Raw genomic sequence first — 112,013 nt, 5'->3', positions numbered from 1 at the left:
AGCCCGGCATAGAGCCTGTCAACATAGCCCATCCAGCGAAGGAAAGGTAATCTGGTCTGAACGGGTATGGGATATTCATAAAAAGTTACATGCGATTGCCCTGCGGCTTCCAGAGAAAAACAGTCCATTTCCTTTGCTGGGGATTAAATGACTTAATAATTTACTTTTTATTATTAAATATTATACACTCAACTTTTGGCGTTGGCCATTTTTACATGGGGCCAGGCTTTTTTATGCTGGGATGAAACATTTAAAGGAAAAACCGCTTGAAATTAAAAAAGATGGCCGAAATCTCCCCGGGTGACGGTATTGGGTCGATAAGAGAATTTCTTTTTGAAAGTGTTATTGCCCTTTTTTGTATTCTCGGTCTCCTGGCAGTTATAATGGGAGGAGTGGAAGCTTTTTTACAAGGAAAATGGAAAATCGTTTTCATATATATCATCGCATATCTTCCGCTTTTGACCTGTTTTGTCTGCCAAAGAAAAATAGCGTATCACTATCGCGTCATCATTGTTTTACTGGATGTGTATATTCTGTCGGTTGTGGTTTTGGCCGGCATTGGGTTAAGCGGAGCTGGTATTCCGCTGCTGATTACCTTCAGTGTGTTGACCACCACTTTTCTGGGCATACGGATGGGAATCGCCTCGGTCCTGATGAGTGTCGCTTCCATCTTGATGATTGGTTCAGGCATGAGTACCGGTATCCTCCCCGTGGATATGGCGTTAATGGCAAATTCTACACGAATTGAATCCTGGGCCATGGCTGCATTCTTGTATCTGCTCATTGGTGGGATCATGGTGGCCTGCCCGGGTATCCTTCAGAATGGATTGCAGCGGACCATTGATATTATCCAGGAGAAAACAGTATCGCTACAGGAATCAAACAACCGACTCAAAAAGGCATTGAAAGACAGGCAGGAAATGGAAGCAAAGCTGATTCGTGCCGAAAAACTGGAGGCGATGGGGCTTCTGGCTGCGGGGGTGGCCCATGATTTGAATAATATTTTGACAGGGGTCACCACTTACCCTGAGCTCCTCCTGTTGAATATGTCAAAGGAAAATGCCTTGTATGGTCCCATGAACGCCATTAAATCTTCCGGTGACAAAGCAGTTACCATTGTGCGGGATCTATTGACGCTGTCAAGAAGGGGCGTGAATGAAAAAGAAATTCTGGATGTAACGGCAATTGTACAGGCCTGTTTACAAAGCCCCGAGTATGAAGCCCTGCTTGAGTTGCACCCGGATATTTCTGTGGACATCCATCTTGACGAAAATATGGCCCATATTGCCGGATCCGTGGTCCATCTTTACAATGTTATCATGAATTTGATTGCCAATGCCGCAGAAGCCATGGCCCAGGGGGGTAAAATTCATATCACGGCTCAGAACAGGGTGTTGGAAAACGATGTGACGGGGTATGAAACCATCCCCAAAGGCGAGTATGTGACCCTGAGGGTGGCAGATACAGGTTCCGGGATTGCAGCGGATGATCTTGATAAAATATTTGAACCATTTTTTACCCGGAAAAAAATGGGAAGAAGCGGCACAGGGTTGGGCATGTCCATTGTACTGGGATCTGTAAAAGACCATCATGGCTATATTGATATAGAAACGTCGGAAAACAAGGGAACACATTTTATATTGTACTTTCCCGCCACAAAGGAAGCCCTTCCTGCCAAGCCGGAGTCCTCGGAACTGGATACCCTCAAGGGGAGAGGTCAACTCATCCTTTTAGTCGATGATGTCAAAGTGCAGCGAACGATCGGTGAAACCGTATTAAGAAATCTTGGATACACCCCCATATGCATGGATAGCGGCGAGAAAGCCATTGAGTTCTGCCAGGCGGAAAAGCCGGACCTGATGATTGTGGACATGATTATGGATCCGGGAATTGACGGATATGAGACGCTCAAGGCGATCCGGGACATCCATCCGGATCTTTATGCCATCATTGTCAGTGGCTATTCAGAAACAGATCGGGTTAAGGCTGCCTTGGAATTGGGATCAAGCAATTTTATAAAAAAACCCTATGCCATTGAGGACTTTGCCATGGCCCTGCACATGTGCCTTAACCGTTATCCATACCAGTCGAGTGCTTTGGATAAAAAGGGACGTTGAATGCAACCCAGAGGATATTTAACCTTTGTCGTAAAAAAATGGAACCTGATCACTGAATTGTTTGAAATAAGCAAGGAGGGTCCCATTGACCAATCAACGCTGGTGCAGACCCTTCGTTTGTATCATCCGGAAACAGATGCTTCAGCCCTTATTGAGACCTTTTTGTCTTATAATATCCTGTCACAGCTGTTTGTCCATCAAACCCTTTATACCTTAGGGGACCTGATCGAACAAATCGTTGAGCACTTGTTAAACGAACAGCAGTTAGGCCTGTCAGAAAGCATTATGATCCATATGGATCAATTTGATAAGTTGAGTTTCAGCTTATTGTCTGCCGTGGAGAACAGAGATTCCGATTCAGTGTTCAGGGTGATCAAAAAGATTAATCGTCAAACCCAGACCATTAACCGTCAAACCCTTCATAATTATAAAGCCATTCAAAACATTGTGGCAGACTCCAAGAAACGGGACACGGTTATCCCAATTAAACAGCGATATGCTGACATCCTGGATGCCTGGGATCACTACATGACCCCCATGGGAGAAATGATCGACCCGTGGGGATCTTTTGACCCAAATACGGACAAAGTGGTTACCCGGCTTGAACGGGCGGTGGACATCCTGGAAAAGTCAGGGGCGTTAATCACGGAGCCGGAGAATATTCATATTGCCAAACAGATGATCATTGATATGCGGGTGAATATCATTGAACGGTTCAAGATGTCCCGGGAAATATTACAGCCCTTGTACGAGATTGCCCGGTTGAATTCCCGACTTTCCGGTTATGAATACCAATTGTTCGCCATTAAAAAAGAATTGATCCTCCTGGATTTTCTCATGGATGATGAAACCGGTGGTCCCAGGAAAACCGTCAGAACCCTGGACCAGCTTGAACGGCACCTGGGATTAACGGATGTCTGGCTGAAGCGGCTCAAGCCCAAACAGATGCAGGATGCATTAATTGGAAAGGAGATCACCATCAATGGGACTGAACGCTTTTCCATTGGTGTTTTCAGACTCAAAAGCATGACGGATAAGAATTATCGCTTGTTTATAAATGTTTTTAAGAACCTGCTCCATATGAATGATTTTAATATGGAAGATGTTAAAATGTTTTGAATCAATTCTCTGCTGCCGAGCTGGGAGTCCGTTTCCTATGATTTTATGAGTGAATACAGAAATTTTAATCAATCCCTGGAAACGGAAAGAAAGAAAATCGAGACGGCCAGAGACATCACAAAAGACGTGCAGTTGCTCGTGACATTAAAGGCTGCCTGGGACGAGGGATTTCCTTTTTTATCCTCGGCATTTAAACATATTGAGGCCCGGTACGAAAAAGACCGGGAACAAAAAAAGCAGGCACTTGAAAAAATAAAGTCCGAGTATGGCAACATTGAAAACCGGATTAATCAGGTTAAAATCGACAATGACCGTCAACAGCACGCATACGGTAAATGCTTCAGCCGGCTGGAAGATGTGAAAAAAAAGTTGAAGGAACTGGAGCAAAAGGCGTCGCATTATAAACTTTTCCCTTCTGTTGAAGCCTGTGGTCAACAAATTGTCTTATTGGAGGCCAAAAGAGACAGGATGGTTCTGGAGCTTGGTAAATCAACAGTGGATACTGTTGAGAGAATAGAACAAAAAATCAAATCTGTTCAACGAGAGATCGCAGGATTTGAATCACAACTGAAAAACATCACATCAAACCTGCTGTTTGTTCTCAAAAAGCATTTTAGCGCAGCAGATATCCAAACCCTTATGAAGATGATCAACAAAGATATTTTCATCTCTTTTTCCGTGGACACCCCTGATCTTCATATCCAGGATGAAGCCGGCCTTATTCAGCAATTAAACCTCCTTTTGCTGCGATGTGAGAACGGGGTTTACACGGATGGGAACATACGGGTTGACCTGAACCGCATTGCGCCGGTTGATATAGCGGATTATTTCAACCATGACCAGATAAAGACGAATTTAGATCACGCTAAAAAAGATGAAACAGAATTGCTTCAAACGTTAAATGTTGCCCGGAACTACCAGCAAAAAGAACGAGAAAAGAGTGCCCTGGATCAAACCATCAGGGAACAGACCAATGACCTTGAAGGCTATAAATCCTTTTTAACGGACAAAGACCGAAAACCGGAATTTGAAAGGCAATTCTCCGACACCGCGGATGCGCTAAACCGTGTTATGGAAAAAAAGAAAAGCAATGACGCCCAGATAGATGCGCTGAACAAAAGGATTATTGGAGACAAATTTGAAATAGAACAACAGCAGGCCGCCCTTCAACAGATGGAAGCGGATCGGCAACGGGTTACGATTGTCAAAGACCTTGAAGGGAATACCGCCTTTGCCGGGGCTGATTGCCAGGACACAGATGACATTAAAATAGACAGGTTAATCCGTGACTATGTCCTTAAAAGTCAAGACCTATCAGACATTAAAAGCCGCATATATCAGTGCTTTTCAAATATAGAACTCCGGGGGGGCAATCGATTTTCCTCGGGAAAGGATATCCCCGCCAGGATAAAAGAATTTGAAGACAGTACCAGTGAAGAAACCATTGAAAATTATGAAAGGGTGCTTCGACGAAATGAAACGGCTGCCACCCGCCAACTGGGGGCAATGCTGAAAAATCTCAGGGATCAATTTTATTCATTTGAGTATGAAATCAAGCGGTTCAACCGGGAAATGAACAAACATCAGATCTCGAATATCCGGAAGATTGAATTTATCGTTGATGAAAACAATCATATTTTAAGCATCATCAAAACCCTGATAAATGAAGATTCTATTTTTGGCGGCGATAAAGATATTTTCCGGGTGGTGGAAAGATTTAATGAATTGATAGATAAAAAAGGGGTTAAAATCTCTTTGCCCAATCTTTTTAATCTCGGGATAGCGGTCCAGCTTGAAAACGGCAAAGAAATTAAAAGTTTTGGAAATACAAGCATCCAGTCTACGGGAACAGACCTTACGGTGAAAGTGGTTGTCAATGTCATGCTGTTAAGCCGGATATTACATGTCAAACACAACCAGATCCTCAACATCCCGGCCTATATTGATGAGGCGGGACAAATAGATCCGGTTAACCAGCAGACCCTCATCGATCAATGTGCCAAAGCCGGATTTGTTCACTGGGAAAGATCCGGCCGAGGCGGCATCTATACCCTTAAACACCCTGAAGCCGTTAAGACCTTGCTGGCAGCCACCGGATACCACGGGTCCACGGAAAGCCTCACCTCAAAAGCCAGGGCCGTGGCACGCCATAAGGATGCCCATAAAGGCCGGGACGATACCCTTTTGATCCTGTTATCTGCCACAAAAGAGGTGATGTGGCAGAACAATGGCAGATCCATCAATATCCATCAGATTGTCCAGGATTGTGGCATTGCCGCTATTCTTGTAAAGCCCGGGGACAACTGGGTGACCCAGGATCCCATTGCCCTGGTGGAAAATATGGATTTGCTGGTGTATGCTGTCCGATATTTTGAAACAATTCATTTCCAGGGAAGTATCCTGTATTATAGCGGCTGGGTATCCCGGCGGACCCTTGCCTGGTTGAACAAGCAAAAGAATACACCCCTGGTCATCTTTCCGGATTATGACCTGGTGGGTCTTAAAAATTATCTGCTGCTTAAAGAAACGCTTCCACACATCAAGATTTACGTGCCGGAAAACCTGCCGGACCTGCTGAAAAGATATGGCAAGGCAGACAAATTAACGTCTTCAACAGACCGGAAAATTATTGAACAGACTCAGGATGCCGATGCCCTGAAACTCTATCGCCTGCTGTTGAAATATGGGGTCGGTCTTGACCAGGAAAGCTTGATGCTCATGGATTAAGAGGATAGCCATTATCAGATCACGCTTGGACGGTAGGATTTTTTATAGGGTTTGTTTTATCCCAGCAGTAACAATCCCTGCGCCAACTAATGCACTTCCGCCGCACCGATTGAACCACACCCGAATTTTTCTTTTCTTCATATGTTCGTTTAGTTGACCCGCAAATATGGCGTATAGTGCTGCGTTGATGCCCCCTAAAAACAGGAAAGTCCCTCCCAGTAAGGCGAATTGAGAAGCAACAGCCTGGGTAGGGTCAAGAAATTGTGGCAGAAAGGCAACAAAGAAAGCGATGCTTTTGGGGTTAAGCGCCGTCACAACAAACGAATTTTTTAATAGTGACTTGGCTGAAGCCTCTTTTACCGTATTCTGAATGGCATTGGTTTCCGGGCTTGATGTCCATAGTTTGATTCCAAGATACATCAGGTAAAGTGCCCCAAACCATTTGAAAATTCCAAAAATGACGGCAGAAGTTGATAATACCGCTCCAAGGCCTAAAAAAGAAAGTGTCATTGCCGTGAAATCTCCCATCACCACCCCCGTTACAAGGGGCAGGACGGACCAGCGCCCATGGGACACCGCCTGGCTGATGACCAGAATGATGGTTGGTCCCGGTATAATCAGTATCAGGGTTGATGCCAGGATAAACGGTATCCAGAGTTCTATGTTCATCATTGTCTCCCAAATTAACATGCATCTTTCCATGTGGTTGTGCTTTAAATATTCCATCAAATAGACGCGCTCGAAAGAGATGACCGGTCTGTCTGATTTTTATTCGATGACGGACCCCCTTATTAACATTTGATTGAAGTTCTTGTAAATTGATTTTTTTTCAATCTCTCTTAATCCCCCAGTTGACTTTTTTTAGTGGCTACTGCTAAGGTAACCTGGACCCAGGATGGGGAATTTGCAGTCTATAAAAATATTTAATGACAGGGGTTACAGGCGCACAACCGTATCATTGAAGAACTGGAATTGATGCTTGTTTTGGATCATTCAAATGAACATGAATGAGGAGGGGGGAATGGTGTCAAATGATCAGGCAATGGAAAGAAAAAAACAATGGCACTATGGCTGGGTTATCGTTTTTACCGGCATGGCCGTTCTTTTTTCGTGTTTAGGCCTGGGCCGCTTTTCTTTAGGCATGCTTCTGCCCTCCATGGGTATTTCCCTGAACTTAAATTATTCCCAGATGGGGTTCCTGGGCACGGGTAATTTCGTGGGGTATATGATCTCGGTGGTCCTGGCCGGTATGGTTGCCAGAGCCATCGGTGCCCGGTGGACGATTACCCTGGGCCTTATTCTGGTTGGGGGTTCCATGGTTCTTATCAGCCAGGCCGCTGGATTCATGGGTGTCATAGCCCTTTACGTGGCAACGGGCATTGGATCAGGCCTGGCCAATGTACCGATGATGGGACTGGTCTCTCACTGGTTCCTTAAAAGTAACCGGGGCCGGGCAGCCGGAGCGATGTTGTCTGGAAATGGCATTGCCATAGTGTTTTCAGGGCTGTTCATTCCCTGGGTGAATGCTTCCGTCGGGGCCCAGGGATGGCGGACCAGCTGGATGACCATTGGGGCAATCTCACTTGCCATCGCCGCAGTCGCTGCCTTTTTCCTGCGCAATGAGCCCGGAGAAAAAGGACTCACCCCTTTGGGTGACACCGAGACCGTACCAATACCTTCCGGAGCAAATCCCAAAAGAAAATCCACTGCCAATAAATGGACCATGGTGCATCTGGGCTGTATTTATGCCCTTTTCGGAGCCACATATGTGGTTTATGCCACATTTATTGTCACCGCCATGGTCAATGAGCGGGGGTTTGGTGAGAACACGGCAGGCAGTTTTTGGGCTGTTGTCGGTGGACTTTCAATTTTTTCCGGTCCCTTGTTCGGATGGCTGTCTGATCGGGTGGGGCGAAAAATGGGCATGATGCTGGTTTACACGTTATTCACCATTTCTTATGTCCTGGTGGCGGCAGACCTTCCGAATCTGTTTTTATATGCCTCCATTGGTATCTTTGGCCTGGCGGTGTGGAGTATTCCGACCATCATGTCAGCCGCTGTCGGGGATTACGCCGGACCTGTTCGGGCTGTCAAAGCGTTTGGTTTTATTACATTGTTTTTTGGGGCTGGCCAGATCACCGGACCGGTTGTGGCTGGTTTTCTGGCCGATGTCACCGGAACGTTCAGCATGGCATTCTGGCTGTGCGGAATTTTAACCGGCAGTGCGGTTGTGCTTACATATTTTCTGAAACCGCCTTCCGGGTCTTAAGGGGGCAGTCCATAAGACGCTTAACCCTTTTTAAAAAAAATTTAGTCCAGGTCCAATTTGCTGTTACACTGATTACATTTTACAACGCCACGGAACACTTTATTGCCGCAATACAGCCCACAAGGAGAAATAAAATCCGGATTTATTTTCATAAAGCGACATCCTTTTGAATTTAGATGGTGTTCTATCCTGCTGTAATGATACTGATCCATCCATCTGTTTCCTATTATCGCCTTAAAATTTAAACGTCAAACTAAAATTAAAAAAATGGCAGGTCCAGGGTCAGGAGAGTCATGACCGGGTTAAACAGGTTTTATGGAAGATCTCGCGATTTTGGCCTCGTCAAAGGATGCCATCTGGGTCATGACCTTGCAGGCCGCAACTGCCATGTCAATGGCCATGGCGGCACCGGTGCCTTCCCCCAGCCGCAGGTTCAAATCCACCAGGGGCACAAGGTTCATGTGGGTCAGCGCAGCATCCTGGGCGCGTTCCACGGATTTGTGTCCGGAGATGAGATAGCCCTGAATATCCGGGTTGATCGTATAGGCCACCAGTCCGGCTGCTGTTGAAATGACCCCGTCAAGAACAATGGCTGTCTTCGTTGACGCAGCTGCCAGAACAGCACCGGCAATACCGGCGATTTCAAATCCCCCGATTTTTTGAAGGATCTCAAACCCGTTGGACGGATCAAGGGTATGAAATGCCAGGACCCGTTCAATCACCTCGGTTTTGTGTGCCAGCCCTTTGTCATCCACGCCGGTCCCCCTTCCCGTGGCCTGGGCCGGTGTGATACCGGTAATGGCGGAAATAATGGCAGCGGCAGAGGTGGTATTGCCGATGCCCATTTCTCCGACGCCTAGTATGTCAACAGGCTTGCTGGCATATGTGTCCAAAAAGGTGGTCATTCCGTTTTCCAGGGCCAGGATCATCTGCTGATGTGTCATGGCATCCTCAATGGCAAAATTCCGGGTGCCATAGGCCACCTTTTTGATGATCAGTTCCGGATGGGGGAGAAATTTTTGCTTCACCCCCATGTCCACAATTTTCATGTCAATGTCATGGTGGCGGCACAGGACATTGATGGCCGCCCCCCCATTTAAAAAGTTATCCACCATCTGGGCGGTCACCTCTGACGGATATGCAGATACGCCTTCCTCGGTAATCCCGTGATCACCGGCAAACACAAACAGGTTTTTCTGCCGGATTTCCGGATGGAGGGTGTTCTGGATCAGGCTCATGCGGACAGCCAGATCTTCGATGCGGCCCAGGGCACCCAGGGGTTTTGTTTTTTCATCGATTTTAGCAGTGGCCCCGGCCAGCAGGTGGTCTGACAGAGGGGCGACCGCCTCAATCACTTGTTTGCAAAGACCTTGGGGTAAAAGATCTTGACGGCTGATCCCAGGGGGGGGGGGCGGTTGACGTTCTTTCGTCAGCAGTGTTGTGTCAGCGGCAAGATCAAAATCAAGAATATATTTCAGGTGATTTCCCCCCAGCACATTTGCCATGAGCGCCGGTGCTTTTGCCGGGGTCACAATCTCCTCGATTAACAGCGTCAGCTCCCGTTCATGGGCTTGCATGAAGGGAATCGCTTTTTCCATGTGATCCCGTGTCATGCCGTAGACGCCGGACACCACGGCTTCTTTGTAGTGTATAAGGTTGAGCAGGTTGGTTTCAATGTGTTCGTTCTTTGAAATTCCGCTGAAAAAAGAAACCTGGCCGCCTTTGCCAACCTTGGTAAGGCACTGGCAAAAGGCAATATAATCCGCACAGGTATTGATGACCAGTTCAAATTCACTCGCATGGGTGTCTTTGGAGCAGGCAATATGGGTTGCCCCAAGGAAGGGCGCAATATGGGTTATCTTAGTTTCATTCTTTTCAATGACCTGGGGGACAAGCCCAAGGCTCCGGGCATAAAGGGCTGTGACCAACCCCATGGTGCCGGACCCGTAAATGAGTATCCGGTCATTGGGTTTGACGGAAAATTTTTCAAAGGCATTGATGACACACCCCACTGGTTCTGCAAAGCAGGCCACATGGGAAAGAAGATCGTCGGGGAGGGGAATCAGGCTGTCATCGGGCAGGACGGCCTGGTCTGAAAATCCGCCGTCAGTATGAAACCCGGTGATTTTCATGTGCTCACAGAGATTTTCCCGGCCGGTGTTGCAAAACCGGCAGACACCACAGCTTTTTCCGGGCCAGACAATGCATCGCTGGCCTGTCTGGTTCCTGACCACCATTTCATGGCCCAGCACCCTTGGGAGGACAAGATCCCGGTGGCCCTGTTCCCACATTTTGGCATCGGTCCGGCAGATAGCGCAGCAAAGGACGCGGGTTTTTGTATATCCTTTTTCCATGGGTTCCGGTGTGTCATGGGTGGGGGCGATTTCAAGCTTTCCAAGACCGGTTAATATCATTTTCATGTGGATAATTCCTCTTCCGTCAGAACGAGTTTTTTGATACAGACATCGGGGAACCCGTTTTTTTTAAGGCTGGATGCCTGGGTTTGTACCTTTTCCAACTGGTCCAGGGGGAACACGCTGGCTTTTTCAAGCCCCACAAACAGGGGGCCGTCATCTTTGAACCGGAGATAGTCCCGGCCGGATTTGATAATCAAAAGTTCCATTTTATGATACCTGTTCTATTGCACCGGGTTATTGAACCAGGCGGTGAAGTTTTTCCAGCCCTTTTTCAGGGTCTGTATTCTGGGCGTTTACCCATTTTTCAAGGGTTTCAAAGGCTGTGCCGGTTTCCAGCAGCCTGGCGGCCTGTTCTATTCCGTCTTCAAGGCTCTTTGCTTTTCCTGCGGCCAGAAAAATCAGTCCGGCATTGAGCAGTGCCGCATCTTTTCTTGCACTGTTTTCACGGTTGTTGAGAAGGGCGGCAAACCGTTTTGATTCGGTTTTGATATCGTTTTCAGGGGCCAGATCTCCAGGGTTTTTTACGGCAATCCCCAGTTTTTTCGGGTCAATGGTAAACGGATGGATTTCCTCATTTTCCAAGATCTGTGCGCAATGGGTGATTCCGCAGACCGATGCTTCATCCATGCCCTTGTCAGAGTCGTCAATGGACCCGTGAAGGACAATGGCACTGGTATAGCCGATTTCCTGCATGACATCTGCAACGGGGCGGATCATTTCTTTTGAATAGACCCCTCTTACCCCGATGGAAGGCAGGGCCGGGTTGGCAAGGGATGCCGCAATATTAAGGGTTGATCCGAAATAAATCTGGGACAGGATGCGGCCCAGGGCCATGGGATGAATATGGGGACTCATGCCGTTGAACAGCCCAATACCAACGGATTCAATGCTTTTGGCCACCCTTTCCGCTGTGCATTCCACATCAACGCCCAGGGCTTCTGCCATGTCCACGGTTCCGCAGATGGAGGTGATGGCCCGGGCACCATGGCGGGCCATGGGGATACCGCCGGCCGCCGCAATGATGGACGCGGCCGTACTGATATTAAAGGTTTTAAAGGTGTCCATGCCTGTGCCGCTGTTGTCTACGGGTCTGATTTCCAGGTTCAGGTCCACCTTGGTGGTATCGAGATCATAAATGGCTTCCCAGGAGCCGGCCACTTCTTCTTTTGTTTCTCCCTTGGCGGTGAGCGCTGCCAGGAATGCGCCCTGCTGCATGTCGGTGACACTATTGTTCAACACAGAGACAAAGGCCTGTCTGGCTTCATTTCGGCTAAGATTTTCTTTTTGGATAAGACGAGTGATAATGGTTCCGAAGTCACGATTTTTTGTCTGGGACATACCCATACCTCCTGAATAATAATACAGTCTATTCAAAAGGATCTTGTTCCAGCAAAGCATCCTGAAATTTTGTATGAAGGCAGGCTTTCCGACTTACGGATCATCCTAATCACTGCGTCTTCCCCTTGTAAAAAGAGTGACATCCTGCAGTTTTCGTCCCCGATCACGGCAACGGCTGGCATGTGACGGACTTTAACCGTCTTTCCTTTTAACCCGGGAGTTGAATCATCATACATCCCCGGCACCTTTATACCTTGAGAGAACTTATACTTTCCGGGACTGTCTTTGTCAATCAATAATTCAAGGGTAACGCGATGGATGCCATCAGCTGAAAATGGTCAGACAGGCCCCGATCAGCGCCAGGAGAATGGCAATGCTTTTGTTCACGGTGATTTTTTCTTTGAGAAAAACGGCTGCCAGGATAAAAATAAAGATGGTGGACATCTGGTTTAAGATAGCGGCCCGGGAGGCGGTGGTATATTTCATGCCCCCGACCCAGCACAGCAATGCCAGATAATTTCCCGACACGGACGCGGGAAAGGCAGTGAACCAGGCCTTTGAGAATTTAAGTTCCTGGAGATACTGTCGCCGTTTGGGGTGGCACAGGACAATGACAAAAAGGGAAACAGTGCCGGCCATCACCCGGACAAGGGTTGCCCAGAAAACATCGGTTTGCTCCAGCAGTTCCTTGATCATGACAATGCCAATGGCCACAAAACCCATTGAAAGACAGCCAATAAGGATAGCGGACAGTGAACTTTTATTGTCCGGGGTGTCATTGAGGGTCTTTTTTGTCATTGAGCCCACAAAAACAGCTGTCAGTATCAGGAAACTCCCGACAATGGCACCGATACTCAAGGTTTCGTCCAGCAGGATAAAAGAAAAAAAGATGACACAGGGAAGATAGAAGCATTCCACAATGCCCAGAATGCTTGCCCCCAGACGGTTTAAGGCCATGAAAAAGAACAGATCGGCCAATGTGATTCCCAGAAAGCCTGAGACAGATAGCAACAGCCAGTCATTTAAGGGTTTGTCCGGGAAAAAAGGGATATTTAACATCAACATGGTCAGGGATACCAGGATCAATGCCACAAAACTCTTGTAAATATTGAGCGAGACAGGAGAAAAAACGTCACCGCTTTTTTTAAACAATATCACTGCACTGGCCCAGAAAAAAGCCGAGCACAGGGACAACACAGAACCCAGCATAGTGCGTACCCTTAATTTTTATACAGGAGCCTTCCCTTTATATGGGGCAGTCCTTTTTGTTTGTCCCGGAGTTCAAAATTGACAATGGGCAGACCGCTTTGGGTGTCCTCCTGACGGTCATACCCCAGCAGGGTGGTGGCAGGCATGAAAATCGGCAGCTTAAAGGCGGCTTCAATGGCGGCCGCATCGGGAATGCCAAACGCTCTGTCAAGGCTGGCAACGACCCTTGCAAGACTCCACATGCCGTGGGCAATGGCCCGTTTGAATCCAAACAGTTTTGCCAGTACCGTATACAGATGATGGGGATTATAATCCCCTGATACGGCGGCATAGCGTCTGCCGGTTCCGGACGGCACAACGATGGTCTCTTTTTTCCCTGAAAACGGTTCGTCTTTTTTCTTTGACGGTTTTTTCTTTTTTACAGGGCTTCGGGTAAAAAAAATTGAGACCCCCTGCCAGACGATTTGGCTTTTTGACATGACCTCAAGGGTAAAATGGGTTTCAATGCCGCTGTTTGTTTTTTTAATACCGTCCAGTGTGCAGGCCAGATCAAGAACTTCATGGGTTTTAACGGGTCTTAGGCGTTCAAAAGACTGAAAGATCTGGATCAGTCCCAAGGGATTGATGGGAAAAAAAGACGCCGTGATAAATTTGCCCAGAAGGCCGATGAAGAGTGTCTGCAGATAGGATATGGGGATAATGTCAGGCCGGTCATGGGAAAAGCCGCACACGCGTCGATACTTTATAATTTCTGCTTTATCCGGTATATACTGGTTTAAAACAATCCGGTTTCTTTTGATGATGGCATGGTCTTCAATCGTATTGCGACGAAAAGGGGAAATCAACACCGCCTTGAGGAAAATCCATCCCATGGAAGGGCGGGTTTTTATTTCCAGGATGGTTTCAGGCCCGGTCAAAGGGATTTGCAGGGTATGTTGATGATTTTCCATAGTGCGGTTACTTTATCCTTGATTGGCATTGAAGTCAATCAGGGGCGAATGAAGATAAATTTATTTTTTTTAAAGACAACCTGCGCTTGACCAACGATATCCCATGGCATGCAGCCATGAATGACATGATGATACAGACGGTTAAGGATGCAAATAAAATAGTGTCATTGGCGGATGAAAAGTGCTATTTTATCTGGTATATTAAAAGGGCTCTTGCCCAAAAAAAATCAACCCAGCACTTATGTTAACAGGAGATAGAAAATGGGTACAATAATGGATATTATCACTGCAAGAGATCCGTTCGAAAAAGAGTTCCATCAGGCTGTCACAGAAGTGGTTGAGTCGGTAAAGCCGGTTCTGGATAACACGCCTGAATACCGGCATGCCGGGATTATGGAAAGAATTGTGGAGCCGGAACGGTTGGTTCAGTTCAGGGTTCCCTGGGTGGATGATCAGGGGATTGTCCGGGTCAACAGGGGGTACAGAATACAGATGAACAGTGCCATCGGGCCTTACAAAGGAGGTCTTCGGTTCCATCCGTCGGTAAACCTTTCTATTTTAAAATTTCTTGCCTTTGAACAGGTATTTAAAAATGCATTGACCACGCTTCCCATCGGTGGGGGCAAAGGCGGCTCCGACTTTGATCCCAAAGGCAAATCCGACAATGAAGTCATGCGGTTCTGCCAGAGCTTCATGAGCGAACTTTTCCGTCATATCGGCCCATTTACCGATGTTCCTGCAGGGGACATCGGTGTGGGGGGAAGGGAGATCGGCTACCTTTTCGGGATGTATAAAAAATTGAACAATGAATTTTCAGGTGTCCTGACCGGGAAAAGCCTTAACTGGGGGGGAAGTCTGATCCGGCCGGAAGCCACTGGGTATGGGTCGGTCTTTTTTGCCGATGAAATGCTGGCAACCAAGAAACAGAGCCTTAATGGCAAAACCTGCCTGGTTTCAGGTTCCGGGAATGTGGCCCAGTATACCACTGAAAAGTTGAATCATCTGGGCGCAAAGGTTGTCACACTTTCTGATTCTTCCGGATACATTTATGATGAAAAAGGGATAGATCCGGTCAAACTTCAGCATATCATGTACCTGAAAAACGTTAAACGCAGCAGGATCAAAGCCTATGCTGAAAAGTATCCGGAAGCGGTGTATACGCCGGTGGATGCGGGAATTGATCACAATCCGCTTTGGGATCATACGGCCGACTGTGCGTTTCCCAGTGCCACCCAGAATGAAATCAATGCCAAGGATGCTCAAAATCTTTTAGATAACGGTGTTTATGTGGTCTGTGAAGGGGCGAATATGCCAACCATGCCGGAAGGGGTTGACCTGTTTCTGGATCACAAAATTCTTTATGCACCGAGCAAAGCCGCAAATGCCGGAGGCGTTGCTGTATCCGGGCTTGAAATGTCCCAGAATTCAATGCGGATCAAATGGTCCCGGGAAGAAGTAGAAGCCAAACTCAAAAGTATCATGCAAAGCATTCATGGGGCATGCCTGTCAGCCTCGGAAGAATACGCAACGCCCGGCAACTATGTGAATGGTGCCAATATTGCCGGGTTTGTTAAAGTGGCGGATGCAATGATGGATCAGGGCATTGTATAATTTTTTTTGACAGGGTATCCCGATCGAATGAAAAAGGCCGGTTGGGTTTTTCTAACCGGCCTTTTTTTTACATATCGGAAAGATAGGGTTCGATCATTGCCAGTTCATTGGGTCGGATGGCCCGCCAGGAGATGGCATAAATCGGGTCCGGGGCCGATTTCTGGACGGGGTTCAAACTGGCCACCCGGATCTTATCATCCACTTCAACCCAAAGGGTTTTGTCAATATCCAGATCATACGCTTTTGATAACTTCTGGGCAAAATTATGGATATAGTTTTTTAACGAGGTATTCATCAGGATCGGCTGGGTCCTGGCATTTTTAAGAATGACGGCAAAGGGAACAAGGTAGCTGATCTTGTCCTGGTTTGTTCCCATTTTGATAATTTTTACGTGGTATGACCCTGGCCACCATGAAACGGGCTTCTCCCCGGCAATACTTTTCCCATCCCATTCATAAATAAAATCATGCAGAACCATTTTAGTTTCCTTATTTAAACTGTTTGATTGCCATGCGGCAGGTATGGGCGAAATCCTCGGGATAGCATCCGCTGATCCATCTCAACTGGGCTTCGGAAAAGGTGTCCGGTGCATAGGGAAGCCTTGGAATAAAGGAATATAGCAGGTGCTGGTCACTATTTGTTGAATCAAAGCGTTTTGAGAATTCTATGGCGGTGACTAAATCTGCGCCAAGTGATTCAAGGGTTTTTACAGCCATCAAAATGGCGTTGTCCAGGGAATTACGAAGGTTCTGATCTGCTTCAATAATATTACCGCAGGCAGTTTTGGCCATGATCTGCAGTTCCCACTCAGATATTTGAGCCTTGGGTACAAACAATATGATATGGTCATCTTCCACCAGAACCAGGGAGGATTCACCTTTTGTGCTGCCGTCTGTCCGGGTATTGTTTTGAATGGCTGCCAGATAGGTTGAAAAAAATTTTTTTCCGGTAACCGTCCTGTATTGCCGTGTGAAATCACCGACAAGATCTCCACAGGAAAAGGACGGTATGTTTTGCCCTGAACGGGTTTTAACATGCTTCGGAACCATGGCATTCTGCTGGTGGATCATCTGGTGAGAGGCATGAAGCCTGTGACCGGACTGGGCATAGCCGTATCCAAAGTTCCACCCCCACAGGGTATTGTCAAATTTCAGGGCCGGGCCGGGGGTCTGTTTTAATTTTGTCTGCAGGGTTTCCCGGAGAGTTTCAAGTGCGATTGGGGTGAAACACGCGCGTTTGTCCGGCAGGGAAACGCCGAGTTCTGAAGCAAGCCTGACAAAGGCCCGCTGGTAGTAGAGATGACGGATGCCTTTCATGTCATCAAGACTAAGATCATGGGTGCTGTATCGGATGGCATCATTTGCCATGTTGGATGCAAAATGTCCCCAGGGGATATAGGAATTTCGTCTCAGATATTCAAAGACATGGGTGTTCCCGTCTTCAGACCGATATTCCCCGGTAATTTCATTGCTTCCCTGAACACCCGGTTTCAGCACCATGGTATTTTTATAGTCATCGGGAAGATACCGGTTGTTCACCAGCACTTCAAACAGTTCATGGTCATGGATGTCCGGACTGATCCGGTTGTGTCGATCTTTTTTGTATCCAATTCCGACAGGGGTAAGGGTCTCAGGATCAAACAGGATGCGGCAGGATTTTTTTGATAGAAGCATCAGTTCTTCGGGGTCTGTGGAGGCCTGGGCAAGGGCAATGCACAGGGGATGCGGCAGCATATCCAGAAGGGCTCTTTTGTCTTTGATGCCAATGCTGCCGGCCCCGCCTGATTGTTCAAAGTTCTGAAGCAGTGAGCAGGGTTTGGGTTTTGAAATACGGATGTCGTCAGGACAAGCCGCTTTGATATCTGCCCAGGCAGAATTAATATAAGTGGTTCCCCTGAAGGGAAATGGATTGGCAATTTCATAGATGATGTCGGCACCGGCTTCATGAAGATCCTCTTCGGGAAAATTGACACGGTTGTCAATTACGGTACCGTCTTCAAGCTGCCCAAGAGACGCAAAATAGTCCTGGTTTCTCAAGTTTTTAACGTCAAAGCAGGGCTTGTGAACCCCTACAATAAATTGGGCATCTTTCCCCACACAGGACCTTAACGACATCATAATTCAGGCGCTCCCGATGGTATCAGGCAGACAAAGGTAAAGGTCTTGTCAGATGTGTTCCTGAACTGGTGCTCAATACCGGCGGGAAGAAATATGGCAGATCCCTTTGACAGCGGATGCCATTTGTCCGCTATGAATACCTCTCCTGAGCCTGAGTGGACAAACACTTCATGCTCCCAGTCGTGGGTATGTTTGGGGGTATATCCGTCCTTGCCCATTTCAAACACTCGCATGCAAAAGTTTTTGGCCCCGTCTTCATTTCCTATCATCACCCTGCCGGCCACGTTTTTAACCATCTCATTGTCCATGACAACCGGCAATACATCTTTATAATTAACAATTTTCATTTATGACTCCCTTTGCCCAGTGGTGTAAATTCAGTGGTTTTTTAAACAAATAACAATAAATAAAAATATGCTATCAATTATTGAATTGTCAATTATAGAATCGTTAATGGGAAAGGATTTCAGGTAAAACACATGCGGGTGATAGGCCAATATCAATTTTTTTATTCACCCCGAACCCGAGGGAAAGAAACCGTGGTGTCCGGCCGGGGGTATGGTAAGGCCGGACACACTGAAATTAAAATTTGATACGGCTATCCAGGCTGAACTGTTCCTGGATAAGGACGGCTGTTTTGTGTTTATCCCCTTGCGCAAAGCAGGCCGATACAAGGGTGAGCAGGGGGGCTGCCATGTCAGGCATTTTGAGTTGGACCTTTTTTCGGCGGGTAAACATATCCAGATATAAAAAGATGTTGGCAACAACGTGGGATGTTCTCACGTCTCTGGAAAGATCCGGGTTTTGCGTGAAGCCAATGGTGTCTGCCAGGTGAAGCTGTTCAAGATGTTCTGCATTCAGTTCTGCCCGGATAAGGGATCTGCGAAGCATCTCGGTTTTTTCTCTTGGAAAGGTTTTGTAGGAAGGTTTGAGCTTCCAGCGCGCCTTCCATATGGGGCGGACAATCTCTTCCTGCCAGCCGGCAACAGCCTGGATGGCCGTCGCCATTTGTTCGGGGGCAAGGCGCCCCCCACCTGCCGTTCCCACCCAGCAGCAGAAAAACAAGAGGTTAACATCCAGTTCGCAGCGGGTTTGAAGCTCAAGACATGCGTCATGGACCCCCTGCTTCTGGTGAACCATTATTGAAAAGTCCCAAAATGGATGGTCTGAAAATTCCATATTTTCCTTGATATCAGACATTGCCCCTATATGCGGTCCCTTATCACTGTTTCCGGTTTTCCAGATTGCTGATCCAATTGTCTGGCGGGGGACCTGTCATCGGCGGGATACCTGACCGTTTTTCAATGCTCATCATAGGCCACAAGCCTCACACAGAGCTTTTTCTCCAGTTCACGTATTTTAGTCAGCACGTTGTCATCCAGATTGGCGGCTTTCGGGGGGGTGTAGTAAGCCAGAATACGTTTCCCTGTCTTTTTCTCCAGTTCCGTTATGGCCGCAATGTCTTCATCCTTCAGATAATCTGCATACGAGTGATCAAAATCCATTGTTATCTCCTTTTGTTGTGTGTTGGTGAACGGTTATGCACCGAAACCGGATGAAACAGGCCCTGGCGAAAGAGAGATTTTCAAATCAGTGAATTCAGTGATCCGTCGGATGGAAGACCGGTTCCTGCAATCCCACATAAAAAATTATTTCTCTGACGATAGCAAAATTATGGTATTCATACAAGTCTTGGGTGTTTTTAATTTTACTCAACGTCATAATAAACGCCTTGGGTTTTGGATATCTTATGGGTGCAAACAATCAGGCTATACCCTGTCTATTTCTTTCATGAGTTTTAAAATGGCCAGTTCCTTGGCTTTTGCTTCAACTTCAACGGTGACATCCATGGAAAGCCAGGACCCGGGGACATCATTTATGTCAATATAATCATGGTGCTTTCGGACGTCGGATGAGTCCCAACCGTTTTTAGGGGAAGAAATATGGAACAATGGTTCCCGGTCCCATGTTTCAGCACTTCTATCGGTTGCTTCGTCGATTGAAAAACGGTCGTTTAAACATCGATGATGGTGAATATCGTAAACCAGTGGAATCTTCATGTCAGAACAAATGGGAAGAAGATCTTCAGGGGAATAGCTTTTGTCATCATTTTCAAGGGTCAGACGTTTCCTGACCGGATCAGGAAGTGTTTCAATCGTTCGTTCAAGGCGCTTGAGCGCGGCTGTTTTATCTCCGTAAACACCCCCTGCATGAATATTGATCACATCCGCATTGACCCATTGTGCCACCTGGGTCTGATAGGCAAGGTCAGCCATGGCGCGTTCCACCACAGAAGGATTCGGTGAAGACAAAATAATAAACTGATCCGGATGAAAGGAGGTCCGGATATTATATTTCCGACTGAATATGCCACACGCCTTGAATCTCTTTATTATTTGGTCTGAATTGGGTAAATTTGAAATGTCGTAGCCAACATCCGGGTGTGTTTTTAACGGCAGAATCTGGCTGTTAATACGGAAGCAACCTATATTGTTTTGGTGACAAAATTCCAGGGCCTTCATCAAAGCGTGAGCATTGGCCAGACAAATTTCAGACAATCGGTTTTTCTGGTCCTGGCGGGAAAATTGTGAAAGAAATTTAGCGGTTGTTCTTCTGAATTTGATGGGTTGTTCTTTGAATATGCAGCACAGACCGAACCGGATCATATGGTTTTCCTAAACTTTGCCGGCATGCAGCGGTTGCGTATTTAAGGTCACCAGTAAATTCAGGAAAATAGAACCATTGGACCCCGGCATGGTATCATCGGCAAAAACAAGTTTGGTTCTTGATAATGTCACTTATAACTCCCGTGTTTTACAGGTGATGATTCCCAGATACCCATCCACGATGACGTGGTCGCCCGGTTCGATCAATCGCATGATATCCGTTGCACCGGTTATACAGGGCAATCCATACTCTCTTGCAATGATGGCACCGTGAATCAACATGCCACCCCGTTCTTCCACCACGGCGGCGGCCAAGGGAATCACAAAGGTCATATTGGGGTCCACTCCCGGACAGATGAGGACGTCCCCCTGTTTGAAATCCATCAAATCCTGGGGGGTGTTTATGAGTCGGGCGGTTCCTGATGCAATACCCGGGCCTGCCGGGTGTCCGACAACCTGGCGGGCTTTCAGCCAAAGTGTTGACGCCTTTTCCAATACAGAGGGTTCAACCGATACCGGTATAGTGTCAGATACCAGGGAAAGTGCTGGAAGCGCTGCCAGCATTGCCAGCCCATCCGGATTTGCATCTGGATCTGCCAGGCGGGACTGGCCTTCTTGAACCGCCTCAACAAGACGGGTTTCAATCCGGCCCAGATGGATGTTATCATCATCCCTGAGGCGATAGCTTTCCCGTCCCAGGTGAAGCACATCCAAAGCAAACGCGTATTTTTCCTCGGGGAAACTTTTCAGAAAACAGTCCTGAAGTGTTTGAATATCCGGCCCGCTGGCTTGTCTTTTTCTGGGAGGCGATTTGGCAAATTCCAGCAAGAGCCTAATGATACCCGTATCGCCATATTGACATTCGTTGCCGTAACCGGTTGAACAGGAAAGATCACCAAATTCTAAAATGAAATTGTCTAACAACACCTTGAATGGATGGTCCAAATCAGGGATAATGACAGATTCCAGGCTGTCTTTCAGGTCTGTATCGTTTCGGATCATATCTGCCAGGGCTTCAAGGCGGTTGTTTCGCTGAACGCTCTTCAGTCCGGTGTTTTCAAGAAGAGCCATAAATTCGTAAGGGTCTTGAGGTTTAACCGCATCATTGTAAATCTGTCCAAACAACCGAATGCCGTGGGCAAAAGGGATAAAATCCGCCCAGTAAACCTTTACCCAGTGATCATAGATAGCCTGTCTTTTGGTTATTTCCTGGTGGAGCTGGGGGTTGCTCAACCCTTGAAGATGGACCTGCCCCATAAGTTTTGTCTGGGAAATCATTTCCGGAATCAAGTGGGTTTCAATTTTATCATAGAGCCCTTTTAAGTTTTCATAGCTTCTGTGAAGACTTAAATACCAGGTTCGCTTATCATCTGCTTCTTTAAACCCCGAACTGGTTATCGGCCGTGTCTGAAGCATGATAAACCGGTCTTTGTAAAACGTCCATTCCATATCCTGGGGGCGATTGAAGAGGGCTTCCACTTTATTGCCCATTTTCCAGATCTGGTGGACTTCCTGATCATTCAAAGGCGGTTTTTGACGTGATGCTTGGGGTAACGGTGCGAAGGCAACCCCTTTTTTGTCTGGAATGGTATAGTGGTTTCGCACCGGTTCAATATGGCTTAAAATTTTGCCTGAGGATCGTTGCAGGATCCATCGATCCGGTTCAATATCACCGTCAACAAGGCCCTGGTTCAATCCATACACCGATTCTAAAACCGACTCGGTTGCATCGGATGGATTGATGCCAAAAAACACACCGGATCTGTCGGAGGGAATCAGCTCTTGCAGGACCACGGCCATTTTGCTGGTATGGATATCAAGCCCCAGCTCTTTTCGATATAACAGTGCCGCATCTGAATACAGGGAGGCCCACACCAGCTTGACATGTTTAAGGATTTCATCTGCGCCGATGACATTTAAATAGGAGGCATGCAGCCCGGCAAAGGATGTACTCTCATCGTCTTCGCCCGGGGCGGAAGATCTTATGGCAACGGACCGTTCATTGAAATGTCTTTGGAGCAATTCTGCAAGTGTTTTTCGGGTGATATGTGGAATGGGGGTGGTTAAAAACAAATTCCGGATCCGCAGTGAAATATCCCAGATTTCTTCCCATCGCATCTGTTTAAATGGTTTCCGATTCATTTCAAGACGAATTTTATCTTCAAGACAGGTCTCGGCAATATAGGATTCATAGACCCGGCAGGGGATACAGAAGGTTTCCGGAACATCAACGCCCTGATCATGAATCCTTGCAAGGCAAAAGGCCTTCCCCCCGACCTGGTTTTTACCGGTCTCAATGAACGAATCAATTCCCAGGATCGGTGTCATGACGTCACCTGGACTTCAATGACATTTTGAAACCGGCTGACCATAAAATACCGGTCCACGGTTACACGGATCAACGCTGTGGAGGGGGCGGTTGAAAATACTTGTAAATGGGGATGTTTTTTTAAATAGAGTTCCAGGAGCGTCTGTTTTTCCAGGCCGTCAACCGTTGCAGCAATCCCTGTCGCGGTGACAGCGACAGCCGTGTAAATATCTGCCGCCTGATTCAAACTGTTGTTGATCAGGAGGGCAACTTTGGCATTGTTCGTCAGGTTATCATATTTGCGAGTGGTATTGGGTGTCAGAAAAAGGATCTGTTCAAGGTTAGCGGTTGCTGCAAAGGCGACAAGGCTGGCATAGGGTTGATCGTTTTTCTGGGTGGACAATACCCCAAGGGATTGAGAGTCCAATAATGTCTTGATTTGATCGAATGCCTGTTTCTCTTTATTGTTCATGGCCTTCCCTTCACGTTTAAACGTGTTCTGTCGGCTTATTGATCCGGCAGTGAGCACGTTTTTGTTATTTTGGGGGTGAATCTTTCCGGGAGTGTCGCTAATGTCAATCCTGCCGATTTTACGATACCTTTGAGCATGTGGGCAAATACATATTGATGAAATGGATATAGTACATACCAATAAAGGAGACCGTTCAACCCTTTGGGTAAAAATCGGGACAACAGCACCAGTTCGCATTGATCATTTCCTAAGGGGGTTACCGTTATCTCCAGCAACGCTTCGCCCGGTGTTTTCATTTCTGCCAGCAAGAGCAGTTTGGAGGGTTTTTCCACCTCCAGGACTCGCCAGAAGTCAAGGGCATCCCCTACCTGGAGGGTTTCTTTTGACCGTCTGCCGCGGTTTAACCCCACCCCTCCGGCAAATACATCTATAACCCCGCGGAGTTTCCATAAAAGATTTGCAGCATAATACCCGGTTTCTCCACCCAACCTGACAATGGCGGGCCACAGGTTCCGGCCTGTTCCTTCAACGGTTGCCCGGTAACCACATTTGAGAATGGTACCCCCTGAATACGCTGAATCTCCGAAATGGGCCCATTCGGGATATTTGATGGCCCCGGCATCAGTCCAGCAGGTATCGACCTGCTCTTGCTGAATACGGTCCAAGGCCCGGTGGATGGCTTCCCGGCAATTGATCAGGTTTTGTGGAATAAGTTGAGTGATGGTTGATTCCGTACAAACCGTCGGCAGGCTCAATCCCTCGGTCAAGGGTTGGGCAATCGCTGCCGGAACCGGTGTCACCAGATGAATCCACAGGGATGACAGCCGCGGTGTTAATACGGGAACCGGAATCATCAGGGGCGTCGGCAATCCGGCTTCTTTGGTAAAAATACGGAACAGATCACGATACGTTACAACCTCCGGTCCCCCAATATCAAATGTTTTCCCCCGGGTTTCCGGGTGTTCCATGCAGCCTTTCAGGTATCCCAATACATTTGTAATGGCAATGGGTTGTGTGGACATGCGCACCCATTTGGGCGTGACCATGACAGGCAGCCGTTCAGCCAGGTATCTTAAAATTTCAAAGCTGGCACTGCCGGATCCTAAAATCATGGCCGCCCTCAGAACAGTGGCTGGAACCGGTCCGTCCAAAAGGATCTGTCCCACTTCATTTCTGGAAACCAGGTGCTTACTGACGTTTTTATGATGAATATCGCCAAGACCCCCCAAATAGATCAGGTGATCAGCATGTGCCTCCGCTGCTGCCTGAACCATGTTTTTTGCCCCGATCCGATCGGCATGACGGTATTGCCCTTTTTGTGACATCATTGAATGAACAAGGTAGTAAATGGTCCCGCACCCATCTGCCGCTTTGCGCAAAGAGGCAACATCCATAATATCCCCTGTGACGCATTTGACGTTTGGGTCATGACCCCAGGGTCGTCCCATTATTTTTGTCATGGACCGTCCCATGGCTCTCACCGAATAGCCGGATGCCAGAAGCAATGGAATCAGACGGCCGGCAACATAACCTGTGGCACCGGTTACCAGAACGGGTTTTTGATGTTCAGTCTGCATCTCCACTCCTTTTTAAAAATACATCAGAAAAAAATACAAATCGTATTATGATACCGCTTAAAACGGGGGTGTATAAAGATTGGTTCACTTAAAAAAGCGTGTTTCACATACACTGAATCTATAGCCTTGGGGAAACGATGTCAATGTCCTTTTGTGTTCTGACGCGAATTAACCGAAAACTGAATGCCAATGGACGGCTGGATTTTAGGGTACTGGAATCAGTTGGAAAATTATTTGACAACCCGCACCGACATCTCTTTTTCCCACGGAATATGCCCCAATGTCTGGAAAAGGTAAAACAGGATCTTGAAAAACTATAACGGCACATCGCCCCCGTTCGGAAATCCTTATCCAATTTTTGACGTCAGGGTTTCCAGCGCTTCCTCTGCGGCATCCATCAGGTCCTCATGGTTGAGCTGGATTCTTTTGCGTTTAATCCATTCCATTGTTTCCCGGTCACCCGCCTCCCCTAAAGCGTAGAGAATATCGCCTTGTATGGGGATATCTTTTCCGGGAAACCGGTGTATCAGGAGGGGACAAATCCGGGCAGCAAGTTCCGGGTCGGTTTCGGCAAGCGCTTCTACAACCACCATGGCGCCCAGCCTGACAGACCATGTCTTATGGATCAAAAGGGTGATAAACGCGTCAAATATTTGATTCTTTTCAATCATTTGGCGGGTGATCCAGTCGGCGTCTCCCTGTTCTAGAACGGTTTTCAGGGTGTCGGCGCTCAAGTGTGCCGGATCGCGACTGGTGATCATTTTTACAATTTCATCTGCCGTCACACCTCCGGTCCATCGGAAATCATCTTCAAGGATCAGGCAGGGCGCAGACATGACTGCATCTTTTTGTGCGGTTTCAGGAAACAGGCTGCCGTCAATGATGTGGAGATGGATATTGCTGCAATACAGCGCCAGGGGGATGACCGTTCTGACCACAGCCGGGCAATGGGGGCACTGCAGGGCAATATACAGGGTTAAACGGACCGGGATATCCAGTCTATCCAGGGTTTGCCTCAGGGGGTCGGAAAGGGCGGATTCAGCAGCGGCTGAAGGGCTGCCATTTATCTGTGACAGAAACTCAAGAAAGGGGTCAAGTTCTTTTTCCAGGGGCAGTGCCGAATAGAAGATATTTTTTTTTAGAAGAAATCCCGGCAGGTCTTTTTCTTGTTTTTCAGATTCAATGATCAGGTGTGACGTTGTGTCTCGTATCTGATCGGTAAAATTTATAAATTGATTGTTTTCAGTATGATCTGTGTCGATCCGTTTTATCTTGATGGGGGTTTCCATGGTTTGATCCCAGTTGAGGATCACGGTTTTGGATGTTGCGTCAAATATCGGCATAGTGAATTCCTGTCGGTTGAGTGAATGATACCTCTTCTTTAGCAGAATCCTGCTTTTAAATTAAGGGGAAATCGTGTAAATTAATAACTCAACTTTCGGTCTTCAGCGTTAATGGCCGGGGTCAGGCTTTTTTTATGGTGCTTTTTATTAATATTTCATGACCAGACGGGTAAACAGTGCCATAAAGAAAGCCTGACCCCAAGCATAAATGGCCAACCCGGAAAGTTGAGTTATTAACCCTGTAACCAAATTTTAACCACTAAGCCGGGTAAAAAATGAAATTTATTGCTGACCTTCATATTCACTCCAAGTATTCCAGGGCCACGGCAAAGAATCTTGATTTTGAGAATCTTTATTATATGGCACAAATTAAAGGCATCCGGGTTGTTGGAACAGGGGATTTTACCTATCCTGCCTGGATCGACGCTATTACGTCCAAGCTTGAAGAGATCGAGCCGGGACTGTTTTCTTTAAAAAAAGACATTGCAGCCGACATTGACAAAACCATCCCTGAAACGTGCCGGAACCCTGTCCGGTTTATCCTGCAGACAGAGATCAGCAATATTTACAAACGGGATGACCGGGTGAGAAAAAATCATAACCTGATTTATTTTCCGAGTATTGCCAGTGTGAAGACGTTTAATGCCAGACTGGATGCCATCGGAAATATAAAATCCGACGGACGGCCCATCCTGGGGATGGATGCAGCGGATCTGCTTTCCCTTATGCTGGATGTGGATGATAAAGGATTTTTTGTGCCGGCTCACATCTGGACCCCCTGGTTTTCCATGTTTGGGTCAAAATCAGGATTCGATTCCATTGAAGCGTGTTTTGGTCCTTTGAAATCGCATATTTTTGCCGTTGAAACCGGGTTGTCCTCTGATCCGCCCATGAACTGGCGGGTTGAAGATCTTGACAATGTCCGCCTGATCTCTAATTCCGACGTCCATTCACCCGGTTACCTGGGAAGGAATGCCTCTGTGTTTGATACGGACCTCAGTTTTTATCATCTGCGGAAGGCCCTTGAAACCAATGACCTTGAGGCCTTTAAGGGAACCCTGGATATGTTTCCCCACCAGGGTAAATATCATTATGATGGTCACAGGAAATGTCATGTCTGTTTGAATCCTGCCACCACGGCTCAAATTGACGGCATCTGTCCCGAGTGCGGGCGAAAGGTGACCTATGGGGTGTTAAACAGGGTTCAGGAACTGGCCACGAGACCGGAAGGCTATGTGCCCGGGAACCGCCAGGGATATACGAGCATTATCCCCCTGGCCGACATCCTTTCTGAAATTTTTGAGGTGGGTCCTAAAACAAAAAAAGTGGCTGCTTACTACAATAAAGCCATTGAAACGCTTGGGCCGGAGCTGGGCATCCTTCTGGACAAATCATTTGAAGAAATAGAAACGGCTCATGTCCCACTGCTGGCAGAGGCCATAAGGAAAATGCGGACAGGAGATGTCCAAATTGATCCCGGGTATGATGGTGAATATGGGCGAGTGACTCTTTTTTCAAGGCAGGAAAGGGAACAGTTAAAAGGAGAAAAACCCCTCTTGTTTAATCTTCCCATCAAAAAGAAAATCATCAGGGAAAAAGTCCTTATTACGTCTCTGGAGATCAAGAAAAGGAATAAAAAAAAGATTCCGCAAACAAGACCCAACCGTCAGAATCCGGATCTTTTAGCCGGGTTGAATCCTCAGCAGCAACAGGCGGTTGAGTCTTCTGCCAGGGCCATGGTGATCCAGGCCGGACCCGGAACAGGCAAAACCAGAACCTTAACGGCGAAAATTGCCTATCTGATATCAAAGAAAGCGGTTGATCCTTCGTCCATTCTTGCCCTGACATTTACCAACAAGGCTGCAAGACAGCTTGAACAGCGGGTGGAGAAATATATGACCCAGACAAACACGCCGGTGCTGGCGGCAACCTTCCATTCCTTCTGCCTCAAGCTTTTAAAAGAGCATAATGGGTTTAATGCGGTTATTGCGGATGATCCGGTAAGACTTTCATTGATCCGGGAAGCCATGGAAGAAGGGCATAAAAAAGGGCAGGCAAAGAAAACAGATCATTGGATTTCTCTATGCAAGCAACATTTACTGGGCCCGGATGATGATCTTGAAAAAGTTATTCCCCAGGAGGCATTGGGTCCGTTTAAATTGATTTATAGAACCTACCAGGCCCTTTGCAAAGCGCAGAATGTGGCAGATTTTGAAGACTTGATCTTCATGACCGTCAATTTGTTTGACAGCGATGAAGCGATTCTGTCCAGGATCCGAAAAAAGTACCCGTATATTTTTATCGATGAATACCAGGACTTGAATTATGGTCAGTATGCGCTGGTCAAACGGCTGTCCCGGCAGAATCATATTGTTGTGATTGGTGATCCGGATCAGTCCATATACGGGTTCAGGGGATCTGACAATAAATATTTCAAAGCGTTTGCCCGTGATTTTCCCGGGTGTGAGAAGATCCGGCTGACAAAAAATTACCGGTCCACGCAAACCATTCTTGATGCGTCTTTTCAAATGATCAGCCGGTCATTGGACAACCCGGAAACACTCAGGATTTTTTCAGATAAGGACAGTCAAAAAAAATTGATCATCAAAGAAACGGCCACTGAACAGGCCGAGGCCGTGGCCATCGGCAAGATGATCGAACGGCTCGTTGGCGGCACCTCCTTTTTTTCAATGGACACGGGAAAAGCAGATGGGGACAACCCCAAAGAGTATTCTTTTGCAGACTTTGCCGTTCTTTACCGTACCGGAAGGCAGTGCGAGACCTTTATCAAGGTGTTTGAAAAAGAGGGCATCCCTTTTCAGACCGCAGATAAAAAGAATCTGGTTGAGATCGATGGTATCCGACAATTGATCAGTCTTTGCAGGATCATGGCACAAGGGGAATGCTTTCTGGATTTTGAGATTGTTTTTGACCATTTCGGTGCCGGGCTGGGTAAAAAAGGAAAGGCCGCTTGTCATAAGGCCTATATAGCGGCGTGTGAAATGGATCAGGATATTTTAGACACATTTGTGCAAGGGGATATCCCCGGGGTTAACACCGCAGTAAGAAAAAAGGTTGTCACCATTGCAGAGCAGCTCACGGCGCTCAGGGATGAGATGAACCAATGCATCCCTGAAACCGGGCTAATGCGGTTGTGTCAAAGCGCAGCGTTAAAACAGATCATTGAAAAAAAGGATACGACAAAACAGGCCTTTGAAACGGTATTATCCATGAGCCGGCTTCACGATGATTTAACGGGATTCCTGGATGCCCTTGCCTTGAACCAGGATGCGGATACCCTGGCGGTTCACACCCAGAACGTATCTTTGATGACCCTGCATGCGGCCAAGGGGCTTGAATTCCCCGTTGTATTTGTTGCCGGATGTGAACAGGGGCTTGTCCCCTTTGCAAGGGACGGTGAAATCATTGATGATCTTGAGGAAGAGCGTCGCCTGTTCTATGTGGGCATGACAAGGGCCATGGATATTCTTTGTTTGACTTATGCGAAAAAAAGAAGCATATTTGGCACCAGTAAACAAAGACAACGATCTTTTTTTATTGAGGATATTGAAAAGCGGCTGACACAGGTTGAGAAACGTTCTGTCCGCCTGGAAAAGCAAACGCAGCCGGAACAATTGGAATTGTTTTAAGAGGGGTTAACCGGTTAAACAAACAAATGCAGGATAAAATTAAGCCCATGACAGTTGAGAAACGGATAGTAAAGGAAATTGAACTTGAGAATAACCAGATCCTTATCATCTCGGATCTGTCCAGAAAGATCAGTGCAGATGCCTATGTTGTTATCATGACGGCGAATATGGAGATAAATATCCAAAAAGAGCTGTTTTTTGACGACCCCCTGTCTGATTTTAAATTTGAAGATATCCTGGCCACGCTAGGAGACTCCGTCATCTATGAATTTAAAGGTGAGCGTAATTTTATCATGGACCATGAAAAGGATGACGTGTTTGAGGCAATTGTTAAAACCTTTCTGGATAACCTGGGACCCTATGTGGCAAGCCCCAGGTTCCCGGGAAAATTTGTTTTGAAGACATATAAAGACCGGATAAAATAATACAAAGAAAATGGGAATAAAAACAGGCGTTATCTTATGGGTTATGTTCAGCATGGTCTGCCTGAATACGGCTGTTGCCGATATTTACAAATACATTGACAGCAGCGGCATTGTCCATTTTACAAATACCCCCACCTCAACGGATTATAAAATCTACATCAAAGAAAATTCTAAAAAAAACAGCCGCTTGCACTACACTAAAAAATATGATGAGATTATTAGAAAGGCCCAAAAAAAATTTGGAGTTGAGTTTTCTTTGATCAAAGCGGTGATTCAAACCGAATCAGACTTTGATCCAATGGCGGTATCAAAAAAAGGTGCCAAAGGGCTTATGCAGATTATGCCGGCCAATTTTAAATCCCTTTTTGTCGAAGACCCGTTTAATCCTTCCCAGAATATCATGGGAGGGGTCCTTTATCTTCAACGGCTTTTAAGGCGGTATGCGTATAAATTACCCCTGGTTCTTGCGGCTTATAATGCCGGACCCCAGGCGGTTGATAAGTATCAGCGGATTCCGCCGTACAAAGAAACGCAAAACTATGTCAGAAAAGTGATGAAAACCTATAGCCAGTATAAAAATTTTTAAAAGCCGCTAAAAGTCTTTTTCAATTTCCCGGATAAAGTTTATCAGCCGGTTCTTCATATCGGGCCGTTCAAGGGCAAAGGCGAGGTTGGCCATCTGGAATCCGACCTTGTCTCCGCAATCAAAGCGTTTTCCCTGAAATTTATATCCGTAGATGGGTTGTTCCTTGAGCAGGCTTTTCATGGCATCCGTGAGCTGGATTTCTCCCCCGGCCCCTTTTTTGTTTTTCCCCAGGTATTCAAAAATTTTGGGGGTCAAAATATACCGGCCGATAATGGCCAGATTGGATGGGGCATCTTCGGGGTTTGGCTTTTCCACCATATCGTTGATCCGGAAAATATCTTCTTCCACTTGTTGGGCATCCAGAATACCGTATTTATCTGTCTGGTCTCGTTCAACTTCCATGACTGCGGCCATAGAGGCTCTTAATCGATCGAATTTTTTTACCATCTCGGAGAGAACGGGTTTGTCGGTCTGGATCAGGTCATCGGCCAGCAGAACGGCAAAGGGTTCATCGCCGACAATATCTTTTGCACACCAGATGGCATGACCCAGTCCCAACGGCTCATGCTGACGGGTATAAATAATGTTTCCGGTAGTTGGAACCAGTTCCTGGATTATTTTTAAAAGATCGTCTTTCCCTTTTTCCTTAAGGGCATGTTCGATTTCAAAGGACCTGTCAAAATGATCTTCCAATGCTTTTTTTCCCCGACCCGTAACAAAAATAATTTGCTCGATACCGGCTTCAAACGCTTCTTCAACTGCATACTGGATGATGGGCTTATCAACAACCGTGAGCATTTCTTTTGCCATGGCTTTGGTGGCCGGAATAAATCTTGTACCAAGTCCGGCCACAGGAAAAACAGCCTTTCTAATTTTCATGAAAACTCCTTTGGATGATTCAGTCAATTATGATAAATAAGTATGGTAATTAAAATTGTATTGTTTTGTTATTTATTTTGAAAAAAATCATATGTCAAATTTATTTTCATTAAACCCGTATGACCTTTGTTATCACGAAGGGTTGTGAAGTTTGTAATCATTTGACATTATTGATTTTTTTAAGTACAATGCACAACTTTAAGCGACCGTGACAACTTTAGATAAGGAAGTTTTAATGATAGATACAACTCAAAAAACGTCTGAAATACCGCCGGAACAGCTCAGTTTGAAAAGCAAATTTAAGTTTGAATGCCATAAAGGCGTCAAATGTTTTACCGACTGCTGCCGGGGAATTGATATTATGTTGACTCCCTACGATATTTTAACCATGCGCAAAAAACTCGATTTGACCTCCGAGGAATTCCTTGCCGTCTTTACCACACCCCAGATCCTTGAACGAGCAGATCTGCCTGTGGTAACCCTGAAACTACTGGATGATGAACGAAAATCCTGTCCCTTTGTGGAAGACCAGGAAGGGTGTGCCATATACGAGGATCGACCCACTACCTGCCGATACTACCCGTTAGGGGTCGGCTCTTTAAGCTATGCTGGAGAGCAAGATGAGAAAGATGAATTCTTTTTTACGGTGAAAGAAGCCCATTGTCTGGGGTTTGATGAAGATAAAGAATGGACCGTGGCCGAATGGAGAGAGGATCAGGGCGTTGACCTCCGGGATAAAGTCAATGAGGGATGGATGGACTTGATCGTCAGAAAAAAATCATTGCCGCCCAATATGAAACTGTCAGAAGAAAGCAAAAAAATGTTTTTCCTGGCGTGTTATAATATTGACAAGTTCAGGGCATTTGTTTTTAACAGCACCTTCCTTGAAAGATACGATTTTCCAAAGGAAAAAATTCAAGAAATTAAAACAGATGATATCTTACTGCTTCAGTTTGGATTTGAATGGCTTAAGGTCAGTTTTTTTCAAACAGGACAGGAAAAGTTTAAAATAAAAGAAAAACAATAAACCACTCTGTTTGTCTTTAACGCAATTTTCGGACGTTAGCGTTAATGGCCAACCCCGAAAGTTGCGTCTTTAAACCGGCCGTGCCATGAACAGGCAGGGCCGGTTTTACCCTGGTTAATAGGTATACCAGAGACCTTCCTGAAACTTAGGCGTGTTCAGCCGTTCTTCAATGTCTACATTAAAAAATGATGCAATCGGTTCAAAGATTTCCGGGTTATGGGCCTGGACGCTTTTTGTGGCATCCAAAAGAAGCTGAAACCCCTTTTGGGTCATTCGCCCCAATGGTTTCCGGCAGGGGCCTGACGGCATTCCCAATAACTGCATCAAGGTTTTTAAGGGAAGTGGATTCCTTGCCCTGCAATAGACAGGTCCGAATTCTGAGTCTTCCTGGGTGATCACCACCACAAGGTCAAGCAACGGTTTCAGGGCCTGCTGGAGTTTCATGGCCCCATCGGTATCGTCCTGGTTGAGAAGGGAGACCATCTGACTCAGGAATTTCGGGGCAATGTTGGACATCACTGAAATCCCTCCGCACGCCTTGATTTGAGGATCTGTCATGACATCATAAATCAGGGCATCATCCCCGGAGAATATTTGAAAGTCCTTTCCGCAGTATTTCCGGGTGAGTTTCATGTTTTCAAGATTGCCGGTGGCCTCTTTTACACAGGACACATTGGGAAAATTTTTTGCCAGGATGGCAAGGTCCTGGGGCAGCATCTGGGCGCCGGTTCTGCCCGGAATGATATACGGAATAATATTGATATCCGGGAATGCTGTGGCCACAACCTCATAATATTCCCTCCGGATTTCAAGGGAGCTGGGGCCATTGTAATACGGGTCCACCATCAGGACGGCATCAACGCCTTCTTTGGCAGCATGACCGATCGCTTCCAGTGCCTCGCTGGTATTGTTGCTGCCGGTTCCGGCGATTCTAAGGCATTTGTCTTTTGCAAGCCTGGCTACCTGGGCAATCACATGATCGTGTTCTTTCCATTTGAAGGTAGGGCTTTCACCGGTTGTCCCTGTTGCCAGTATCCCGGTGATACCATTTTCAATCTGAAAGCTGATCAGTTGTTCAAGTCCCTCCTGATCAAGTTCTCCTGCCGTGTTAAAGGGGGTGATTAATGCAGTATAGCACCCTGGCTTCATAGTTTACTCCTGCCCTGTAAATAAATTATTTCCAAATGGATTTTCTTCTATCACCGTGCTATCACAAGTCTTGATTTGGTTCAAGCCAAAATTAAAGGTGATGATTATTTTTAATGGGTCTTGACACAAAGTTGTATCAGAAATATGATATACAGTTTTAAATAACGATTTGAAACTGTATATAAAATATCAAAAAGGATGATCATCATAATGACCAATGCAGATAAAGGAAAGAACCTGATAAAAGATGTGGATGAGCATATTGCAGCATTAAAAAGTCAGCTGACACGGAATGAAGACTGCGGCACGACCCACTATAACCTGGCGGTGGCCCTTTTGGGAAAGCAGGAGTATATTGAAGCGGAGAAAGAACTTCATGATGCCATTGACTGCAGTCCGACACTGGCTGAGGCCTATGTTCTCCTGGGGGGCATCTGTCTTCAGCAAAAGGATCTTGAAGGGTGTTACCGATTTAACCAGCGGGCGACAAAGGCCAGGGCCGGGTTTGCTGAAGGATATGCCAATATGGCATTTGTCCTTCTTCAGCTGGTAGATGGCAAAGATGCCAAAGAAGATGAAGAAAAAGTGGACAAAGCTATTAAAAATCTTAAAAAAGCCATTATCCATAATAAAAATTTTGTTCAGGCCTATGCCACCCTGGGAACGGCGTATTTCATGAAAGGGCTTGTTCCGGAAGGGATCAAGGCAAATCTGGAGGCCATTCGAGTACAGCCGGAATTTCCCGTGGCCCATAATAATCTGGCGGTGGCATACCTTGAAATCGGTGACTTTGATCGAGCCATTGACCATTGTGATCAGGCTGAGGCATTGGGATTTCCAGTCGCCCAGGCGCTGAAAGACGAGCTTGCGCCCCACAGAAACGCATAATGGCATCCCCTCTGATTTGTTTTTTCCTGTCTGGTGAAGAAAAGCAGGTATTGCCGGGCTCCCGGTTATGGAAACTGCCATTGTCAGGGAAAGGCATGGATTCTTCCAGCGATATCCCCTGTGACCCCATCCCCCGGGAACCGGTGATAACCATTGGGGATTATTTTTCTGCTGCAGGTCGCTTTTTATCAGAAAATGATTTTTCAATCCTAAAAACAGGCATTGAAGCTTTGGTGAAACAGCCTGTCCTGACGGATCAAATTGACAGGATTTCCGTGTTTCTAGAAAAACATGGTGCGTTTTATCATCCGTTGAAAATTCAGGTGGCTGTTCATGGGAGCTCCCCCTGCTCGTTTGTCCTGAACGGTGCAATATCAATTCCGGGCCTGGCATTGATAGAAAAAGAGTATCACCTGATATCCGGTCTGAATATAACCTATGCCAACCGCTATCTTCCCCTTGTCTTTGGGGTTGATGTCATCAAAACAGAGAAAGGAAAGATCGGCTTTTTTTTAGGAGAATGGTTTGACGGCTACAAAGAATTCCATGCCACGGTAGATCAGGGTACCCGGCAAATTGTGATATGGGAATCTGACGGCACCGGCCACACGATTTCTGAAACAAATGCGCTCCCCATTTATCAGGAAATCTCCCGGATATTAACCTATTATTATGATCTTGAAACCTTTGAACAGATTTTTCCCTGGCATCATGCTGCCGGAGATTTCATTGTCCGGCAGAAAGCGGACACCATGAGTGTCCGGATGATTACAGTGAGGGGATATGCACCCTTAACAGAATTCAGTGCAGCAGACAGTGATAAAAAAGCCAACATTTTACCGTCCCTGATGTTTTTTTGTCTGAACCTGACACTTCGCATGCGTCTGGATCGCTTGAACGGTACCGGGCAGGACGTGATGCTGGGCGACAAAACAATACCCGCAGTCGTTCATGGTTTTTTGCAGGCCCTGGATGAAAAATCAATGGTCTATGACTATGGCGAGTTACGGGTGAGTTTTCTGGCGTTTGTCCGGCAATTCAGCCTGGAACAAATGATGGGTCTTATGGCGGCCATTTTAGACTCCCATCATCCAGTGCCCGCGGAAATGAGATTGATAGAAAAAATGCTTGTGTCACACTGCACAATTTTGCATGCTGTATTCAAAAGCCTTTAAAAAAAACCTTTTTTATTGACATGTTGAAACAGAAATTTTATATCTGCAATGTTATTTTGCTCAGGGTGTTTCTAAGAAAAAGGTGATGGTTTTGTAACCCTTTGGAATAACAATAGATTAAACTATTGAATGAGAAGTTTGGAAAATCTTTTCATTATTGAATGTAAATTAACAATTAATGGAGGTAAGTAAATGGCAAAACATGAGACTCCTTTACTGGATCAGCTCGAATCCGGCCCATGGCCTAGCTTTGTCTCTGACCTGAAACAGCAGGCTGAAGTCAGAGCTAAGAATACAGAAGGTGTTGAATTCCAGATCCCCCAGGATTGTGTAGACGATCTTCTGGGTGTTGTTGAGCTGTCTTACAAGCATGGCAGAACTCACTGGAAACATGGCGGTATTGTAGGCGTTTTCGGTTATGGTGGTGGTGTTATCGGCAGATATTGTGATCAGCCGAAAATGTTTCCCGGCGTTGAGCATTTCCATACAATGCGTGTGGCCCAGCCTGCAGGTAAATATTATACAACGGAATACCTGAGAGCATTGACCAAACTCTGGGACCTCAGGGGGTCCGGTGTGACCAATATGCATGGCGCCACCGGTGATATTATTCTTCTGGGTACTACCACTCCCCAGTTGGAAGAAGTGTTCTGGACACTGACCCATGACATGGATCAGGATCTTGGCGGATCAGGCTCCAACCTGAGAACCCCGGCAGATTGTCTTGGCCAGTCCAGATGTGAATATGCCTGTTATGATACCCAGGCACTGTGTCATTTTCTGACCAATGAATACCAGGATGAACTTCATCGCCCGGCATTTCCTTACAAATTCAAATTCAAATTTGATGCCTGTCCTAACTGCTGTGTAGCATCCATTGCCCGTTCTGACATGTCTTTTATCGGTACTTGGAAAGATAAGATCCGGATTGATCAGGATGCAGTGAATAAGTATGTTGAAAATGATGCTGCCTATCCTGCCAATGCAGGCGCCTACAAAGGCAGCAAAGACTGGGGTCCCTTTGACATTGAAAAAGAAGTGACCGGTCTTTGCCCCACAAAATGCATGAAATTTGAGAATAAAAAATTATTCATTGATGATGCCAATTGTACGCGCTGCATGCATTGTATTAATGTAATGCCAAGAGCCCTTAAAATCGGTAAAGATACCGGTTGTTCCATCCTGGTGGGTGCAAAGGCGCCTATTCTGGATGGTGCTCAGATGGGGTCACTGCTTGTTCCCTTTGTTGAAGTGAATGCTGACAATGATTACGAAGCCATTACGGAAGTCATTGAAAATGTATGGGATTGGTGGATGGAAGAAGGTAAAAACCGTGAAAGACTTGGTGAGCTGATTATGCGTCAGGGATTCCAGAAACTTCTTGAAGTCACTGGTATTGATGCCGTTCCGCAGCATGTTGAATACCCCAGAACCAACCCGTATATCTTCTGGAAAGAAGATGAGGTAACAGGCGGCTGGGAACGTGATGTTGAAGAATTCAGAAAAGACCATCTTAGATAAAAAGGGAGAATTATAATGGCATTTATTTCTACTGGTTATAATCCAGATAAACCGATGGAAAATAGAATTTCAGACATCGGTCCGAAAGACTACAATCAATTTTATCCCGATGTGATTGCAAAGAATAAAGGCAAATGGTCTCATCATGAGATCCTTGAGCCGGGTGTCCTTGTGCATGTGGGTGATTCAGGAGATGAAGTATATACCGTAAGAGTGGGTGGCTGCCGGTTGATGTCCACCACGCATATCAATGAGATCTGTGATATTGCTGACAAACATTGTGACGGTCATGTTCGGTTCACCACCCGTAACAATATTGAATTCATGGTGGATTCAAAAGATAAATTAGAGCCCCTGAAAAACGATCTGGCTTCCAGAAAATTTCCTGGTGGATCCAATAAATTCCCCATTGGTGGAACCGGTGCCGGCGTCACCAACATCGTCCATACCCAGGGCTGGATTCATTGCCATACCCCGGCAACAGATGCTTCTGGTACGGTAAAAGCCACCATGGATGAATTGTTTTCAGATTTCCAGGACATGAGACTACCCGCCCAGTTGAGAGTTTCCATGGCCTGCTGCCTGAACATGTGTGGTGCGGTTCATTGTTCTGATATTGCTATCCTGGGATATCACAGAAAACCGCCAATGCTGGATCATGAGTACCTTGATAAAATCTGTGAAATTCCTTTGGCTGTTGCTGCCTGCCCGACGGCTGCCATCAAACCTTCCAAGGTTAAACTGGCAAATGGTACAGAAGTCAAATCTGTAGAGGTTAAAAACGAACGCTGCATGTATTGTGGTAACTGCTACACCATGTGTCCTTCCATGCCCCTGGCTGATACAGAAGGCGATGGTATTGTTCTCATGGCGGGTGGTAAGGTGTCCAACAGAATTTCCGCTCCGAAATTTTCTAAAGTGGTTGTGGGATTTATCCCCAATGAAATGCCCAGATGGCCGACCATGACAAAGACCATTAATCGGATGGTGAATGCCTATTCAAATGGTGCCAACAAGTATGAACGACTGGGCGACTGGGCAGAAAGAATCGGATGGGAAAAATTCTTTGAAGCATGTGAGATTGATTTCACCCATCATCTGATTGATGATTTCCGTCAGCAGGCCTACATGAGCTGGCGTCAGACAACTCAGTTTAAATTTTAAGAAGATTTTGTAACGTTATCTTTTTATCGAGTATTTTATAGTTGACGTATCAGCCGGAGTGGGGTTTTCACTCCGGCTGATACCGTTCATTTCAAAGGAGTATGACAATGAGTGATCTTCTTGACAATAAAGAGGCCGCAACCAAGGCAGTCGTAGATTTTATGACAAAAAAGGCCAAAACCAAAACAAAATTTTATTTCAAAGATTTTTATAAAATTTTTCCGGATGATAAACCCCGAGTAATAAAAAAAGTTATCAATTTAATGGTTCAAGACGAAGTGCTTGAATACTGGTCTTCCGGAAGTACCACCATGTATGGACTCAAAGGGTCTGGTATCCAGCACTCATCTGAAGGCGAAGAGTAAGCATTAAGATAACCCTCACATCTATCCATGCAAAAGCACACTAAAAAAGTACCGGGGATTATCATTGCCGGGCTTCGCGGTGGATCAGGCAAGACCATTATCTCCCTGGGGATTACAGCTGCATGGAAGGAAAAACACTATACGGTCTCACCGTTTAAAAAGGGACCTGATTATATCGACGCCGGCTGGCTTTCCAAGGCAGCCGGGCGTCCTTGTTATAACCTGGACACCTTTCTGTGTACCCCGGCTGTTGTCAAACACTCCTATCAGGAACACTCCCTTCATTGTGATATCGCTGTTGTTGAAGGCAATCGTGGCCTTTATGACGGTATTGATATTGAGGGGTCCACGTCCACTTCAGAGCTTGCCAAACTGTTAAACCTGCCTGTCCTGCTGGTTCTGGACTGTACCAAGAGTACCCGTACCATGGCCGCTTTGCTGATGGGGTGCATGATGTTTGATCCTGACATCCATATTTGCGGTGTGATCCTCAATCGGGTGGCGGGTAAACGGCATGAAGGAAAAGTCCGGGCAAACATAGAACGATTCTGTCAGATCCCCGTGTTTGGTGCCGTGCCGAAATTAAAGGCAGCGGACTTTCCTGAAAGACACATGGGACTGCTTACCTCGGAAGAACATTCATTTTCTGATCAGGCCATCCAGGCCGCCACCAAAGTTGCCAATGATACCATTGATCTGGACAATCTCTATCAAACGATAACGGCTGAAAAATATATGGTTGACCTTGAATCGCAATCACAAGCAGGTTTTCCAGAAAGAGAGCCGGTTGAGCCTGAATCTGTCACCATTGGCGTTATAAGGGATTCGGCCTTTCAATTTTATTATCCCGACAATATTGATGCATTACAAAAACTGGGTGCCAGGATTGTTTTCATAAGCCCTTTAAATGAAAATTCCATCCCCCCGGTTCATGCCATCTACATGGGCGGCGGATTTCCTGAAACCCATGCAGCCCAGCTGGCACACAATGTGGCGTTTAAGGATAATTTGAAAAAATTGTCTGAAAACGGGCTTCCCATTTATGCGGAATGCGGGGGGCTCATTTTTTTGGGAGAAAGCATTCTCTTAAAGGGTCAGGAATATCCCATGTCCGGCATCCTTCCGATTACATTCGGACTTTCCCAGCGCCCCCAAGGTCATGGCTATACCCAGGTTCGGGTTGTGAATGACAATCCGTTTTACACAACAGGTCAAATTTTAAAGGGCCATGAGTTCAGGTATTCCAGTGTCCTGACCATTGACTACCAGGACGCTGAAATGGCTTTTGAAATGGAACGGGGCAAAGGGATTCTCGATAAAAAGGATGGGTTTTTTAAGCACAATACCTTTGGCACCTATACCCACATTCACGCCCTGGGTACCCCTTCCTGGGCACCCTCTCTGATTAAAAAAGCAATGACGTTCAAGGCGGATCACCCCTCCTGAATTCTTTTCTATCTATTTGGATGCCATCAAGGGCCACCGACCCCATCAGCTAAGGACCGCAGATGAGCGGTCCTAAGAATAAGATTCAATAAAAAAGAGGTTTTCCGTTTGCCGGAAAACCTCTTTTAACATCGAAAAATAGGGCTATGATAATCGGCGATTATTTCTTTTTTAAAGAGATATGACACTTGCTGCAGGAAGCAGGAGCTGGTCCCTTCATTCCTTTGGGATCCCCTGCTTTTTTGTTCACCTCTTTGTGACAGGTGCGACAATTCCCATGCATGGCATTCTCAAGGGCCATGATGTCTTTTTTGTTCTTTTTGTCTTTTGCAAGTTTTGTGTGACAGGACACGCATTTTTCAACCTGATCACCGACATTTAGATTTAAGGGCTTATTGTCCTTGTCATGATGGCAGTCCCCACAGGAAATTTTGTAATCCACATTGTGTTTCTGGTGGCTGAATTCCACGAATTTAGATTTGGGGGGTTTTTTTGTTCGTTTGGTGTATTGGTTGTAATCCATTGTAATGGTTTCCGGGACATCTGTCCCGGCATATACACCTGTCGCAACAAAAATAACAGCGATCCCTGTAGCCAAGAGCAAAGTCAACATTTTTTTGGTCATAACCTTTTTACTCCTTTAATAGTTAACAATTTATTTTGCCGTTATACCGGTGTTAATTCATCATCACCGATGGGTTTCTTATGATTTTTCTAAAACTTTTTACACCCAGGCCGGTTGAAAAGTCAATACCAAAACGATCGGGGTGATGCCTTATCCTTTATGATTCCCTGTGTCCTCTGGCGATGGGTTCTCCGGTCGTTCAGGGTCATCGGTGTCAATGTCTGATGTCTGCTTTTTGCCAAATACTCTGGCGCCGATGATGCTGATTTCATACAACACCATTAACGGCAGGGCCATCATAATCTGGGTGACCACATCCGGTGGTGTGATAAGCGCCGCCCCCACAAAGAACAGTAATAACGCGTATTTTCGATTTTTTTTTAAAAATGGTACAGTGACAAGTCCCATCCGGGCCATAAATGTTAAAACCAATGGCAGCTCAAACACAAACCCAAAGGCCAGCAACATCTTTGAGGCAAAAGAGAGGTATTCTTTCATGGATGGCATGGCATAGATGGTGTCTGTGGCAAATCCTAAAAAGAATTTAAAGCCATAGGGAAACACAATAAAATATCCAAAAGAAGACCCAATGGCAAAGAAGAAAACAGAAAGAAAGACAATGGGCAAAAAATATTTCTTTTCAGTCCTGTAAAGGCCGGGTGAGACAAACATCCAAAATTCATAGAAAAGTACCGGCGTTGACAGGACGATGCCCGTGAGCAAGGATACTTTAAGGTAGGTAAAAAAAGCTTCCGGCAGACCTGTGAAAATCATCCGGGTATTTTCATTGTCCCCCATGGCAGTGATGAGGGGGGCCGTCAGAATTTCAAACAGCTTTTCCTTAAAAAAATAAGCCGCCACAAAACCAATGCCCACCGCAATAAAGGAACGGACCAGTCTATCTCTCAACTCGCCCAAATGCTCTGTAAAAGGACTTTTTTCTTCAGTCAGCATATGCTAATCGCTTTTTTTGTTATCTGAAGAAGGATCGGTTCCGGCCGATGGTGTATCGCCCGGTATGTCATCTGTCATCGCGTCAGAAGATTCTGTTCCGGGATCCTGTGAATCGGCTGTTGAAGGGTCTTTTTTTGTATGGGTGCTTTTCAGAATATCTTTAAGATCTGTTTCAGGACCGTCTAAATCGTTCAGATCCTTAACCGTGGTTTCTACATCAATGCTGCGTTTAAAATCCTGGGCAGATCGTTTGAATTCTCCCATGGCACGCCCTAAGGTTTTGGCAAGTTCCGGCAGCTTTTTGGGTCCGATGACAATAAGGGCTATGGCCAGAATCAATAGAATTTCAGGCATTCCAAGACCAAACATTTTTTATGTAAACTCCTTTTAATAAAAATTGCCGATGACAGCCCTGTAGTTCTACACCCAATGATGGTTGAGTGTCAAGATCAAGGATATGTGATCAGCAATTCTCATTATGGTTTAAATTATTGAACAGGGTCAGACTTGTGTTATTGTGCTTTTGACAGCCAGACTGAATATACAGGATGAAAAACCGACAAAAGCGTCAATAATGCAAGCCTGACCCTTCTCCTGGGAAGTTGAGTTTCATAATGAGAATTGTTGATATGTCGTCAGGAAAAGGCAATTATTTTTTTTACCGGCGTTTGTCATATGTCCTGGCCGCCGGGTGTTTTCTATCAGGCCGCCGCCCTCCTTTAAATGGTTTCCTGTTTTTTATTTTAGGCTTGGCAATGTATTTTTTCCGGGGTGGGGGAAGGGGTTTGTCCAGTGCCTCAGATGGATACTCACACTCGATTTTATTTCCCAGCACTTCTTCTATCTGGGGGATAAAAAAGGAGCTGTCTTCATCTGCGAAACTGATGGATATACCGCTTGCTCCAGCCCTGCCGGTTCTTCCGATGCGATGAATATAGTGCTCAGGCTCATGGGGCAGATCATAGTTGATCACATGGCTGATGTTTTCAATATGCAATCCCCGGGCAGCCACATCTGTTGCCACTAAAATATTGATTCTGCCATTTTTAAATGCCTCCAGGACTTTAAATCGTTTGTCCTGGGCGACATCCCCTGAAAGTACGCTGCATTTCTGGCCATATCTGTCCAGTTTTTCGGACAGGATTCTCGCTGTCGCTTTACGGTTTACAAACAAAATAACGCGTTTTAATTGTTCATTGTTGATCAGGTTGTACACATGTTTGAATTTGTCGGATTCAGTGGTGATATACACAATCTGATGGATGCTGTCGGCAGCTGTCTGCTCGGGATCGATTTCTATTTGAATCGTGTCCTGGTTTGTCCAGCTTTCTGCCAGTCTCAGAACATCTGATGTTAACGTCGCAGAAAAGAAAAGGGTTTGCCGCTTCTTTTTGTGGGGGGTTTTTAATATAATTCTGCGGACATCGGGAATAAACCCCATATCCAGCATGCGATCCGCCTCATCAATGACAACAATTTCAACCTTGGAAGGGTCGATCAATCTTTTCCCCATAAAATCAATGAGACGACCGGGAGTTGCCACAATGACATCCACAGGCTTTTCACGAAGCTGTGTTTGTTGTTTGTTGTATCCGGTGCCACCGTAGATCGATAGAATCCTTAAATTCGTATATTTGGCCAGATCCTGGAAATCCTTTTCAATCTGGTAAACCAGTTCCCTTGTGGGGGCAAGGATCAATGCCCGGGGGGCGCCGTTTTCGTTTTTAAAGGGGTTTTTTATGAAGGTCGTTAACATACTGATAATGAAGCTGGCAGTTTTGCCCGTGCCGGTCTGGGCCTTGGCAGTGGCATCCTTTCCTTCCAGGGTATGGGCCAATAGTTTTGCCTGGATAGGGGTGCAATAGTTGAATTTTAAATCTGCAATGGCATGCAGGATACTCAAGGGCAGATCCAGATCATGAAATCTGGTTTCCCCTTCCCGGGGTTCCACTGGAAAGTCGTTGACAGACCATTTTTTTTTCTTGGGTTTCCCAGGGAAGGCATTCCCGGGGCCTTTTTCCTTTTCAGGTTCAGGCGGACTCACAGTTTGTGGATCGGTTCGTGGTTTTGAAATTTCTGCTTTGGGACTGGCAGGTGGCGGGGCAGAAGGTGATTGTTTATTTTGCTTTTTGCTGAAAAGCGATTTTAAAAATAAAAAAAATTGTTTCAATAGTTACTTTCGTTTATGGGTTATAATGTTAACTGTCTGTCTGATACCCATGGTTTTTAACAGACAGACAGTTGTTTGTGAAGTTAAATTTATTAACAACGTGTTTTACCCTCCGGCAACCAGTGGCAGCAACTGAATCTCAGCGTTGTTCTCAATGGGGGTTTTATCAAAATTCGGACTTGAAACAAGTTTGCCGTTCAAGCGGACAACCGCACACAAATCAACACTGTCAAGTGTTTTCAAAACAGATGACAGGGTCATGTTTTCGGACCAGGGCAGTTGTTTGTCATCCACTTTTATCATGTGTTATGTTGCCCCATTTTTTTTCAATAATTCCACGACGTCCGGAAAATCAATGCCGAGGCGCTGGATGGTTTCCAGGGTCGGGATACCGTTGTTATTCCATCCTCGCCGTTCATAAACCGCATCTTTGAGCAGTTCATATTGTTCTTCTCTTTTTTGCCTTAAGACCGCCACTTTTTCTTTGGCGCTCATGTCAGTGATCTGAAGGCCATATTTTTCCTTGAGCTGCTTATCATACCGTTCCTGGCGGGATTCGTATTCTTCCACGGTCACAGGACCCATAGCCCTGTATGGTAGGGTATCATATTCCCGGGTACCAAATCCCATTTTCAGGTTGAAAACTCTTTGAAAGTTATAAACAGATTCGCTCATGGAAATAAGGTCATCAGGTCCTGTTTTCCTGCCGGTAACGGCGGAAAAGAAATCTGCATACCAGCCCACATGTTTGGCGACCTTTGCCGGTTCGGGCATGGTTTTATTGTCTTCAGGAACAATGTCGTTCCAGGGCAGTTTGCAAAGACCGCAAAGACCGAACCAGGTTCTGAACATCGGGAACCAGTGAAGGGCTTCTGCCTTGTTCTCAAAGGTTGGCATGAAATTGTGAACCATATCAAGAAAGATGAGCCAGGCCTCATCATGTTGCGGGCCTTTCAGGGCAAGCCCGTACCCCCCTTGCTGGGCAAGGGATTCTTTGGTGATGTATTCGGAAAATTCCAGTCCCTTGGATTCCATGCCAATGTCCTGCATAAAGGCCATATCAGCACCAAATTCCTGGGCAAAGATCGCTTTCATCCGTCTAACACCTTTGCCGATAATGGCACCGAATCCCTCGCCTGTTGCCATCTGGTGGATAAGGGTCAATGCGTTAAAGCGGTTGCCAAAATTCAAGGCCATGCCGCCGGTATGTTTGGTGGTAATCAGGTTATTTTCAAAACATTCCATGACAAACCCCAGGGACGTTCCCACAGAAATGGTGTCCAGGCCATATGCATCACAATAAAAATTAATTTCAAGAATGGTATGGGCATCAAAAATACCCAGGTTGGCACCGCAGCCGGCAATGGTTTCATACTCAGGTCCGTCTACAAATACGGTTTGCCCTCTATAAGGGCCTGTAACCGGTGAAAAGTCTTTTACGCCGTGGGAACAGGCAACAGTACAGCCTTTCCAGCATCCGTCAAAGCCTTTGTCAAAGAGATGTTCATAGGTCTCTTCGCCGATAACCCGGCTTTCCGGATGGGAACCGAATTTGAAGTTATGGACGGGCAGACAATCATGATCATTCATGATCGGAACAAGGTGGGTGGTTCCCACCAGGGACATCCTGTTCTGCTTGGGATCAAGGTCATGAATTTCTTTTGCATGGGTTTTGGTGACGCGTTTAAGGCCCTCAAAATCTGCAGGGTTGTTGGTTTTCATGGAAATTGTCCCACATCGGGCGACAATGGCCTTGATTTTTTTATCGGCAAAAACAGTCCCGATGCCTCCCCGGCCGGCCTGTTTGTAACGAACCCTTTTCCGTCCGGCATCCCACCAGGAAAAGTTCAGGCATCCGAAAAAGGTGTTTGCTGCACCCGGGCCGGTTGTAACAACTGAAACATTGATGGGTTTATCCTTATCAAAATGCCGGGTTAAAATATCTGAAAGTTCATAGGCATCTGTGGGAAGATTTTCTGATTCAAACAGTGTGATCGTGTTTTCAATCCCATCAATAAAAATAATGGTGTCTTTTTTAGCTTTTCCGTCAACCTGTATCACATCAAAACCGGAAAATTTTTTATAGGGGCCAAAATAGCCGCCCACATTTGAATCAATGGGGGCACCGGTTAACGGAGAAATTGAGGTCACAATACTTTTTCCACCACCGGGATATCCCGGGGTCCCCCCCAGGGGGCCGGAAGAAATACAAATGGCATTTTCAGGGTCATTCCATTTGGTGCTGCCGGAAACAGCATTCCACATCATCCAGAGATCATATCCCTTCCCGCCAATAAAGGTCTTTTTTACCTTTTCTTCAATGGGGGTGATGATGATATCGGTTGCATCAAGGTTAATTCGAAGGGATTGATCCGTATAGCCTTTTTTCACGTCTGCGTGTTCATAAGAGATGGATTTGATTTCTTTCAGATGAAGTCGACCCATTTTACAGCTCCTTAAACTAAAAAATCATTTTTGAAAAAAACTATGATCCTAATCGCATAAATCCTATTTGTATATATGTTTGTATCGTATTCATCTATATCATATTTCAGGAATTAAGTATAGGAACACCCGATAATTGATATGATTTAAATTGGTTAACCCTTTTGATTATTACATTTATTATCGGGATGTCAACCAGAAAATATGAAGATTTAAGGCGGCTAAGCGGTTAAAAAAACTTGACTTTTCGTACGGTTTAGCGTTAATCAGGATAGTGAAAGTTACGGACTCATTGAAAAAAAAGGGAACAAATGATCATATTAGCCAATTTTTTTGAAGCCATAGCCGTTGTTCTGGACTATGCCTTGACGTTTTACATGTGGATCGTTTTAGCAGGGGCTGTTCTGTCATGGGTGAACCCTGACCCTTACAACCCAATTGTACGATTTATCAATACGGCAACCGAGCCGGTTTTTTATCAAATCAGAAAGAGACTGCCCGTTAATTTTGGCGGTCTGGATATATCTCCTGTTATCGTAATTTTAGCTATCCTTTTTCTTCAGACATTTGTTGTGAACAGCCTTCACGGGTTGGCACGAACAATCGCTTAACAAAAAGAAAGGGTTTTTTATGGGCATAACACCACTGGTTGTAAAACAAAAAGAGTTTGCGACAAAATTCAGAGGATTTGATGTTCAGGAAGTGGATTATTTTCTTGAAGAGGTAGCCAGAGAGCTGGATCACCTGAATCAGACCATTCAACGGAAGCATGAGGAAAATCATCGGTTGACCCTGGAGAATCAAGGGTATAGAAAAAGAGAAAACGCGATGAGAAATGCCATGATCAAGGCCCAGACAGTTTTGGATCAAATGAAGGAAAATGCCAAGAAATCTTCCCAGGTGATCATTGCCAATGCTGAAGTTGAAGCCGAAAAAATTTTGAGTAGAGCGCATAACCGGCTTTCACAACTCCATAGTGATATTATTGAGTTGAAACGTCAGCGAATTCAACTTGAAATGCAAATCAGCGCTGTCATCGAATCCCACTCAAGACTGCTTGAGATGACAAAAGAAGAAAACCAAGCGGCTGACGAAACCGATTCTACTTTAAAATTTATGAAACAAGCATAACGTTGTGATCGTAATGATTCACGAAAAGGGTATGGGAAATGGCTGAAATTGATGCGTTTTTTAAGCTGATGCATGACCAGGGAGCGTCTGACCTCCACCTGGCTTCGGGACAGCAGCCGGCTTTACGGCTTCATGGCGATATTGAACGGATAAAATATGAAACCCTGACCAGTGATAAACTCAGGGGTCTTTTATATGAAATAACTTCCCAGGAGAAGATCAAGGTTTTTGAAGAGACCGGAGATGTGGATTTTGGTTATGAAATCCCAGGGCTGGCCAGGTACAGGGCCAACTATTTTATGCAAAAAAATGGGATTTCTGCTGTTTTCCGTGAGATCCCGTCTGAAATACTGACGGCAGAACAGCTGGGGCTTCCGCCAGTTATTTCAAAACTGGCCGATCTGCCCCGGGGACTTGTCCTGGTGACAGGGCCAACCGGTTCGGGTAAATCAACCACTTTGGCCGCTATTATCGATCAGGCCAACAGAAACAGAAAAGACCATATTATCACCGTGGAAGATCCCATTGAGTTCGTGCATAGAAGCCAGAACTGTATTGTGAATCATCGGGAGGTGGGATTACACACACAGACGTTTTCATCGGCATTAAGGGGGGCGTTGCGTGAAGATCCGGATATTATTCTCGTGGGCGAGTTAAGGGATCTTGAAACGATTTCTCTGGCCATAGAAGCCGCCTCCACTGGGCATCTGGTGTTTGGTACCCTGCATACCTCCAGTGCCGCTAAAACCGTTGACAGAATAATCGAAGTGTTCCCTTCCACTGAACAGGCCCAGATCCGGTCCACATTGTCGGATGGTCTTCGCGCGGTCGTGGCCCAGACATTGTTCAAACGAATTGATAAAAAAGGGCGGTGTGCGGCCATGGAAATTCTGGTGGCAACCCCTGCGGTGCGTAATCTTATACGGGAAGCCAAAACGCACCAGGTACCCTCCATGATTCAAACGGGGAAGCAATATGGGATGCAACTGCTGGATGATGCCATCATGCAATTGTATAAAAAAGGATGGATCAGTCCTGATGAAGCATATGGCAAGGCCAATAATAAATCCTTGTTCAGGCCCTTCCTGAAGACCCCGCCAGCGGATTTTACAGAAGCCTAAAACAGCTTTTAGATCAAAACCAAGAGAAAGACGTCATGACAAAACAACAGATTGACCATATCCTTTCCAAAATGCTCAATTCCCATGACATGGTTTCAGACTTGAATTTTACACCGGGTAAACCGCTGCAGGTTGAGAGTTCCGGTGAATTGGTTCCGGTAAGCATAGACCCGGATTTTAAAGTGCTGACAGCCTTTCAAACTGAAATCATTGCATTGAATTTGATTAATAACAATCGGAAATTAACGGAGACGCTTATCCGGGAAGGATCTTGTGATCTTTCCTATCAGTTGGGGGATAAGGCGCGTTTCAGGGTGAATATCTTTTCAAGATCAAGCAAATATTCCATTATTCTCAGGAAACTTGAAACAAAAATTCCCACCATTGAAGAGCTGAAGCTGCCCAAAGCATTCCGTACCATGGCAGAAGAGAAAAACGGTATTGTGTTTGTTACCGGTGCCACAGGTTCCGGGAAATCAACCTCCCTTGCAGCATTGCTGGATAAAATTAATGAAACAAAGTCTGTTCATGTGATCACGTTAGAAGATCCCATTGAATATCAACATCCCCAGAAAAAATCTACCTTTAACCAGCGGGAACTCGGCGCGGATTTTGATACCTTTGCAAATGGGTTGAGAGCCGCGTTGCGGCAGGCACCTAAAGTCATCCTGGTGGGGGAGATGCGAGACAGGGAAACCGTTGAAATAGGGCTTTCTGCTGCTGAAACAGGTCACCTTGTTCTGTCAACATTACACACGGTAGATGCCGGCCAAACCATTAATCGCGTTTTGGGGATGTTTTCCTCGGAAGAAGAAAAACAGATCAGAATCCGACTGGCAGATACCATCCGGTGGGTTGTGGCCCAGCGACTATTGCCACAAATCGGTGGTGGTCGGGTGGCGGCCTTTGAAATTATGGGCACAAATTTACGGGTAAAAGATTCCATCCTTAATGGAGAATCCGAGGGCAAGACATTCAATCAGATCATTACATCCGGCAAGTCTCAGGATATGGTAACGTTTGATGACTATATCATTTCTCTTTATGAAACCGGAAAAATAAGTGAGGATATTGCATCGTCCTATGCGTCAAGAAAGGACATTGTCGGCAGAGGCCTTGACGCCATTAAAAGCGCCCGGGGCGAGACCACGACAAAGATAGATTCATTGGAAATTGATCGTGGATATAAAGGGAGAGGTTAACCCATGAACATCATCTGTCATAATTGTCATGCAAAGTTTACGATTCCGGATCACAAAGTTCCCAGGGATAAAGCCTCGCTTCTTAAATGCCCCCAATGCAAAGAAAAGATACCCATTCCAGCTGTGCAGCAGCAACCATCTGTCGGGGAAAAAGCAATCCAACCGTTTCCGCTTTCCTTTAAAGAGCGTCTGAATGCCCTTGTCTGTATCGATGGCAGGGATGTGAAAAATAAAGCCGTCTCGATTATTGGTCAGATGGGATTGAATGTGGAAACAGCGTCCGATTCCAACCGCGCATTAGATAAAATGGAATACCACATTTATCATCTGGTGATTATGGATGCGGCTTTTGATCAGAACAAAGGGGTGCCGAGAATCGTTGACAGGATGAATACCATTGATATGTCCTTAAGACGGAAGATTTGCCTTGTTTTAATCACCAGCAAATTCAATACAAATGATGACATGGCCGCCCTGCATTTCAGTGTGAACTATATCCTTCATCCGGATGATATCCTTCATCTGGAACCATTCTTGTCCAAGGTCTTAGCGAAACATAAAAATTTTTATACGGTCTATAATGATTCCCTGAAATTGACCGGAAAAGCTTAACGGAAAGGTTGCTACAAGATTTTTTATGATCCGGCAATGGTATGAACCGCTAATATTTTCTGAGTGGATGAGACGGGCCTTTTCTTTTCTGAACATTGCCGTTTTTATGTTGACGGCAACGGTTGTTTTTTCTGAATTCAGGTTTGACTGGTTTGAAACGCTTGTGGGTGGTTATCTGGAGTCAACAAACGATTCTCGTCCAGAAACAGGGGCTATCTGGGAAGCAGGAAAGCAAACCGCCAATGCCCAGGAATACCTGAATCAAATTATCAATAAACGAGAGGATACCCGGCAAATCGCTCATCAGGCAGCCTCTTTTATTGACCTTTCCTCAAGTCTGTTGCCGGGCGAGTGGGTTACATTGGAAAAACAGCAGTTTAAAACACTCTATATGGCCCTTGAAAAATCAATGGCGGTAAAGATTATGGATCCCGTCCAACTGGTATGGTTGTTGAATGGCAGTACCCTTGACAGGATCTTTTGTGAAGGGAGTCTGGAGGGTATCAAGGTCTATTTTATCGATTCTGAAAACAGGGTAATTCAACAGGTGGATCTTAAAAAAGAAGACCTTGTTGAGATTGAAAACGGTGAAAAACCGCTCGCCGGAAAGCTCGTGGATATGGATGGATTCCAGGGACGTATTTATTCCCCCCAGAATTTTTTTAACGCGTTGTTTGAGCTGCCCGGGGATATTATACCGGATTTGATTGCCAATCCAAAAGCGTTGCTCCGACAGGAGGGAAAGATTACCGGCGTTGGTATCTGGAATGAGGCGAAGAATGGTTATATTAAACTTGGATTTGAATTTGAACAAGCCGGTGTCAAACAGATCGTTTTTGTAAAAGGTCGTGAATGGGCGGTGTGGCAACTGAGCCTGAACATCAGGAGAAATAAGGATTGAACTTCTTTTTCCGCAGCATGAAAATGGTCCGGTTCTGCCTGTTTTTAAGCCTTTTCCTTGTTTCCCTGGGAAGTCTTACCGGGATGTTTCTGGTGTTTTATGTAACAAAAGATCTCCCCAAACTGCCCTCACCGTTAAGCCGGATTATTGAAACGCCACAAACGCAAATTTTTGCGGCAAACGGACAGGTATTGATCACCCTTGGAGAAAGAAAACCCATCCATTTAAACCGGGTGTCCAAAGCGTTTATCAATGCGATTATTGCCACGGAAGATCATCGGTTTTTTGAGCATCACGGGCTCAATAAGTTAAGAATCTTAAAAGGGCTTTATGTGACGTTTTTTCATTCCGGAAAAGTACAGGGCGCATCTACTATTACCCAGCAGCTGGCTAAAAATCTTTTTTTCAGTTTTGAAAAAACCTATGACCGCAAATTCAAAGAGTTGCTTGTGGCGCTTCAGATTGAGGCTAGCAATACCAAGCAAGAAATTTTACAGGCCTATATCAACCAGATTCATTTTGGTGCCGGTGCCCAGGGTATTGAAAAGGCTGCCAGAGTGTTTTTCGGCAAATCAGCACTTGACTTAAACTTGGCCGAGGCAACGCTTCTGGCTGGACTACCCAAATCTCCCACACGTTATAATCCCTACCGGCATTATGACCGGGCATTAAAACGTCGGGAGGTTGTTTTGAAAAGAATGGCGCAGGTCGGATTTATATCCGATCTTGAAGTCCGGCAGACCCTGTTGACCAGACCTGAATTGTATCATGAACAATCGGATTCAAGAACCGGCAGCTATTTTCTGGACGTATTGATCAAGGAATTGATCCAAAAGTATGGAGAAGATGTGGTGTACCATGGGGGTATCAAGGTGTCAGCTACTCTGGATACAAGACTTCAGGCGTATGCCCGGCAGTCCATGGTAACCGGCCTTGAAAGGTTGGATGCCATGATGGGTATCACCAAAGAGCAGACTGATCATCCCCAGGGAGCACTGGTGGCAATCGATACGGGATCCGGGGCCGTGAAAGCCATGGTCGGTGGAAGGGACTATTACACGAGCGAATTTAACCGGGCCATAAAAAGCAGGCGACAACCGGGGAGTGGGTTTAAGCCCTTCTTGTATTATGCTGCATTTAAAGATCTGGGATTTCATCCGGCCACCATCCTGACAGACAAACCTGTCAGGATTCCGGTAAGGGGGGCGGCAGACTGGAAACCGCAGAATTTTGAAAAGCGATTTTCAGGCGACATGGTTTTAAAAAAGGCGCTAACTTACTCTGTGAATACGATTGCCGCTCAACTAGTGGAAAAAACCGGTCCTGATGCGGTGATCAGAATTGCCAACGCCTGTGGTATTAGAAGTCCATTACAGGCTGTTTATTCTGTTGCTCTGGGGACGTCCAGTGTGACGCCTTTTGAAATGGCTTCCGCGTATTCGGTTTTTGCCACCCTTGGGGTCATGCATGATCCCTTTTTTTTCTGGCGAGTGGAGGATGCGTTTGGCAGGATAATTTTTGAACATATTGTTCAGGAAAAAAGGGTGCTGGATGCGTCGACCACTTACCAGGTAGTGGATATGATGAAATCCGTCATTGAAAGGGGGTCCGGGCAATCCATCCGGCAACAAGGATTCAGCCGGCCTGCTGCAGGGAAAACCGGCACCACGGACGCTTACAATGATGCCTGGTTCACAGGGTTTACACCGACACTCTGCACATCAGTCTGGACCGGTTTCGACACCCAAAAAAAAATGGTTGACAGCAACCGGGTGGGGATTACAGGGGGTAATATTGCTGCCCCGATCTGGGGTGATTTTATGATGAATGCACTAAACGCTGATCCTGAAAGGGATTTCCCCATTCCAGACACGATCCGGTTTGAAATGGTGGATACCACAACAGGGTGTCAGCTGTCAGGGGAAAATGAGCGTCAAGACGGTTTAGTCGTTGCCTTAAAAAAGGAACAACGCGTGTGCAAAGATGGGGAGCAATGATCTGTATTTTACGACATATCAGTGTTCATCTGTGGGTCTCAGCACTGGTGGCCATACCGCTTTGTTTTTATCTGCTACCGGGCCTTGCCGGTTTTTTTGCAGGGATCAATCCTTTGATCACCGGGATTATCATCTGCGGTGGTGTGATGGTGTTCATCGGGGTGTTAACGGACCGGATGGCAAAAAGAGTCCTCAGCCGCCTGATCAAGGAAGGCCAGGTCTGGGAACGGTCAGGGATCAATAATAAAGCTGAAAAAAATTATATTAATGCGTTAAGAATTTATGATACCTTTCTGCTGTGGCCCTTTTTTTGGAAAAAAATGGCGCATAACATATCCGGGACCATTGCACGGTTTCAATTGAACACTGCCAGTGAAAATCAAAATTTTAAATTGGCCACAGCGGTTTATTTGAAAATGAATCCACAGGATGTTGATATTGCAGAATTGTGGCTGAAACAAATTCAAAAATCAGCCCGGGTGAGCGCTTTAGACCAGGAAGTGTTGTCTCTTCTGGCTGAAAAGCAGTTTGCCAACCCCGTGTTGTCCGCCTTGATGGCGGATATTTTTCTTGGATTGGAAAGAAAGGATTTTACAGCAAAAAAACTCTACCACCATTTACAAAAAGAGCCTGTATTTGAAAAACAATATTCACAGAAAATTGAAGACAGCATTGGCAAGCCTGATCTCCCCTTTAAAAAGGATGTCTCCTTTTCCCAGCCGATCCCCCCTCCCCGAAAAAAGAGTGTAAATGGAAAAAAGATACCCGATATTACCAAAAAAACCGTTTCTTCGCTGAAACAATTAATTGCCCTAATGGGATCTGTTTTAAGCCTTTTTATCGGATTGGTGGTCAAGGGGGTTGCCTATATAAAAGCGCATGAAAAGGGACCATTTTATTTGAAAATCTGTTTTTCCGGCATTGTTTCTGTGGGGCTTTTGTGTTTCATGATCACGACCCTGTCTCATTTGTTTAAAGCCAGACCAGTGGAAACAGCACCCGTAAACATTCAGATTCAAGTCCCCAAACCCTTTACGATACAGGTATCCGCTTATTTGAATCAGAAACATGCCGACAGGTATGTTGACAGCTTGAAAAAAAAGGGGATTGATGCCATCATCAAAAAAGTGGCTGGTGGTGGAAAGACCTGGTTTGTGGTCCGTGTTTCCGAATTTACAGATAAAAAGAGTGCAGAAGATTACGGACGAAAACTAAAGCAAGACCATATTATTGACGACTTTTTTGTCAACAACAAGTAAGGGTCACGCTAAAAAAGCCCGGATGTTGAATGGGCTAACCGTCAAACAGGCCGAAGGTGTACCATTTTTTATCCGATTACAACTGGATGACTTTATCGGCTAACTGCATTGATGTCACGACGTCCAGCATATTGGTTGTTTCTCCAATGACCTTATGGTCCATTAATTCAAGGTGTGTCAGGCATGCCCCGCATACAAGGATGCTTATCCCGGACGCTTCAAGGTCTTTGAGGTCTTCAAAGATGGTGGAGTCTCTGGTGGAAAATTTTACCCCGTGATTTAAAAGAACCAGGCGCCAGAGATCATTGCCCATCTCTTTCAGCGTTTTGACAAAATTGATCATCAACTTTTGACCCAGGTCGTCATCGCCTTTGCCAATCTGCTGTGAGGAAAGGATGACTAAAATTTTTTGACGGTCGGGGTCCTCTTTTTTCTTATCCGCCTTTGGGTCTGTTTCGTCCGGCGGTTTGGCTGTCTCAGCGTCTCTTCGACCGGATACGGTGGACGTGATGCCGTCAGACGTCACAGAGACGTCAAATCCCTGGAAATTTAAGAACCGGCTCACATTTTCTGCGGCCGCATCATTATCCACAAGGATCTCAAGGGCATTCACGTCTTTTTGTTCCAGAAATTTTTTTGTTTTCAGCACAGGTGCCGGACAATCCAATGTTCTGCAGTCAATTGTTTTTATCATTTTTCCTGTTTTTTCCTTTCAAGTTATACACCCCCTAATTTTAATAAGGCTTTCATCCTGAGTCAAATCGCAATATTCAATACGCATTCAAATTGTCATTGGAAATGATGATATTGCATCTGTTCCGGTTTGTGTGTTTGCATCCTGGCGTTAAAAAGATTTGACAGCCACGGCCTTATATGACCATACTTTTACTTTATTCACTCAACTTTCGGAGTTGGTCATTTTTACATGGGGTCAGGCTTTCCTTATGGCACTTTTTACCCGTCTGGTTATGTAATAGTGATAAAAAGTACAATAAAAAAAGCCTGACCCCGTCGATTAAAGCTAAAGTCCGAAAGTTGAGGGATTAACGTCAATAAAAATATTAACAAAAAGGAGACAACCATGGTCATTATTTCCAATGTCACTTATCCCCCTGAAAGTACAAAAGAAATTGCAAAACGATATCTGAAGGCCCCTGTTTTGCCGGAATTCCTGATTAAAAAAGGCCCCTATGTTTCTGCCAGCAAAACCGGGGGCATGAACTCCATCACGTTTTATGAGTTGGATAACGACAGGCTGGCTGAAGGGTTAAAGGTCATTGGTGAAAGCCTGGCCATTTATTTTGGCGTGCCGGGGTATAAGTATGACCTCAAGCCTTACTTTGAGCTTGAAGAGGGGTTACAGATACTGGGGTTGTAGTCATCGATTCTTTTTTAATTCTTTTTTTGCCCAGGCACAAATTTTTTGAAAGTCCTTGAATTTCCAGACAAATGGAAATTCAAGGCATTGCTCGGGCTTTACGTCATTGATGCGGCACCCCTGGGGCGTTAGAAAAATACACTCCCCATTCTTTTTTTCTATCAAGGAAAGGGCTTGCCTGTCTTTCGTCAGGATCGTAAAGGTTTCAATAAACAGATAAATATCCATATTCAAGAATGCGGCAATGATGTCCGGCTCATTTTTTTTCAGTCTGACATATCCGTCCTGGCGGCAACAGGCACCACATCCAAGACATTTAAATTGTGACAGGTCAGGACGGTTCATGGGGTTAAGCGAATAAATTGAGATTGGGTCTTGAAAGGATTTCAGGATCGGATTCAAAAATTGAATCAAGGTTGTTTCTGATTTCCGCCATGGTGTGGGCCTGGACCAGTTGTTTTAAAATCTGATGCCCGAATTTAAAATTTGCACAAAAGTAAGGGGAAAATTTTTTAAACAACTTGACGGCAAACGGATCATCATAATGATCCTGGAGGATGTGTGTCAGTCGCAGGGCCGCGGTCAAAAAGATATCATTGCCCGGGGTAAATCCTTTTGTCCACTGAGCAAACAGCCAGGGCCTTGCAACGGCCATCCGGCCGACAGACAATCCCTGACAAGATGTTTGCCGGATCATTTTGACCCCATCGTCTGGGTGGAAAAGGTTTCCATTGCCAAATACGGGGATGGAAACCGCCTGCCGGACGAGCTTGATCGTATCCCATTGGGGCGGCCGGCTCCTTCTGTCAGGCGCAACCCTTGGATGAAAGGTGAGGGCATCTGCTCCGGCATCCTCAAACCGTCTGGCCATATCAACGGCCAATTGCGGGGTGTTTTCCCATCCGGTTCTGAATTTGACAAAAACGGGTATAGAGACGGCCTTACTCACCGCTTTTACAATTCTGGATGAAAGATCAGGGTTTTTTAAAAGAGCAGCCCCGCATCCTTTTTTGCAGATAACCGCTACTGAGCATCCGAAATTCAGATCCACCCCGAAAAATCCTTCTTTTTCGATTCGCTGTGATGCCCGGGCCATGCTGTCCGGTTCAGATCCAAAGATCTGGCAGACAAGGGTGTCCAGCTCTTCTTGCCGCCATTTAAACACCAGGGAGGTCTGGGGATTTTCATGGGGAACGGCCTTTGCACTGCACATTCCGGTAAACAGCAGACCGAATCCCCCAAATTCCGAGATAAGCTGCCTCAGGGCAATATGACCAAGACCTGCCATGGGTGCCAGTACCATCCGGTTATGAATGGTCTTGTTTTTGATGATCAATTCTTTGGTCAGGTATTGGTCAAGCGGTTGGTTCTTCATTGTTTATTCGATAAACGTGTTGGTTTAAAATGGACTTAAGTACCTAAAGGCAAATAGTTTTGTCAATGGTTTATTTTTTTTGATGTAGGGGAATCGTATGAAAAACCTGTAAGAGAGCATTGGGGAATCGAGAATAAAGTTCAATATTTCATGCGATTGCCCTAGGTTAAGGCTGCCATTTGCTTGACATAAACCTGCAGCTATAATATCTTAGAGCGTTATTTTAAAAGGGATAAAAGCAATGACCGATACGCATGAACAAGAAAAAAAACAATTTAAAAGATTGTTTCAACAACAGGGGGTTGAGCAGTTTAACCTCACGTTTCAGGTTTTGGAAGCATTTTTAAAACTTGAGAAACATGTCACCATCAAAGATATCCTGGCCCAGCTTAAAGCGGATGATGTCAAGCTGGATGAAGGATTTGTATTGAATGGTATGGAGCTGTTGTGTCGGTTCGGATTTGCAAACAAAATAGAGTTTGATGACAAAGAAACCCAATATGAGCACAGACACATTGGATTGCATCATGACCACATGGTCTGTACAAAATGCGGCAGCATCCTGGAATTTAAGGACGAGGCCATCGAAAAGTTACAGCATAAAGTGGCAGATGCTTATGGGTTTCACATGCTTCAGCATAAAATGGAAATTTACGGTATTTGTTCAAATTGTATGGCACATCGCGATGAACGGGTTCAACTCCACAAGGCCAAAAAAGGGGAGAAACTGATTATCAAAGCGGTTGATGCGGGCAAAAATATGCAGATGCGAATGTCTTCAATGGGGCTTAAAATTGGAGATTTGATCGAAATCGTTTCCAGCGGGTTTGGGGGGCAGGTGGTAATTGCTGCAGGTGAAAACCGGTTGGTTTTAGGAAAGGGCATGGCCGAAAAAATAACGGTTCAATTGTTTGATCAAGGAAAAGCGCTTGACTCTCATGAAGATACACCCCCCAGGGAGATCTCTTTGCCCCCTCTATTGCTCAGTCAATTGAAAACCGGTCAGGAAGGCATTATCCGAAAGGTTTCAGGAGAAAGCATTTTAAGACGTCGATTACTTGAAATGGGAATTAACAGGGGATCCACCATATATGTTGAAAAATACGCCCCCCTGAAAGACCCCATTGAACTTGTTATCAAAGGATACCATATATCACTTCGAGTTGAAGAGGCGGCTAATATACTGGTTGAAAATGTAAAATACAGAAAAAGGTAATATGAGTAAAAAAGTGACCATTGCCCTTGCAGGGAACCCCAATTGCGGCAAGACAACCATATTTAACAACCTCACTGGTTCCCGGCAGAAAGTGGGCAACTGGCCGGGCGTAACCGTAGAGAAAAAAGAGGGAATGTTACGGCACAAAGACTATGACGTGAAAGTGGTTGATCTTCCCGGAACTTACAGTTTAACGCCCTTTTCAATTGAAGAAATTACCGCCAGGGATTTTATTTTAAATGAGAGCCCGGATATTGTCGTGGCGATTATTGATGCTTCAAATCTTGAAAGAAGCCTTTTCCTGGCCATTCAGATCCTGGAACTGGGTCGGCCCGCCATCTTTGTATTGAATATGGCGGATGTGGCAGAAGCAAAAGGGATTAAAATTGATGAAAAAAAATTATCCCTTTTGCTGGGACTGCCTGTTGTCTTTACCATTGGAAATAAAAACAAGGGGATTGATAAACTGGTTGATGCCGCGGTTGGGGAGATACATCGGTTTGATGAAGGCAAGGAAAGTCGGGATATCCGGTATAGCAACGAGATTGAGGCCTGCATTTCAAAGGTTGAAACTGAAATCAGCCAGAGCAAAGTTAATATCGAAAGTGTCCTTAGATGGACGGCCATCAAAATCCTTGAGGATGATAAGATTGTTAAAGCCAAATTTCAGGAACTGTCATCATCTGCATCAACAAAAGTTTTTCAGACAGCAAAAGCCTGTCGTAAAAGAATTGTAGACTTGTTTGAAGACGATTTTGAGATTGTATTGACCGATGACCGGTACGGGGTTATTGCCGGCATTGTAAAAGAGACAGTGAGCAATTCAGCCATTAAGCGGATTGATATGTCTCGAAATATTGATCTGGTGCTGACGGACAAATTTTTTGGAATTCCCGTGTTTGTTTTTTTTATCTGGGCCATGTTCCAACTGACGTTTTCTCTTGGGGCATATCCCATGGAATGGTTAGGTATGGCAGTTTCGCTGCTGTCTGAGAGTCTTGATAAAATTTTAACGCCCTCTATGTTCAAAGACCTGCTGTTAGACGGTGTCGTCGCCGGTATCGGCAGTGTTGTTATTTTCCTTCCCAATATTCTCATTTTGTTTTTCTGCATTGCGCTGTTTGAAGATACCGGATATATGGCACGGGCGGCTTTTTTGATGGACAGGGTAATGCATACTTCCGGGCTTCATGGGAAATCTTTTATTCCCATGTTAATGGGGTTTGGATGTAATGTGCCTGCGATTATGGCCACGCGAACACTGGAGAGTGAAAAAGACCGGATTTTAACCATCCTGATGACACCATTCATGTCTTGTTCGGCAAGGCTTCCCGTGTATATTGTCCTGGCGGGCAGTTTTTTTGCCGAAAAGGCAGGGACCATTATCTTCAGCCTGTATTTTACGGGTATTGTCGTTGCTATTGTCTCCGGAAGGGTTTTAAAGGCTGTTTTGTTTAAAGGGGAAGAAGCCCCCTTTATTATGGAGTTGCCGCCCTATCGAATGCCGATGCTGAAAAGCCTTTTGATCCATATGTGGGAGAGAAGCAAAATGTTCCTTAAGAAAATGGGCGGGGTTATTCTGATCGGTTCAATCATTATATGGGCACTTTCAAGTTTTCCAAAAACAATTTCTTATTCTGTGGATTATGATGAAGCCATCACTGCCTTAACATCAAATTATTCACAGCAAATGATGTTGGCAGGGGATCCCGAGACAGCAGAATTAAACCGGCAATTCATCTTGAAAGTAAAAGAGATAAAAAATAAGAAAGAGCAGGAAAGGGTCTCTAAATCCTATATCGGCAGGATTGGCAAAGCATTGGAACCCTTTTTTGAGCCCATTGGCATAGGGTGGCAGGCCAGTGTTGCACTGGTTACAGGGTTTGTTGCCAAAGAGGTTGTTGTCAGTACCATGGGTGTGTTATATGGTGTTGGCAGTGACGAGGGGGACGCACTGGAAAAAGCGCTTAAAAATTCGGGTATGACAGCGCTTTCCGCCCTCTCAATGATGGTGTTTGTTTTGTTATATGTGCCTTGTTTTGCCACTATTGTAATGATTTACAAGGAAACATCAGCAAAGTGGGCTGGGTTTAATTTGATATATACAACCATGGTTGCATGGGTCATGTCTTTTTTGGTATACAAAATGGGAATACTGTTCGGCTTTGGATAGGAGAAAGAATACGGAGGCTTTTCATGAAGCGGTGGAATAGGCGTGGCATCATTCATATGATGACCGTCATTGTGGCAGGGGTATTGATGGTAACGGGTTCAGCCTTTTCACAGGAACGGTATGCTGTTAAAAGCAGTATCGCCAATCTGCGGTCAGGTCCTGGAACGAAATACGATGTGTTATGGCAGGTAGAGCAATATCATCCTGTTATCATTATTGAAAAGAAAGAAGATTGGTATAAAATAAAAGACTTTGAAAATGACGTGGCCTGGATTCATGAATCTCTTTTAGCAAAGATGACAAGTGTGATTACCATAAAAAATAAATGCAATGTCCGCTCTAAACCGGATAAAAACAGCCGTATTTTATTTACGGTGGAAACAGGTGTTCCCTTCAGGGTTCTTGAACGAAATGGAGACTGGATCAAGATTGAACATGCTGATGGGGATATTGGCTGGATTTACAAAACACTGGTGTGGTAATTTTTAACGATTAAACTATTTTGATGGTGGGATGGAAGAATGGCAGATCAAAACGTATCAAATGAACGAAAAAAGGAGCTGGGACAATTAGACCCTTTTCAGGAAAAGCTCTTAAAAACACTGGCCTATGCAAAAGAATATAAAAAGCAATTGATCTTGATTGCGGGCGCTGTTCTTTTGGTGGCACTGGTTTTTTCAGGGATTATGTACAGCTTTCAAAAAGCTGAGAATACTGCAGCCATCCTTGTGACCCAGGCATTGACCCAATATGCAGATGCCAATGATCCGGATAAAGGGTATGCAGACACCAAAACTGATTTTCAAACTATTTTTACAGATTATGCCAATACAACTGCCGCGCGCCAGGCCAGGGTCAAATTTGCAAAAATCTGTTATGACGCTTCGCAATTTGATCAAAGCTATCACTATTATAAAGAGGCCCTTGAGGACTTCAACAATGAAGCCCGGATGGAAAATTTTCTTTTGGCATCGTTGGGGCAGGTTTGTATTGTCAGAAAAGAGTTTGAAGACGCTAAAAAATATTTTCTTCAAATCGAGCAGGGGAATGCAACTCTTTTAAAGGATGAAGCAAGATATATGCTGGCCATGTTGTACGGCACTGCTAATAATACGGTGGAGAGCAAAAAGATGTATGAAAAAATTATAACAGACTATGAAAGTTCCATGTACACACCAATGGCCAAAAGTAAACTTGAGCAAATCAAGTGATATAAACTCAACTTTCGGACATTCGCTTTAATCGACGGGGTCAGGCTTTTTTTATGGTACTTTTTATCACTATTTCATAACCAGACGGGTAAAAGGTGCCATAAAGAAAGCCTGACCCCATATAAAAATGACCAACTCCGAAAGTTGAGATATAAACTTAAAAAGGCTGCTTAACGTTTCCGCAGCAGCCTTTTTAAGAAAAGGAAAAAAAGATGAAAAAACTAACAATGTGTTAGTAAGAAAGTAATAATGCAATTTTCCTGCCATAATGCTCAAAAAAAGTTCTTCTTTCCAAATTTTTTTAACCATCCGAAATTATGATCTTTTATTGACGGACTGAAGTTACTGTATTTCTTTTGTCGCGGTCAAATTGAAATCTTCCCCCAATAAAGTTCAAAATTTTGAACTTTATTGGGGGAAGATTGAATATTATTTGTGTTTAACTAATTGAAAGTATAATTAAAAATGATAAATTTCAGGAGGGTTTATATTTTTGAACCAAAGGGGTTTCGTTCATAAAATTATTTGTCCAGATTGAATTTTTTTAGTTTCTGGTTCAAGCCGCTTTTTCCTATTCCCAGAAGTTGAGCGGCTTTTGTCTGTACATTGCCCGACACTCGCATGGCCCTTTGGATCATCCGTTTCTCGACGGCTGTCAGCGTCTCTGCCAGGCCCACCCCTTCTGGAATCCCATCCAAATCCAGGGTGGACGTCATATTCTGTCTAACCTGTAATGGCAGGTCGGACGGGGTAATGCTAGTGCCGCTGCAGAAAATAACAGCCCGTTCTATTATGTTTTCAAGTTCCCTTACATTGCCTTTCCATTGATAGTCGTACAGGATCTTGATAGCTTCCGGGTTGATTCCGGATACGGTGCTGACAGAGTGCGGGTCCTTTGTATATTTGTCAATAAAATGTTTGACCAGCAGGGGGATGTCCTCGGATCGTTCTCGAAGCGGGGGGATAATTGTTTTGACAACATTGAGTCTGTAAAAGAGATCTTCTCTGAACCTTCCTTTTTTCACTTCATCTTCAAGATTTTTGTTAGTGGCGGCGATCAGACGAAAATCAACCGGGATGGTCGTTGTTCCACCAACCCGTTCAACCGTTTTTTCCTGAAGAACCCTTAATAATTTAACCTGGAGTGAAATAGGCAATTCACCAATTTCATCAAGGAAAAGGCTCCCTTTGTCTGCGATTTCAAATCGCCCTTTTTTCATGGCGGCGGCCCCTGTAAAAGCGCCTTTTTCATGACCAAACAACTCACTTTCCAAAAGTGTTTCAGCAAAGGCAGAGCAGTTTACGGCAACCAGGGGATTGCTTTTTCTCGGGCTGTTATAATGGATTGATTTTGCCACCAGTTCTTTTCCGGTACCACTTTCACCCTCAATCAGAACGCTGGCATTTGAAGGGGCTACTTTTTTTATGATTTCATAAATCTCCTGCATGGGTTTGCTTTTTCCGATAATATTATCAAAGCTGTACCGTGAGCGAACGGCTTCCCGGAGGAGGCTGTTTTCCTGGACAATCCTGTAGACGGATATGGCCTTGGCAATATGGGCAATCAACGCCTGGTTCTCAAAGGGTTTAAGGATAAACGTGTAAGCCCCCATATGCATGGCTTCAACGGCTTTTTCAACACTGCCATAGGCCGTCATAATGATCACGGGGATATCCGGCTTGATCTCTTTAATTTTTTGGAGCAATTGGATGCCACTCATCCCCGGCATTTTAACATCGGTCAACACCAGGTCAATCAGTTCAGTGTTCAATATATCCAATGCTTCCATGCCACTGGAAGCGGTCAAGGAGGTATAGCCCTCTTCTTGAAGGAGTTCTCCGATGATCATGGGATAGTTTTTTTCATCATCAACAATCAGAATGTTTTCCATTCAGCCAAGTCTCCTAACTGGAAGTGTAATCTCCACGTTTGCACCCCGGGGTTCCATGTTGGTTATGGTAATGGTGCCATTGTGGGCTTCAATCATATTTTTTACAATACCCAGACCCAAGCCTGTTCCTGTATCTTTTGTTGTGAAAAACGGTGTCCATATTTTTTTTAAAACCGCTTCAGGAATACCGTCTCCATCGTCTATAAAATTAATACGGACACTGCCGGAATCATATGTGATGCGTATGGTCAACCATCCATTCGGCTTCATGGACTGAAAGGCATTGATTAAAATATTTAAGAATGCCTGATACATCATTGCACTGTCCGCCGGTATTTCCGGTAAATGGTTGGATATCTCCTTGATAATGTGAAAACTATTATCTTCTATCTGGGGGAGAAGATAAGCAATGTTTTTCTCGATCAGTGCTTCAATCCGGCAGGGGTGAAGATCAGGGCGTTTGGGTTTTGCAAAATCCAGGAAATCGGTAATAATGTTATCTAAGCGGATGGATTCTTCGACGATGATATCCGGGATATGGCTGTCGGCATCCAACCGGGCCATTTTTTTCTTTAACAACTGGGCACTGCTTTTGATAATTCCCAATGGATTTCTGATTTCATGGGAGACCCCGGCCGTCATTTCACCAATGGCGGACAAGTGTTCTGCCTGATGCAGTTTTTCTTCCAGCTTGAGTCGTTCATCCGCTCTTCGTTCAATTATTTTTTCTCCATGGCGAACAACAAACAAAAGCACCAGAAAAAGGAGTCCCATGACAATAAAACAGGACCCAACAATGAGCCCTTGAAGTTCAAATATTTTTTTATAATCATCGGAAACATCCCGGACAATTTCAACAACACCCAGTACCGGTCCGGCTAAAGCCGGGGAAATCTGTTTTTCAGCCCTCAAGGGGGCAAACGTGATGATTTTTGTTTCCTGGGGAAACCAGAACAGCAGTTCCAGAAAGCTTCCATGCTGTAATAATCTGGATGTTGCTTCTTTTTTCATGGCTTTTTCATAATGCACACCGCCGGCATTTTCCTGACCTATTTTAGTATTATCAAAGCTATAGGAGATGATGTTCCGTTCATCATAAATCGTTACCATCTCAACATTAAAGCTATGCAGGGTAGAGCGGACAACCTTGTCCATCAGAAGAAATTGTTCTTTTTTTCTTAAGCTGATCTCTCCGTATTGTACTAAAATCGGCAGCATAAATCTGGAAATGATTTGATGGTTCAGATTTTCAACTAGAAGTGACGCATATTCCTGACTTTTCTCCAGAAGGATATTCCTTACCCAGTGAGCATTCAGGGCTGAAATGACAATGGTTGCCGTGAACATAATGATAAGGGAGGAGAAGGTGAAAAACTTGACCAGTCTGAACGGTTTGATGCTGTAAGGTTTTTCTTGTTTTTGTAACATTTATTTCATAATTTTTTAGTTTTTGAGTTTGACAACCTATTCTATTTTTTGCTATTCAGTAAGTAAAAATGTATGATAGTGCTTGACTTTACAGCAATATCATATGAAAGTATAGGGCATATTGATGCTACAGATCAATCGAAAAGTTGTTTATGTGTCTTATGACATATGGATGTTACCTTAAGGTATTGTGGAACGGTATGATATTTGGGAAAAAAGATCATCTTGTCGGTCTGGATATTGGTTCTTCATCCATTAAAGTTGCTGAACTCAAAGTAACTGGTAAAGGGCGAGTATTAACTAAATTTGGGATGAGCCCAATCGCACCGGGTATCATTGTTGAAGGCAGGATCATGGATACGGAAAAGCTTGCCCATGATATTAAAACGCTTTTCAAATCCCAGAAAATCCGTCAGAAAAATGTGGCTATTTCGACAGGGGGGCATTCTGTTGTCATAAAAACAATCAATATATCCAGTCGCCCGGATAAGGATCTGCATGATACGATATTTTCTGAAGCTGAACAATATATTCCCTATGACATTGATGATGTAAATATCGATTATCAAGTGCTGGGCGAAAGTGAGTTTTCTTTAGATCAGATGAACGTGCTGCTGGTTGCGGTTAAAAGAGATCTTGTGGCAGAGTATATTGACTTGATTCATTTGGCCGGGCTGAATCCTAAAATAATTGATGTGGATACATTTGCGCTCCAAAATACCTATGAAATTCTTCCCTATGAAAGCCGGGAAAAGATAACACTGCTCATTGATGTCGGGGCATCAAAAACATCTTTGAATATATTGAAGGCCAATTCATCATTAATGATGAGGGATACCGTATCGGGCACCAATCAGATTCTGGAAGAGATCGCAAGTCGATTTGAATTAACGCTCGATGAGGCAGAAAAGGCAGTGAATGGTGAACTAAAGGATATTGTCGGGCAGGACAGCATACGGGAAATCAGCTTGAAAACGGCTCAGTCATGGTGTTCTGAGATATGTGAAGTGGTGAACACCTATCAATCCGGAACCAATGATGAGCGGGTTGAAAAAATAGTTCTCAGTGGGGGAGGGGTCTTTATCGATGGATTTAAAGATTGTCTTTTGTCAGAACTTGAGGCCGATGTTTCCATCATTAATCCATTTGAAGCGTTGATTGTTAATGAAAAACAATTTCCAGATTCTTTTATCGCCAAGGCTGCTCCCCTGGCACCGATAGCCATAGGGCTAGCATTACGACGAGTGGATGATAAATGATAAAAATTAATCTTTTACCCTTTAGAGTGGCCAGAAAAAAAGAGAATATCAGAAGACAGATTTCTGTGTTTTTATTATTGATTGTATTAACGATCGTGGCACTTTTCTGGTATACGCTGACCATTAACAAACAAATCTTAACGGTAAAAGAACGCACAAAACAGGTCAATTCCCAAATTTTAAAATATAAAGAAAAAGCCGATCGGGTTGCCCAGATCAAGAAAGATCTGAAGGCGCTTAAGGAAAAACTTGAAATTGTATCGGTGTTGAAAAAGCAGAGAGACAAACAATTAATATTGTTTGATGGTATGACGGAGCTTATGGTTCCCGGACGAATGTGGCTGGAAAGTTTTAAAACCAATAAGGATAACGTCACGATCAAAGGGATTGCATTTGACAACCCCACCATTGCAGATTTCATGGAAAAAATAGAAAAATCTCCTTTGTTTAGCAAAGTTGATTTAAAGACCGCAAAGATGAGAAAGTTCAAAGATAATGTCATGTTAAAATCATTTGAATTGCTTTGTAAAAAAGAAAAACCCAAGGAAGATGAGAAAGAGGATTCAAAACAAGGCAAAAAACGAGCAGGGGAAAAATAAAATCGATGATTTAAAACAAAAGTTAAGCGGTATTTTTGAAAAAGTCGGCGCACTGACAAGGCTTCAGCGCATGCTGATTTGTCTGGTGGTATTTGTGTCCATTGGCGGGGCGTATTATTATTTTATTTTTATGCCAAAGCATGGTGAATTAAAGACCGTTCAAAAAGAATATGCGAGTCAGTTAAAGACACTTTCAACCTTTAAAAAACGAGCGGCAGAAATTTCAAAATATGAAAAAATGATGGCCCAGGCCCAGGAGGCCTTTAACCTGGCAATGAAAGCACTTCCAGATAAAAGAGAACTGCCCGCTTTACTGACAGGTATCTCCAAAGCAGGTAGTGATGCAGGCCTGGCCTTCCATTTGTTTCAACCAATCAAGGAAATAAACAAGGAATTCTATAAAGAAATTCCTGTTTCCATTAAGGTAGAGGGGCGATATCATCAGATTACGGATTTTTTCTATCAAATCACAAGACTCAACCGGATTGTGAACATCAATGATGTGGATGTGAAAAGCAAGAAAGACGGTCAAATATTGGAGATGAGCTGTAAGGCCGTTACCTATATGTTTGTTGAAAAAGCAACGTCAGATAAGAAAAAAAAATCTAAAAGAAAAAAGAAATAGGGATGTATTAAAAATTTCATGATGATGGTTAAGTCAAAAATTATGGTATTAACAGTTGCCTGGGGCCTTGCTTTTTTGTTCTTTGCGTGTGATGAGGCACCCCACGTGAAAAATACACCAACACCGGAGATCGTTTCAGGGAAAATATCCCTACCCATTGTTAAAGACCAACCCGAAAAAGGGGATAAAAAGACAGACACAGATCCCAAAAACAATTCCCTTCCCGAATTGAAGTCTGCCTTAAAACCGACTCATCAGGCAGTAGATCAAAAAGTGGACAAGGAAAAGGACGCGCATTATCTTTCCCAGGGTAAAATAGATCCGTTCCGGCCGCTAATCCAGGAAAAACCTGAAAAACACACCCCCATTGTTGATAATAGACCCAAAAGAATTCTGACCCCCCTTGAAAAAATCGAGTTAAGCCAAATTCGTCTGGTTGCGGTTATTACCATGAAGGACCGGCAGATTGCAATGGTGGAGGAGGCCAATGGGAAGGGCTATGAGGTCGGCATTGGCACCTATATTGGAAAAAATCAGGGAAGGATATCTGAAATTAAAAACAATAGTATTGTGATCAAGGCACTAATTAAGGATTATGCGGGAAGACTCAAAGAGCAAGTTCAGGAAATAAAACTTCATAAAAACGATAATGAGGAGTAAAATGCCTTTTTTTCAACTGCAAAGATTCAGCCGTACATTAAAAATAGCAGGCCTTTTGTTAGCGGTATGGATGGTTACCGGGTGTGTTGCCCAAAAGACGGAAACGGTTAAAACCGCCGAACAGATGCAGCCCGGAACATCAGACACCCCGGTTGCTGTTTCAGGTGTCAGGCAGATTACGGCTGTCGATGTTGAACTACAGGACCAAAGCATCGAGGTCAGCATTAAAGGAAATCAAAAATTAGTCTACACCTCCATAAAGCAATCCTTTCCTTTTGGCATTGCCATCTATTTCCCCGAAACCACCATTGCGGATCATTTGTCCATCAATGTGCCCCCAGACAATCGTATTGGTGATCTGACGGTAACGTATGCAGATGAAGAGAAAACCACTGCGAAGCTTGAGATCTTGTTAAAAAAGGATCTCGATTATGATGTGACTGAAAATGATACCCTGTTGAAACTGGCACTTTTCGGAGGTGTTGAAAAACTTCCTGGCAGCGTTGCTGAAATCGCAAGCCCGTTACCATCTGTTGAAGCGAAAACGTTACAGCAAAGCAATACGTCTCAAGAAAAGATAATGATCCCTGATACGGTGGCAACACTGACCGATATCAGGTTTAACTCACTGGAGAACGGCAGATCCGATATCGTTGTTCAAACAAGTCACCCGGTAAAGTATGACATCACCCAGGACCGCAAGGATAAATTGTCTTTGAATCTGTATCGTACCATTATCCCCGAGTATCACAAACGGCCGCTTTTAACCCAGTATTTTACATCGGCCGTTGAAAATTTAATGCCGATACAGGTTCCCGGAAATGAGCGGACAGCTAAAATTGAGATGAAGATACGGGATCAGGTTCCCTATCGGGTTGTTCAGGATCAAACGATGCTCTCGGTGTTTTTTGAACCCTCCACGGTCAAACCGCCTGTCTTCACTAAAGCAAGGAAACGCGTGATCAGTGGTGAGCAATCCCTTGCTGGACAGGTTCAAGCAGAACCCACAGGCTTGTCTGAAAATACGCTTGCTGATTCAGAAAAAAAGAAAACCGTGGAACAAGATATTTTTGGGTCTCAAAAAAAGTATACCGGCGAAAAAATCAAACTTGATTTTTATGAAACCGATATTAAAAATGTTTTCAGGATTCTAAGAAGTGTTGGTGGCCTGAATTTTGCCATTGATAAGGATGTTAAGGGGAAAGTGACCTTAACGCTTGAAGATCCTGTGCCCTGGGATCAGGTGTTGGACCTTGTATTGAAAATGAATAACCTTGGCCAGAAAACAGAAGGAAATGTTATTCGGATTGCCACCATTGATACCCTGAAAAAGGATGAAAAATTATTACAGGACGCCATTGCTGAAAGAAAAAAAGCGCTGGACCAGAAGAAAAGCTTTGAACCCTTGGTAACAGAGTATATCTCCATAAACTATTCAGATGCTGATGCTGATATTAAGCCCCATATCGGTCAAATCCTGACAAAAGACAGGGGGATTATCAGTGTGGATAAACGAACGAATACAGTCATTATCACTGATACCCAGAAAAAAATTGATCAGGCCCGGGAAATTGTTTACCGGCTGGATAAAGTGACCCCGCAAATCATGATTGAAGCAAAGGTCGTTGAGGTGACAAAGAATTTTTCACGGGAACTCGGGCTTGGTCTGAGCATTTCAAAAACTCAAACGGCCCATGTCGGAAGAGACCGGGATTTCAACGTGGCATTGAATCATCCCATTTCATCAGCCATCAATGCAGGCTCTTTTAATTTTTATCGGATCTTAGGGTCTAATTTTTTGAATTTAAATGCACAAATAGCGGCATCTGAAACAAAGGGAGATGTTAAAGTTGTCTCTTCCCCCAGAATCCTCACCTTGGACAATAAAAAAGCAAAAATAAAACAGGGGCTTGAATATCCTTACCTTGAGCGGGATGATACCGGGGGCTCATCCGTTAAATTTAAAAATATTGATTTGTTGCTGGAAGTCACCCCCCATGTGACACCGGATAAAAGAATTTCCATGAATGTCTTTTTGACAAAAAATGATATTGACTCTATTACCAATGGGGTACCGTCCCTTTCAACCAATGAGGCAGAGACCGAGTTATTAGTGAACGATAACGATACCATCGTTATTGGTGGCATCGTTAAGACAACCGATAATAAAAGCAGTTCCGGAACCCCCATTCTTTCAGGGATTCCAATTTTGGGCAGACTGTTTAGAACCGATATTGATACAGACAAAAGGAATGAACTGTTAATCTTCTTGACGCCCTCCATTGTGCAGCTGGAACAGAAAAGAAGTTTTGTTAAAAACCAATAGGTTAATCCAGTTCAAAGAGGTTTTTTTGTGCTTCTTTTGCCAGAAAAGAGGTGTTAGGAACAAGTTTAAGGACCACATTCCAGGATTTCTTGGCATTATCAAAATCCTTTAATGCCGTATAGGTTTTTGCCAGATCAGAATGAAGAATAGCAGCTCCCGGGTTTTTTGCCAGTTCATGGCGAAGAAAGTCCAGGGACTGTGCATAGTCACCGGTTTCAATATAAATGGATGCAAGTCCGTGTAGGGCAATTAAAAAATCAGGCCTGATGTCAAGGGATTCAATAAAATACTGTTTGGCTTTTTTGAACATGTTTTGATGGAAATAGGCCCATCCCAGATTTGATAGAGGGACTTCCGGTGTTGCATATAAAAGGTTCCCGGAAATATCTTCAAAGCATTGAATGGCCAGTGCCCATTTTTCCTGTCTCAGATATGTCGCCCCAAGGTTGTTTTTTGCGAGAATGTAGTCTGGTTTAAGGGTTAGGGCCGTTTTAAAATGATGTTCCGCAAGATCATATCGTTGCCTGGCCAAATAGACCAACCCCAGACTGTCATGGAGATAGGGATCATTGGGGAGGGCTTTTTGGGCGTCAAGCAGATTCTTTAATGCGGCTGTATAGTTACCGGCATTATAGTATTCCTCGCCCAGTCTCTGGGTTGCAAAGGCAATTTCCCGTTGATGCGCTGAATTCAAGGTTTTAGAGGCGCATGATATCAGCAACAGGACGCATAAAAGCAGGTAACATGGATGTTTCATATAGCGTGGTCATCTCCTTTATTGTACAGGGGGCTTTTCTTTTGTGGATAGGATGTTGATCCCTTCTTTTTTCAGGTACTGAATGGCGCCAGGGCGCAAGGGTTCCATTGGGATAAAAATTTTTTCCTGGGCTTTGGCGGCATACAGACCCTTCATATTTTCAACGGTGTCATTGGTTAAAAAAGAAGGATTATCCCATGTTGAATATCCCAGATGTGAAAACAATGTCCGGACAAGTTCAAGGGCGGTAACTTTAGGGGGGATGGAAATAATTTCAAATTCTTTTTTTTCCAGAACCTCCAGGACCGATCCATAGACATTTCCAAAATTGATCAAAAGGTCAGCGGCCTCTTTTCTGATGACTCTGCCAAAGGATGCTTCAAGAGGAATATGATTTATCGAAAACGGTATCTTTGCATTTGGGACATAGTCATGGTCTGTTTGCGAAAGAAGTATTTGAATCAGCTGTTTATATTCCGCGGTAACACTTCTTTTTTTAAGCCGGGACATGCCGGCAGCCGTTGATTGTGTGTCCATGATGTCCGACATCAATTGGATTTTTAAATTTTTCCAATATGCCTTTACATTTTTTAATATCGCCGCATTCATGGTCTCGTCTGATAGAATGAGTATTTTGGACCCCTTGTTTGTTTCTATAATTGGCATGATCGTTAAATCCAGCGCCTGATGGGAAGGATTCTTACCGGGAAAATAGATTTTCCCCTGGCTTAAAAGGGTTCCACCAATGAGGGACGCATATTTTTGCAATTGGATCAGTTGGTGTTCATCTATTTTGACCGGTTTAAAGCGGGTCTGGTTTTTTCCTGTTTCCTGCTGCCGTGTTTTTCCGGATAAAAAAGGCTGGAACCACGATTGTGATGTGATTGACGGATCAGGCAAATAAATATCAGCGCCCTCATTTACCAGATGAATGTTTTTGATGTCAGGATTCGCTAATTCAAAGGCCTTTAAACCGTCTTCCGACAGGGTTCCCCCCTTTTCTAAAAATGCTTTATCGATCAGGGTTGAAATGGTTTCCCCTTTTTTCATCGTATGTTTCTTTGTAAATTCCTTTAAATAGTCATTATCCGGCCGGACTGAAAATTCAACGACAGGGACATCTACTTTTCCGCTTATGTTTTGGTCATAGTCTTCTTTTTTTATGCTTTTTAACGGAATCAGGATAGGGTTCCCCGGTTCAATGTCATCAATGTTGCTGATTTGTGGATTTATTTGTTTAAAGATGATTAAGAAGCGGGGAAAATCTTTTTCGGAAATTTCCCCTTTTTTCCTGAAAATTTTATATAGCCAGTCATCCTTCTTGACAACATAAGATTCACATAAAATGTCTTCATCTCGATATTTAAAAATCGAATACCGTTTATAAGACGTCTTGATCCCCTTGGCTTCAGCCTTATACAAAAAAGAGGCTGTGCCGGCAGATCCATAAAAGCATAAAATAATGAAAATAAATATTTTAAAAAAAAACAGGTTTCTCATAAATTATAAAGGTTCTTTTAAATCCAACCTTTCGGCAATTTTATCAGAAATATCTTTTACAAATTCCTGGAAATCTTTTTCTCCAAGTCTTTTGGTTTGTGATGGAATTAAATTCGGGTTATCGGGCAGTATTAAAGATGGCAGGTTAATGTTGTCAGCATTGGAAGTGATTTTATAGTCTTCCGGTATTTCCGACCTGAAATACAGGTCTTGGAATTCTGAAAATTTAATGGCATGGGCTGTTGCATCAAGAATGGCCGTTTCTTCGCTGGAAACAATATCTTTTTGGAAAGCGGCCACAAGTCCGGCAAGACATTCGCCTCCCTGGGTGCAGGTAATATGGCCGTTTCTATTGGCCCTAAGCTGCCAATCCATGATTGATTGCTCTGTCACTTGAACAAAGAACACCTGCTGATGACCGGCAAGGGCATTGTAGGTCTTTACAATTTGAACGACCCGGGGCATGGACACCGGATTCCCAATCATTGCGGCCTGGGCTACACTGGGTTTTGTGTCCACCGGCACAAATTTTCTTTTGGCCTCGTCGGGTTCAAGGTAATATTGGAAGACAGGGTCTGCGTGTTCTGACTGAACACCAATAATTTTTGGCAGGCAATCAATAATATTGGCCTCATAAAATTTAATAAATCCATTCATCACGGCTGAAATATTGCCGGCGTTTCCAATGGGGACAACCACTGTTTTGTTCTTCATGTCCCATTCGAAATCCTGGGCAATTTCATAGGAATAGGATTCCTGACCCAGGATGCGCCAGGCATTTTTTGAATTTAAAAGCACCACAGAATACTGGGTTGACAAGTGTTCCACTATTTTCATACAGTCGTCAAAAACACCCGGGATTTCAAATACCTGGGCACCGCTTCCCAGGGGCTGAGACAATTGTTGAGAGGTCACCTTTTTATGGGGTAAAAGAACAGCAGATTTGATTAATGGATCCAGGTAAGCGGCATACAGTGCAGCAGCAGCAGAGGTGTCACCCGTGGAGGCACAGACCGCGATGACATTAGAAATCAGTCGTTTATCGATGAGATATTTGATACTGGATACTGCACTGGCCATGCCCCGATCTTTAAAAGAAGCACTGGGGTTTTGGCCGTCATTTTTATAGAAAAATGAAAGGCCCACCCTTTCTTTTAGATGTTGATTGGCTTCAATAACCGGGGTATGACCTTCCCCAAGATAAACAATGGATTCCAAAGGAATGCAGGGGCCAATAAATTCGTGATATCGGTAAATACCCTTGAGCGCTGGTATTTTCAGCAGTTTCCTAAAATCAAATATTTTCTGCCACAGGGGGCCTGGAATTTTTTTTAATGACAGGGCATTCCGGTCCTGGATAAGCAGGACTTGATTGCACCCGGGGCAAACATATAACAATTTTTCAATGGGATACTCAGCTGAACACCCCAGGCATTTATAATACAGATCTTCTCGAACCGTTGGGAGGATATGCGGTTTTACATCCTCTGGAAAATAATCAAGCGTCATGATCAATCACCTTTAGTCCTCCCATATAGGGGATCAATACATCGGGGATCATAACCGATCCATCTGCTTGCTGGTAGTTCTCCAATATGGCTGCAAATGTCCTTCCCACGGCCAGTCCGGATCCATTTAAGGTATGAACATATTCCGGTTTTTTTTGGCCCTTTCTTCTAAACCGTATGCCTGCCCGTCTGGCCTGAAAATCAAGGCAATTGCTGCAGGAGGAGATTTCCCTGTATTTGCCCTGATCGTCCTGGCCAGGCATCCAAACTTCGATATCATAGGTTTTGGTTGCTGAAAACCCTAGATCTCCTGTGCAAAGAGTGACCACCTGATAGGGTAGTTCAAGAAGTTGAAGAATTTTTTCAGCATTAGCAAGCAAAGATTCCAGTTCAATAAATGAGGTTTCCGGCGTTGTTAATTTAACCAGCTCCACTTTATTAAACTGGTGCTGCCGGATTAATCCTTTTGTGTCCCTGCCGTAGGAGCCGGCCTCTGACCTGAAACAGGGCGTATATGCTGTAAATTTACACGGCAGCATGGATTCATCAATGATTTCATTGGCATAAATATTGGTCATGGGGACTTCAGAGGTTGGAATCAGGTAGTAATCCGATCCTTCGAGTTTAAACAGATCTTCTTCAAACTTGGGCAACTGACCGGTTCCGGTCATGGTGGCGCTGTTCACAATAAAGGGTGGCAGGGTTTCTGTGTAGCCATGTTGCGACGTATGGGTATCCAGCATAAAATTGATGAGCGCTCTTTCAAGCCTTGCCCCTTTCCCAAAATAGAGAGGAAATCTTGCGCCGGTAAGTTTGGCGGCCCTTACAAAATCAAGAATCCCTAAATCTTCACCAATTTCCCAATGGGGTTTTACCGTAAAATCAAATTTTTTTGGTGTTCCAAACGTCCGTTCAAGCCGGTTTTCAGTATCATCTTTACCCATGGGGACATCTTCATGGGGAATATTGGGAACAGAGATAAGAAAGCCATGAATGCGCTCTTCTATGGTTGACCGCTCTTTGTCCAGTCGTTTGATGGTTTCAGACACTTCTTTCATTTGTTCAATAAGAGATCCGGCATCCTGACCGGATTTTTTTATTTTGGCAATGTCGTCTGACACTACATTCCTTTTATGTCTTAGCGCTTCTATTTCTAAAAGCAGTGCTTTCCTTTTGTCATCATTATTTAGAAGCGAGGAAAAGTCTATGTTCGCCCGTCTTTTTCCCATTCCATTTTGAACGAGTTCCAGATTTGTTTTTATATATTTTAAATCCAGCATTTTTTTTAATATTTTACCTCGTATATATCCGCTAAGTTCTTATTTTAAAAGATTGTTCAACAATTGTAACCTGATACCACGAGGGGTGTAAACAGTCAATGATTATTGCAGGTTGACAATTGTCCAGAGGTGTATAATATTTGCTAAAAACTTTTTTTGTAAAATAAGGAACAAACGAGATGGATGAAATAAAGAATGGGAAGCACAATAATTTAGCAGTTGTGGCAGAACGGCTGGCGAATCTTACAAAAGAAGAACTTTCGGATAAATATCAAAAAATTGAGGATAAGCTGTTTGAGTTTGCGAACTTTATGGAAGCTCACCTGGCGTTTTTATATACGCCGGTAAGTAGTGAACTGCCCACGGAACGCATTATTAAAAAAGCCCTTCAAATAGAGAAAGGACTGGTATTGCCGGTCTTTACGGATGCAAAAAATTCGATTAACCTTTATAAGATAAGTGATTATGATAAGGATCTTGTAAAAAGTGCCAATGATATTCTTGAACCGAATATCGAAAAATGCAAAAAAATATCATTGGAGGCGATTGATATTGCCATTATCCCCGGGCTTGCTTTTGATGACAAGGGGGGTAGAATTGGGTTCGGTAATAATTTTTACAGCAAGTTGATAACAAAACTTCCCGAAACCTGCAGGAAAGTATCCCTTGCCTATGAGGAGCAGATTGTTGATCAGATCCAGATGGAATCCAGAAAGTTTACCGTTGACATTATCATCACAGATAAACGGGTGATTTATAAAATATAATCCAAATGAATGTGACCTTGACATAACAATAAAATCAGCAGTTCTCATGGGAATAATGGGGGGTTATTCCTGTTCAGGGTTGATGGCTTTGGCAAAACTTCTCAAATCAGGCATTTTCCCCATAACAATGACCGTGTCCAGGGGTTCAATCAAGGTTTCAAAATGGGGATTAAACAGCATCTCTCCGGATGATTTTTTTATGGAGATGATGATGAGATTAAAATCCTGCCGGATTCCGGAATCTTTCAGTGCAACATGGGTATACCGGGAGCTTTTTGGGACAAAAATTTCTTCAATCTGAATGGCCTCTACTTTCCTGGACAATGCAATATCAAGAAAATTGCTGACACTGGGCCTTAACAGCTTTAACCCCATGGACACGGCGCCTGTATCATAGGGTGATTCAACCATATTGGCCCCGGCAGCCATGAGTTTGCCTCTCACGTCCGGACTGCTGGCCCGGGCCATAATGTAAATATCAGCATTGAGCTGTCTTGCCGTTAAGACAAGGAAAACATTGGCGATATCCGTTCCAAGGGCAGTGACTAAAAAGGATGCAGTTTGAATGCCTGCCTTTACTAAAAGCTCTTCATCCGAGGCATCTCCGTGAAGGTAATCCATTTTATCTTTTTCTAAAACACCCACAAGGGCATCATCATTTTCTATGACCACCAAATCATTGGTTTCTTCTTTGATCAAATGACACAATACTCTCCCGATGCGGCCATATCCGCAGACGATATAATGGTTTTTTAATTTATTGATTTTTTTGTCCAACCGTCTCCTCCCCAATAAGGTTTGTAATTCTCCCTCAACAATGGATTGTATGATAACACCGGCAATATAAAGAAAATATCCTGCACCGGCGAAGATCATGAAAATGGTAAATATCCTTCCGGTGGGACTGATTTCATGGACTTCCATCAAACCGACGGTCGTCAGTGTGATTGCCGTCATGTAGGCAGAATCCAGAAAATTCCATTTTTCAATGACCATGTATCCGGTCACACCGATCAGAAAGATAACAATGGAAATGATAATCGCTCTGATGATTTGTTTCATCCTATTCATGGCAGTATAAATACCGGCCTTGAGGATAAAAATCAAGATAAGATTGCCCTAGCCAAAGACCTGTATCTTCTTGACGGACCTATTGGTTGCTGGTATGAAGAAAGCATGAAAGATGAATCTAAAAAATTTGCTCGCTGGCGCTGGGAAATGGTTGAAAAACAGATCGTTTCCCGGGGGATCACCGATCCATTGGTGCTTGAGGCCATGAGAACCGTGCCCCGGCATTTGTTTGTCAGTGAGGCCCTCGTAGACAGCGCCCACGGCGATTTTCCGCTGCCTATTGGAGAGGGCCAGACGATTTCCCAACCCTACATTATTGCAGAGATGACCCAGAATCTTGAATTAAAAGGCCACGAAAGAGTCCTTGAAATCGGCACGGGGTCAGGGTATCAGGCGGCTGTCCTGGCGCATATTGTCTATAAGGTATATACCATTGAACGAAATAACGCCTTGTTTTTACAGACCAGAAAACGGTTCGATACATTAAAATACTATAATATTGTCACCCGATATTCCGACGGGACCCAGGGCTGGAAACAGGAAAGTCCCTTTGATGCCATCATCGTTACCGCGGGGGGGCATCAAATTCCGGCACCGCTGATTGATCAGCTTTCCATGGGGGGACGGCTCATCATGCCGGTGGGCGGTACTTTTTCCCAGGAATTGATTCGACTTGAAAAGACCGAGGACGGCCTAAAAACAACAAACCTCGGTGGTTGCAGATTTGTGAAATTGATTGGTCAGCATGGGTGGGATGAATAGGGTGCAAAACAGATGAAAAAAATGACGGGACAGCCGTCATTGGTCAAAGAGCTGCTGATGGGATTCTGTCTGGGAACGGCCAACATTATCCCCGGGGTATCCGGCGGTACATTCCTTTTAATTTTTAAAATTTATGAGCGTGTTTTTTCCATTTTAAATCAGATCAATAGCACCAATCTGATGGTTGCGCTACATTTGATACGAATCATTATTTTTAAGGCGGATAAAATGCCGTCGTTGATAGCGTTTATGGCATTTTTAAAAGACAACGATTTTATTTTTCTTTTTAAATTGATGGTGGGGGGTGTGATTGCCATTATCTGTCTTTCGAGCGTGATGAAATATTTGATCGTTTATCAATTTCCCGTTACCTATGCATTGTTTTTCGGGTTGATCCTGGTTTCCATCATTATTCCTGTGAAAATGCTGACAGATCGAAAAGCGTATCTGGTGCTGTTTGTCTTTTTCGGGGCCATCTTGACCATTTATGTCGCCCAGGCCGTTAACCCGTATGATAAAGTAAAAATGAAATCAGACATTTATGCGGGTCAGTACGTGAAAGACCAGACGGTTAATCAAACGGCAAAAGCAACCGGGGCATTTTCTTTTACCGGAAAATATACGATTGATGAATATGTGTATGCTTCTGTTTGCGGGGCGATTGCGGTGTCCGCAATGATCCTTCCAGGCATAAGCGGATCACTGGTGCTTATCCTGATGGGCGAGTATTTTGCGGTTGTTTCCGCCATTTCCGGGTTACAAACGTTGAGTTTGGATCATATGGCCTTTTTAGGGTGTTTTGCAGTGGGCATCCTTCTGGGGGGGCTTTTATTTGCAAGACTTGTCAGTTCTGTTTTGAAAAGATATTATAATGCCACAATGGCATTTCTTATCGGATTGATGGCCGGTTCTCTATACGCGTTGTGGCCGTTTAAAAAAAGCATTGTCATGGCGCATAACTATATCAAAAAGGATGGCGTGATCCATATTGTTCAAAATGTGAGGGTCTATACGAATATCAATGAATGTCCCCAGGTCGGAACTGAATTTTATTTTTGTCTTGTTTCATTTATGATCGGATGCTGTATGATGTTCTTTTTTATTAGAAAAGAATTGAATCCGTGATCAACGGTTAAAGGGTTTCGGGTGTAAAGGCGATGACATCATCAATGCAGGGGGCATCGCAAAAAATCATGACAAGCCTGTCAACGCCAAGTGCAATGCCGGCGGCATCGGGCATGGTGTGAAGATCTTTCAGAAATTTATCCGGGAGTGGGAGGGGGGATTTGTTGTGCGACATCCGGATGAGATTTTCTTGTTTAAACCGGTGTTGCTGTTCAGCAGGATCTGTCAATTCCGTAAACCCATTGGCAAGTTCAATCCCGGCGATATACAGTTCAAATCTCTGGGCATATGCCCGATTATCCGGTAAAAGCCTTGCCAACGATGCAAGGCTTGCCGGATAATCATACAAAAAGCAAGGGGTTATATTGCCCAGTCTGGGTTCTATCTGGAAACTGATGATGTCATCAAAGCGGTTCTCTGCCAGCGCGGTATGGAGGGGTTTATCAGCATATCGGCCAAAGGCCTGCTCAACCGTCAACCGTTCCCATGGGCGGTTTAATCGGATGTGTTTGTTCTGATAGGTGATCTGATTTTCAAGGGCCAGTCGGGCGGCAATAAATTGGATCAAGCCTTGACATTGCGTCATCAAATCAAGATAGGTGGTATCTTTTGCATACCATTCCAGCAGGGTGAGTTCCGGCAGGTGATGGAGCCCTCTTTCGTTTTTCCTGAAACACTTGCAGATTTGAAAGATGTTATCAAATCCTTTTGACAACAGCCGCTTCATGCACAGTTCAGGAGATGCTTGCAGGTAATGGCCCTCTGAGGTCACAGGATCAATCTGGGCCTCGGGAATAATAGAAGGGCACCGAATCGGCGTTTCTACCTCAAGATAATGGCTGTTGGTAAAAAAATCCCTTATGCCTTGAATCACAAGAGATCTTATTTTAAGGTGCCGGTAGTGTCTTTTTTGATCCAAGGTCACTTTATGGTATAGCTATCGTTGGGCCGGTCCTGTAAAAAAACGCGATCAAATTTGGTTTTATCCGCCTGGTCAAAAAATTTGTATCCAGCTTCAATACAGTCTTTACAGGCATTTATAGGGATATGTACAGCCAGCATATGGCATCCCGGTGTTGCATTGGAATCGATTTCAATGCACCCGCCACAGTCCCGGCATACACGGACTTTTTCTTTTTGCCGTTCAAAAATATTGTCGGTATCATAAAAGATTTCCCTGTGTCTGACCTGGAGATCTCCCGGTGTTCCCGCTTTTTGCCGTAATTCATCTTTTTGAAGCCAATAGGAATTAACAAGATCCGTGGTTTTTTTTATCTTATCCGTTGTACTAACCGATTGTTTCAGCTGTTCAGCATTAAAATCCGGTTCTACAACGCCGGAATAATCAAGACCTGCCAAGGCAAGGATAATGCCCAGGTTCACATAGGGAAGTGCCCCTTCAATGGAATATCCCCCTTCAAGCACGGCAATATCCGGTTTAAGAAGGGTGGTCAGTTCTGCATACCCCTGGGCTGAAAAATTCATATTGGTCAATGGGTCGGTATAATGATTGTCCTGACCGGCAGAGTTGACAATCAGGTCTGGTTTAAATTCTTCTAAAACAGGTAATACACAATTTCTGATGACATACAGGTATCCTTCTGTGGAGGTTCCCGGTGGCAGGGGGATGTTCAGATTAGATCCTTTGGCATTGGGGCCGCCCAATTCACCGGGAAAGCCTGTGCCCGGATACATGGTCCTGCCATCCTGATGCAGGGAGATGAACAACACATCAGGATCATGCCAGAAAATGTCATTGGTTCCATCCCCATGATGGCAGTCTGTATCAACGATGGCGATTCGTTTAATACCGAACTGGGATCTGATATACTCCACCATGATGGCTTCGATATTGATGTGGCAAAATCCCCTGCCGCCATGGGAAACCCGCATGGAATGATGCCCCGGTGGACGAACCAGCGCAAAACCGTTTTTTACCTGTTTGTTTAAAACAGCATCTGCAATGGCTTTGGCCCCTCCCGCACTGATCAGATGGGACTGGGTGGTAATGGTTTGTTCATCCGGTACACAAAAGTGCACCCGTCTGATATCATGATGTGTAACAATGTCAGGTTTATATTCAATAATCCCGTCGATATCAAAGATGCCTTCCTCTGTGACCTGATCCTGAGTATATAGCAGCCGTTCTTCTCTTTCAGGATGGGTTGGATCAATGGCCCAATCAAATGCAGGGAAGAATACAAGACCTGTTTTCTGGTGTGCCTTTAACATTATTACCTCTTTGAATTAATGCAAAACCTTTTCAAATCCTTTGATCAAACCGGGTTTGAGCTGCATTTTGGTTCTGAGAATTTTACCTCTGGGTGAAAAATTCCGTACGATATTGAATTTTTGAAATTCCACCACTTCCACTTCATCCAGATTGTCTGGATCTGCCCCGGAATTCACTGCTTTTTCTTTTAAAAGTGTGTATGCTGTTTCAATCAAGTCATCGTCAGAGTATGTTTTTGAAATGGGCTCTGCAAAATTTTCTTCGTGGGCAGTCACAATCCCCTGTTCTGTGTCTGCATTTACCGAAACTTCACAGGTCGTTCTGGCAAGGGCTGCACCAATGGCATTCGCCACCGAATACTCGGGCACGGCAACTGCTTTTATTTGATAGAGCGCTTCGATTTTTTTCGCAAAATAGGGGGCCGGTCCCCCGAGCAGGAGTATTATTCTCGGGCTGATTTTATACCCTTCAAGAAATTCATGAACCGTATATACGGGTTGAGAATTGAGTTTATCAATCATTTCAAAGGTTTTTTTCAGTATGACGGTACAGCATTTTTTAAAGATCTGATCCGCTGCCTCAAGATCGGTGAGGCCCAGTTCAAGGGCAATCCTGTGAATCCCTTTTCGGGCATTTTCCTGATGGCCTTCCGGCATCAGTCCCAACACAACCAGCGCATCTGTCGGTGTGGGTTCAGGCCCGCCAAAGGCCATGGCCGGTCCCTGGCGATCAGGACCGATCATCAATTCCTTGTCTTTTACCCTGACGGTGCTGTCACCACCGATGCCTTTTGAATCGGTGCGAAGCGATCTGATCAGGCTCTTGTACCGTCCTCTCTGGATTCCCATAGGTTCCAGTAACGGCGTTTTGTCCACCAGGAAAGAAATATCCGTTGTGGTCCCGCCGATATCCAACACAATGGCATCCTTTTTTTTGGGTGCATAGGGAATCGCCCCCATGATACTGGCCGCAGGTCCGGACAGCACTGTCTGGCCTGGAAAAACCATGGAAGATGCCAGGGACATGGTGCCGCCATCGGCCTTTAGAATTTGAATGGGAATGGTAAGGCCCATTTCAGAAAGAGATTGTTGAACCGCCTCAAAGAAGGACTTGTGAAGCGAAAAGACCGCCGCATTTAAATGGGTTGTTACAATTCGTCGCGGGAAATTGAGATTTCCTGAGACATGGTGGCCCATAAACACTTTTTTAACATACTTGTTTAAAATTCTTTTGATAAGAATTTCATGGTTGGGGTTTCGAACACAGAATTTGCTGACAACCCCCACATATTCGATGCCGGCCTGTTTCAATTCTTTGGCAATATCTTCGATCTCCATTTTGTTGACCGATGCTTTTTCTATTCCCCTGTGATTGATTGATCCGGATACACAATAATAATGCTTTCCAGTTCTAAATTCTTTCGGATCGATCCCTGGACCGGCTGAAACAATCATGCCAACCGGGTCCATATTTTTTTGAACAATTGCATTGGTTGTCAGAGTGGTCGAGATCACCACCCGCTGGATTTTTTTGGGATCAATATTATCCAGAAGCTGGGTAAAACTTGAAAGAATCGTATGGAAAAGATCTGCAGAGTCTGTGGATACTTTTATTTTTTTTTCAATACCGTTGCTGCTTAAAAGAACAGCATCCGTGTGTGTGCCGCCAACATCTATTCCAATAATCATGGCGTATTCCTGGTCCTTAATAGATTTCAGCCCAAAAGTTAGTCTTTATGCCGCTGGAAAGCTTGTCAGAAAAACCCTAGCTTGTCAATCAGATTTTGTTTTGATCGTTATCCGGTATCTGCACTCAAGAAATAAAGTTTTATGCTTGAATTATGAAGGTATTTGATTTATTAACAAATAACAATGTTTACTTTGAAGAATAGAACTTGGTCTGCAAGGAGTGATTTATGGCAATCATTAAATGGGAAAAAAAAGCGTCTGTGGCAATCATCCATATGTGTAACGGGGCAAATAGACAGAATCTTGAGTTCGCAGTGCAGATGAATCACTGTTTTGATGACATATTGGAGGACAAGGATATTTTTTCCATTGTTTTAACCTCTTCAGATGAAAAAAATTTTTCCCAGGGAATTGACGTTGAGTGGCTGGGGCAGAAAATGAATGACCAGGATTTTGACAGCATAAAATTATTTATGCATGGAATGAATACTGTTTTTAAACGGCTTTTACTCATGCCCGTTCCGGTGATTGCTGCACTGAACGGTCATACCTTCGGCAATGGTGCCATGCTGGCCTGCACCTGTGATTTTCGATTCATGAAAAAAGACAAGGGGTTTTTTTGTTTTCCGGAAGTGGATATCAGCATCCCCTTTCTTCCGGGTATGATTGCGTTTGTCAGAAAGGCCATGCCTGAATATAAATTCAATGAGATGATTCTTTCAGGAAAGCGAGTGGGTGCCCAGGAATTGGAAGACAGCCATGTGATTGTAAAAGCATGCGACAACCAGGCGGAACTCCTCCAGGATGCCCTTGCATTTGCCAGGACCTTTACAAAAAAAAGAGGAATTTTTGGCGAGTTGAAAAAAAGAATGCACAAAGATATTGTGCGGGTTATGGAAACCGAAGATACACAGATTATTGAGGCATTGAATCTCTTTATACAGGAATAGGAAATTTGCCTGTTTTAACCCCATGCGCCAATCGCCGGTGCTGGCCACAGATCCAGATTCCATAATCGGGTCATGTGCCGTAAAAAAATGTGATGGCAACGGGGTCATTATTAAAGGGAGCGTTTTGCAAAGTCAATGAATTTTTTGCAAATGGGAGACAGGGTCCTTTTTTTTGACAGGGTCAGGTAAAAAAAACGGGTAAGGTCAAGGCCTCTTACGGATAAGGCTTTCAGGCGCCCTTTGTCAATATCATCCTGAACCGCCACAGTGGACAGGATGGAGATGCCCACATGATTTAAGATGCCCTGGATGACCGAGACCGTGTTTCCCATGGTGACAGTGGTTTTAATATTTTTTGATTTTAGTCCGGCATCCTCCATGCTCTTAATGATGGATTGCCATGTCCCCGATCCTTTTTCCCTGGCAATAAAGCTTTCTTCAAAAAGGATTGAGCCGTCAACAAAGCCCTTGTCTGCCCATTTGTGGGTTGAGGGGACAATGAGCTTCATTTCATCTGTCATCAGTCGTTCCTGTATGATCTGGGGGTCATCAATTTTTGCACCCACAATACCGATTTCGATGTTGCCCTTTTTAATTTCTTGAACAATCTGCAGGGTATCTCCAGTTGCCAATTCAATGAAAATATCCGGGTAAAGCTTTGAAAAAGGTCCGATGAGCCTTGGAATGATATAACCGGAAGGAATGGTACTGCCGCCGATAAAGAGATCCCCTTTTGTTCTTCCCAGAAAATCGTGAAGGGCAGATTCAGCCTGGTCTCGAAGGGTTAAGAGCTTTTTTGAATAGTGATAAAGGATCTCCCCGGCTTTTGTGGGCTCGGTTATTTTCCCCAGTCGGTCTAAGAGTCGGCATTGGAAATACTCTTCAAGCTCTTTGATATGGCTGCTCACCGTGGGTTGAGACAGGTTGATGGCCCCGGATGCCTTTGAAAAACTTTTATTTTCAACCACGGATACAAAGATTTGAAGCTGCCACAGATCCATTTTTATTCCTCTGATTTGGTTTTCTGGGGGAATTTTTCCATCAGTTTCAGATTAACGGGTTCCGGGACCATGTCACTGATGTCTCCCCCAAATTGTACGGCTTCCTTGATGATGGATGAACTGGTAAAAATCCATCTTAATCCGGTCATTAAAAAAACAGATTGCACCTCTTTATTGAGTTTTCTGTTCATCAATGCCATCTGGAACTCATTTTCAAAATCAGAGATGGCGCGCATTCCCCTGATAATGGCGGTGGCATTTTTCATTTTTGCATAATCCACAAGCAGGCCGCCAAAAGCATCCACCATAACACATTTTTCACCATTAAAGCTTTGCTTGATCATCTCCACCCGTTCTTCCATGGTAAACAATGCTGTTTTCGAAGGATTGTGCAATATTGCCACAATTACCTGGTCAAAAATATCCAGGGCCCGTTCAATAATGTCAATGTGTCCGTTTGTTAATGGATCAAATGACCCGGGATAGATGGCAATTTTTTTTTTGTCCGTCATTGATGTGCATCCTTATTTTGTCAGGTTAGTTATAAAGGAAATCATTGTTTTTGAGTATTTTTTCTGTCTGTAAATGCCAAGGGGGGGACAGCTGATGTTGAGACTTTCTTTGCAGGCCTGTTCGGCAATAATGATACCATTTTCATTTATCAGGTCCGCAAAGGATGCTTGTTCAAGGGTTTGTTCTATATATCCTTTTCCATAAGGCGGATCAATAAACACAAGGTCAAACCGCTGTCCTTTCAGCCGCCCGGGAAGAAAGTCGGTTAAAATATTACAACAGATGACAGTGGATTTGTCTTCAAGACGGCAGCGCTTAAGATTCTGATGGATAATCCCACAGGCCAGATCAATAAACGTGGTATGATCCGCCCCCCGGCTTAGGGCTTCTAACCCCATCGCCCCGGTCCCGGCAAAAAGATCCAGCACCTTTGCCTGTTTAACCTTTTGTCCCAGGATGTTAAAAACAGCTTCCCTGGTGCGATCCGATGTGGGTCGGATCTGCCTGCCTGTGAGGGTCACAAGCTTTCTGCCTTTGCAATGGCCACTGATGATTCTCATAGGGATTATAACAGGTTTTTTTTAATGTGTTTTATACTGGTTCCAATTTTTTTGGCCACAGAGGTTAAATCCCCGCCTTCCCGGGCAAGTTTTTGGCGGATAAATTCTTTTTCAAACCGTTTTTTGGCCAGGGCCAGATCATCTTCATAAAGGGAAAAATCTTTGTCCACCAATTCCATTGACCGGATTTTCGGATTATAGGGTTCAGGGATGTCGGCCACATCAATATGATCTGATGCAACCATTATTGAAAGCCGTTCCACAAGATTTTTCAATTCCCGGACATTGCCCTGCCATTCACAGTCCATAAGAAGCTTAAGGGCCTTTTCCGTAAGGGTTTTCTTTTTTCCTGAAGATTGTTTGGAAAATTTTTCAAGAAAGGTGTCCACCAGCAAGGGGATGTCCTGTTTTCTATCCTTTAACCGCGGCACATGAATGGGGATGACATTCAGTCTGAAATATAGATCTTTTCGAAAATTACCGGTCTCAATCGCTCGTTCAAGATCTTTGTTTGATGAAGCGATAAGGCGGACATCCATGTGAAGGGTCCTGCCACCGCCAATTCTTTGAAAGGTCTTTGATTCAAGGGCTCTTAAAATTTTAGCCTGGGTATTGATATTCATATCCCCGATTTCATCAAGGAACAGGGTCCCCGTTGATGCCAGTTCAAATTTCCCTTTATTTTTTGAGGTGGCTTCTTCAAAGGCCCCTTTTTCATGACCAAACAGTTCACTATCAAGATTTTCTTCAGGAATGGCGGCACAATTGATAATGATAAAGGGTTGTTCCGGCCTCAAGCTGAACTGATGGAGGGTTCTGGCCACCATTTCTTTGCCGGTGCCATTTTCACCGGTAATCAGGATAGCCGCGTCTGACGGCGCTGCACTCATGATTTCCTTGTATAGTTTTTGAACAGCAGGACTGGTTCCGGTAATGGAATTTTTTTCGATGCTTTTTTTCCGCAAGTATCTATTTTCTTCTTCAAGCTTTCTAAAGTTCAGCGCATTGTTGATGGTGACCATGACCTTGTCGATGGACAAAGGCTTTTCAAGAAAGTCATAGGCACCTGATTTGGTGGCATCAACAGCAGATTCAATGGTCCCGTGACCGGTAATCATCACCACCGGAAGATTGGGCGCTATTTTTTTAATTTCCTTTAATGTTTCAATCCCATCCATTCCCGGCATCCAGATATCCAGCAGAACAATGTCAGGGGATTCTGATTCGATTTTTTTTAATGCCTCATACCCGTTAAAGGCGTGGATGACCTCAAATCCATCGTCTGACAGAATGCCATCCAGGGATTCTATGATCGTGGTTTCATCATCAACAATTAATACGGCAGGATACATTGTTTCTCCTGTTTTTATTATCGTTCATCAAGCCGGCAGCTCAATAATGAATTTAGCCCCTTTGGGCTTGTTGTCCTGAACCCTTATTACACCATTATGATCGGAAATAATAGAGTTGACAATGGCAAGGCCCAGTCCCATGCCTGATTTTTTGGTTGAAAAATAAGGTTCAAACAATTTGGTTTTTTCTTTATCGGAAATGCCTTTGCCGGTATCGGCAATTTCAATCCTTACAATTTTTAAAATGTCATCGTAGGAGACATCAATCAGGATTGTCCCCCTTTTTTTTACCGCATAGATGGCATTGTCAAACAGATTGATAAAGGCCTGCTTCATGTGCTGATGATCCAGTTTTAATACAGGGATATTGGGGGCAAACTGGTATTGGATATCCACATTTTCAAGGCCTTCCTTGTAAAGCGCAATGGTTTCAAGGACAATGTTTTCTATTCTGCACTGGGCAACGTTGGCATCTGGAAATTTGGCAAATGCAGCAAACTGGTTGACAAGATTTCTGATCAGATCCACATGTTCGACAATGGTATTGGTACAATTGGTAAAAATTTCGTCATTAATCTGCTGGCCATATTTACGCTTCAGCCGTTGGGCGGATAATTTTATCGGGGTTAAGGGATTTTTTACCTCATGGGCAATTCTCCGGGCGACTTCTCTCCAGGCAGCAATTCGCTGGGCTTTTTCAAGTTCAGTGACATCATCAAACACCAGTACGGCACCCACATTTTGATCCAGGTCATCTTTTAACGTATTGACGTTTAAAGAAAAATGTTTGGGAATACCTGAAATGCTTGCAGAAAGAGGGATTTCAAGGGTTTCCTGGCCCTGCTCGACCTGGTCATGAATTTTATTGGCAATGTGTAAGTAGTCGTCTTTTAAGACGGTTTTGAAATTTTTGTTTAAAATATCATGACTGTTGATATCCAGCATGGATTCGGCAGCCTTGTTCATGGTCGTAATGGTTCCCTTGTTATCAATGGAAACCACCCCGGCAGAAATGTTTTTTAATACAATTTCAATGTATTGGCGGCTCTTTACAAGCTCGGCATTCTGTTGTTTGAGCATCTTTCCGGAAAGTGCGATCTGTTCTCTCCCCAGGGCCAGTTCTTTTGTCATGGAATTGAAAGATTTGATAAGGGTCCCGATTTCATCGTCTGTTTCAAAATCGATCTGGTAATTGAGATCTCCTTCGGCAATGCGTTGCGTTCCTTCTGCAAATTTCATGATGGGGATGGTAATGGATTTTGCCAATTGAAATCCAAACCAGACCGCACAGAAAATAACCAGTAGCGCCACAATTGAAAGTGCGATATAATATGAAATCTGGGCCGGTTTCTTGGCCAGCTTCAGTTGATGATATTCTTCGATCCCCTTTAAAATGGCTTGCAGGTTTTGAGACAGTTCCGGTGATACCAGGGAGGTGATAACAATGAATGCCTGGGCTTTTTTGGGATCGGAACCAAAAGGAATGGCCGAGATGGTTCTTAAAAACTCTCCTTCTTTGATCGTTTGTGAAATCGTTCGACTGAATTGCCCTTCCGGGATATCGGTCAAATCATTACTGGTCAGAAGGCCGAAATGAAGACTTTCCAGTTCATTGGCCAATGACAGGCTGACCCGAATGGCATCCGGCGTATATATCTCAACCGCATGTCGGTTAAACGCCCGTTGAATGACCTGGGAATACCGGGCCAGTTTTTTGTCGTTTGCTTTGTCCAGAAGTTGCCGGGAGTCGATTTGAAAGGCGGCTCGCTTGGCAAAAAATTCATTTTTTTCTTCAATATATTCATATAGTTTCTGCCCGACAGCCAAAGAGCTGTCCAGGGTCTGTTCAACGGGTGCATTAAACCAGAAGGCAATACTTGTGGAAATGAAATGAATGGAGAAAAAGAAGAGAACCGTTGTCGGCAGAAGTGCCAATACAATAAATGCAGTAATCAATCGGGTTTTGAGTTTCGTTCCCCAGATGTTGTTCTTTTTTTCATAATACAGTTTGGCAAGATTTCTAAAGACCAGTAGCAGCAATGCAAGCAGCAGCAATAAATTCGTGTTGATCAGGACAAACATCAAAACGGTGCTGGACAAGGGGAAATCACTGCCAAAATGGGTGATCCGGGTTTCAATAAACGTCAGGATACCCACCGTAATCAGGATGATAAAGATTAAAATGAATTCTTTTCTTTTTCTGGCCGAGTTCTGTTTTGAGGGGGCCATATGTTTCGTTTCAGGCAATGCTTAAGGCTAAAAGACGGTTAATAGGTAAAATTGATTAAATACCAATTTGTTTCAAAATCCCAGAAAGAGACAAAAAAGAAAACCGTGTGAAGGGATAGGGGTAAGGTCACTTTGTCAAGCTTGGCTTTTATTCTGAGTTGATATTTGTCCCCTTTAACAAGTCGGCTCAGTGGGATGATATTCAAATTATCAATTTCAGTCATCAGGGATTTTGCTTTTTCAAAAGAGGGTGTGATGACGGCTTTTTCATTTTTCCAGGCCCTTAAAACGGAAAATTCTTTTTTCAAGGGATTATACTTTAACGTGGATTTGATCTGGATGTTGGAAATTTTTTTGTCAAACCAGGATTCACCTGTTTTATACAGGCTGATATAAAATGAAAAAGTGGTGGGAATTCCATTCAGAACGGCCTGGTTTATCCTCTCTGTAAAGGCCTTTTTGACATCAAAATAGGTCAACAGATCATCTCTTGTGTTGGCCAGTTTGATGTTCTCAATTACCGCAGCCTCCTCTGCAACGGTGACAGACGGAAATAAAAGACAGAAGACAACGAACAAAGAAATAAACAGTGTAACAATCGATTTGTGGCGGGAAGAATCTATCATGAGTATATGCTTGTCATTTAATTTTTGCCGGTCCTGTTTCCCAGGCCTCTTTGTGTTCTAAAAATTTTTCAATGAATAAACGGTTCAGGGTATGTCCTGATTTGTGAGTCACAATATGTCCCTGGATCGGCATGCCCAGCAAGGAAAAATCTCCAAGGCTGTCCAGGAGTTTATGCCGGACAAATTCATCAGGGTATCTTAAGCCCTCTTCATTTAAGATCCTATCTTTATCAATAATGATGGCATTGTCAAGACTCCCCCCCTTGCCCAGGCTGAATTTTTTTAAAAGTTCTATGTCCTGGATAAATCCAAAGGTTCTGGCGCGGCTGATTTCTCGTTCAAAATTGTTTTTTGCCCGGTCAAATGTGATTTCCTGTTCTCCGATCAACGGGTGTTCAAAATTAATCTTGCAGGTTATTTTAAAACAAGGCGCCGGGTATACAATCACTGATTTGTCATTGTCCGCTACTTGAATGGGTTTTTTAACGATTAAAAAATGTTTTGGCGCCGATTGTTCAACAATACCGGCATTCTGAATAAGTCGGGTGAACACCTTGGCGCTGCCATCCATAATGGGGATTTCATAATCATCGACTTCCACCAGGGCATTATCAATTCCAAGGCCGGCAAAGCTGGCCATGAGATGTTCAATGGTGGAGACAATCGCCCCATTGGTCCCCAGCACCGTTGCAAGACTGGTATCTACAACCAGTTTGAAAAGCGCCTGGATATCCTGGGTGCCGGGCAGGTCAACCCGCCTGAATTTTATGCCGTGGTTCTCCGGTGCAGGTATCAGGGTCAGGTGCGTCTGTTTTCCTGAATGAACCCCTGTTCCTGAGATAGAGATGCGGTTTGCGAGTGTCCGTTGTAAAAAATATCGGGTCATAATCTATTGGGTATCGGGTTAATGTCACCTGAAAAATTTAGTTTGTTATCTGCTCAATTTTCGGATGGTAGCGTTAATCGGCAGGGTCAGGCTTTTTTTATTGGAGGCTGAATTTTTTATCAGGTTCCATGCTTTTTATCACTATTTCATAACCAGACGGGTAAAAAGTGCCATAGGGAAAGCCTGAGCCCATGTAAAAACGGCCAACTCCGAAAGTTGAGTTATATATATCTGATTTTAATACACAAAGCAAAGTAATTGAAAAATTTCTTTGGTTCCTTCCTGTTTTTTGATAGAAAATAGTAAAAGTAAACGATACAAAAGGGTATCATCATAATTTTTTTTAGTAAAAGGAGCAAACTTGCTTGCAACGGTAGACTCTTGTTCCGTGACAGGGATTGACGGATATATTGTGGCGGTTGAAGTTGATATTGCCTATGGTCTCCCGGTCTTTAATATTGTCGGGTTACCTGAAGTTTCCGTAAAGGAAAGCAAGGACCGGGTGAAGACCGCAATAAAAAATTCAGGATATACCTTTCCCATGGAACGGGTCGTGGTTAACCTGGCGCCTGCCGATGTAAAAAAAGAGGGTACGGGGTTTGACCTGCCCATTGCTTTAGGCATCCTGGCAGCATCCGAGATCATCGCTCCTGACAAGGTTAACGCGTATCTTGTTTCCGGGGAATTGTCCCTTGACGGGAATGTAAAACCTGTAAAAGCAGTTCTTCCCTATGCTCTGGCGGCAAAAGAAAAAGGGTATCAGGGGATTATTATTCCCTTTGAAAATGCGGACGAGGCGGCCATGGTAAAGGGGATTGATGTTTTACCGGTAAAAAGTCTGTCGCAAATTGTTGATTTTTTTGCAGGGTTCAGTGAAATTGAACCCCATATAATGGATTCAACACCAGGGACCCGTTTTCCGGATACTGAACATGAAATGGATTTTTCTGAAGTTAATGGTCAATTTCATGCCAAAAGGGCCCTGGAGATTGCTGCTGCCGGGGCTCACAACGTGCTGATATCGTAGTTGCTATAACCCATTAAATAATGTATTTATCAAATTGAATTATTTAAAAGGGGCATATAGTTATGAAAGCCAAAGCTTATTCTTACATTCGGTTCTCTTCTGAACAACAAAAGCAAGGTCATAGTCTCCAACGACAATTAGAAGCAGCTCAGAAGTATGCAGTAAAAAAGGGCCTCACGTTAGATACTAATTCCTTTAAAGATCTTGCGGTTTCAGGTTTCAAGGGAAAAAATAGAGCTGACGGTAAATTGAAATTATTCATTGACGCAGTGGATAGTGGAAAAATTAAAAAAGGTTCTTATCTAATTATTGAATCTCTTGACCGTTTAAGCAGGGAAAAGGTTCTCAAAGCTTTAGGCTTGTTAGCTGATATCCTTGAGAAGGGTATTATCGTTGTTACGTTGATGGATGAAAAAGAATACACAGCTAAATCGATAAATGACACAATGGGTTTGATGTATTCTATTATGATTATGGCTACTGCCCATGAAGAAAGTTCAAAAAAAAGCGATAGAGTAGGGAAAGCATGGGGGAAAAAACGGCAGGATGCAATTGATTATAAAACGCCAATGACAAAAAAAATGCCAACCTGGATGGAAATTGAAGATGGAAAAATTGTTTTAATCCCCGAACCAGCAGCAATCGTTAAACAAATTTTCGAAATGTATTTGGGGGGCAAGGGCAAGAAAGCAATTACAAGATATTTAAATGAAAACCGAGTTAAAAATTGGAATGGGGGTAAGATTTGGCATGGTTCTTACGTTCAAAAAATTCTTTCCAATAAGGCCACTTTTGGTGTTCTGGAAAATCTCGAAAAAAAATTATACGTGGAAGGTTATTTCCCCCCTGTTGTTTCAAAAGCTCAATTTTTAAAAGCACAAGACATTATGAAAAAAAATAAACTTCCTATCGGTAGAGCAACAAATACCCTGTCAAACATTTTTGTGGGGCTTTGCCGTTGTGGGTCTTGTGGTAGCTCAATGCATTTTGTTAACAAAAGTTCTAAAAATAAACCTCATACTCATGAATGGAAATACCTTGTTTGTTCAATGGCGAAGTCAGGTTCAAAAGATTGTGAATATGTGGGTTGGCAATACCCCAAACTCGAAAAGCACATACTCTACAGTCTCAGAGAAATGGATTGGTCTGTATTAGCTGGTGGTTCTGAACGTGACTTTGATGGTGAGATTTTTCTCAAGCAGGATACATTTAAACAAGTGAAAAAGGATCTTAAAAAGCTTTCAGATGACTATATGAATGATACTGATTTACCCAAGATCCTAATAGGTAAAATGAAGGCTTTAGAGGCTCAAAAAGACACCTTACAAGTTGATATTGATGGTTTGATTCATGAACAAATATTAGAGTCTGAACGTATTCTCAAGATGGACGTACAACTTGTAGATGAATTCTATCAGTCATTAACCAAGGATATTGATACCCGGATTAAGATCAATCAGATGATCAAGAGTCTGGTAAAAAAGATAGTCTTCAAGCCTGTAAAAGATTCAGGACTCTGGGGTGTTATTACCATTCACTTCATTAATGGTGGAATTCGCATCATATCAATATTGGATAAAGAACAGACAACCAGTTTTAGTGTTACCAATACAGGTAACATAACCAGTACAGGCATGGCTAATCCAGGCTTTGATACAAGGATTATCATTGATGGTGAGGCAGTATTCAGGGATAAGGTGATTTGTAATCATTACCTTGATTTCATTACGCCTGGATGGGTACCACGCTATGAGAACCACCAGATCCACACCATAGATGGTGAACAAGTTGTTGTATACCCTGACTTAAAAGAACGCTTTGAACGGGATGGGGAATACACGGTGGTATCAGACAACAAGCAGGATGTTGGTGTGATCTACAGTAAAAAAGGCGCACAGTTAGTGGTTGAGAGTATTCCAGATCTACCACCTGCACCAGAGGATGCCAGATTTGATGGAAATTATGATTGGGAGAATGATGAATTTGGTGATGTATAGGCATTAACTATCCATATCAGGCGAGGACATTGCATAGAATTTATTTTGGTGGGGTATTTGTCACTCTGTAAAAGCTGGAGCCGGACTTTTGGTGTTTATTTGGAGAAAATTAGGCTCACGGCTTATGCCAGTTGTTCCTTGGTAAAAATATTGGAGTGAGGTGAGGAAGGAGTTTTTAAACTAAACTTGCCCTCCCACTCTTTTTTAACCATTGATAGAATCAACATCACAAGTATATCCTTGTTAAGCCTTAACTTTCCCAGGCCATTCTTTAATAATGATCCCTTTAGCCTTGCTATAACCCCATTTGTCATATCGAGCGGGTTCTTCATTGCTGACATATTCAGTCATTTCTAAGGGTTTCTTGAAGTTCTCTTGCTCAATTTCTTTTTGTGTGGCCCTACTGATTATTTGACTTGGATTTATTTGAGGATCACAGATCCTTCCAAGCCACAATTCTCCAACAAGATTCGCATACTTAACGACAATTGGCCCATCATCCTCATAAAATTCAGATTCATCTAAGTAGACGATTTCATTTATGTGCTTTGAATCCCAATACCCCCTATAATCTTCCGGTGGGGGATCACTTTTCGGTGGAATAGAACTTCCTGGTTGGCTTTTACATGGATCAGTGAGAGGATTTTTATCAACCTTTATTTTCCCTTTTTGGAGCTTGTTGGAAAGTTTTAAACCCTCTATTGAAGAGGTATAGAAGGTTTTACAAGCTTCTATATCTATTACTTTCCTACCCTTATGATAATAGTATATATATTCTAAATATAATTCATTATTAAATATATTATTATTATTAAAAGTAATATATCTATTATGATACAATCTTTTGTATATATCTAAATCAATCCTATACTCTTTATTCTTTATTTTTATTAATAAATGATTAATACCATATCTACATTTAATAAGTTTCTTAGTGTCTTCTAACCGTTCTATTTCATATCTGTATCCTGTCTTTATGAATAGTTCTATTACCTTATCAGCTTCACTTTCTTTCACCAGTGCTCCATCATGGCAAATCAATATAACAATCCCTAATTTCAAAGCTTCTTTCATGATTTTCCTCATAATATGGGATTCTTTGAATTGTAGTTTTGTCCCAATCCCTGTATAGAAATAGTCTTTGATAGGAGAATGTAACTCTTCTAATTCAATAGCAATCTCTTTATATTGCTTCATCTTAGATTGATGCTCATCCTTAATTGAATTCCAATATTCCCCTTTCTTTTTTTGTGCAAGTTCTTTATCTGTATAGGTCTTTTTAATTCTCTCGAATTCCGATTGGATATCTTGAAAAAAAGGTAAAGATCTAACAGCATCGTTTCTAAACTGGTTACGGCTTCTTCCTTTACTTTTTGGGGTGATATTTACCATTGAGAGTTGGAGTTGTTTTGCAACGTCTCTCCTTGGGTCACCTTTTGGGTACATATAAGGATTTGAAGGCATCTCTTCTCTTTTTCCAATCATTTCATACAAAAGAGCTATATGACAGGCAGACAAATCTATATCGACAAGGGATTCACCATCCATTTTCAGAAAACATCTACAGATCTTCGGCATACCAATCCAAACACCACCATAATTTCTTCCACCATTGGATAAATTCTTAGAATACACAGAATAGATATACTTCTTATGGAGTTCTGGGTGTTTACCGAATTTGTAGTGATACAAGGCTTGAATTTCATCTGGAGCATCAAATGACAGTTCATGCTTATCCATTTCATCATTGAATTTCTTGTTAAACCTATCCACTGTTTTGGTATGCTTTGCTTCAAGGTTAACAGGAAGATACTTTTTGGGCTTTTTCTTCCTTCTTTCATCATATTGGGTTCCTTCTTTTAGAAACACCGTAACCGTAGGTTTGGAATCAATTTCTATTTCGGTGGTGCCACTATTCTCCACAATATCCTTGAATGCTTCAACCAATTTGAGTGTGGGTGAAATGTTTGAGAGAGTTATTTTTTGTGTCTTAAGGTTTAACCCACCAATATAGCTAACAATAAATCCAGTTTCATAAAGCTTATCTATGACAGTGATAAGAGCTGTATATCCGACTTTTTCATAATCAAAAAGGCTCCCTTTGGTATAATATCTTGCGTGTCTTAAATAAGTTAACCGCTCTGGAAGAGGGATCAAATTAGTTAAAATTCGATTGGCAATGTGTTTGCCTTTTTGGGTTGTAATCCCAGCTTCTTTAAATATTTGGTTCCAAACACTTGGATCTTTGAGCCTTCTCCAGCATAAAAAGCCCAGAACTTCAGGTGCTAAATCTACCTCTCCCTTGTCAAATTCTCCCTCTTGCCATTCCTCTACCATCAATCTCTCCTATACATTTTGGGTGCTCCTAAAACATATAGGGATACCCTTGGCTTTGGTTAAATCGCCTGTTGATATAAAACTGACCTTTAGATCAGTTCACTGATAGTGTATTTATGGGGATTTCAGAAGGGGATGATAGTGAAAGGATTATGATCCCATATCACCTGGCCTTCTGTCTTCCCATCTTTCTATAAGCAAACATCTTTCCCTCTTTCTTTTTCAGAAAGTTTTACCAATAATGTTTTTAGGGCAACTTGCTAACCAGTTGCTTTTAACTCGAAACCAGTTGGTACAAATATATATCCAAGTTCCCATGCTTCTTCCAAAACCAGATCAATAAAATCATTTTCATCTTTAGTTTCTGGGTAATAGTAGTACCATCCACTGCCATCAGAGGCAGTCTGATTCAAGCATTTAGTTATCAAAGAAACTGAACATAGAATATCGTTGGCGAATTTATCAGCATCAATGATATAAGCTGTTCCATAGCCAGGGCAAACACCGATGAACTTCCCTTTAATCCTTGGGTTATTCTCTTCTGCCCAATCTACCCACCGTGTGTTGTCGAGACAGTAGTCTCCATCAGGATCAATCCTTGCTAAAGATAAACGCCTTTCCTCGGGATGGTACTTGTTTTTTAACAACTCATATTCCTTATACCAATCGTCTCTAAAATTAATAAAACCGTCATCACCACGCCAGCGTTCACAGACTTTGATACCACTACCACCATAACTATCCCAACGGGGGTGACTGGGGTTTTTACAACGGTCAATCATGTGGTGATACTCTTTGTAGAATCGTGTCTTAGAAAGCCCATGCTTGATGTATTTTCTGCATTTTGTTTTAGCTTCTGCCTGTTTTTCCATACTAATTTCTCCTTTAAACTTACTGTTTTCATTTACTTTCAAACCACTTTCAACCATGATAAATTCTCCTTTAATTTTTTCATTTCTGTTTGTTGGCACTTCTGTTTGAATGCCACATCTACCATTAATTTCTTTGTTTCCATCTACTGACATTTCTGCTTGAATGCCTTGTCTACCGTTGATTTGAACCATTTTCGATTCCCTTTATGGTTTGGATATCCGAATAGAGATAGGGGTATCCTTAGGCTGTATAAGTTCAGCCTGGTTAATAATAATCCGATAGCCTATATGGCTTGATCGGTGCTACTAAATTGTTTTGAGGATTTTATAACTTGAGTGAATACTCGGGGGAGGGGTTACTGTCTTGCTATCTGCTTCCCCCTCGTATCACTGTAAATACCAACTGCTTATGCTTCAACATCTTAAAACCTTACTTTTCTTGTCCTACGTTAAAAATCTTACATAACCTTAGTTAACAATTATCTTTGCCAATCCACCTCCTCACTGCTCCAAATTTTTAATTCTCTGTACTTCTTTATTTGATTTTTGCCGGTTTCCCGGTCACCTTCGCCGCTTTTGTCCTGGCCCGATTCGTTTTCGAACTTGCCGCTATAATACCAGAATCCCTTGAAAAGTCAAGGATTTTATGGGGTTATGTATAGTAGCTAATTGTTATTCTATTACCCATTTTATGGTATTGCTGTTTTTAAGGGCCTCTTTAAATTAAAGGCTATGGGTAATCGTTTAGTTGGTGGCACACCATCCAAGGTAATATGCACAAAATTTTTAGACCTTAGGAAAAAATATTTCAGAAATTCTATTGGAGTGATGCGAGATCCAGGTATCAGGATTCTATGATGATGTGAAATTAAGGTGATATGGCAGGAACAGAATAGAAAAATTTCAAAAAACTTGTCAGGCCCATAAGCAAAACCTATCACTCCGATAATAAGGTGGAGATGATGAACAGATGAAAAAAGGGATTTTTAATGAAAGAGAATGCAGGAGTTCAAAAACGCAGAAAAGCACTTTGTGGAAATACTAAAGGGGTGTGGTACATTTTAATTCGCCTGTATTGGCTTATTTTGACCGTTTTTAACGTCTTAAAAGTAATCAGGATAAAGTTTCATGAATACCTCATATGTCAATTCTGAAATTATATCTTCTGGTGTGGTTTTCTCTCTTAAGCACTCTATGAACTCCACCGCATCAGAATAACATTCCCATTCCTCTTTCAGCTTGCCCCATTCTTCTTCGGGCATCAGGGCAGCGTGGGGTAAATCCCTGTATTCGCTTTTCTCGACACCTGATTTGTCTACCCATTTCACAAGGTAGGCACCTTCATCATCACTATAATTTAGGATATCCTCACTATCCACTAATGGTGGGTAGAGTGGCATTCTACGTTTAACGACGTTGCGGTTTGTGGTAATCTTCTGGCCAGTTTTAGTCAATTTGATATGTGTTTCCCTTTCAAATTGGTGATGAGGTCCGGCACTTGTATAGCTGACACTTTCATTTAACTGTTTATCCAAAATCATGATATCCCGAACACCAACAAACTCTTTATATTTTTCGATCTCTTCGAGTGTCATCTCCTCAAGGTCGATATGTCCAGCATCATCCATCTGTTTGAGATCTTCATCAGTGTATCCTTGTGTTGGGTGGAAACGGATTGAAATCCACCCCCAAATTGGCTTATCGCCCCAGATTTGATTATTTCTATCTGTCCCGTAATCCTCACGCAGATGCATCGGATTAAACTCAATTTTGGATATTAAGGATTTTATCATTTGGTTTAACTGAACTCTTATTTCATAGTCGTCTTTCTGCTGATAGAAATCATCCACCATGCCAATGTCAATACCAGACGTTTGCTTGTGGGCTGCAAGCATTTTTTCATCCTCAAGGTTGATAATTTCTTCAGAAACAGCTTTTTTTTGGCGCTCCAGGTTGAATAGTTTTTCTCTGAGTGAGGGGAAACTACCTTCTATGTAATCTCCATCGCTTACAAGCGCCATTAAATTATCGATCTTCTTTTCAATGCTCCCAACCATATCCTTTTTATCAAGGATCTCACCATCATAATCTCTATCATCTCCAGGTGCCAGTAAAGACCAATCCATTTCTTTGAGGGAAAAAAGGATGTGTCTTTCCACTTTGTCATAATTCCACGAATGATACTGACAGGTAGTTCCTAATTTCTTTTGTACCTTTTTAGAACGTGCTGTCAGACAAACCAAATATTTGTGGCCACCGCCTTTATCAACAAACCCCATAGTCCCACCACAAATACTGCATACTGGCAATTGCTTTCTCCTGGAAGGTGTGAAAATGTTGTGAAGCTTGGTAGCAGCCCTGCCATCAATCACCCGTTTCTTTTTCTTCATTTCTCTGACTTTAAGAAAATCAGCCTTACTGACAATAGCAGGGAAATAGTTTTCAACCAAAGGCAATGTTGGTGTTTCATGGGCACCATATGTGGCTTTATAATTCAATAACCTTTGTGTGGTGGCATTGGACCAAGCACTATTATCATACGCATCCTGTAGAGCTTTTTTCTCTTCTTTGGTTATGGGTTTCCCTTGGAACTTTCTAACCTCTATTAATTTTAAATCCTTCCTAACAGCTTTACCCCAAAATGGAATACGCTTGAGGTTGAGGTGATCTATGATTCGTTTTAATCCATACCCTTTCAAAGACATTTTAAAGATAAGTTCCATTACTTCTGCCCTTTTAGGTATCAACTTAAACTTTTTTATTTTTTCGTCCCAATAGATCCAGCTTGGGCATATAGTGGTGAATTTAGCCTTTTCCTCTTTGGTGACCTGCCTTTTCTTTTCCCAAACGGCTTTGATACGTTTACTTGGTGTGGTTGATTCCTCATGCTCCCTGGACATTTTCATAACGGAATACATCATACTCGAGGGATTTTTAACGATTTCAGCGGTGAATTCGTAGTTATCTATCAGAGTGACAACTTTAACCCCTAAATTTACGATTTGGGTCAATAGGGTAAGAACTGCCGAAAAATCCTCACGGCTGAGTCTGTCTATGGACTCCAGCAGAAGATAAGATCCTTTCTTGATTTTCCCTCTCTCAACGGCCTGGATGAATTTTTTTAAGTTCCCTTCTGTCTTATTGGTACCATGAGAGGCAGAGACACCCATATCCTTATATGTGGAATCGTCCAGAGTAAGATCATGTTTTCGGGCATACTTGTGGGCGGCTTCTATCTGGCTTCGTTCGCTGTCACCTTGAGACTGCTTTTCTGATGAGAACCTGATATAACTGTAGGCGGCTGGCATGATATCTCCAAATCGTTATCATTTACAATAACATAAGAAATACCACACCTTTGGGTAATTGAAAATCATTTATCCTTTTATCATTGACACCAATATACATCATTCCCTTCTCTATTTGGATCTTTTGAGTCTGCATATCCTGTAAATTTCAAGAGCCTCATATGTAGATATTTGTATCAATAGTTTTTTAAATAGTTCTACTTTTAATCCTCTATAGACAGATATGTCTCAAACACCCCCACCCATATTCAACCCAATAAGAATTCCCCCAAACCCAGTATCCATAGCTATATTGTAGCTAAAGCAAAAATGGCTGCCTTAAAATATCCCCTATAAGACCCTAAATTTGATGCGGATAAAGTGTCATTACCCTGCTATTAATATAGTCTGCCCTGCAAATATCGAAAATACATGGGTAGGTGTCTAACTTAGAGGTTTGGGAGGCAGTTTAAGCTATTACTGCCACAAGTTCACCAATTACCTTTAATTCACTGGATTGTTCATTTTCAAACTCAATATTCTCATAACCTTTGATATATGAATCTGGTCGTAACACAATTTTACTGAAAGACTGTTCATCACCATCAATTGCTCTTTCAATACCATATAGTTTAACCGTATACGATGCATCTGTGTCTTGATCGTGGATATTTTCATGTTGAATAATGACAACTTTATTGTTTCTACTGCCAGTCGGATTTTTTTTAAATAAGCACCAGGCTCCGCTTGGTATGCGCTTATTCATTGACTCTCCTTCTACACGAGTTACAAAATGACCTTGCAGTGCTTTAAAGGAATCTGGAAGTTTTACCCAATCAAATTTATCAACATATTTTTCATTATTAAATAGGGCTGCTGCAATTTCCAGATCGTAAATAGGAACAGCATTTGCAGAAGGATTAACTTCATCAGGCCTTAATATTTCAAGCATTAAACCCGGATATTTAACTGATCGTGGTACTTCTTGTTTTTTTAGTTCTATTGCCAAGTCTATTTCTTGTTTCTCTTTAAACACAATAGATTTGGATAGTTCAACAAAATAAGCATTTGTTTCTGGGTCAGTACAATAAATATAACAACCCTTTTGACCACGAGTCATTAATGTTCTGTAAGTGTTTTTGATTATGGCTTCGGCTTTTAAAGTGGCAGCTTCCGGGTTTTCTTTTAATTCCTTTTTGTAACCTCTTAGAGATTGATCTGTTTTCGCTCGTTCCGATGGCTGAATAACAATTTTACCATCTCTAACGATGATATCTGACCCGATTATTACACCTATGTAATCTACTTCTAATCCCTGACAGGTATGGATGCACCCTACTTCATTAACTGATTCTGGTTTTCTAATCCACAGGCTTCCATCAGTAGTTAAATTCCATTGCATGGCAAAGTCATATTTATCAATGGTTATGTCATTGAGCGAATTATTTTCTGGTTTTTTGCTTATCCAATTCCAGCAGTACCCGGCTACCAATCTGGCTTTATTGTTTATGTTATTTTTCTTGAAGATGGCTTCTTTAAGCTTGTTGGGAGTGTCAAACACCTGAAAGTCGTAATCTATACCTTGTAATGTTTCATTGGCTGTTACTCTTATTTCTAATGCATTGTCTATCCATGCTAAATAGCCATCCGAACCATTACATCTGAATTGTGATTGTAACTCCATCTTATGAATGGTAACACCGAGTTGGTTCGCCCATTTTTTTATTTCTTTTTTTTCGCCTATATCTTTCCAAGTGACTCGTTGATCATCATCAATGAAAAAAATGCTGAATTTTGATGCCTGAATAATTTCCTTGATTTGATTTTCACCTAAATTTTGAAACATACCGGATTTTGCGTTGAGGCGATGCGCTTCATCAACGATTAATACGTCAAAGATATTTCGTTCAGTGTTTGTATAGGCACCTGACCCACTGAATAGGTTCGTAATATGTGTTCTTGTAAATGAGCCGGTGAGTACACTTTCATAAACTGCACGAGGTGCGGCATTCTTTGTTATATAACGGCTTACAAGCTTTCTGTTAGTGGTCTGTACCAACAGATTAATAGCAACAACGGATTTGCCAGTACCAGGCCCACCTTCTACTATTAATATATGCTTATCCTTCACTGTTGATGTTTGTGCCAGTTTTAATGCTGTTTCATAGACCAGTTTCTGATCATCAATCATGATAAACTCTTCATTCCCCTGTAACATTGAAAGAAGTTTGTCTGATAGATTTTTTGAAGGCTTAATTTTACCTTTATCAATTTCATACATGACCTTGCCAGCATCACCATACCGTATAAATTTTTTTATAAAATCTGTAAGTTTTTTAGCATCAGTTCGAATAAAGGAGGGTGCTTTTTGTAAATAGTTTTCATATTGAGAATGTTTGATAACTTCATCGGATTTCATGTTATGCAGATAGGCGCATGGTGATAAGGATATGTTTTGGTCTTGCACTGCTTCATTAAAGTCTTCAAGCAAAGCTGCGTATGTCCAAGCTTGATAGGATGGGTGAATTGTCTCCCTTTCTGCCTTGCCGATAAAGGTTTTTACGATACCATCTTGTTTTGTGAGTTTTGCATCTGACCATTGCTTGAGTTCCACAATAACAGCTGCACTTTTATTATGCTCATCAATACCAGTAAGGATAATATCAACCCGTTTTGAAGTTTGTGGAATTTTATATTCAATCGCAACACCAGTATCATCAGGTATCCCACCGTCTTCCAGAATGTTGCTCATATACATCATTGAATTTTTCCATGAATTTATTTCTGACTTACTCGTGGAATGGCCAAGATTACTTTGATAAGCTTCGTGTATTAACTCTTCAATCTGATTGTTATGGACATCTCGCCTAAATTCTGATTTGGTCGAAGAATATACGATCACTTTTCAAGCTCTGTGTATTTTTTAGCATTTCCCTTTGCTTTAGCTACAGGGTACTTTTGCTCGTTAACTTCAATCTTTCTTTGGGCCGCCTGCAACAAATCAATATTAAGCTTATCAGCGAGTCTCATTAAATATATAAAAACATCTCCAATCTCTTGCTCAACCGCTCCTATTTTTTCTTTTGGCAATTCTCTGCTTTGTTCCTGAGTCAACCATTGAAAATGCTCAACCAACTCCGAGGATTCTACACTAAGAGCCATTGCCAGGTTTTTAGGAGAATGGAATTGTTCCCAGTCTCGTTCATCAGCGAAGCGTTGTAATCTTTCTTGAATAGATTTGATGTCCATACTAACTCCATTGGAAACAGGATTCCGAGAATAATTTAAACTAATCAATTTGAGTATTAAAGCTGTATCAGGATGGAGTAGGGAAGTAAAGTCGTATTCATAGGTCGCTTCAAGCTTATTCCCAAAATACGGTAAGTATATAGATAGGTGTTAAGCGCCCAGGGGGTTTGGGAGGGATAGGGCACCTGATAGATATAAAATATCGTGGTGTGATTTTAGAGGCATGCATTCTGAGTTGATGTTCTCATGGTATTTAAATTTCTGTATGGCTTATGAGCAGGGTGTGAGGGGACTTACTTGATTATGAAGAAGCGAATAGGTTTGCTCTCAGTGTTATTATTATTCGTTACACCAGTAAGCAGAAAGGAATGACAATGATTGATGATAAAGAATTAAAGATATACCGCTGTCCTTTTTGTGACAGAGTTCTTTTTAAAGGTTTTGTGTTAAGCCTTGCCATGGTTTGCCACAATTGCAATGAGCTTGTTAGAATTGATGAAAAAGCATAGATAAGCAGGCTTGGTGGCCTCTCTGTGGGCTATTAAATCTCATTGTTAATCAGGATATCTTCAACCTCTTTGGTCTGCAATCCCAAGTAACCCATGGTGATAGCAGGGCTTGAGTGTAGGTAACGCTGTGTGATCTTCTCAATAGGTACGCCAAACTCTGTACGCTGGATATATCCCCATGTTTTACGGAGTGTGTGAGTGCCATACTTACCCTTCAGGTTGATATCTTCTGTCCATGCCTTTATCAGCCTGTTTAAGCTCGGTATAGTAAGTGCCTTATTCCCTTTGCGTCCACCAAACAAAAAGGCGTTATCCTCAATGTCTGGGTTGTTTGATAGGAAGTTTTGGAGAGCATCAAAGGAACTTTTGTTGATAGCCAGTACATTCTTATTATCAGTCTTACCTTCTATGATTGTGATAGAGTCACCAGCTTTTAAGTCTCTGACCTGTCCCACTTTTAATTTAAGCAGATCACCTGCTCTCAATCCATTATTGATACCCAAGGTGAATAACAATAAATCACGGGGTTTATCAGACAAGATCTTTTTAATGGCTTTGATATCTTTTAAGCGTCTGATTGGTTCTACTGTTTTTTTCTGTCCAAGGCCTGGTTTGTTAATTGCTGTTCCCATGTCGTGTGTCCTTGTGTTTGAAAGTTAGTGTTGATGTTTATTAGTATATAAAACTAACATTCAAAAAGCAAGGATTATCTTTGTTGTTTGTAAATAACTGTAATGATTATTTATTCTAACGAATGTTAGTTCTTGCCCAAAGACTAACATTCAGATTATCACCTTTGAGTCCAATATTGGACATTAACCAGGGGGTCTCCAACCAAGGTTAAATTTATTATCACCGAAAGATATCTTATGTGCTGAGTCCAAACTCACGATATTTCTCGTTGAGTGATACCCTCAACACCTAAAAAAGAGGCTGTTTAAGTCGATTACATTGCATAGAATTATTTTAACAAGGGAATTATACCTGTCACTCAGCTCTCAAGAGGGCAAAATTGCTCCTGTGGTCAATACAGGGTTTCAAGCTTGGCAAAATCCTGGTAGCTCATATTCCAACCTTCAGAAAAACAAGGACATATTAAAATGCACCTATATTTTATGATTGATGGTTTAGAAGAAAACAACGGCAAGGTAAGAGGCTTTGATTGAATGGGAATGGGTTACCAAAGCAACAGGTAAGCCCTTTAAATGGTCTCAACAAAAACCCCCGTTTCTATGAAACTTGTAAAATCAGCAAAAAAATAACACCTCTCAAGTGGCTTTTCTCGTAAAAAGTACAAGGGTAATACCCACAAAAATAAAAACTATTCATTGTGAGGGGGCTATAGGCCTTGTTTTTGAAAGAATTTGTATTCGGTGGAACAGATGTGGTGAGAACAATTACAGATGAAGATGGGAATCCTTGGTTTGTTGGTAAAGATGTAGCTACGATTTTGGGGTACTCGAATACCGCAAAGGCTATACGAATGCACTGCAAAGCACCACAACATATAGGGGTGACCGAAATGGGCACCCTTGATCCCCAGACAAAAATCATCCCTGAAAGAGATGTTTACCGACTGATCATGAGATCCAAACTTCCTGCCGCTGAAAAGTTTGAAGAATGGATTGTTGCAGACTGCAATTATAAAAACAAAGGCATATTAAAAGGCACCCAGATTTGGAGACAGTTGATGTTGGTGTTCCCATGACAGATACAAGAACCCTGGAAAACACTTTTGGGAAGCAACATAAAAATGTCATCCAAAAGCTGGAGAGCCTTGACTGTAGTGAAGAATTCGCCGCCCTGAATTTTCAGGAGGGGTCTTATCCAGATAGAAATGGGCAATTTCGGCCCATGTATAAAATGACCAGAGATGGTTGGGCTTTCTTGTCTGGAAAGATGAAATTGAAACAATAGAAGTCTGCTAAAGTGTTTTGTACATATTATATCGTTGATTATCTGTGTGATGAATAAAGTTTCCATCAATCACAAGATATGGTGCCAGACTATAAGTTAACACCCTGAGACTGTTAATAATAGTCCACTGGATGAAATGTCAAAGATACCGGTGCAAATCAAAACCATTTTCCGGTAAATGTTGAAGTCATGATCATGCAAGAATCTTTGACTACTGGACAGCCAAACGCTGTATTTATTTTTCCTGTTGCTTTTTGCTGCTGGGGGTGTTTATCTCAGTTTATATGATAATAAGCCCTTGATCCAATATCACAATTATTTATAGTCGTATATCACTCAAACATTCATGATATGCGGTTAACCGGATATCTCGGCTATACGGAACCGTTCAATTACTTGTTATGGTAAATTGTATCTAAAAACTAATTTTATGAGTTTAACTATTTATAAATAATTATTTAAGGAAAAAGTATGGATTACTTGTATGAAAATTTAGGAGACGAACAATTTCAAGAATTTTGTCATTGCTTGTTGAGCAATGAATTTGAAAACATGCAAGCATTCCCAGTGGGACAACCAGATGGCGGTAGAGATTCAATAGCTTATGTATTTGATTCTTCTAAAAGAGAATTTATTGTATTCCAAGTCAAATATGTAAGGAATCCAAAGCAGGAAAGAGATATTCACAAGTGGTTAGTAGCGACAATTGAAGGTGAAATTACAAAGATTAAAAGGCTTATTGAAAGAGGAGCGAAATCCTATTATCTAATTACAAATGTAAAAGGCACTGCTCATCTTGACGTTGGTGCCATAGATAAATTACAAAAAATATTAGATGACAACATAGATATCCCTTCTTTTTGCTGGTGGAGGGATGACTTGTCTCGAAAAATAGAAACAAACCCTTTGATCAAATGGTCATTTCCTCAAATATTGAGTGGCCAAGATATTTTAAATTCAATACTATTTGAAAACATCACTAAAGCCAAGGAAAGGCGTCAAAGCGTTATACAGGCATATTTAGCAGATCAATATGAAATGGACAATGAAGTAAAATTCAAACAAATTGAGTTACAAAATCGTTTGTTAGATTTATTTGTTGACGTTCCAATTCAAATAAAAAAATATAACCATAAAAATAAAAAATTCAGAAAAATTTTATATAGATTCCGTAATCTTGATTTATTTAATGAAGATCATGAAAGACTATATGCATACCAAGAAGAAAACGGAATCGGTGCAGCTTCATTTCTTTTGAATCAATTGGTACAAAAGGATATACATAAAATTGTGTTAGAAGGTGGCCCCGGTCAAGGAAAATCCACCATAGCACAATATATTTGTCAAATTCATAGAATTCGTCTTTTAAATAAAAAGGAGGATTTTAATTCTATTCCAAACGATTTTCTGAAGGTGCCCGTCAGATTACCATTTAAAATCGATTTACGTGACATAGCTACTTGGATGGAATTCAAAAATCCCTACTCTGGGATTCTAAGTGAAGAATATTTCTCAAAAATTTGGGCGAAATCTTTAGAATCATTCTTAGTAGCTCACATTTGCTATCACTCTAATTTGTTTGAATTTAATTCAAACGATTTGGTTTCCATTTTCAAGTTGAGTTCAATATTAATTGTCTTAGATGGATTTGATGAAATAGCCGATCTGGAATTAAGAGAAGAAATTATTACCTTTGTAAAGAAAGGGGTTAATCGATTAACTCAAAATTCTAAATCAATCCAAATTATTATTACGAGCCGTCCTGCGGCGCTATCAAGCTCAGTAGGTTTTCCGGTTGATGAGTACCCCAACTTTGAACTCACTGATATTACATTACAAAACATAAGACAGTATGTTGATAAATGGATTAAAGCTAAAAGATTGAACAGTAGGGAAGCGTCAGAAATTAAGCGTTTAGTAGATGAAAAACTGGAATTACCTCATTTGCGAAGTTTAGCTAAAAGCCCAATGCAGTTAGCCATTTTAATAAGTCTATTAAATACTCGAGGAGAGTCATTACCTAATAAAAGAACAGCGCTTTATGATAGTTACATTGAATTGTTTTTTAATAGAGAATCAGAAAAAAACATCACCATACGTGATAATAGAGATTTGATAATTGATATACATAAATACTTGGCATGGATTTTACACTCAGAAGCGGAGATGTATAAAAATAGCGGGAAAATTGAAATTAATCAATTGAAGGATCAATTAAAAGATTATTTAAAAAAAGAGGGACATAAAACAAATATTGCAGATCAATTATTTACTGTGATGGAGGAGCGAGTATGTGCACTTGTTTCAAGAGTTCAAGGTACATTTGAGTTCGAAGTTCAACCGCTAAGAGAATATTTTTGCGCAAAATATCTATATGAGACATCTCCTTATTCTCCCGCTGGTTGCGAAAGTACCGGAACAAAACCAGAAAGATTTGAAGCTATATCACGTAATTTTTATTGGCAAAATGTTGTTAGATTTTTCGCTGGTTGTTTTGATAAAGGTGAGCTACCGATGCTTATTCATAAATTAGGAGAACTTCAGAATGATGAATTTCTAAAACACACAAATTATCCAAGGATTGTGACGGCACAATTACTATCAGATTGGGTTTTCACCCAATACCCTGTTTTATTAAAGAATGTTCTCAAAATTATTATTGATGGTTTGAATATTGGTGATATTTTAAATCAAAATTTTGAGGGAAGTAATAATGAATCAATTCTGTTGCCAGAGGAATGTGGAAGAAAGGAATTGGTCGAAGAATGTTTCAATCAATTGAAAAAATTTCCTAATATTGATTATGCTTATGAATTGATTGGGTTAATAACCGAGAACCCATATCATCTGAAAAAATATTGGGAAGAACATGTTGAGCAAGTTAATGAAGAAGAATTATCGATCTGGCTAGAGTATGCATATCTATTGGGTATTTTGCACTTAGTTGATAAAAAGATTTTAGTTTCTATTTTGAATCAAAACCCTTTGGAACATTTAAACCGTCTTCAAATTATCCTAAATGCTAAACAAGGAAGCCAGTTGATACAAAATGATTTCCTGTTAAAAAAGACAGTTTTAAAAGGAATTCTGAGTGGAGAACTAGTGTTCACACCTGAAAAATCAGAATTAAATGCTCTATCGTCTTTAAACCTTTATCTTAATACTTTCGTGCTGTCTTACATCCTCAGAGTTGAAGAAGAAAATAGTTCATTTTTAGATTATATTCATCAAAGGACAAGGTATTATTACGTCGATAATGAAGCTTTATTGAATTTTGATGTTAAAGACCAGGTAGATGAAAAAATTAGGGATTTTTTTGATAAAAATAATAAAACTTTCGATACTGATATTAGTGTATGGAAAAGGAAAATAGAACCGTGGGATAGGCTTGTAGAGACTGGAAGAACTATCCTGGAAGATAATTGGTTGTTTAATTTAATCTCGATTGTATCTGCTGGAATTAAATCAAAGGAAGAGCGTTGTGACCAATATTCAAATCTTTGTGATTCTAATCAATCTCTTTGCAAACGAGTTAGACATGCTCGTCTGAAATCTGGAAACATTAAATGGTGGGAAAAGGAACTTAAAAATTCAAAGCAAATTATTTTTTCTTTGCTTGTGTTTTTTACCTGGGCCACTCCAAAAACCATTAATCAGTTATTACCTATAGCGAACCAAAAAGTTAAAAGCTTAGACGAGGATGAATTTAAAAAATTAATTGCCTCTCAAAAACAAATCGCTGAGGTCTCAACATTCAAACCCGTTCAACAAAGATTTATAAGGGCTATGATCAAGAGTCAAAAAGTATCGAGCTCTATAAAATATATTTTAAGTTTACGTTTCCCGTTACATCAAAAACAACAATTTATCTTCGAAAACATAAAAAATTATTCAGGTGATATTGAAGATATTTTACAATCACAAATGGAACATCTTATAAATGAATTTATGCTAAATCCAGTAAATGATTTAAACCTTCAAAATATCAAAGAGGTTTATGTTAAACTTAAAAGCTTTAAAGAAGCTAAGATTAGAAAATATAACCTTTATTTTAGATATCATATGTATCCATACGAAAAGGGTTTTGACATCCCTTATGAAATTGCAAAAAACATAATGGAAGACTGCAAAAGATATCCTAGATTAATAGTTTTTCTCTCTGAAAAAGTATGCCGCACAAACGCTAATAAAAAGCTAATACCTGTCGGAGAGATCGCTCAGAAAGAAGGTTGGTTTGATATCTGTCAGATTGCTGAGTGAGGGAAAGAGGATCATTTATATTTTTTATTTTTGATTGAAATACTGAACAAACTATTCGTTAATGAGCAGGTAGGATAGGAACACAACTCAAGTATTATTATTCTATGGATACCTGACATAGGACATCAAAAGGATCAAAGATATCAATTCAAATTTTTAAAAATAAAGCAGTTCAGATTTAGGGGGTGATTGGGGCGTTTACTTCTACAATATCCCTGTCTTTTCAGGATTCAAAAAATACCCAAGACTATCCCTGTAATTGGTCGCTTTCTTTATGTTTTTTAGACCACAAGATCTGGTATGTCACAACATTCAATTCCGCTGATATGTGAATCAACACAATTGCAGATAGATCTTCCCCCAAGCGATTCAACCCCCAAATAAGCCCGATAAATTCTATGGTGAAAAAAACCTTCCATTCACAGAAAATCCTTTTAAAACAAGCCGTAAAGCCGCAAGGATTGGGAAGGATTGACTTTGCTTCAACCTCTTGGTAAATCTATAATATCAAGGGACGTAATAAATATCAGAAGACTGGAAAGAGAACAGTTGTTAAGCAGCGCGCTAAATTAAACAAATGAAGTACGAAATTTTCAAAATAAATTGACCATTCTGAAAAAATATCAGATTAAATGAGACTCAGGATAGGGTCTTTTTTTATGAAAAAAATAGGCGG

At 43.0% G+C, this 112,013-nt stretch carries 95 protein-coding genes and 1 riboswitch; of the genes, 43 read left to right on the top strand and 52 right to left on the bottom strand.

Features of this window, described 5'->3' with window-relative positions; genetic code table 11:
- The first annotated feature begins 266 nt into the window (after positions 1-266).
- Genes Q1Q15_RS12110 through Q1Q15_RS12100 form a run of 3 tightly spaced genes read left to right on the top strand, consistent with a single transcriptional unit; the run spans position 267 to position 5,963 of the window.
- Positions 267-2,117 (top strand): ATP-binding protein, encoded by a 1,851-nt coding sequence (locus tag Q1Q15_RS12110; RefSeq protein ID WP_300460118.1) that lies wholly within the window; start codon positions 267-269, stop codon positions 2,115-2,117.
- On the top strand, positions 2,118-3,236 hold the full coding sequence (locus tag Q1Q15_RS12105) for a hypothetical protein (protein ID WP_300460115.1): 1,119 nt from the start codon (positions 2,118-2,120) through the stop codon (positions 3,234-3,236).
- 45 nt (positions 3,237-3,281) lie between these two features.
- Complete coding sequence (locus tag Q1Q15_RS12100; RefSeq protein ID WP_300460112.1) at positions 3,282-5,963, top strand: hypothetical protein; 2,682 nt, start codon at positions 3,282-3,284, stop codon at positions 5,961-5,963.
- Positions 5,964-6,005: 42 nt separating this feature from the next.
- On the opposite strand, the gene Q1Q15_RS12095 is transcribed toward Q1Q15_RS12100, so the two are convergent.
- Positions 6,006-6,635 carry a LysE family translocator gene (locus Q1Q15_RS12095; protein WP_300460110.1) on the bottom strand — a complete coding sequence of 210 codons (630 nt, stop codon included), beginning with the start codon at positions 6,633-6,635 and terminating at the stop codon, positions 6,006-6,008.
- 349 nt (positions 6,636-6,984) lie between these two features.
- On the opposite strand from Q1Q15_RS12095, the gene Q1Q15_RS12090 reads away from it, so the two are divergent.
- Positions 6,985-8,232 carry an MFS transporter gene (locus Q1Q15_RS12090; protein WP_300460109.1) on the top strand — a complete coding sequence of 416 codons (1,248 nt, stop codon included), beginning with the start codon at positions 6,985-6,987 and terminating at the stop codon, positions 8,230-8,232.
- A 302-nt stretch (positions 8,233-8,534) separates the two neighbouring features.
- Here Q1Q15_RS12090 and cobT read toward each other — a convergent pair whose 3' ends face one another.
- From cobT to Q1Q15_RS12065, 5 genes are all read right to left on the bottom strand, one after another.
- On the bottom strand, positions 8,535-10,652 hold the full coding sequence (gene cobT / locus Q1Q15_RS12085) for a nicotinate-nucleotide--dimethylbenzimidazole phosphoribosyltransferase (protein ID WP_300460106.1): 2,118 nt from the start codon (positions 10,650-10,652) through the stop codon (positions 8,535-8,537).
- Positions 10,649-10,855: a hypothetical protein gene (locus tag Q1Q15_RS12080; RefSeq protein ID WP_300460104.1), complete on the bottom strand. Its 207-nt coding sequence runs from the start codon at positions 10,853-10,855 to the stop codon at positions 10,649-10,651. The genes cobT and Q1Q15_RS12080 overlap by 4 nt, the downstream gene beginning before the upstream one ends.
- Positions 10,856-10,883: 28 nt before the next feature.
- Positions 10,884-11,987 carry an anthranilate phosphoribosyltransferase gene (gene trpD, locus Q1Q15_RS12075; RefSeq protein WP_300460102.1) on the bottom strand — a complete coding sequence of 368 codons (1,104 nt, stop codon included), beginning with the start codon at positions 11,985-11,987 and terminating at the stop codon, positions 10,884-10,886.
- 60 nt (positions 11,988-12,047) lie between these two features.
- Positions 12,048-12,251: riboswitch (cobalamin riboswitch) on the bottom strand.
- Between the two features lie 60 nt (positions 12,252-12,311).
- A complete protein-coding gene (locus tag Q1Q15_RS12070) occupies positions 12,312-13,196 on the bottom strand; it encodes a DMT family transporter (protein WP_300460100.1) in 885 nt (294 codons plus the stop codon).
- A gap of 11 nt (positions 13,197-13,207) precedes the next feature.
- A complete protein-coding gene (locus tag Q1Q15_RS12065) occupies positions 13,208-14,146 on the bottom strand; it encodes a MaoC/PaaZ C-terminal domain-containing protein (RefSeq protein ID WP_300460098.1) in 939 nt (312 codons plus the stop codon).
- 261 nt (positions 14,147-14,407) lie between these two features.
- Here Q1Q15_RS12065 and gdhA point away from each other — a divergent pair, with 261 nt between their 5' ends.
- Positions 14,408-15,757 (top strand): NADP-specific glutamate dehydrogenase, encoded by a 1,350-nt coding sequence (gdhA, locus tag Q1Q15_RS12060; protein ID WP_300460096.1) that lies wholly within the window; start codon positions 14,408-14,410, stop codon positions 15,755-15,757.
- Between the two features lie 67 nt (positions 15,758-15,824).
- Here gdhA and Q1Q15_RS12055 read toward each other — a convergent pair whose 3' ends face one another.
- From Q1Q15_RS12055 to Q1Q15_RS12005, 11 genes are all read right to left on the bottom strand, one after another.
- Positions 15,825-16,235, bottom strand: coding sequence for a hypothetical protein (locus tag Q1Q15_RS12055; RefSeq protein ID WP_300460093.1), 411 nt, complete (start codon positions 16,233-16,235; stop codon positions 15,825-15,827).
- A 10-nt stretch (positions 16,236-16,245) separates the two neighbouring features.
- Positions 16,246-17,874 (bottom strand): hypothetical protein, encoded by a 1,629-nt coding sequence (locus Q1Q15_RS12050; protein ID WP_300460091.1) that lies wholly within the window; start codon positions 17,872-17,874, stop codon positions 16,246-16,248.
- The gene (locus Q1Q15_RS12045; protein ID WP_300460088.1) at positions 17,871-18,221 is read right to left on the bottom strand and encodes a cupin domain-containing protein; all 351 of its coding nucleotides are present in this window, start codon (positions 18,219-18,221) and stop codon (positions 17,871-17,873) included. The genes Q1Q15_RS12050 and Q1Q15_RS12045 overlap by 4 nt, the downstream gene beginning before the upstream one ends.
- A gap of 235 nt (positions 18,222-18,456) precedes the next feature.
- A complete protein-coding gene (locus Q1Q15_RS12040; protein WP_300460085.1) occupies positions 18,457-19,074 on the bottom strand; it encodes a TIGR02444 family protein in 618 nt (205 codons plus the stop codon).
- A gap of 101 nt (positions 19,075-19,175) precedes the next feature.
- On the bottom strand, positions 19,176-19,379 hold the full coding sequence (locus tag Q1Q15_RS12035) for a hypothetical protein (RefSeq protein ID WP_300460083.1): 204 nt from the start codon (positions 19,377-19,379) through the stop codon (positions 19,176-19,178).
- A 264-nt stretch (positions 19,380-19,643) separates the two neighbouring features.
- Positions 19,644-20,540 (bottom strand): UV DNA damage repair endonuclease UvsE, encoded by an 897-nt coding sequence (gene uvsE, locus Q1Q15_RS12030; RefSeq protein ID WP_300460080.1) that lies wholly within the window; start codon positions 20,538-20,540, stop codon positions 19,644-19,646.
- Positions 20,541-20,549: 9 nt separating this feature from the next.
- On the bottom strand, positions 20,550-20,672 hold the full coding sequence (locus tag Q1Q15_RS12025) for a hypothetical protein (RefSeq protein WP_300460078.1): 123 nt from the start codon (positions 20,670-20,672) through the stop codon (positions 20,550-20,552).
- Positions 20,673-22,868: a PEP/pyruvate-binding domain-containing protein gene (locus Q1Q15_RS12020; protein WP_300460075.1), complete on the bottom strand. Its 2,196-nt coding sequence runs from the start codon at positions 22,866-22,868 to the stop codon at positions 20,673-20,675.
- Complete coding sequence (locus tag Q1Q15_RS12015) at positions 22,865-23,320, bottom strand: pyridoxamine 5'-phosphate oxidase family protein (protein ID WP_300460073.1); 456 nt, start codon at positions 23,318-23,320, stop codon at positions 22,865-22,867. The genes Q1Q15_RS12020 and Q1Q15_RS12015 overlap by 4 nt, the downstream gene beginning before the upstream one ends.
- Positions 23,321-23,355: 35 nt before the next feature.
- On the bottom strand, positions 23,356-24,897 hold the full coding sequence (locus tag Q1Q15_RS12010; RefSeq protein WP_300460070.1) for an SDR family oxidoreductase: 1,542 nt from the start codon (positions 24,895-24,897) through the stop codon (positions 23,356-23,358).
- A gap of 347 nt (positions 24,898-25,244) precedes the next feature.
- A complete protein-coding gene (locus Q1Q15_RS12005; RefSeq protein ID WP_300460068.1) occupies positions 25,245-26,240 on the bottom strand; it encodes a thioredoxin family protein in 996 nt (331 codons plus the stop codon).
- Positions 26,241-26,515: 275 nt separating this feature from the next.
- On the opposite strand from Q1Q15_RS12005, the gene Q1Q15_RS12000 reads away from it, so the two are divergent.
- From Q1Q15_RS12000 to Q1Q15_RS11990, 3 genes are read left to right on the top strand one after another with little or no spacing between them, the layout of a single operon-like run.
- Positions 26,516-29,890, top strand: coding sequence for a UvrD-helicase domain-containing protein (locus Q1Q15_RS12000; RefSeq protein WP_300460066.1), 3,375 nt, complete (start codon positions 26,516-26,518; stop codon positions 29,888-29,890).
- Between the two features lie 47 nt (positions 29,891-29,937).
- On the top strand, positions 29,938-30,315 hold the full coding sequence (locus Q1Q15_RS11995; protein ID WP_300460064.1) for a hypothetical protein: 378 nt from the start codon (positions 29,938-29,940) through the stop codon (positions 30,313-30,315).
- Positions 30,316-30,325: 10 nt separating this feature from the next.
- Complete coding sequence (locus Q1Q15_RS11990; RefSeq protein WP_300460061.1) at positions 30,326-30,901, top strand: transglycosylase SLT domain-containing protein; 576 nt, start codon at positions 30,326-30,328, stop codon at positions 30,899-30,901.
- Positions 30,902-30,907: 6 nt separating this feature from the next.
- On the opposite strand, the gene galU is transcribed toward Q1Q15_RS11990, so the two are convergent.
- Positions 30,908-31,780 (bottom strand): UTP--glucose-1-phosphate uridylyltransferase GalU, encoded by an 873-nt coding sequence (galU, locus tag Q1Q15_RS11985; RefSeq protein ID WP_300460059.1) that lies wholly within the window; start codon positions 31,778-31,780, stop codon positions 30,908-30,910.
- Between the two features lie 235 nt (positions 31,781-32,015).
- Here galU and Q1Q15_RS11980 point away from each other — a divergent pair, with 235 nt between their 5' ends.
- The gene (locus Q1Q15_RS11980; protein ID WP_300460056.1) at positions 32,016-32,807 is read left to right on the top strand and encodes a YkgJ family cysteine cluster protein; all 792 of its coding nucleotides are present in this window, start codon (positions 32,016-32,018) and stop codon (positions 32,805-32,807) included.
- A gap of 114 nt (positions 32,808-32,921) precedes the next feature.
- On the opposite strand, the gene dapA is transcribed toward Q1Q15_RS11980, so the two are convergent.
- Positions 32,922-33,956 (bottom strand): 4-hydroxy-tetrahydrodipicolinate synthase, encoded by a 1,035-nt coding sequence (gene dapA / locus Q1Q15_RS11975; protein WP_300460054.1) that lies wholly within the window; start codon positions 33,954-33,956, stop codon positions 32,922-32,924.
- 210 nt (positions 33,957-34,166) lie between these two features.
- On the opposite strand from dapA, the gene Q1Q15_RS11970 reads away from it, so the two are divergent.
- The 6 genes from Q1Q15_RS11970 (at position 34,167) to Q1Q15_RS11945 (ending at position 40,515) form a co-directional block, all read left to right on the top strand.
- Entirely contained in the window at positions 34,167-34,844 is a 678-nt protein-coding gene (locus Q1Q15_RS11970) for a tetratricopeptide repeat protein (protein ID WP_300460051.1), read from the top strand.
- On the top strand, positions 34,844-36,019 hold the full coding sequence (locus Q1Q15_RS11965) for a hypothetical protein (protein WP_300460048.1): 1,176 nt from the start codon (positions 34,844-34,846) through the stop codon (positions 36,017-36,019). Before Q1Q15_RS11970 ends, Q1Q15_RS11965 begins: the two co-directional genes overlap by 1 nt.
- A gap of 192 nt (positions 36,020-36,211) precedes the next feature.
- Complete coding sequence (dsrA, locus tag Q1Q15_RS11960; RefSeq protein ID WP_300460045.1) at positions 36,212-37,540, top strand: dissimilatory-type sulfite reductase subunit alpha; 1,329 nt, start codon at positions 36,212-36,214, stop codon at positions 37,538-37,540.
- 15 nt (positions 37,541-37,555) lie between these two features.
- Positions 37,556-38,704, top strand: a complete 1,149-nt coding sequence (gene dsrB / locus Q1Q15_RS11955) for a dissimilatory-type sulfite reductase subunit beta (RefSeq protein WP_300460042.1) — start codon at positions 37,556-37,558, stop codon at positions 38,702-38,704.
- 107 nt (positions 38,705-38,811) lie between these two features.
- Complete coding sequence (locus Q1Q15_RS11950; RefSeq protein ID WP_300460039.1) at positions 38,812-39,069, top strand: dissimilatory sulfite reductase D family protein; 258 nt, start codon at positions 38,812-38,814, stop codon at positions 39,067-39,069.
- 27 nt (positions 39,070-39,096) lie between these two features.
- Positions 39,097-40,515 (top strand): cobyrinate a,c-diamide synthase, encoded by a 1,419-nt coding sequence (locus tag Q1Q15_RS11945; RefSeq protein WP_300460036.1) that lies wholly within the window; start codon positions 39,097-39,099, stop codon positions 40,513-40,515.
- A 160-nt stretch (positions 40,516-40,675) separates the two neighbouring features.
- On the opposite strand, the gene Q1Q15_RS11940 is transcribed toward Q1Q15_RS11945, so the two are convergent.
- From Q1Q15_RS11940 to Q1Q15_RS11915, 6 genes are all read right to left on the bottom strand, one after another.
- Positions 40,676-41,140, bottom strand: coding sequence for a cytochrome c3 family protein (locus Q1Q15_RS11940; RefSeq protein WP_300460035.1), 465 nt, complete (start codon positions 41,138-41,140; stop codon positions 40,676-40,678).
- A 150-nt stretch (positions 41,141-41,290) separates the two neighbouring features.
- Entirely contained in the window at positions 41,291-42,094 is an 804-nt protein-coding gene (gene tatC, locus Q1Q15_RS11935; RefSeq protein ID WP_300460033.1) for a twin-arginine translocase subunit TatC, read from the bottom strand.
- Between the two features lie 3 nt (positions 42,095-42,097).
- On the bottom strand, positions 42,098-42,463 hold the full coding sequence (locus tag Q1Q15_RS11930) for a twin-arginine translocase TatA/TatE family subunit (RefSeq protein ID WP_300460031.1): 366 nt from the start codon (positions 42,461-42,463) through the stop codon (positions 42,098-42,100).
- 289 nt (positions 42,464-42,752) lie between these two features.
- Positions 42,753-44,264, bottom strand: a complete 1,512-nt coding sequence (locus Q1Q15_RS11925) for a DEAD/DEAH box helicase (protein WP_300460029.1) — start codon at positions 44,262-44,264, stop codon at positions 42,753-42,755.
- Between the two features lie 105 nt (positions 44,265-44,369).
- A complete protein-coding gene (locus Q1Q15_RS11920; protein ID WP_300460028.1) occupies positions 44,370-44,567 on the bottom strand; it encodes a MoaD/ThiS family protein in 198 nt (65 codons plus the stop codon).
- Positions 44,568-44,570: 3 nt separating this feature from the next.
- Complete coding sequence (locus tag Q1Q15_RS11915) at positions 44,571-46,709, bottom strand: aldehyde ferredoxin oxidoreductase C-terminal domain-containing protein (RefSeq protein WP_300460026.1); 2,139 nt, start codon at positions 46,707-46,709, stop codon at positions 44,571-44,573.
- 311 nt (positions 46,710-47,020) lie between these two features.
- Between Q1Q15_RS11915 and Q1Q15_RS11910 the strand changes: the two genes are divergently transcribed.
- The 8 genes from Q1Q15_RS11910 to Q1Q15_RS11875 are packed head-to-tail and all read left to right on the top strand — an operon-like array spanning position 47,021 to position 54,932.
- Positions 47,021-47,320 (top strand): YggT family protein, encoded by a 300-nt coding sequence (locus tag Q1Q15_RS11910; protein WP_300460023.1) that lies wholly within the window; start codon positions 47,021-47,023, stop codon positions 47,318-47,320.
- A 19-nt stretch (positions 47,321-47,339) separates the two neighbouring features.
- The gene (locus Q1Q15_RS11905) at positions 47,340-47,840 is read left to right on the top strand and encodes a DivIVA domain-containing protein (protein WP_300460022.1); all 501 of its coding nucleotides are present in this window, start codon (positions 47,340-47,342) and stop codon (positions 47,838-47,840) included.
- A 38-nt stretch (positions 47,841-47,878) separates the two neighbouring features.
- Positions 47,879-48,961 (top strand): type IV pilus twitching motility protein PilT, encoded by a 1,083-nt coding sequence (locus Q1Q15_RS11900; RefSeq protein WP_300460020.1) that lies wholly within the window; start codon positions 47,879-47,881, stop codon positions 48,959-48,961.
- A gap of 35 nt (positions 48,962-48,996) precedes the next feature.
- On the top strand, positions 48,997-50,163 hold the full coding sequence (locus tag Q1Q15_RS11895; RefSeq protein ID WP_300460019.1) for a PilT/PilU family type 4a pilus ATPase: 1,167 nt from the start codon (positions 48,997-48,999) through the stop codon (positions 50,161-50,163).
- A 3-nt stretch (positions 50,164-50,166) separates the two neighbouring features.
- Positions 50,167-50,775, top strand: a complete 609-nt coding sequence (locus Q1Q15_RS11890; protein ID WP_300460017.1) for a zinc-ribbon domain-containing protein — start codon at positions 50,167-50,169, stop codon at positions 50,773-50,775.
- 25 nt (positions 50,776-50,800) lie between these two features.
- Positions 50,801-51,676 (top strand): hypothetical protein, encoded by an 876-nt coding sequence (locus Q1Q15_RS11885; protein ID WP_300460015.1) that lies wholly within the window; start codon positions 50,801-50,803, stop codon positions 51,674-51,676.
- Positions 51,673-53,673 (top strand): PBP1A family penicillin-binding protein, encoded by a 2,001-nt coding sequence (locus tag Q1Q15_RS11880; RefSeq protein WP_300460012.1) that lies wholly within the window; start codon positions 51,673-51,675, stop codon positions 53,671-53,673. Before Q1Q15_RS11885 ends, Q1Q15_RS11880 begins: the two co-directional genes overlap by 4 nt.
- Entirely contained in the window at positions 53,670-54,932 is a 1,263-nt protein-coding gene (locus tag Q1Q15_RS11875) for an SPOR domain-containing protein (protein ID WP_300460009.1), read from the top strand. Before Q1Q15_RS11880 ends, Q1Q15_RS11875 begins: the two co-directional genes overlap by 4 nt.
- A gap of 76 nt (positions 54,933-55,008) precedes the next feature.
- On the opposite strand, the gene yedF is transcribed toward Q1Q15_RS11875, so the two are convergent.
- The gene (yedF, locus tag Q1Q15_RS11870; protein WP_300460007.1) at positions 55,009-55,626 is read right to left on the bottom strand and encodes a sulfurtransferase-like selenium metabolism protein YedF; all 618 of its coding nucleotides are present in this window, start codon (positions 55,624-55,626) and stop codon (positions 55,009-55,011) included.
- A gap of 387 nt (positions 55,627-56,013) precedes the next feature.
- On the opposite strand from yedF, the gene Q1Q15_RS11865 reads away from it, so the two are divergent.
- A complete protein-coding gene (locus Q1Q15_RS11865; RefSeq protein ID WP_300460004.1) occupies positions 56,014-56,310 on the top strand; it encodes a hypothetical protein in 297 nt (98 codons plus the stop codon).
- On the opposite strand, the gene Q1Q15_RS11860 is transcribed toward Q1Q15_RS11865, so the two are convergent.
- A complete protein-coding gene (locus Q1Q15_RS11860; protein ID WP_300460001.1) occupies positions 56,311-56,655 on the bottom strand; it encodes a YkgJ family cysteine cluster protein in 345 nt (114 codons plus the stop codon). It abuts the gene before it with no gap.
- 4 nt (positions 56,656-56,659) lie between these two features.
- Complete coding sequence (locus tag Q1Q15_RS11855; RefSeq protein ID WP_300459998.1) at positions 56,660-57,685, bottom strand: tRNA-dihydrouridine synthase family protein; 1,026 nt, start codon at positions 57,683-57,685, stop codon at positions 56,660-56,662.
- A 241-nt stretch (positions 57,686-57,926) separates the two neighbouring features.
- Here Q1Q15_RS11855 and Q1Q15_RS11850 point away from each other — a divergent pair, with 241 nt between their 5' ends.
- From Q1Q15_RS11850 to Q1Q15_RS11835, 4 genes are read left to right on the top strand one after another with little or no spacing between them, the layout of a single operon-like run.
- Complete coding sequence (locus Q1Q15_RS11850; RefSeq protein ID WP_300459995.1) at positions 57,927-58,901, top strand: FeoA domain-containing protein; 975 nt, start codon at positions 57,927-57,929, stop codon at positions 58,899-58,901.
- 1 nt (position 58,902) lies between these two features.
- Complete coding sequence (feoB, locus tag Q1Q15_RS11845; protein WP_300459993.1) at positions 58,903-61,074, top strand: ferrous iron transport protein B; 2,172 nt, start codon at positions 58,903-58,905, stop codon at positions 61,072-61,074.
- Positions 61,075-61,097: 23 nt separating this feature from the next.
- The gene (locus Q1Q15_RS11840; protein WP_300459990.1) at positions 61,098-61,556 is read left to right on the top strand and encodes an SH3 domain-containing protein; all 459 of its coding nucleotides are present in this window, start codon (positions 61,098-61,100) and stop codon (positions 61,554-61,556) included.
- Between the two features lie 39 nt (positions 61,557-61,595).
- Complete coding sequence (locus tag Q1Q15_RS11835; RefSeq protein WP_300459988.1) at positions 61,596-62,285, top strand: tetratricopeptide repeat protein; 690 nt, start codon at positions 61,596-61,598, stop codon at positions 62,283-62,285.
- 69 nt (positions 62,286-62,354) lie between these two features.
- Here the strand turns inward: Q1Q15_RS11835 and Q1Q15_RS11830 are convergent, their stop codons facing one another.
- From Q1Q15_RS11830 to Q1Q15_RS11820, 3 genes are all read right to left on the bottom strand, one after another.
- A complete protein-coding gene (locus Q1Q15_RS11830; protein ID WP_300459985.1) occupies positions 62,355-62,594 on the bottom strand; it encodes a hypothetical protein in 240 nt (79 codons plus the stop codon).
- Between the two features lie 212 nt (positions 62,595-62,806).
- Positions 62,807-64,177: a sigma-54 dependent transcriptional regulator gene (locus Q1Q15_RS11825; protein WP_300459982.1), complete on the bottom strand. Its 1,371-nt coding sequence runs from the start codon at positions 64,175-64,177 to the stop codon at positions 62,807-62,809.
- A complete protein-coding gene (locus Q1Q15_RS11820; protein WP_300459980.1) occupies positions 64,178-65,605 on the bottom strand; it encodes an ATP-binding protein in 1,428 nt (475 codons plus the stop codon). It lies immediately after the preceding gene.
- A 200-nt stretch (positions 65,606-65,805) separates the two neighbouring features.
- Here Q1Q15_RS11820 and pilM point away from each other — a divergent pair, with 200 nt between their 5' ends.
- The 5 genes from pilM to pilQ are packed head-to-tail and all read left to right on the top strand — an operon-like array spanning position 65,806 to position 71,074.
- Complete coding sequence (gene pilM / locus Q1Q15_RS11815) at positions 65,806-66,864, top strand: type IV pilus assembly protein PilM (RefSeq protein ID WP_300459978.1); 1,059 nt, start codon at positions 65,806-65,808, stop codon at positions 66,862-66,864.
- Positions 66,861-67,463 carry a PilN domain-containing protein gene (locus Q1Q15_RS11810; protein WP_300459975.1) on the top strand — a complete coding sequence of 201 codons (603 nt, stop codon included), beginning with the start codon at positions 66,861-66,863 and terminating at the stop codon, positions 67,461-67,463. Before pilM ends, Q1Q15_RS11810 begins: the two co-directional genes overlap by 4 nt.
- Positions 67,414-68,088, top strand: a complete 675-nt coding sequence (locus Q1Q15_RS11805; protein ID WP_300459973.1) for a type 4a pilus biogenesis protein PilO — start codon at positions 67,414-67,416, stop codon at positions 68,086-68,088. The genes Q1Q15_RS11810 and Q1Q15_RS11805 overlap by 50 nt, the downstream gene beginning before the upstream one ends.
- Before the next feature lie 18 nt (positions 68,089-68,106).
- Positions 68,107-68,748, top strand: a complete 642-nt coding sequence (locus Q1Q15_RS11800; protein WP_300459970.1) for a pilus assembly protein PilP — start codon at positions 68,107-68,109, stop codon at positions 68,746-68,748.
- Position 68,749: 1 nt separating this feature from the next.
- Positions 68,750-71,074, top strand: coding sequence for a type IV pilus secretin PilQ (gene pilQ / locus Q1Q15_RS11795; protein WP_300459968.1), 2,325 nt, complete (start codon positions 68,750-68,752; stop codon positions 71,072-71,074).
- A gap of 1 nt (position 71,075) precedes the next feature.
- Here pilQ and Q1Q15_RS11790 read toward each other — a convergent pair whose 3' ends face one another.
- Genes Q1Q15_RS11790 through serS form a run of 4 tightly spaced genes read right to left on the bottom strand, consistent with a single transcriptional unit; the run spans position 71,076 to position 76,119 of the window.
- Positions 71,076-71,831, bottom strand: coding sequence for a tetratricopeptide repeat protein (locus tag Q1Q15_RS11790; RefSeq protein ID WP_300459965.1), 756 nt, complete (start codon positions 71,829-71,831; stop codon positions 71,076-71,078).
- Positions 71,832-71,849: 18 nt separating this feature from the next.
- Positions 71,850-73,331: a hypothetical protein gene (locus Q1Q15_RS11785; RefSeq protein ID WP_300459963.1), complete on the bottom strand. Its 1,482-nt coding sequence runs from the start codon at positions 73,329-73,331 to the stop codon at positions 71,850-71,852.
- Between the two features lie 3 nt (positions 73,332-73,334).
- Positions 73,335-74,840, bottom strand: coding sequence for a threonine synthase (gene thrC / locus Q1Q15_RS11780; RefSeq protein WP_300459960.1), 1,506 nt, complete (start codon positions 74,838-74,840; stop codon positions 73,335-73,337).
- Positions 74,830-76,119 carry a serine--tRNA ligase gene (serS, locus tag Q1Q15_RS11775; RefSeq protein ID WP_300459957.1) on the bottom strand — a complete coding sequence of 430 codons (1,290 nt, stop codon included), beginning with the start codon at positions 76,117-76,119 and terminating at the stop codon, positions 74,830-74,832. The genes thrC and serS overlap by 11 nt, the downstream gene beginning before the upstream one ends.
- A gap of 179 nt (positions 76,120-76,298) precedes the next feature.
- Here serS and Q1Q15_RS11770 point away from each other — a divergent pair, with 179 nt between their 5' ends.
- Positions 76,299-76,886 carry a 5-formyltetrahydrofolate cyclo-ligase gene (locus Q1Q15_RS11770; protein ID WP_300459954.1) on the top strand — a complete coding sequence of 196 codons (588 nt, stop codon included), beginning with the start codon at positions 76,299-76,301 and terminating at the stop codon, positions 76,884-76,886.
- Between the two features lie 63 nt (positions 76,887-76,949).
- On the opposite strand, the gene Q1Q15_RS11765 is transcribed toward Q1Q15_RS11770, so the two are convergent.
- Positions 76,950-77,993, bottom strand: coding sequence for a potassium channel protein (locus tag Q1Q15_RS11765; protein WP_363320943.1), 1,044 nt, complete (start codon positions 77,991-77,993; stop codon positions 76,950-76,952).
- A 69-nt stretch (positions 77,994-78,062) separates the two neighbouring features.
- On the opposite strand from Q1Q15_RS11765, the gene Q1Q15_RS11760 reads away from it, so the two are divergent.
- Together Q1Q15_RS11760 and Q1Q15_RS11755 are read left to right on the top strand one after the other, a co-directional pair.
- The gene (locus Q1Q15_RS11760; protein ID WP_300459952.1) at positions 78,063-78,719 is read left to right on the top strand and encodes a protein-L-isoaspartate(D-aspartate) O-methyltransferase; all 657 of its coding nucleotides are present in this window, start codon (positions 78,063-78,065) and stop codon (positions 78,717-78,719) included.
- A 12-nt stretch (positions 78,720-78,731) separates the two neighbouring features.
- Entirely contained in the window at positions 78,732-79,844 is a 1,113-nt protein-coding gene (locus tag Q1Q15_RS11755) for a DUF368 domain-containing protein (protein WP_300459950.1), read from the top strand.
- Between the two features lie 7 nt (positions 79,845-79,851).
- Here the strand turns inward: Q1Q15_RS11755 and epmA are convergent, their stop codons facing one another.
- From epmA to Q1Q15_RS11740, 3 genes are read right to left on the bottom strand one after another with little or no spacing between them, the layout of a single operon-like run.
- A complete protein-coding gene (gene epmA, locus Q1Q15_RS11750) occupies positions 79,852-80,769 on the bottom strand; it encodes an EF-P lysine aminoacylase EpmA (protein ID WP_363320942.1) in 918 nt (305 codons plus the stop codon).
- Positions 80,766-82,076: a histone deacetylase gene (locus Q1Q15_RS11745; RefSeq protein ID WP_300459944.1), complete on the bottom strand. Its 1,311-nt coding sequence runs from the start codon at positions 82,074-82,076 to the stop codon at positions 80,766-80,768. The genes epmA and Q1Q15_RS11745 overlap by 4 nt, the downstream gene beginning before the upstream one ends.
- A gap of 15 nt (positions 82,077-82,091) precedes the next feature.
- Positions 82,092-83,765, bottom strand: coding sequence for a hydantoinase/oxoprolinase family protein (locus Q1Q15_RS11740; protein ID WP_300459942.1), 1,674 nt, complete (start codon positions 83,763-83,765; stop codon positions 82,092-82,094).
- Positions 83,766-83,992: 227 nt separating this feature from the next.
- On the opposite strand from Q1Q15_RS11740, the gene Q1Q15_RS11735 reads away from it, so the two are divergent.
- Complete coding sequence (locus tag Q1Q15_RS11735; RefSeq protein WP_300459939.1) at positions 83,993-84,715, top strand: enoyl-CoA hydratase/isomerase family protein; 723 nt, start codon at positions 83,993-83,995, stop codon at positions 84,713-84,715.
- Between the two features lie 110 nt (positions 84,716-84,825).
- Here the strand turns inward: Q1Q15_RS11735 and Q1Q15_RS11730 are convergent, their stop codons facing one another.
- From Q1Q15_RS11730 to lpxC, 7 genes are read right to left on the bottom strand one after another with little or no spacing between them, the layout of a single operon-like run.
- Entirely contained in the window at positions 84,826-85,716 is an 891-nt protein-coding gene (locus Q1Q15_RS11730) for a selenium metabolism-associated LysR family transcriptional regulator (protein ID WP_300459937.1), read from the bottom strand.
- A gap of 2 nt (positions 85,717-85,718) precedes the next feature.
- Complete coding sequence (gene coaD / locus Q1Q15_RS11725) at positions 85,719-86,228, bottom strand: pantetheine-phosphate adenylyltransferase (RefSeq protein ID WP_300459934.1); 510 nt, start codon at positions 86,226-86,228, stop codon at positions 85,719-85,721.
- Between the two features lie 12 nt (positions 86,229-86,240).
- Positions 86,241-86,789, bottom strand: coding sequence for a 16S rRNA (guanine(966)-N(2))-methyltransferase RsmD (gene rsmD / locus Q1Q15_RS11720; RefSeq protein WP_300459931.1), 549 nt, complete (start codon positions 86,787-86,789; stop codon positions 86,241-86,243).
- Between the two features lie 5 nt (positions 86,790-86,794).
- Positions 86,795-88,141: a sigma-54 dependent transcriptional regulator gene (locus Q1Q15_RS11715; protein WP_300459928.1), complete on the bottom strand. Its 1,347-nt coding sequence runs from the start codon at positions 88,139-88,141 to the stop codon at positions 86,795-86,797.
- Between the two features lie 27 nt (positions 88,142-88,168).
- A complete protein-coding gene (locus tag Q1Q15_RS11710; protein WP_300459925.1) occupies positions 88,169-90,370 on the bottom strand; it encodes an ATP-binding protein in 2,202 nt (733 codons plus the stop codon).
- A 38-nt stretch (positions 90,371-90,408) separates the two neighbouring features.
- Positions 90,409-90,996, bottom strand: a complete 588-nt coding sequence (locus Q1Q15_RS11705; protein WP_300459923.1) for a DUF4390 domain-containing protein — start codon at positions 90,994-90,996, stop codon at positions 90,409-90,411.
- Positions 90,997-91,009: 13 nt separating this feature from the next.
- Positions 91,010-91,882, bottom strand: a complete 873-nt coding sequence (lpxC, locus tag Q1Q15_RS11700; protein WP_300459920.1) for a UDP-3-O-acyl-N-acetylglucosamine deacetylase — start codon at positions 91,880-91,882, stop codon at positions 91,010-91,012.
- Between the two features lie 361 nt (positions 91,883-92,243).
- Between lpxC and Q1Q15_RS11695 the strand changes: the two genes are divergently transcribed.
- Together Q1Q15_RS11695 and Q1Q15_RS11690 are read left to right on the top strand one after the other, a co-directional pair.
- A complete protein-coding gene (locus Q1Q15_RS11695; protein WP_300459918.1) occupies positions 92,244-92,909 on the top strand; it encodes a magnesium chelatase domain-containing protein in 666 nt (221 codons plus the stop codon).
- Positions 92,910-92,971: 62 nt separating this feature from the next.
- On the top strand, positions 92,972-94,906 hold the full coding sequence (locus tag Q1Q15_RS11690; RefSeq protein WP_300459915.1) for a recombinase family protein: 1,935 nt from the start codon (positions 92,972-92,974) through the stop codon (positions 94,904-94,906).
- Between the two features lie 243 nt (positions 94,907-95,149).
- Here the strand turns inward: Q1Q15_RS11690 and Q1Q15_RS11685 are convergent, their stop codons facing one another.
- The 5 genes from Q1Q15_RS11685 to Q1Q15_RS11665 all read right to left on the bottom strand — a co-directional run bounded on the left by Q1Q15_RS11685 (position 95,150) and on the right by Q1Q15_RS11665 (position 104,651).
- The gene (locus Q1Q15_RS11685; protein ID WP_300459912.1) at positions 95,150-97,243 is read right to left on the bottom strand and encodes a hypothetical protein; all 2,094 of its coding nucleotides are present in this window, start codon (positions 97,241-97,243) and stop codon (positions 95,150-95,152) included.
- A 260-nt stretch (positions 97,244-97,503) separates the two neighbouring features.
- Positions 97,504-98,307, bottom strand: a complete 804-nt coding sequence (locus tag Q1Q15_RS11680) for a hypothetical protein (protein WP_300459909.1) — start codon at positions 98,305-98,307, stop codon at positions 97,504-97,506.
- 911 nt (positions 98,308-99,218) lie between these two features.
- Positions 99,219-101,423: a recombinase family protein gene (locus Q1Q15_RS11675; RefSeq protein ID WP_300459908.1), complete on the bottom strand. Its 2,205-nt coding sequence runs from the start codon at positions 101,421-101,423 to the stop codon at positions 99,219-99,221.
- Between the two features lie 448 nt (positions 101,424-101,871).
- On the bottom strand, positions 101,872-104,163 hold the full coding sequence (locus tag Q1Q15_RS11670) for a DNA/RNA helicase domain-containing protein (protein WP_300459907.1): 2,292 nt from the start codon (positions 104,161-104,163) through the stop codon (positions 101,872-101,874).
- A 137-nt stretch (positions 104,164-104,300) separates the two neighbouring features.
- Entirely contained in the window at positions 104,301-104,651 is a 351-nt protein-coding gene (locus Q1Q15_RS11665; RefSeq protein WP_300459905.1) for a nucleotide pyrophosphohydrolase, read from the bottom strand.
- Positions 104,652-105,025: 374 nt separating this feature from the next.
- On the opposite strand from Q1Q15_RS11665, the gene Q1Q15_RS11660 reads away from it, so the two are divergent.
- Complete coding sequence (locus Q1Q15_RS11660; RefSeq protein ID WP_300459904.1) at positions 105,026-105,160, top strand: hypothetical protein; 135 nt, start codon at positions 105,026-105,028, stop codon at positions 105,158-105,160.
- Positions 105,161-105,192: 32 nt separating this feature from the next.
- Here Q1Q15_RS11660 and Q1Q15_RS11655 read toward each other — a convergent pair whose 3' ends face one another.
- Positions 105,193-105,792 (bottom strand): tyrosine-type recombinase/integrase, encoded by a 600-nt coding sequence (locus Q1Q15_RS11655; RefSeq protein ID WP_300459902.1) that lies wholly within the window; start codon positions 105,790-105,792, stop codon positions 105,193-105,195.
- 722 nt (positions 105,793-106,514) lie between these two features.
- Here Q1Q15_RS11655 and Q1Q15_RS11650 point away from each other — a divergent pair.
- The 3 genes from Q1Q15_RS11650 (at position 106,515) to Q1Q15_RS11645 (ending at position 111,337) form a co-directional block, all read left to right on the top strand.
- Positions 106,515-106,868, top strand: coding sequence for a Bro-N domain-containing protein (locus Q1Q15_RS11650; RefSeq protein ID WP_300459901.1), 354 nt, complete (start codon positions 106,515-106,517; stop codon positions 106,866-106,868).
- Entirely contained in the window at positions 106,865-107,077 is a 213-nt protein-coding gene (locus Q1Q15_RS25490) for a Rha family transcriptional regulator (protein ID WP_363320940.1), read from the top strand. The genes Q1Q15_RS11650 and Q1Q15_RS25490 overlap by 4 nt, the downstream gene beginning before the upstream one ends.
- A gap of 471 nt (positions 107,078-107,548) precedes the next feature.
- Positions 107,549-111,337 (top strand): hypothetical protein, encoded by a 3,789-nt coding sequence (locus Q1Q15_RS11645; RefSeq protein WP_300459898.1) that lies wholly within the window; start codon positions 107,549-107,551, stop codon positions 111,335-111,337.
- The last annotated feature ends 676 nt before the right edge of the window (positions 111,338-112,013 follow it).

Source organism: Desulfobacula sp. (assembly GCF_030145145.1).
Lineage (GTDB): Bacteria > Desulfobacterota > Desulfobacteria > Desulfobacterales > Desulfobacteraceae > Desulfobacula.
Note: the sequence above shows the minus strand (reverse complement) of the source record. Positions and strands in the feature narration are given on the sequence as shown.

Coding starts and splice junctions, on each gene's coding strand:
- Q1Q15_RS11735 (WP_300459939.1), top strand. CDS start 83,993: ATGGCAATCATTAAATGGGAAAAAAAAGCGTCTGTGGCAATCATCCAT.
- Q1Q15_RS11685 (WP_300459912.1), bottom strand. CDS start 97,243: ATGGTAGAGGAATGGCAAGAGGGAGAATTTGACAAGGGAGAGGTAGAT.
- Q1Q15_RS12055 (WP_300460093.1), bottom strand. CDS start 16,235: ATGGTTCTGCATGATTTTATTTATGAATGGGATGGGAAAAGTATTGCC.
- Q1Q15_RS11715 (WP_300459928.1), bottom strand. CDS start 88,141: ATGTATCCTGCCGTATTAATTGTTGATGATGAAACCACGATCATAGAA.
- Q1Q15_RS11660 (WP_300459904.1), top strand. CDS start 105,026: ATGATTGATGATAAAGAATTAAAGATATACCGCTGTCCTTTTTGTGAC.
- Q1Q15_RS11945 (WP_300460036.1), top strand. CDS start 39,097: ATGCAAAAGCACACTAAAAAAGTACCGGGGATTATCATTGCCGGGCTT.
- Q1Q15_RS11655 (WP_300459902.1), bottom strand. CDS start 105,792: ATGGGAACAGCAATTAACAAACCAGGCCTTGGACAGAAAAAAACAGTA.
- Q1Q15_RS11950 (WP_300460039.1), top strand. CDS start 38,812: ATGAGTGATCTTCTTGACAATAAAGAGGCCGCAACCAAGGCAGTCGTA.
- coaD (WP_300459934.1), bottom strand. CDS start 86,228: ATGACGGACAAAAAAAAAATTGCCATCTATCCCGGGTCATTTGATCCA.
- lpxC (WP_300459920.1), bottom strand. CDS start 91,882: ATGACCCGATATTTTTTACAACGGACACTCGCAAACCGCATCTCTATC.
- Q1Q15_RS11680 (WP_300459909.1), bottom strand. CDS start 98,307: ATGGTTCAAATCAACGGTAGACAAGGCATTCAAGCAGAAATGTCAGTA.
- Q1Q15_RS11990 (WP_300460061.1), top strand. CDS start 30,326: ATGGGAATAAAAACAGGCGTTATCTTATGGGTTATGTTCAGCATGGTC.
- Q1Q15_RS11850 (WP_300459995.1), top strand. CDS start 57,927: ATGACCGATACGCATGAACAAGAAAAAAAACAATTTAAAAGATTGTTT.
- Q1Q15_RS12105 (WP_300460115.1), top strand. CDS start 2,118: ATGCAACCCAGAGGATATTTAACCTTTGTCGTAAAAAAATGGAACCTG.
- Q1Q15_RS11970 (WP_300460051.1), top strand. CDS start 34,167: ATGACCAATGCAGATAAAGGAAAGAACCTGATAAAAGATGTGGATGAG.
- rsmD (WP_300459931.1), bottom strand. CDS start 86,789: ATGAGAATCATCAGTGGCCATTGCAAAGGCAGAAAGCTTGTGACCCTC.
- Q1Q15_RS11825 (WP_300459982.1), bottom strand. CDS start 64,177: ATGGAAAACATTCTGATTGTTGATGATGAAAAAAACTATCCCATGATC.
- pilQ (WP_300459968.1), top strand. CDS start 68,750: ATGCCTTTTTTTCAACTGCAAAGATTCAGCCGTACATTAAAAATAGCA.
- Q1Q15_RS11785 (WP_300459963.1), bottom strand. CDS start 73,331: ATGAGAAACCTGTTTTTTTTTAAAATATTTATTTTCATTATTTTATGC.
- Q1Q15_RS11810 (WP_300459975.1), top strand. CDS start 66,861: ATGATAAAAATTAATCTTTTACCCTTTAGAGTGGCCAGAAAAAAAGAG.
- Q1Q15_RS25490 (WP_363320940.1), top strand. CDS start 106,865: ATGACAGATACAAGAACCCTGGAAAACACTTTTGGGAAGCAACATAAA.
- Q1Q15_RS11835 (WP_300459988.1), top strand. CDS start 61,596: ATGGCAGATCAAAACGTATCAAATGAACGAAAAAAGGAGCTGGGACAA.
- Q1Q15_RS11890 (WP_300460017.1), top strand. CDS start 50,167: ATGAACATCATCTGTCATAATTGTCATGCAAAGTTTACGATTCCGGAT.
- Q1Q15_RS12065 (WP_300460098.1), bottom strand. CDS start 14,146: ATGGAAAATCATCAACATACCCTGCAAATCCCTTTGACCGGGCCTGAA.
- Q1Q15_RS11710 (WP_300459925.1), bottom strand. CDS start 90,370: ATGGCCCCCTCAAAACAGAACTCGGCCAGAAAAAGAAAAGAATTCATT.
- Q1Q15_RS11830 (WP_300459985.1), bottom strand. CDS start 62,594: ATGGTTAAAAAAATTTGGAAAGAAGAACTTTTTTTGAGCATTATGGCA.
- dsrA (WP_300460045.1), top strand. CDS start 36,212: ATGGCAAAACATGAGACTCCTTTACTGGATCAGCTCGAATCCGGCCCA.
- galU (WP_300460059.1), bottom strand. CDS start 31,780: ATGAAAATTAGAAAGGCTGTTTTTCCTGTGGCCGGACTTGGTACAAGA.
- Q1Q15_RS11645 (WP_300459898.1), top strand. CDS start 107,549: ATGGATTACTTGTATGAAAATTTAGGAGACGAACAATTTCAAGAATTT.
- Q1Q15_RS11895 (WP_300460019.1), top strand. CDS start 48,997: ATGACAAAACAACAGATTGACCATATCCTTTCCAAAATGCTCAATTCC.
- yedF (WP_300460007.1), bottom strand. CDS start 55,626: ATGATAAAAACAATTGACTGCAGAACATTGGATTGTCCGGCACCTGTG.
- Q1Q15_RS11855 (WP_300459998.1), bottom strand. CDS start 57,685: ATGAAGAACCAACCGCTTGACCAATACCTGACCAAAGAATTGATCATC.
- Q1Q15_RS11940 (WP_300460035.1), bottom strand. CDS start 41,140: ATGACCAAAAAAATGTTGACTTTGCTCTTGGCTACAGGGATCGCTGTT.
- Q1Q15_RS11875 (WP_300460009.1), top strand. CDS start 53,670: ATGATCTGTATTTTACGACATATCAGTGTTCATCTGTGGGTCTCAGCA.
- Q1Q15_RS11675 (WP_300459908.1), bottom strand. CDS start 101,423: ATGCCAGCCGCCTACAGTTATATCAGGTTCTCATCAGAAAAGCAGTCT.
- Q1Q15_RS11885 (WP_300460015.1), top strand. CDS start 50,801: ATGATCCGGCAATGGTATGAACCGCTAATATTTTCTGAGTGGATGAGA.
- feoB (WP_300459993.1), top strand. CDS start 58,903: ATGAGTAAAAAAGTGACCATTGCCCTTGCAGGGAACCCCAATTGCGGC.
- Q1Q15_RS11915 (WP_300460026.1), bottom strand. CDS start 46,709: ATGGGTCGACTTCATCTGAAAGAAATCAAATCCATCTCTTATGAACAC.
- trpD (WP_300460102.1), bottom strand. CDS start 11,987: ATGTCCCAGACAAAAAATCGTGACTTCGGAACCATTATCACTCGTCTT.
- Q1Q15_RS11905 (WP_300460022.1), top strand. CDS start 47,340: ATGGGCATAACACCACTGGTTGTAAAACAAAAAGAGTTTGCGACAAAA.
- gdhA (WP_300460096.1), top strand. CDS start 14,408: ATGGGTACAATAATGGATATTATCACTGCAAGAGATCCGTTCGAAAAA.
- uvsE (WP_300460080.1), bottom strand. CDS start 20,540: ATGATCCGGTTCGGTCTGTGCTGCATATTCAAAGAACAACCCATCAAA.
- Q1Q15_RS12070 (WP_300460100.1), bottom strand. CDS start 13,196: ATGCTGGGTTCTGTGTTGTCCCTGTGCTCGGCTTTTTTCTGGGCCAGT.
- tatC (WP_300460033.1), bottom strand. CDS start 42,094: ATGCTGACTGAAGAAAAAAGTCCTTTTACAGAGCATTTGGGCGAGTTG.
- Q1Q15_RS11690 (WP_300459915.1), top strand. CDS start 92,972: ATGAAAGCCAAAGCTTATTCTTACATTCGGTTCTCTTCTGAACAACAA.
- Q1Q15_RS11920 (WP_300460028.1), bottom strand. CDS start 44,567: ATGATAAAAGTGGATGACAAACAACTGCCCTGGTCCGAAAACATGACC.
- dapA (WP_300460054.1), bottom strand. CDS start 33,956: ATGAAGCCAGGGTGCTATACTGCATTAATCACCCCCTTTAACACGGCA.
- Q1Q15_RS12000 (WP_300460066.1), top strand. CDS start 26,516: ATGAAATTTATTGCTGACCTTCATATTCACTCCAAGTATTCCAGGGCC.
- Q1Q15_RS12090 (WP_300460109.1), top strand. CDS start 6,985: ATGGTGTCAAATGATCAGGCAATGGAAAGAAAAAAACAATGGCACTAT.
- Q1Q15_RS11790 (WP_300459965.1), bottom strand. CDS start 71,831: ATGAAACATCCATGTTACCTGCTTTTATGCGTCCTGTTGCTGATATCA.
- Q1Q15_RS11770 (WP_300459954.1), top strand. CDS start 76,299: ATGGATGAAATAAAGAATGGGAAGCACAATAATTTAGCAGTTGTGGCA.
- serS (WP_300459957.1), bottom strand. CDS start 76,119: ATGCTGGATTTAAAATATATAAAAACAAATCTGGAACTCGTTCAAAAT.
- Q1Q15_RS11670 (WP_300459907.1), bottom strand. CDS start 104,163: ATGATGTATATGAGCAACATTCTGGAAGACGGTGGGATACCTGATGAT.
- Q1Q15_RS11730 (WP_300459937.1), bottom strand. CDS start 85,716: ATGGATCTGTGGCAGCTTCAAATCTTTGTATCCGTGGTTGAAAATAAA.
- dsrB (WP_300460042.1), top strand. CDS start 37,556: ATGGCATTTATTTCTACTGGTTATAATCCAGATAAACCGATGGAAAAT.
- Q1Q15_RS11705 (WP_300459923.1), bottom strand. CDS start 90,996: ATGATAGATTCTTCCCGCCACAAATCGATTGTTACACTGTTTATTTCT.
- Q1Q15_RS11800 (WP_300459970.1), top strand. CDS start 68,107: ATGATGATGGTTAAGTCAAAAATTATGGTATTAACAGTTGCCTGGGGC.
- Q1Q15_RS11995 (WP_300460064.1), top strand. CDS start 29,938: ATGACAGTTGAGAAACGGATAGTAAAGGAAATTGAACTTGAGAATAAC.
- cobT (WP_300460106.1), bottom strand. CDS start 10,652: ATGAAAATGATATTAACCGGTCTTGGAAAGCTTGAAATCGCCCCCACC.
- Q1Q15_RS11900 (WP_300460020.1), top strand. CDS start 47,879: ATGGCTGAAATTGATGCGTTTTTTAAGCTGATGCATGACCAGGGAGCG.
- Q1Q15_RS11665 (WP_300459905.1), bottom strand. CDS start 104,651: ATGGACATCAAATCTATTCAAGAAAGATTACAACGCTTCGCTGATGAA.
- Q1Q15_RS11745 (WP_300459944.1), bottom strand. CDS start 82,076: ATGTTAAAGGCACACCAGAAAACAGGTCTTGTATTCTTCCCTGCATTT.
- Q1Q15_RS12035 (WP_300460083.1), bottom strand. CDS start 19,379: ATGGATTTTGATCACTCGTATGCAGATTATCTGAAGGATGAAGACATT.
- Q1Q15_RS11760 (WP_300459952.1), top strand. CDS start 78,063: ATGAAAGATGAATCTAAAAAATTTGCTCGCTGGCGCTGGGAAATGGTT.
- Q1Q15_RS11930 (WP_300460031.1), bottom strand. CDS start 42,463: ATGTTTGGTCTTGGAATGCCTGAAATTCTATTGATTCTGGCCATAGCC.
- Q1Q15_RS12020 (WP_300460075.1), bottom strand. CDS start 22,868: ATGACACCGATCCTGGGAATTGATTCGTTCATTGAGACCGGTAAAAAC.
- thrC (WP_300459960.1), bottom strand. CDS start 74,840: ATGACGCTTGATTATTTTCCAGAGGATGTAAAACCGCATATCCTCCCA.
- Q1Q15_RS12050 (WP_300460091.1), bottom strand. CDS start 17,874: ATGATGTCGTTAAGGTCCTGTGTGGGGAAAGATGCCCAATTTATTGTA.
- Q1Q15_RS12005 (WP_300460068.1), bottom strand. CDS start 26,240: ATGCCGATATTTGACGCAACATCCAAAACCGTGATCCTCAACTGGGAT.
- Q1Q15_RS11805 (WP_300459973.1), top strand. CDS start 67,414: ATGAGAAAGAGGATTCAAAACAAGGCAAAAAACGAGCAGGGGAAAAAT.
- Q1Q15_RS12100 (WP_300460112.1), top strand. CDS start 3,282: ATGAGTGAATACAGAAATTTTAATCAATCCCTGGAAACGGAAAGAAAG.
- Q1Q15_RS11740 (WP_300459942.1), bottom strand. CDS start 83,765: ATGATTATTGGAATAGATGTTGGCGGCACACACACGGATGCTGTTCTT.
- Q1Q15_RS11840 (WP_300459990.1), top strand. CDS start 61,098: ATGAAGCGGTGGAATAGGCGTGGCATCATTCATATGATGACCGTCATT.
- Q1Q15_RS12015 (WP_300460073.1), bottom strand. CDS start 23,320: ATGAACAATAAAGAGAAACAGGCATTCGATCAAATCAAGACATTATTG.
- Q1Q15_RS12040 (WP_300460085.1), bottom strand. CDS start 19,074: ATGTCTGATATCAAGGAAAATATGGAATTTTCAGACCATCCATTTTGG.
- Q1Q15_RS11755 (WP_300459950.1), top strand. CDS start 78,732: ATGAAAAAAATGACGGGACAGCCGTCATTGGTCAAAGAGCTGCTGATG.
- Q1Q15_RS11965 (WP_300460048.1), top strand. CDS start 34,844: ATGGCATCCCCTCTGATTTGTTTTTTCCTGTCTGGTGAAGAAAAGCAG.
- Q1Q15_RS11910 (WP_300460023.1), top strand. CDS start 47,021: ATGATCATATTAGCCAATTTTTTTGAAGCCATAGCCGTTGTTCTGGAC.
- pilM (WP_300459978.1), top strand. CDS start 65,806: ATGATATTTGGGAAAAAAGATCATCTTGTCGGTCTGGATATTGGTTCT.
- Q1Q15_RS12045 (WP_300460088.1), bottom strand. CDS start 18,221: ATGAAAATTGTTAATTATAAAGATGTATTGCCGGTTGTCATGGACAAT.
- Q1Q15_RS12080 (WP_300460104.1), bottom strand. CDS start 10,855: ATGGAACTTTTGATTATCAAATCCGGCCGGGACTATCTCCGGTTCAAA.
- Q1Q15_RS12010 (WP_300460070.1), bottom strand. CDS start 24,897: ATGCAGACTGAACATCAAAAACCCGTTCTGGTAACCGGTGCCACAGGT.
- Q1Q15_RS11980 (WP_300460056.1), top strand. CDS start 32,016: ATGATAGATACAACTCAAAAAACGTCTGAAATACCGCCGGAACAGCTC.
- Q1Q15_RS11820 (WP_300459980.1), bottom strand. CDS start 65,605: ATGTTACAAAAACAAGAAAAACCTTACAGCATCAAACCGTTCAGACTG.
- Q1Q15_RS11860 (WP_300460001.1), bottom strand. CDS start 56,655: ATGAACCGTCCTGACCTGTCACAATTTAAATGTCTTGGATGTGGTGCC.
- Q1Q15_RS11865 (WP_300460004.1), top strand. CDS start 56,014: ATGGTCATTATTTCCAATGTCACTTATCCCCCTGAAAGTACAAAAGAA.
- Q1Q15_RS12095 (WP_300460110.1), bottom strand. CDS start 6,635: ATGATGAACATAGAACTCTGGATACCGTTTATCCTGGCATCAACCCTG.